The following is a 114522-nucleotide window of genomic DNA, read 5'->3' as shown; positions in this document are numbered from 1 at the left end:
GGCTCGATCCCGACAGGTTCGAGGCGTGGCGGGGCGGGCGGCCGCTGCGCCTGACCCGGACCGAGTTCTCCCTCCTGCAGGTCCTCCTGCGCAACGCGACCCGGGTCTTGACCCGCGACGCGCTGTTCGAGGCGGTCTGGGGCTTCGACATGAGCGCCACCGCCAACAACCTCCAGGTATACGTGAGCTACCTGCGCCGCAAGATGGAGGCCGAGGGTGAGCCGCGATTGATCTACACGCTGCGCGGCCTGGGATACACGTTGCGGGAGACTCCTCCGTGAGCAGGCGCGCCGGCCGGGAACCGCGCCGGCCGACCCGATGGTGGCGCCGGCGGTCCCTGCGGACCAGGCTGACGGTGATCGCGGCGACGGCCATCGCGGTCAGCGTGTTCGCGGCCTTCCAGGCGGGCATCGAGCTATTGAACTGGGAACTGCAGGACACCGCCGAGGAACAGCTACGCGCCGACTCCCGCGTCCTGGCGACGAACGCGGAGCGCGCCGGTCTGGCGCAGGTCCAGCTACCGCCGTATCTCGGATCCGGTCGGCTGGTGCGGGTCATCCTGCCCGACGGCTCGACCCGGACGCCGGCCGGCCAACCCGCGCTGCCCCCGGTCAGCGAGCCCGCCGGGCGCGTGGCGCAGGGAGCGTCGGCCGATCTGGTGGAGTCGAGCGACAGCGACGGCTACTTCATCTACACGCTGCGGGTGGGCGACGGCGCGGTCCAGGTGGCCCGCGTCGCCGACGACGACAGCCCGATCACCCGGTTCGGGTTGGTCATGCTGCTGATCGGGCTGCTCTGCGTGGTCGGCGGCGCCCTTGTCGGGCGGACCGTGGCGCGGACCGGGCTGGCGCCGATCGACCGGCTGACCGCCGCCGCGGTACGTGTCGCGCACACCCGGGATCTCGACGCCGACATCCCGGACGAGGGCGGTGGGGAGATCCGGCGGCTGATCCAGTCGATCAACGACATGCTCGCCGCGCTCCGGGACTCCCGGCGGGCCCAACGGCTGCTCGCCGAGGACGCCGCCCACGAGCTCAAGACCCCGCTCACCAGCCTGCGCGTCAACGTCGAGCTGCTGATCCGGCTCGATCGGCGCGGCACCCTGGACAGCGCACTGCCGGCGGAGAGCCGGACCCGGCTGCTCAACGATCTCGGCGCCCAGGTGGCCGAGTTGAGCACCCTTGCCGCCGAGCTGACCGACCTGGCGCGCGGTGACGTCAGCGACGAGAGCACCGAGCTGCTCGACCTCGCCGACGTGGTGGTGGCCGCCGCGACCCGGGCGCGTTCCCGCGTGCCCGACATCCAGGTCGCGCTCGACGTGACCTCCGTGTGGGTGAGCGGGCGTCCCGCCGCGCTCCAGCGGGCGGTGCTCAACCTCATCGACAACGCCGGCAAGTGGTCCCCCGCGGACCAGCCGGTCCAGGTCCGGCTCCGTGCCGAGGGCGCGTCGGCGGTGCTCGAGGTCGACGACGCCGGGCCGGGCATCGACGCCGCCGACGTGCCGCGGGTGTTCGACCGGTTCTACCGCGCCGACAGCGCACGGGCGTTGCCGGGATCCGGTCTGGGGCTCTCGATCGTGCAGCGGGTCGTCGACGCCCACGGCGGCCGGGCCACCGTCGCCCGCTCCGCACGCGGTGGCGCGCTGCTTCGGGTCGACCTTCCGGCCGCGGCCCCGCCCGCCCCGGTCGCGCGGCCCACCGCCGGATAGGACACCGCAGTGCGCTGACCCGCCCCGGGGGAGCGGCGCAGGACAAGGGACGGCGCCCCTCGGGCATGGTCCCGCGCGGCTCACCTTCTGGGCAGGACACCGCGATGCGCCGACCCCGGCCCCGGCCGCACGGCGCAGGAGCAAAGGGCGGTGGCCGTCGGGCATGGTCCAGCGTGGCTCACTGTCGGGGCAGGACACGGTGTGCCGACCCCGGCCCCGGCCGCACGGCGCAGGAGCAAAGGGCGGTGGCCGTCGGGCATGGTCCAGCGTGGCTCACTGTCGGGGCAGGACACGGTGTGCCGACCCCAGCCCCGGCCGCACGGCGCAGGAGCAAAGGGCGGCCGTTGGGCCCATGGAAAGATCCGGGACGGGCCTGGGTCCCCGTCCCGGATCTCGTCCGTGCCGCCGCGCTTACCGTTGCAGCGTGGGCTCCTCGTCGACGGCGAGCGACCGTTGACCGTCCGGCAGCTCCGCCACTGGACGGGACGGCCGGCTCGGCCACCAGATCCGCCGGCCGATCAGCAGGGTGAGGGCGGGCACCAGGACCGACCGCACCAGCAGGGCGTCGAGCAGGACGCCGAAGGCGACCAGGAACCCGACCTCGATCAGCATCACCAGCGGAAGTGTGGCGAGGACCGCGAACGTGGCCGCCAGGACCACGCCTGCCGAGGTGATGACGCCACCGGTGGCGGAGAGGGCTTTGAGCATGCCCTGTCTGGTGCCGAGACGCACGGTCTCCTCCCGGGCCCGGCTGGTCAGGAAGATGTTGTAGTCGACGCCGAGCGCCACCAGGAACAGGAATGCCAGCAGCGGCACCGAATAGTCGATGCCCTTGAACCCGAGGATCGTGTCGAAGACGAACACGCTGCCGCCGAAGGCTGCGGCGAATGAGACGATCACGGTGGCCATCAGGACCAGCGGGGCCACGATCGCGCGCAGCAGCAGCCCGAGGACGATCAGGACGACGGCGAGCACCAGCGGGATCACCAGCTTCTCGTCGCGGCTGGTGGTCATCTCGGTGTCGAGGTTCTCCGCACTCGGCCCGCCGACGATCGCCTCCGCCCCGCTCACCGCGTGCACGGCGGTGCGCACCCGTTTGATCGTGTCGTACTCCGCGGCGGTTTCCGGCGCGTCCGTCGGGAACGCGGAGATGTTGGCCCAGCCACCGCTGGTCTCCTCCGGGATGGCCATGGCCACACCGCGAGTGTCCTTGACGATGTCGAGCACCCGCTCCTGGTGCGCCGGCCGCGTCAAGATCGTCATCGGCTGGCCGCCGAGCTCTGGGAAGTGCTGGCGGAGAACGGTGAAGCCGGTGACCGACTCCGGCGCGGACAGGAACTGGTCCTGCTCCCGCAGGGGGCCGGTGTTGCCCGCCAGTCCGATGGCGAGCGTGCCGAGGATTCCGAGCGAGCCGAGCGTCGCAATCCACCGGCGGCGGTTGATGGCGGTGCCAAGCCGTCCCCACAGCCCCGGCTTCTCCTCCACGGCCGTGCTGAACCGCGGGATGGCCGGCCAGAAGATCCGCCTGCCGAGCACCACGAGCACCGCCGGGAACAGCGTCAGCATGGCCACCAGCGCGCACAGGATGCCGGCCGCGCCGATCGGGCCCAACCCGCTGGTGCTGTTCAGGTCCGCGGCGAGCAGGCAGAGCAGGCCGGCGACCACGGTGGCCGCGGACGCGACGATGGCCGGCGCCGCGCTGCGTAGCGCGTGGACCATCGCGACCCGGACGTTCTCGTGGTGATGCAGTGACTCCCGGTACCGGGCGATGAGCAACAGCGCGTAGTCCGTGCCGACGCCGAATACCAGGATCGTCAGCAGCGCCGAGTTCTGGCTGTTGACCACGATGCCGAAGCCCTTGACGAGCAGGTAGACGGTCGCCATCGCGGTCAGTGCGGCCGCGCCCACGACCACCAGCGGGATCAACCACAACACCGGGCTGCGGTAGGTGAGGATGAGCAGGAGCGTGACGACGACGACGGTGGTGAGGAAGACCTGCAGGTCGATGCCGTCGAAGACGGCGTCCATGTCGCCGTCGATTGCAGCCGGGCCGGTCACGTCGAGTTCCAGGCCGGCGGGGCGGTCCTTCGCGGCGTCACGCAACGGGCCGACGATGGCCTCCGGTTCGCCGTAGGTCGTGCTCACCGGGAGGGTGAACATCATCGCCTTGCCGTCGGTGGAGGATCTCGTCGGTGGGCCCTCGTCCTCGCTGTCGGCCGGGGCCGCCGCCTTCGGCGGGTACCGCTTGGCAAGGGTGCTGTAGTGGCGCTCGACCGTCGCACGGTCGGCGTCGGTGATGCCGCCGGCGCGGTGGTACACGAAGACGAACGTGTTGTCGTCACCGCCGGGGAGACTGTCCTCCAGCACCGCCACCTTGGTGGACTCGGCACTGGCCGGCAGGGTGTCCGCGGCGCTGTCGGTGGTGACCGAGCTCAACTTTCCGCTCAGCGGCACCATGAACGCCGCCAGCACCATCCAGAAGCCGATCACCAACCACGGCACCCACCGACCGGCCAACCGACCGGCCGGCGCTTCCCCGGACGGTGCTGCGTTGACTGCCATCACTGGCCTCCTACATACGGATTACATCGCTGATCTGATGCCTGCTTCCTACCGAGCGAACCTGAGACGACGGTTAATACGGTGCTCAGGCCGGTTGGCCGAACCAGGTGCCCAGCGCACGCACCAGCGTGGTGGCGTCGAGGTCCTGCCCAGGGCGAATGCGTTCTCAGATCTTGAGATGAGCCGGTCGGCCTGCGGGGGGCACGGCGGGGCGGGTGGCCTGGTCGAGAACGACGAACGCGATCCCCGGCACTGCGAGGCTGGGTATCACTGTCACCACGGTGCGGCCCGAACCCGGGACCAAAGGGGTGCGTGCCGGTGCCCAAGCGGTGGGTGGCCGAGCAGGCCTTCGGCACCACCATGCTGCACCGGCAGCAGCGAGTCCCACCTGTACTGGGCGGCCACCGACCGGGATGACGCGCCGGCTGACCGGCACCACCGCCCACTGGCGGGACACCCTGCCCCCGCCCGCGGCCCAGGCTCGGGCCGCCGGTGCGGCCGCGTGACCGTCCGGCCGCCGCCGGTCCCCGACCAGCTCCTGCGCCGCCTGGCCGACGACCGTGACGCGGCCCGCGCCCGTGTCGAGCGGCTCACCGCCGAACTCGCCGACGCTCGCCAACCAACTGGAACGGCCAGAGGTCACCCACCTGCTGGAACTCGCCGGTACCGCCGGGCCGCCGCTCCCGCCCGCCTACCGCGACATTCTGGCTGTGCTGGCCGACCACCCCGACGGACTACGCCCCGAAGACATCGCCTGCGCCCTCAACCTGCCCGCCACCAGCAAGAACACCGTCGAAGGCATCCGCACCTCTACATCACGTATGGCGCCGCGGACGCGCTGGGGATCGACCTACCGGCCGTCTTCGTCGAGGTCCATCGGTCCAACATGAGCAAGCGGGGGCGCAGACGGCCGAGATTCACGTCGTGGATGCGCCACCCGCCGCGCGGCGGAACCTCGTCGCGAGGCGATCGAACGCCGCCGCGAGCTCGTCTCCGTCGATCACCTCGATGTCGAGGTCGAGCTGTGTCATCCACAGCGCGAGCCGGTCCGGGTCGTCGGAACCCAGCTCGACGTGGCACGTGGACTCGTCGACCACCTCGATATCGACCGGGATGCGGATCTTCGCGGCGACCCTGGCGGCGGGAGCATGCACGAGTACCCGGGCGCGGTACTTCCAGGCCGCCTTGCTAATGCGCCTGACGACGTACTCGACGACCTCGTCCTCCGAGACCACGCGCGGCTGGAACCGCTCGCCCGTCGGTGTGTGCGGAACCATGCGGTCGACGCGGAAGATCCGCCAGTCATCACGGTCGAGGTCCCACGCGAGCAGGTACCAGAGCGACCCCCAGCTCACCAGCCGTTGCGGTTCGGTGTGGCGGGCCGCTTCGCTGCCTCCGGGCTTGGTGTATCCGAACCGGAGCCGTTCGTGGCCGCGGATCGCGGCGGCGACCGCACCGAGAATCGAGAGATCGAGCGGCGGTCGAGCCCCTGGAACGACGCTCGTCGCCTCGCGTACCGCCTCGACGCGCCGGCGCAGGCGCGAGGGCAGCACTTGCTCCAGCTTCGCGAGCGCGGTGAGCGATGTCTCTTCGACGCCGAGCCTTTGGGTGGCGACCGCGCCCAGTCCGACGGCGACGGCGACGGCCTCGTCGTCGTCGAGCAGCAGCGGGGGCATCGCCGTCCCGGCGGCCAGCCGGTACCCGCCCGCGACACCGGGGCGCGCGTTCACGGGATAGCCGAGCGATCGCAGCTTGCCGATGTCGGCGCGCACCGTCCTCGTGCTCACGTCGAGGCGGCCGGCGAGCTCGGAGCTCGTCCAGTCGCGCTTGAGCTGGAGCAGTGACAGCAGTTCGAGCAGGCGGGCGGAGGTCTCCAACATGTTCTCGATCTTTTCAGCAATCGCGGAAGCTAACCTTCCGCATTGCCTGGAAGTGTCGGTGTCATGCACGAGAACAACGCACTCACACCGTTCCGTATCGACATCCCGCAGGCCGACATCGACGACCTGCGTGACCGGCTGGCACGCACGCGCTGGCCGATCCCCGTGCCGGGCCGGGACGATCGCGCCGATTTCAGCCGCGGTATCCCGCTGGTGTACCTGAAGGAGCTCGCCGAGTACTGGCGCGACGGGTTCGACTGGCGTGCGCAGGAGGCGAAGCTCAACGAGTTCGAACAGTTCACGACGGTCGTCAACGGCCAGACGTTCCACCTCGTCCACGCGCGATCGACGAACCCGGAGGCCACCCCGCTGATCCTGAACCACGGCTGGCCAGGCTCGTTCGTCGAGTACCAGCAACTCATCCCGCTGCTGGCCGATGAGTACCACGTGGTCATCCCGTCGCTGCCCGGCTTCGGGTTCTCCACCCCGCTGTCAGGGACCGGCTGGGAGCTGGCACGGACGACGGATGCCTACGCCGAGATCATGACGCGTCTCGGCTACGAGAGGTTCGCGGCCCACGGCACCGACATCGGTGCGGGCACCACCGGCCGCCTCGCGGCGCTCTACCCGGAGCGCGTCATCGGCACGCACACCGGCAGCGACCCCCGGGTGCTCGGGTTGCTCGGCGAGAAGTTCCCGTACCCCGACGGTCTGTCCGATGACGAGACCGCCCAGCTCGAGGCAATGCGCACCGAGGATGTGGCCGAGCGCGGGTACCTCCTGATGCAGGACCACCGTCCCGACACGATCGGCGCGGCGCTCACCGACTCGCCGGTCGGTCAGCTCGCGTGGATCGCCGAGAAGTTCAAGACCAGGACCAGCGGCGACCACCGGACGCCGGACGAGACGGTCGACCGCGACCAGCTCCTCACGAACATCAGCCTGTACTGGTTCACCCGCAGCGGCGCGTCGAGCGCGCAGTTCTACTACGAGTCCGAGCACTCCGGAATCGACTTGTTCATGCCCTCCGACGTGCCGTCCGGATGGGCCGTGTTCGGCACCCACCCGCTCATGCGCCGCGCGATGGACCCGTGGAAGGCGATCGGCCACTGGAGCGAGTTCACCGAGGGCGGTCACTTCCCCGCAATGGAGGAGACGGAGCTGCTCGCGAACGACATCCACACCTTCTTCCGCGGCATTTCCTGACTCCGCGTCAGGGCCCGCGGGCCACGAAGACCCATTCAAGGCCCGGCCGGTGGTCCGGCACGTCCAAGACCTCGTCGACCTCGAACCCGGCGGCGTTCAGCGACGCCTCGATCTCGTCCCGCTCGTAAAACCGCAGGGTTGAGACCGAGGTGACCACCTCGCCGCCGGGCAGGATCGGGACGCTGGTCGAACGCAAGAGCCGGTACCTGAAGCTCGTCCACCTCGCCGGTGACCGGTCGTCCGAGGCCTTCGTGGAAGCCATCACACCCATGCTGACCTCGCCGCCCACTGCGGCCCGCAAGAGCCTGACCCGGGACCAAGGATCATAGCCGGCTCGCCACGACCTGCTCGCGCCCTCGGCCAAGGTCTTCGGCACCTACGCCGGCATGTACACCGGCAGCTTGGCCGGCGGCGGCTTCCTGGGCCCGGCGCTGGTGGGCGGGATGGTCGACGTCAACGGCTGGCCCTGATGCTCATCGACATCGCCCTGGTCGCCTCGCTGTCGATCATTGTCGTCGCCAGGATCAGCGCGCTGCGGTGGTGCACCGTCCTGGCCCTCGCCGAGTAACCAGCGTTCGAGGAGCAACTTCTCGGGGCTCAGGGGAGGTCGGGGAGTGGCCGGGTGGCCAGGTGGTGGGCTTCGGAGGCGTGCAGGCCGAACATGCGGAGCAGGTTGATGGTGACCTGTTGGATCGCGGTGTCGGGGTCGAGGTCGGGTCGGGCGTCGAGGAGATGGAGGGCGCCGAGAAGGGCGCCGCCGACGCAGGCCACGGCGAGTTCGGGGTCGCCGATGTCCAGGCGGCCCGCGGCGTGGGCGGCCTGCAGGTCGTGGAGCGCGTGTTCGGGCATGCCTTGACCGGCGGTGAGGTAGGGCAGGCCGCTGTGCAGGAGGATTTTCGAGACCTGGGGGTGGGTGTCGCGCAGGCGGGCGGTGAGGCGGACGGAGGCGGCGAAGACCTCTGCCGGGTCGTTCAAGTGGGCGGTGGCCCGGCGGAGTAGGTCGGCATGGTCGGTGAGGGCCTGGGAGATGGCGGCGTCGAACAGTTCGGTCTTGCTGGTGAAGTGGTTGTAGAACGAGCCGAACCCGACGTCTGCGGCATCGGTGATCTGCTGGATGCTCGCCTCGGTCCCGTGCCGCCCTGCCAGCAGCCGCTGCGCCGCCGCGATCAACGCGGCCCGCGTGCGGGCCTTGCGCCGGTCCATCCGGTTGGCCGGATGCGTGCTCCGTGCTGTGTCGTTCACGCTTGAAAGATACAACGTCTATCAGTACTGATGAAAGTATCAGTACTGATAGACGTTGACGTTTTGGTCGGGCAGGTCTGATGCTTCCCTCCCAGGCACCAGCACTTATGCAAGGAACAGCCCATGACCGTGCCCATCGTGAGAACATCAGCCGGCTGGCGGATCGATACGCCCGGCGGCCTGGTCCCTGTGAGGACCGCCGCGGCCACCACCGCCGAGTTGCTGGCCGACCGCGCCGCGATCGAGGCGGCCGTGAGCGATGGCGGGGCCGCCGAGCCGGTTGTGGAGGCCGAGACGCTGCTCTCGCCGGTGACGCCTCCCTGCCGGGTGGTGGCGCAGATGGTCAACTACCGGTCGCATGCCGTCGACTCGAACTTCGACCCGGACCGGGTGCCGCCCGCGTTCTTCCGCAAGTCGTCCGGATCGATCACCGGCCCGCACGCGACCGTTCTGCGCCCGGACGGCGTGCGGCTGCTCGACCACGAAGTGGAGCTCGGGCTCGTCATAGGCGCCCCGATGCCGGTCGGGACGGAGGTGACCGATGAGAATATGGCCGATCTCGTCGCGGGTCTGGTCATCGCCAACGACGTCAGCGCGCGCGATCTGCAGTTGCCCAAGACCCAGTTCTACGAGAGCAAGTCCTATCCGACCTTCACGCCCCTCGGGCCGCGGCTGCTGCTCACCGGGGCCGCGGACCTCGCCCGGCTGACGGACCTGCGCCTGACCTGCGCGGTCAACGGCCGGATCCGGCAGGACGGCACGGCGTCCGACATGATCGTCACCCCTGCGCGGGCGCTGAGCCTGCTGTCGCGCTTCCAGCCGCTGGAGCCCGGCGACGTGCTGCTCACCGGTACCCCGGGCGGCACCGCGCTGCGCTCGCCCGGCCTGCTGATCGAGAAGCTCGGCGCGCTGCTGCCCGCGCACGTCAAGTGGAAGACCTTCTTCCGGCGCCAAGAGGGCAACCCCGCCTATCTGAAGGACGGCGACGTCATGACCCTGCGCATCCGAACCGACGACGGTGCTCTGGACCTCGGTGAGCAGCGCACCCCCGTCGCGTCCGCGAGGAGGGGAAATGCACACTGATCCGCACAAGGGCCTGCACAGTGAACAGGGTGCGCTGCGCGGCGAGCACCAGGGGCGGGCCGCCGATCCCGTTATCAAGGTCGTCGACCTCGCCTGGCTTGAGTTCGGCAAGCCGGACCTGGATCGGGCCGAGACCTTCGCCCGTGACTTCGGATTCACCACCGTCGAGCGCACGCCCGCGGCGCTGCGGCTGCGCGGGGTGCTGCCGGGCACCGATTGCCTCGTCATCCGCAAGTCCCCGGCTTCCCGGTTCGCCGGCCCGGTCTTCCAGGCCGCCGACCTTCGCGACCTGCGGCGGCTGGCCGACGCGACCGGCGGCCAGGTCGCCGATCTGGAAGGCGGCGGCCGGTACGTCAGCACCCGGACGCCTTCGGGGATCGAAGTCCGGGTCGTCCACGGCGCACCGGAGCATGGCGGCCTCGATCTCCAGCCGCCGCTCACACTCAACTACGGCGCGCGCGTTGACCGGGTCAACGCAGTTCAGCGTCCACCGCGGGAGCCCGCGCGGGTCGAGCGGCTGGGCCACGTGGTGCTGTCCACCACGGTCTTCCTGCGGGACCTCGACTGGTTCCTCGAACACCTCGGCCTGATCGTCAGCGACTTCCTGTACCTGGACGGTCAGCGTGGCCGGGGCCCGACCATGGCGTTCATCCGCTGTGACCGGGGCGGCGAACCGGCCGACCATCACACCCTCGCGATGCACCTCGGCCCGTCCACCGGTTACGTCCACTCCGCCTACCAGGTCGCCGATCTTGATGCCTTGGCGACAGGCGGTGAGTACCTGAAGGAGCGCGGCTACCGCCGCTCGTGGGGGATCGGCCGGCATATCCAGGGCAGCCAGATCTTCGACTACTGGCGCGACCCCGACCGGCTGTTGCTGGAGCACTTCACCGACGGCGACCGCTTCGACGCCTCTGTCGAGCCGGGCTGGGCCGCCATGTCGGCCTCCGGGCTCGCCCAGTGGGGACCGCCCGCCACCGCCGACTTCCTCGGCAGCACTCCGTCCCCGGCCCTCCTGCGCGAAGCGATCGCGGCCCTGCGCGCGGACAACGAACTCGACCTGACGCGGCTGCTTGCCCTCGCTAAGGCGATGCGCCCCTCCTGACCTCCGTATCCGAGGAGAATCCCGATGACCGCTGCGCCGCACACGCACGGCAATCGTCCGCTCATCCTGCTGCCCGAGGACCTGCCCGCCGTCGAGGCGGTCCCCTTGGACGAACGCGACCTGCCCGCGAGCACGTACGAACTCCTGAGCCGCACCGCCACCGCGTATCCCGGCCGGCCCGCCCTGTACCTGCTCGGAGAGCGCGGCCGGGCCTGGCGTGAGGCCCCATGCTGGACGTACGGCACGTTGCTGGAGCGCGTGCATCAGGCCGCGAACGCGCTCCTTGACCTCGGCGTTCCCGAAGGCGGTGTCGTCGCGTCGATGCTGCCGAACTCCGGGGCCGCCTACGCGGCCCTGCTCGGCGCCCAGGCCGTGGGGATCGCCAATCCCGTCAACCCGATGCTCGCCGAGGACCACCTGGCGGAGATCCTCACCCTCACGGGCGCGCGGCTGCTGCTGGCGCCCGGGCCCGGCGTGTCGCCGCGATTGTGGGACAAGGCGCGGCGCATCGCCGCCCGGCTGCCGGGTCCGCTCATCCTGGCCGCCGTCGGTTCGCCGCCAGGCGACATGGGAGCGGACTTCGACGCGGTCGCCGCGCGCCAGCCGCCCGACAAGCTGTGCACTGGACGTCGCCCCCGTCCCGACGACCTGGCCGCCTACTTCCACACCGGCGGGACGACCGGGGTGCCCAAGGTGGCCCCGCACACCCACGCCATGGAGGTCTACATGGCCTGGGCGCTCGGCTGTTCAGGCGCCTACCTCGACGACGCCGTCGTCCTGTCCGGCCTGCCGTTGTTCCATGTCAACGCCGTCCACGTCACGGGGCTGGGTCCGTTCCTGCATGGGACGCCGGTCGTCAGCCTCGGACCGCTCGGCTACCGGGACGGGGTGCTCATGGACGACTTCTGGCGCATCATCGAGCACTACAGGGTGACGAGCTTCTCCGGAGTGCCGACGGTCTACGCCGGGCTTCCCGAGGTGCCCGAGGACGTCGACCTCTCCAGCCTGCGCGCCGGGGCCGTCGGTGCGGCCCCGCTGCCGCAGAAGGTGCGGCGCGGGTTCGAGGAGTCCGCCAAGGTCCCGATGCTGGAGGGGTACGGGCTGACGGAGGCCACCTGCGCGACGGCCGCCACCCCCGCGTTGGCGCCACGTCCGGGCTCGGTCGGGCTCCGGCTGCCCTACCAGCAGGTCAAGGCCGTGACGCTGGACCCGGCGGATCGCCCGGCGGCCGACTGCCCGACCGGAAAGACGGGAGTCCTGGCGATCAAGGGGCCCAGCGTCTTCCCCGGCTACCTGCGACCCGGACCGGACGGGCCCGCGCCCGACCCGTCCGAGAAGGTTCTCGACGGGTGGCTGCTCACCGGTGACCTCGGGAGGGTGGACGCCGACGGCTACGTCTACCTCACCGGCCGCGCCAAGGACCTGATCATCCGCGGCGGCCACAACATCGACCCGCGGCCGATCGAGGAGTCACTGCTCGGGCATCCCGACGTCACCGCCGCGGCCGTCGTCGGCGCGCCCGATTCGCATGCGGGTGAGGTGCCCGTCGCGTACCTCGTCCTTTCCCGGGGCGCCGGCGCGGACGAGGCGGACCTGCTCGCCTGGGCGCGCGCCCGCGCCCCCGAGCCCGCGGCGGCCCCCAAGGCGGTGCACGTGGTGGACACCCTGCCGACGACGCCCATCGGCAAGGTCTTCAAACCCGCGCTCGTCGAGGACGCCGTACGCCGTCTGGTGCAGGCCGCGCTGGGCCAGGCGGGTGTCACCGGGCACGTGTGGGTCGAGACACGCGACGGGCGACCACACGCCCGGGTCCGGCTGACCGGAGGGGAAGACACGAGCGCGCTGACCGCCGAACTCGACAGGTACGCCTTCACGCACGAGGTCACGGCGTGACCGCTGAGCCCGTGCTGATCATCGGGGCCGGGCCGACCGGGCTGACGGCCGCGATCCTGTTGGCCCGGCACGGAGTGCGCAGCCTCGTCGTCGAGCGGCATCTCGACGTTTACCCGCTGCCCCGGGCCGTCCACCTGGACGACGAGGTGCTGCGGATTCTGCAGAAGGCCGGCGTGGCCGAGAGGTTCACCGCCGTCAGCAGGCCGGCCCTCGGCATGCGCCTGCTGGATGGGCGGCACCGGGTCATCGCGGAGTACCGGCGTGACGAACTCGTCGGCGTCCACGGCTGGCCCCAGGCCAACCTGTTCGACCAGCCCGACCTGGAACGGCTGCTGCGCGCCGCTCTCGGCGAGTACCCCGAGATCCGGTTGCGCGCCGGCGTCGAGGCCGAGCACATCGACCCCGGCGACGCCGTCCGGCCCGCCGAGGTCAGACTGCGCGACGTGGCCACCGGGGTCGCCGATACCGTCAAGGCACGAGCCGTGCTCGGGTGCGACGGGGCCAACAGCCTGGTCCGGGAGGCCATCGGCACGCGGATGCGCGACCTGCGGTTCACCGAGCGGTGGCTCGTGGTCGACGGGCGCTGCGCGCGGCGACTCGACACATGGGACGGCGTCGACCAGATCTGCGACCCCCGCCGGGCCGCCACCTTCATGAGGATCGGCCCGGACCGCTACCGCTGGGAGTTCCGGATGCGCCCCGGCGAGACCGCCGAGGACCTCACGGTCCCCGGCTCGCTCGCCCGACTCCTCGCTCCCTGGACCCGCGGCGTCTCGTTCTCGGAGATCGAGGTGATCCGCAGTGCTTCCTACACATTCCGGGCCCGCGTGGCCGACCGGTGGAGGAGCGGGCGGCTCTTCCTGCTGGGCGACGCCGCCCACCTCACTCCGCCGTTCATCGGGCAGGGCCTGTGCGCCGGGCTGCGCGACGCGGCCAACCTCAGCTGGAAACTCGCCGCGGCCGGCGCCGACCCGATCCGCGGCGACGGGCTCCTGGAGACCTACGAGAGGGAACGGAAACCGCACGTCACCCGCATCATTCGGATGGCGGTGTCCACCGGGTGGGCGATGACCGGCGGTCAGGGCCCGGCCGCGTCCCTGCGGCGCGCCGCCCTGGCCAGGGTGCTCCGGATGTCCGCCGTGACCCCACTGATGCTGCGCGGCGTCTCGCCCCGGCTGCGACCGGGACCTCTCGTGGCGCGATCCCGATGGGCGGGGACCCTCATGCCCCAGCCTTCCGTCACCGTCGACGGAGCGCGCCGCAGGCTCGACGACCTCATCGGCCCCGGCTTCGCCATCGTCACCACCCGCCCGGAGACCCCGGTGACCGCGCGCCTGGCCGCCGTCCTGCACGCGACGGTCGTGCGCGTCGGTCCTGACGGCACCGAGGTCCACCCCCCGGACGGCGTGCCGTGGGCCGGAAAGGAGAGCGTCCTCGGCGGCTGGCTGCAGCGGATGGGCACGTCCGCGGTCGTCGTCAGGCCCGACCGGACCGTCCTCACCCTTCTCCCACCTGCCTCCCCTTCCACCGGATGCTCCACGCCCGGCTGGCTGACCCTCCTTGCTTCCGCCTCCTCGTAAGAGGAGCCGCACCCACCCCCTCAGAGGAGAACCCGTGAAACTGAAAAGATTGCGGATCGTCCTTGCAGTACTGATCGCCGTTTCGATCGTCGCGGCGGCCACGGTTTACCTCAGCCGCGACCGCATCGTCGACTCCGTAATCCGCGACCGTCTGAAAGACGACACCGACCACGCGTTCGTCCAGGACAAAGAGCACATTCGCGTCCTGCTGTGCGGCACCGGCTCGCCCGAAATGAGCGCCGCCCGCGCCCAGGCGTGCACGCTCGTCGCCGCAGGCGGCAAGCTGTTCCTGTTCGACGCCGGCGAGGGCACCACCAAGTCGCTCTCCGACTCCAAGGTCCCCTTCGGCGCGCTGGAGCGGGTCTTCATCACCCACTTCCACTCCGACCACTTCAACGGACTCGGCTCCCTCATCAACGCGACCTGGATCTGGGGCCGCGAGAAGCCGCTCGATGTTCGGGGCCCGGTCGGTCTCGACAAGGTCGTCGAGGGCCTGAACTCCGCCTACGCGCTCGACCACGGATACCGCAAGGCGAACATGCGCACCCTCGACGCCAGCGGCGCGGCGGCCGACGCCGTCCCCACCGAGATCGAGATGCCGCCCGGTACCCGGTCCGTCCGCGTCTACGACCAGGGCGGCGTCACCATCGACGCCCGGCTCGTCGTCCACGATCCCGTCTCACCCGCCTTCGGCTACGTCCTCGGCTACCGCGGTAAGAAGGTCTTCATCAGCGGCGATACCGAGGTGAGCCCCGTCAACCTCCCCGCCATGCAGGACGCCGACCTCGTCGTCCACGAGGCCTACGCCACCCACCTCGTCCGCCGCGCCATCCCCCACATGCGGGACATGGGCCGCACCCACGACGCCGAGGTCGCCGAACGCACCATCCGCTACCACGCCGACACCATCGCCCTGGCCAAGCAGGCGCAGCAGGCGGACGTGAAGCAACTCGTCCTCACCCATCTCACGCCCTACCCGTCCGGCTTCATGGCCCGCCGCCTGTTCACCCAGGGCATGACCGACCATTACAAGGGCGAACTCACCTTGGGGTCCGATGGGCTCCTTATCGTCGTGTGAAGCATGGTGCGGCACCCTTCCGCCCTGCCATGTCACGGCTCGATGCTTTGAGGGGAATGATGGAATCCAGCCCTGCTGAGGACTCCGTTCCGCTGATCGACGTCCATGCGCATTTCGTCACCGACTTCTATGTGGCCGAGGCTCGCGCCGCCGGGCACGTCAAGCCCGACGGCATGCCCGGCTGGCCGGAATGGGACGCCGACAGGCAGGTGGCCTTCATGGACCGGCACGGAATCGGCACCGCGCTGCTGTCGGTGTCGTCCCCGGGCACGCACTTCGGGGACGACGACGCCGCGCGGTCGCTGAGCCGCCGGGTCAACGAGTTCGCCGCCGCGATGCACGTCCGGTACCGCGGGCGGTTCGGCCACCTGGCCGCCCTGCCTCTCCCCGACATCGAGGGGGCGCTCATCGAGGCCGCCCACGCCCTGGACGTTCTCCAAGCCGACGGGGTGGCGATCCAGTCCAACCACCACGGCACCTATCCGGGAGACCCACGGTTTGAGCCGCTATGGGAGGAACTTGACCGGCGAAGCGCCGTGGTGTTCGTCCACCCGACCTCGCCGCCGCACGCCGACGCGGTGGCGCTCGGCAGGCCACGTCCCATGCTCGAATTCCTCTTCGACTCCGCACGAGCCGCCTCGGACCTCGCGCTGTCGGGGGTACTCGCCCGTCACCCGGGGATCTCCTGGGTCTTCACGCATTGCGGAGGCGTCCTGCCTACGCTCACCGACCGGCTGGAGTTGTTCCGCTTCGTGCTTCCCAAGCCCGCGGGCGGTTCGGACGACAGCGTTCGGGAGCAGTTGGGCGACCTCTGGTACGACTTGGCGGGAACCCCCTTCCCTCACCAGGCTCCCGCGCTGGCCGCCGCGTTCGGCACCGGGCGCCTGTTGTACGGCAGCGATTCTTGCTGGACGCCGGACTTCGTCGTCGAAGCGCACCTGCGCTCCCTGGACACGGCGCCCCCGCCACCCGGGGCGGCCACCTGGCGCGCCCTCACCACGTCCAACGCCCGCCGGCTGCTACACCGCACAGCCGGCCAGCCCGGAACGCTGTAGTGGCAACTGCGCATCATGATGTGCACATCCGCATGCCTCGCTCACCCTGAACATGCGGATCGGTGAGGAACTGGATGAGATGACCTAGGGACGATTCATTGCCCGGAGCATGGCAACATCGGCCAGAGCGACCATTCGGCCGCCAAGACCGGCATCGCCGCCATGTCGCTCAAAGGCGCCGCCTACCTGGCCTCCGCCGCCACTAGCGCAGTTCGGGAAGCAGTTCGCGTCCAAGATGCGTGATCTGTTCCCGGGTCAAGGAGCCGGGCAGAGACAGTGCGACCGACCCGGCGCCGGCCTGGTGAAGGGCGTGAACGGCGTTGGCGCAGTCGTGTGCTGTACCGCAGACCGTCAGCGTCTCGATCCATTCGCGGGGAATGCGGGCGGCGAATTCGTCCAGGGATGCGCACATGGCGCGAAGCTCGTTCACCTTCTCGGCCAGGCCGGTGGGTTCCAGGTGTGCTTGGCTGGATGGAGAATTCAGTTCGGTGGCGACGAGCGGGCGCAGTCGTTCCGCCGCTGCAGCTTTGTCCTGGTCAAGGCTTATCGGAGTGCCCACCAAGAGCTTTCCCGGGCCCGGACTGGCCGCTTCGCGTCGTCCCTGGGCGACCAGGTCGGCGGCATGCTCGATGTAGCCGGGTGTGACCGGCCAGGCCAGGATGACGCCGTCGGCGCTGCGGCCGGCCAGTTCCAGGGATTTAGGCCCGCGAACACCGGCCAGAACGGGTGGTGGCGTCTCCGGTGGGTGGTCGAGTTTGACGGCGTCGAGGTGTACGTAGTCGCCATTAACGCTCACGGTCTGTCCCGCCAGCAGGGCGCGCACCGCTTCCAGCCGCTCGCGCAGCGCGGTCAGGGGAGACCGTGGGGCGGCGCCGACTTGGCGCATCCAGCCGGGCATGCCGTGTCCGAGCCCGCCTACGACGCGATGTGGGTAGAGCTCCGCGAGGGCGGCCAACTCCATGGCGGTGAAGGCCGCGTTGCGGGCGGCGGCCGGCAGGATCCCGATGACGACGGTGATGTCGTCGGTGGCGGCCAGGGCGGCCGATACGGCGGCGATGCCTCCAGCGAAGAAGCAGTCCTCGGCAAGCCAGAGCTCGTCGAAACCGGCATCCTCGGCATGCCGCGCGATCCGTGGGATGCGCGCGGGCGGCAACTGCGGAGGGAGGGACAACCCGACCCGAACTGATCTCATTCGCGCCATTGAACCAGACGTACCGGCAGGAACGGGGAGGCCAACGGCCTTGCAGCTGGGTGGCGCTGACTGTGATCGGGACTACTTGCGGCGAGGTGCCGAATGCCGAAGCAAGCCATGTCCACGCACAGCGAGGTGCAGTCGCTGCTGGGCGTCGCTACTGCTCAGGTCGAGGCGGAGAATCCTGCTGATCCGGTCGAGCCTGTAGTACAGCGTACGCCGCTGAACGAACAGGAGCTCGGCCGTACGTGCCTTGTTGCCTCCGGTGTCGAGAAAGGCGCGGAGTGTCGGAAGCAAGGGGTTCGAGCTCTGCGCGTCGTGGGAGAGGATCGGCCCGAGTTCGTCCTCGACGTAGCGGGCCAGTTCAGGGCCTTCTGCGAGCGCGACCAGGAGTCGCAGGGCACCGAGGTCGTCGAAGCGCAGGAAGTGGTCGGCCTCGGTTGCGGTCGCCGCGGATGCCGCGCTCCTGCCCTGGCGAACCGCGGTGGTCAGGAGTGTCGCGGGCACCAGTCGGCTGATGCCGCCCCAGTGGCCGCCTTCGGTGAGGCTTCGAGTGAGCTGGTCTTCGGCGATGTCGCGGTCCAGAGCGACGACGGCGAGGGCGAAATCTCCGATGTCGCCGACGACGGCGTTGAGCCTGAGCCTGCGGATGGCGTGTTCGACGGACTGGACCGGGGAGCCATCGCGTTCATCGCCCCTTCTCCGGGCGGCGACGACGACGAGGAGGGGCTTGCCGCGCAGGTCCCTGCCGAGTCCGAGGGCGCTCTGGACGAACTCTTCGCCTGAGATGTCGTCGAGCATGAGTCGGCTGAGCAGGGCTCCTTGCCGCTGGACCGAACGGGCCCCGCTCTCCCGCTCGCTCAGGAGGCTGATGGCTATGGCGGCGGTGGCGCGTTCCAGGGCGTTCAGATCCGCGGACGTTGGCTGAGTGGCCCCGTGCAGCAGATGAATCCATCCCCACGACTCGCCTCGCAGCACCACCGCCCGTCGGGCGCAGGCGGAGTCGTCGCGGAAGGAGCCTGGCCGTGCCGCAGATGCATGCCATCCCCGGCTGATGGCGGGTGTTCGCCGCTCGTGGATGGCGCGTGAGTGCGCCTCCCAGTCCGCGACGACGGCGTCGGACTCTGCGGTAGCGCCCGAGTAGGCCAGCATCTGGTGGGCGACGTTCTCGAGCACGATCGGGTGCCCGGTGCGGCGGGCTACCTCGTCGACCATCGTGAGGTAGTCCGCGTCGGCGAGCAGCAGGTTCATGAACGCCTGTCCGGTGGCCTCGTCGGCCATCATCTGCGACATCCGGCCCTGCACCAGCACCTCGTGCACCTGGGCGGAGGCTTCCACGAACGGGATCTCGTCGCGCAGCCCGACCAGGGTGAGGCCTGCCGTTTCGGCTTCCTCGATGGCCGCGGCGGGCATCGTGTCGAATCTCCGGCCGGCGAGCTCGATGACCAGAACGGAGGCGCGCGCGTCCGCGACCCGGCGGATGAAGGCACGTTGGAGATCCGCGGTCTCGCCCATGCCGAGCCCAGCGGTCAGCAGCATTTCCTGGCCGGAGAGGAACCGGTGGATGTCGGGGATCTCGCCCGCGTGGACCCAGCGGACCGGCCGGTCCAGATACGCCTCACCTGCGTAGACCCGGACCTCCGTCCGTTGGAAGACTTCGAGCTGAAGCGCCTGGCGAACCGTCAGGACCTCGACCACTGGATACCTCACTTCGTGCAGAACTCCAGGAGATTGTTGCACCTTCTGTATCTGCCGCGGCGCTCTGCCGCAGCCGCACACTTGTCGTCACCGCCACCAGCGGTTCTCCGCAACGTCACCACCGTGTAACTGGCGGGAAGCATCCACAAGGAGTGTGCAGTGTCGACACCGAGCACGTTGGTCAAGGCCGCTCGGGCCTCGGGGCCCGGGCGAACAAGCCCTCCGGAGATCGTCGAGACCGTCGCCGAGGTCATCGCGGCCGTGCGCGCCAACGGTGACGACGCGGTCCGCCACTACTCCGAGAAGTTCGACTCGTGGAGCCCCGAGTCGTTTCGCCTCGGGGCGGACGAGATCAGCAAAGTGCTGGCGTCGGTGCCGGGGACCGTGCTCGATGACCTTCGGTACGTGCAGCGCCAGGTCCGCGGATTCGCTCAGGCGCAGCGGGACTCGCTTAACGACTTCGAAGTCGAGACGCTACCCGGCGTGTACCTCGGGCAGCGCAACATCCCCATTTCGGCTGCCGGCGCCTATGTTCCCGGGGGCCGGTACCCACTGACCGCCTCGGCGCACATGACGGTGGTGACCGCGAAGGTCGCCGGCGTCGAGAGGGTCGCGGCCACCACGCCTCCGGACAGGGGAACGCCGCCACCGATCAGCGTGGCGGCCATGTCCATGGCCGGTGCCGACGAGATCTACGTACTCGGCGGGGTGCAGGCCGTCGCGGCACTCGCGCTGGGCACCGAGACCGTCGGCGCGGTCGACATGATCGCCGGTCCCGGCAACGCCTATGTGGCCGAGGCCAAGCGGCAGTTGTTCGGCGAGGTCGGTATCGACCTGTTCGCGGGCCCGACCGAGACGCTGATCGTCGCCGACGAACACGCGGACCCCTTCGTCGTCGCCACCGACCTCCTCAGCCAGGCCGAGCACGGCCCGGACTCCCCATGCGTGCTGATCACCACTTCGCGAGAGGTGGCACGGCGCACGATGGACCACATCGAGGAACAACTGGCAACCCTGCCCACCGCGCCGGTAGCCCGCAGGGCTTGGCACGACTGCGGCGAAGTGCACCTCGTCGCTTCCTTGGACGACGCGTGGGCCTTGGCCGACCAATACGCCAGCGAGCACGTACAGATCTTGACCGTCGAGCCTCGGCTTGCTCTGGAGAAGATGCGCAACTACGGTGCGCTGTTTCTAGGCGAGAAGACCTGTGTGCCCTACGGCGACAAGGTGATCGGAACCAACCACGTGCTCCCGACGAGGGGTGCCGCCAGGTACACCGGCGGCCTGTGGGTCGGCAAGTACCTGAAGACCGTCACCCACCAGGAGGTGCAGGACGCACGCATCAGCGCTGAGCTCGGTGAGCGCTGCGGCCGGGCCTCCAGGCTGGAGAACTTCGAAGGTCACGCCCGCTCGGGAGATCTGCGCGCGGCGCGTTACGGCTCGGCCCGCCTCGAGTGGACCGATCAGGACTTCCCTCGATGCTGATCCGCCGCCCTCACGCGCCCCCTGGGGCGCCACCTAACCCCCCGCCGACGCCGGTTTCCGGGGTCGGCGGCCGGCACGGCGAAACGAGCGGTGTGGCACGTCTCGCCCTGGCCTTCTGAAGGAATGTCATGACCACACTGGGTGAAAATCAAGGCTCCGGTGCGGCGCCCACCGCACCGGTCGGCAAGTCCGAGGACGCCGAGCTGCTCGCCGCGCTCGGCTATGAGGAGCGGTTCGACCGCAAGGTCAGCCTCTGGGCCAACTTCGCGCTGGGCTTCGTCTACCTGTCGCCCCTGGTGGGCGTGGTGTCGCTGTTCGCGGTCGGGCTGGCCGGCGCGGGCCCCCCATCGATCTTCTGGATCGTCATCGTCGGTCTGGGGCAGCTGCTGGTCGCGCTGGTCTTCGGTGAGGTGGTCTCGCAGTTCCCCCTAGCCGGGGGCCTCTACCAGTGGTCGCGGCGGCTGTGGAGCGGGCGCTACGCCTGGTTCACGGCCTGGACCTACCTCGCCTGCATCACGATCGGTATCACCAGCACGGCCCTGTTCAGCTCTGACTTCGCCGCCAGCCTGTTCCTGGGCACCGCTCGGGAGCCGGGCGTGGCCTCCAGCTCGGGGCAGCGGCTGCTCATCGCCGTCACGGTGACCATCGTGTGCTTCCTGTGCAACAGCTTCGGCACCCGCACCCTCGCGCTGATCTCCAAGATCGGTCTGGCCGCCGAGCTCATCGGGATCGTCCTGGTCGGGCTGTACCTGCTGATCTTCTCCCGGGAGAACTCCCCGACGATCTTCTTCGACACGATGGGCACCGCGGGACCGAGCGGCTACCTCGGCACCTTCGTCGGCGCCTCGCTGGTAGGCCTGTTCCTCTTCTACGGCTTCGAGGCGTGCGGTGAGGTGGCCGAGGAGGTCCCGAACCCGGCGCGGAGCATCCCGCGGGCCATGCAGCTCACCGTCGTCGTGGGAGGTCTCGCCGCCGTCTTCGCCTTCGCCGGATACGCCCTGGCCGCACCGGACCTGCCGGCGATCGTATCCGGGGCCGACTCCAACCCGATCCCCGCGATCCTGCAGGGCTCCATCGGCACCCTCGGCACGAAGCTGGTCCTGATCGTCACCCTGACCTCGTTCATCGCCGGCGTGATGAGCCAGCAAGCGGCGGCCAGCCGGATCGTGTTCTCCTTCGCCCGCGACGACATGTTCCCCGGCAGCCGGATCTTCAACCGGCTCTCCCGGCGCTTCCACGTGCCGTTCACAGCCCTCATCGCGGTCAACGTGCTGCCGCTGCTGATCTTCGTGTTCGTCTACGTCTCACCCGACTCGCTGACCAAGATCGCGGCATTCCAGATGCTCGCCGGGTACCTGGCGTTCCAGATGGTGGTCTTCGCGGCCCTGCGGATGCGGCTCAAGGGGTGGCGCCCGGCAGGAGCATGGACCCTGGGCAGGGCTGGAACGATCGTCAACGTCCTGGCCCTGGCCTACGGGATCATCGCGATGATTCTGCTCGCCGCCCCCACCGGAGACGCCGACGCGCCCTTCGTCGACCGGTGGATCGCACTCATCGGCTTCCTGATCGTCTCGGCCGCCGGCCTGGCCTACCTTTTCATCGCCAAGCCCGAGCGCAAGTCGACCGCCCCCGAAGGCGACGCGATCGACATCGCGCAGAAGCTGCGGGCCCGTCAGGCCAGGCTCGAGACGACCGCAAAGGGGACCTCATGACCCGCGTGATGTATCTGTACGGTGGATGGCGCGGCCACAAGCCGTACGAGGTCGCCGCCCAGTGGGCGCGCCCGGTCTTCGGCGAACTGGGCTTCGATGTCAAGGAGACCAACGACGTCTTCTCCCTCGACGCCGATCTCACAGGCTACGACCTGATCGCCCTGAACTGGAACAACGCCCTGCTCTCCGAAGGCCTCACCACCGCCCAGGAGAACCGGTTGCTCGAGGCCGTCCAGGCCGGTACCGGCATCGCCGCCTGGCACGGCGCGGCCGCCGCGTTCCGCACCAGCCTGAAGTACCACTGGCTGCTCGGCGGCAGCTTCCTCGAGCACCCCGCCGGTGAGGGCGTGAAGTACCCCTACGAGGTCACGATCGTCGACCGTGACCACGAGATCACCGCCGGCGTCTCCGACTTCCGCGTGGCCTCGGAGCAGTACTACATGTCCGTCGACCCCAACAACCACGTCCTGGCCCAGACTCGGTTCACCGGGGACCAGCTGGCCTGGCTCGACGGACGCACCATGCCGCAGGCCTGGACGCGGACCTGGGGGCGCGGCCGGGTGTTCTACAGTGCGGTCGGCCATGACCTCGACGACCTGCAGAATCCCGACGTGACCCGGCTGTGCCAGCAGGGCTTCGCCTGGGCCGCGCGAGAGGTCAGGTAGACCGCCTGCCGGTATCCGATCCTGAGACAACGAGGACAACTCTCATGCCGAAGTTGACCGGTGGCCAGATCGTCGCCCAGACCCTGAAGAACTATGGCGTCCCCTACGTCGCCGGCATCCCCGGCCACGGAATCTGGTCGCTCACCGACGCCTTCCTAGAAGAAGACTCGCGCATTCCCTTCGTGCAGACCTTCCATGAGCAGAGCGCGGTGCACCTGGCCGACGGCTACTGGCGTGCCACCGGAAAGCCCATGGCGGCCATCACCTCCATCGGCGCCGGCGCCAGCAACACCGTGATCGGCATGGGCACCGCGTTCACCGACTCGACCAGCTGCCTGGTGATCACCGGCGGGCCGCCCACCCACATGCGCGGGCACGGCCTGCTGCAGGAACTGGAACGCTACACGGCCAACGACTTCCCGAAGGTCGCCGAGGCGGTCTCCAAACGGCACTGGGTCGTCACCCGGGTCGAGGAGCTGCCGTTCGTGATCCACCGCTGCTTCAACTCGATGCTGACCGGACGTCCCGGCCCGGTACACCTGGAGGTCCCGATGGACGTGCAGGCCGAGGCCGCGGACGTCGATCTGCACGACCTCACCCGGCGCCTGCCCGTCGGCCGCCAGCACCCCGACCCGGAGGCGATCGAGCGCGCGGCAGGCGTGCTGCGCGGCTCCCGGCGTCCCGTCATCGTCGTAGGTGGCGGCGCCATCACCGCCGACGCCGCCGGCGAGGTGCTCGCCCTGGCCGAACGCTGGCAGATTCCGGTCGTGACGACCTGGAACGGCAAGGGCGCCTTCCCTGAGGACCACCACCTGTTCGCCGGCAGCGTCGGCCAGACGGGCACCATCACCGGCAACCGCATCGCCAGCACCGCCGACGTTGTGGTCTCCGTGGGTTGCCGCTTCACCGACTGGTCGGCGTCGAGCTATGCCAAGGGCATCACCTTCTCCATTCCCGACGCCAAGCTCATCCACATCGACATCGACCCGCACGAGATCGGCAAGAACTACCCCGCCGAGGTCGGGATCGTCGCCGACGCCCAACGGGCCGTCGCGGCCATCGTGGCCGCCCTGCCCGAAAGGCTCCCGGCCCCACGCTCGGAGTATCTGGCCGAGCTGGAGACACTGCAGAATGAGTGGGAGCAACAACTGGCCACCCGCCGGGACAGCGATCGCTTCCCCTTCACCTCCCAGCGTCCGCTCGGCGCGCTGCGCAACGTGCTCCCGCGCGACGCGATCATCGTCGCCGGGTCGGGCAACACCCAGGGCGCGGTCAAGCAAACGTTCCCCGTCTACGAGCCGCGCACCCATCTCACCTCGGGCGGCTTCTCATCCATGGGTTGGGCGGTTCCGGCCGCGGTCGGAGCCAAGCTCGGGCGCCCCGACCGGACGGTGGTCTGCGTCCTGGGTGACGGCGACTTCCTGATGACCGCTCAGGAGATCGCCCTGAGCGTCACCACCGGCGCCCCGGTGATCTTCGTGGTGCAGAACAACGCCGGCTACATGTCCATTCGCGGCGGGCAGCGCAAACAGACCTCTCGCCATATCGGCACCGAGTTCTCCTACCCCGACGGGCGGCCCTACAGCCCCGACTTCGCCGCGCTCGGCCGCTCGTTCGGCATCCAGTCGTGGAAGATCGAGGACGACGCCTCGCTGGAGCCGACCCTGCGGAAGGCCGTCGACTCGGGCGCCCCGGCGCTGATCGAAGTGCCGACCGACCGCGACGCCGCCGGCCCGTGGGTGCCCGGCTGGTGGGACTTCCCCGTCCCGGCCTACATCACCGACGAGCGCCAGGACGAGTACGCGCAGAACCGAGCCACCGAACAGCACCTCTGACACCACCCGGACCGACGATCACCCCAGGTCCACCACCACTCCAGGCGCCGCCGTGGCCCCACGCCGATCCGGCTCGGGCCACGGCGGCCTCCAGTCTGCCCGCCAATAGGGCTGTCGCTTCCCACTGGAGAACAGCGCGAGCAATGAGGCCCGTCACCGGCCGGGAACGGCGTGATCTCTTCGGGCGACTTCCGCTCGACCACGCCGTCCCGACCCGTACCCGGTATGACCTGCTCGGGGAGCCCGAAAGTCTCCGATGACGCGCCCAGCGCTCACCACCGCTGACGTCGCGAGCAGGCCAGGACTTCGCGCTTGCCGGACCATTGACTTAAGGCGAGCGTTGACAGCGCGCACGCAGCTCATCCGCCGCTTGTCTCGTACGTGGTGGGCGGGACAAGCCGCGGGCACCCTCCGTCTCTGACGCGACGGTGCCGGCCCTGCTTCACTGGTGGGCAGTTCGTCAGAGTCCGGCCACGATGGACGGGGCAATCCGGAGGGCGTTGGCCGCGATCGTCAGAGCGGGGTTCAGCGCCGCCGAGGACGGAAAGAACGACGCGTCGGCGATCCAGAGGTTGTCGAGGTCATGGCTGCGGCAGGTCGCGTCGAGGACGCTCGTGGACGGATCATGGCCCGCGACCGCGGTACCGCACATGTGCGAGTTCGTCTCGATGCCCATCTGCTGGGTGAAGATGAAGGGGTAGCCGGCCTTCCGAACGATGCGGGTGACTCGGCGCACGAGTTCGTGGTGTGGCGCGACGTTGGTCGGAACCCAGTCGATGAGGATCCTGTCGCCGTCGACCCGGACACGGTTGTCAGGAGAGGGCAGGTCCTCGGTGGTGAGGTAGATGTCGATGCTGCGGGCGGACATGAATTTCAGCGCCCACATCGGAGCCCACTGCCGTGCGGGCTTGAGCATCGGAGCCTGCAGCTTACCCAGCATCTGCAGGTTGCCCAGTGGATATCGGTTGCTCGCGCCTGCCTCGTAGAAGTCGTTCATACCCAGGGTCTTCTGCCAGTGGGTGTCGTTCGTCCGCAACGGATTGACCCCGACGAGGAAGGTGCTGTTGTGGACCATGTAGTTGCGTCCCAGCAATCCCGAGGAGTTCCCGAGGCCGTCGGGCTGGGCGCGGGTGGCCGATCGCAGCAGCAGCGCCGCGGAATTCACGGCGCCTGCGGCGAGTACGACTCGCCGGGCGTTGATCCGGATGACGCGTCCCAGGTGGCGGGCCTCAGCGGCCACGAGCCGCCGCCCGTCATCGGAGGGCAGCAGACGGGTGACCTCAGTACGGACCATCAGTTTGACATGCCCGGACCGCAAGGCCGGCACGATGACCTTGTTCTCCGCCTCGGCCTTGATCCCGGTGTCGTCCGGACAGCCGTCGGCGGTGGCGACCGCGATGCGCTCGGCCCGGCTCGTGATGTTCATCGCGTTCGGAGTGTGGAACGGGTTGAGGCCTTGGACGCGCATCGACTCCGCGAGGCGTTCGACAGCGGGCTCGTGCGGGAGCGGCGGAAAAGGGTATCGCGTGGAGTGGTGTGGCTCGGTCGGGTCCTCGTCGGTCTGACCGTGAACGTCGAAGAGGCGCTCAGCCTCGCCGTAGTAGGGCTCGAGGTCTTCGTAGGAGAACGGCCAGGCCTTGGACCGCCCCTCCTGATGCTCGACCTCGGTGAAGTCGCTGCGCCGGAACCGGGGCAACGACGCGCCGTAGAATCTGGTGTTCCCGCCGACCCAGTAGTACGTGCCCGGCGCAAAGGGCTTCCCGGTGCGCCCGTCATACCAGTAGCCGGCGTTCTTGTAACGCCCCTTGAGGTACATGTGCACTGGATCGTGGTTCTCCGGCTCGCGCGGCAGGAATCCGCCGCGCTCGACCATCAGGACATGGGCCCCAGCCTCCCGCAGCGCGTACGCCAACGTCCCGCCGCCCATTCCCGAACCGATGATCAATACGTCGGTGTCGATCTCGTCGGCGTCGTCGAGCCGGATGACCGAGTCCGGTGCGAGGCCCTCGGGCGACTCGGCGTCGCGGATCTCCTGCCGAGGGTCGCCGAGCGGGATGTGCGGGTCTGTGTGCCTTGAGGACATGAAAGGTCTTTCTCCGGGATCTCGGCCCGGCAAGTAGCGGGCCCGCCGAGGACGGGCACGTAGTGCGTCGTTCTCTGAACCTCGGATGCCAGGAAACGGCCTCGAGGCGCTCCGAGCCTAAGCAGCCCGGTGAGCCGGCGGACAGAGGCGGACTGTGCAATCCGAACCGACCAGGTTGCATAGACCGTGCAGACTTCGTACTCGCGTCAGATGGCAGAAGCGCGGAGGGCGTCAACGGCCCAGTGCAAGGCCGAAGTGGCATAACACCGTCTCCACGCTTCGAGGGGACACCCTCTTCTCCCCTGCCCGGCGCAGTGCTCTGCCCGGGGCGAAGTTCCCCGGCGACCCGAACGGCTATCCCACCCGGGACGAGGTCGTGGCCTACCTCGCCGACTACGCCGCGCGCCTGGACGCCGGCATCCGTTCCGGGCAGCGTGTCGAGAAGGTCGTGGCCCTCGCCGGTGGTGGTCAGCGCCGGTTCGAGGTGGTCACGGCCGGCGGTGAGGTCTTCACCGCCCCGATGGTGGTCGCCGCGACGGGCGGGTTCAGTCGCCCCTACCGCCCGGATCTGCCGGGGCTGCAGGAGTTCACCGGCACGGTGCTTCACTCCTCGGACTACCGGCGCCCCGGACCGTTCGCCGGGAAGCGGGTGGTGATCGTGGGCGCGGGGAACTCGGCCGTGCAGATCGCGATCGAACTCGCCGATCATGCCCAGGTGACTCTGGCCACCCGGCATCCGCTGCGCTTCATGGCGCAGAAGGCTCTGGGCGTCGACATGCACATCTGGTTCCCTGGACGGTGGCCAGGTCGTGTGGAGCGACGGCACCCGCGAGCACATCGACGTGCTGCTGCTGGCCACCGGGTACCGGCCCGGAGTGGACTATCTGGCCGGGCTGGGCGCGCTGGATGAGGACGGGCTGCTGACGGCCGGCGTGCGCGGCGACAGCGGGTCACGCGCGCCGAAGGCTCCGGCTGCTGGGGTTATGCCGGTGTCAGGGCGGGCAGGGCGAACAAGCCCGACAAGCGTGTCAGCCGCTCTGGCACCGCGCGGTAGTACACCCACGTGCCGCGTCGCTCACCATCGATCAAACCGGCCTGGCGCAGCACTTTCAGGTGGTGGGAGATCGTCGGTCCGGTCAGCTCGAACGCGCCCGTCAAGTCGCACACGCAGGCTTCGCCGCCGTCCGCAGAGGCGATCATGTTCAGCAGGCGTAGCCGCACCGGATCCGACAACGCCTTGAACACCTTCGCCAGCTCGACTGCCTCTGCCTCGTCCAGCATCGGGCCACTCAGGGGTGCGCAGCAGACGTCGGTGGCGGACACATCCTCGATCTCCATCAACTTAGGCATACATCTAATTTGACGGCCATCTACCCAGTGATGCAAACTGGCGCCTGCTTAGACAGACATCTAAACAAGGAGCCGAGATGGAATCGCTGCTCGCCCGGATCGCCGCCCACCGCCGCCACGGCGCCCGCATCACCTTCCGCGAGACCCGCGGCGAGGTCTGCACTCCCGCGTGCCGCTCGGCCGCGCACGTCGACCGCACCACCACCGCCGCCTACCGCGCTCGCCCCTGATCACCTCACCTGAGGCAAGATCCATCACAGAACCACCGAGGAGCCATCGTGAACGACAACACCGGACACCAGGCGCCCGCCGCGTCCGCCGGCGAAGCAGGCTGTTGCGGTGTCGAGGCCTGCTGCACCGACGCCGAGCAGGTCCTGGACCCCGAGAAGACGGTCCAGGAGGCCAAGGCCGAGGCCGGGTGCGGCTGCCTCGCCGAGGGCGAGCAGGACGGTCTGCCGGTCGTGGTGATCGGAGCCGGGCCTGTCGGGTTGGCCGCGGCCGCGCATCTGGCCGAACGCGACCAGGACTTCCTGGTCCTGGAGGCCGGGGACGAGGTCGGCGCGGCGATCTCGGAATGGGGGCACGTCCGGTTGTTCTCGCCGTGGCGGTACGACACCGACGCCGCCGCCCGGCGGCTGCTGGAGCCGACCGGCTGGCGCCTGCCCGAGGCCGAGGCGCTGCCGACCGGTACCGAGCTGGTGCGCGACTACCTGGCTCCGCTGGCGAAGGTGCCCGCGCTGGCGGGGCGGATCCGCACCGGTACCCGGGTGGTGGCCGTCGCCCGTCAGGGGATGGACGTCACCAGGACGGTCGGCCGCCAGGAGCGTCCGCTGCTGGTCCGCGCGGTCGGCCCGGACGGAGCCGTGCACGACATCACCGCCCGCGCAGTCATCGACGCGTCCGGGTCCTGGGGCCGCGGCAACCCGCTGGGGCATTCCGGTCTCCTGGCGCCCGGCGAGCGGGACGCCGCCCCGTACCTGACCGGGCCGCTCCCGGACGTCCTGGACCGCGACCGGGACCGCTTCGCCGGCCGCCACACCCTGGTGGTCGGGATGGGCCACTCGGCGGCCAACACGCTGCTCGCGCTGGCCGAACTCGCCAAGAGCGAGCCTGGAACCCGCATCACCTGGGCGGTGCGGGGCGCATCGGTGGCCCGGCTGTACGGCGGCGGAGACGCCGACGGCCTCCCCGCGCGCGGAGCCCTGGGGACCCGTCTCAAGCAGGCGGTGAACGATGGCGAGATCGACCTGGTCCGCAGCTTCACCATCACCGGCTTCACCGTCCCCGAGGACGGCCCCGCCGCCGGACCCGTCCAGGTCACCGGCGACACCCCGGACGGCGCACGGACGCTCCAGGCCGACAACGTCGTCGCGGCTACCGGATTCCGTCCCGACCTGGACATGCTGCGCGAGGTCCGCGTCGACCTCGACCCCGCCACCGAGGCGCCGGCCAAGCTCGCTCCGATGATCGACCCCAACTTCCACAGCTGCGGGACGGTCCCACCTCACGGCGAACGCGACCTCGCCCACCCCGAGCCCGGGTTCTACCTGGCCGGGATGAAGAGCTACGGGCGCGCCCCCACGTTCCTGATGGCCACCGGGTACGAGCAGGTCCGCTCCATCGTCGCCGCGCTCGCCGGCGACCGCGAAGCCGCCGACACCGTCCAGCTCGACCTGCCCGAAACCGGTGTCTGCTCCACCGACCTGGTCACCGACGACCTGCTGCCGGGAGCCAGCCAGGGTGGCGGCCAGGATGGCGGCTGCGGGACATCGTGCTACACCGAGGCGATGCCTGCCCCTGCCGTCCAGTCCGAGCCTGGTGGCGGGTCATGCTGCGGCTCCGCGGCCCCCGAACCGGTCAGCATCGGCATCGGCGCACCCGCCGGAGTGGGGTTCGCGACCGGGCGCGTGCACGGCTACTCCGGAGAGGCCGAACACAGCGGTGCCTGACGGGGCAACGCCCTGATTCCCGTGCCGGGGCCGGCGGCGGACACCTCCGCCGCCGGCCCCGGCACGGTGTCCCGCGTCCCGCTGCTCGCCCTCTGCGTTACCGAGATCACCAGCTGGGGCGTGCTGTACTACGCCTTCCCGTCCTCGCCTCTGCCATCACCCGCGACACCGGCTGGTCCACCGCGACCATCACCGCCGCGTTCTCCGCCGCGCTCATAGTCGCCGCGCTGGCCGGTGTCCCGGTCGGCCGCGCGCTGGACCGGTACGGCCCCCGCGTCTTGACGACCGGCGGCTCGTGGCCAGCCGGACTCTGCACGATCTCGGCCAGAGGGATCACCGTGTGCCGATCGCTGGCCATGCGAGCCGACCCTCTCCGGCGTATCTCCACGCGATCACCGTGCAGTATCACCGTGGCCAAGTGTGCCTTGATCGCCTGGGGCTCACGCTTGCGGAGGTCAGCCATGGCCGCATCCTCGTACCACTCCGGCGCCCCTGCCCGTCCACTCTCCGGGAACCACCCGGAGTCGCTCTACACAATTACACAAAATAGTGTGATAGTGGGGTTGTGCAGGATGAAGCTCGAGAGTGCTGCCCGCCGGCACACGAACCAGGGCGTCCGCTGACACCACCGGCGCGGGCGGGCAAGCCGCCCCTGGCCGAGCGGCCGTTGCTGACACCGCTTCAAGCGTCGCAGCTGGTGGTGCTGTTCAAGGTGCTGGGCAACGACACCCGCCTGCGGTTGCTGCACGCGCTGCACCGTGGCGGCGAGGTGCCCGTGGGGGAACTGGCCGAGCAGGTGGGGATGCGGCCCCAGGCGATCTCCAACCAGCTGCAGCGGCTGACCGACCGAGGCATGGTGGGGGCTCGCCGGGACGGCAACCGGATCTTCTATTCGATCGCCGACCCGTGCATCCCCGCAGTCCTGGACCTGGCCCTGTGCCTGACCGAGGAGACGGCGGTGGCCGGTGATGACCGGACATGAGCAGAACGATCTGACCAAACGGCACGCCCGGATCGGCGAGAACCGCATCGCCTACCTCGATGAGGGGGACGGACCGCCGGTGGTGCTGCTGCACGGCTGCCCGTTCTCGTCCTTCGTGTGGCGGCGTGTCATCGCCCGGTTGCGTCGACGGTTCCGGTGCGTGGCGCCGGACCTGCTCGGGCTGGGCGACACCGAGACCCCGGCGGACGCGGACTGGCGGCTGCCGTCCCAGGCGGCAGCGATGCTCGGACTGCTGGACGAACTCGGCCTGGACAAGGCGGCCATGGTCGGCCACGACCAAGGCGGCGCGGTCGCGCAGCTGCTGGCCGCGGACCATCCGGACCGGATCACCGCGCTGGTGCTGGCCGACGCCGAAGCCTACGACAACTGGCCCTCATCGGAAGAACTGCCGTTCGTCCGGGCCACCCAGTTGCCCGTCATCGGCCGCACGGTGCTCTGGGCATGGTCGCGGCGACCGCTCTTCCGATGGGCGCTGGCCTCAGGCAAGGCCGTGCACGACCCGGACGCGCTCACCGACGAACTGGTCGACGGTTACATCGCCGCCAACCTCGCCACGGCCCACCGGCGCGCCAAGACCCGCCGGTTCCTGGGCCTCCAACTCGACCCCGCCAATCAGGCCCACACCGCCGCCGCGCTCGGCGCACTCCGCCGATTCGACACCCCGACACTCATCGTCTGGGGTGCCGAGGACGTGCATTTCCCGCCCGAATGGGCCGAGCGGCTGCACGGGGACATCCCCGGCACCCGAGGGCGCCCCGAACGCCTGGTGATCGTGCCGGGTGCCGGTCACCTGCTGATGGAAGAACGGCCCGCTCTGGTCGCCGACCTGCTGGCCGAGTTCCTCACCGCACACACCGACCGGGCCGAAGGGTGAGAACCATGCTGCTGGACGGTGTGATCATCGTGCATATCGGGGCCGGGCTGACCGCCGTCATCACCGGGATCGACGCGATGCGCGTCCCCAAACGACCGGGCCGGCACCCGCGTCGCGGAAGGATCTACCTCGGTGCCCTGGTCCTCGTCGCGGTCACCGCGTCCGGCATCGCCGCCGCCCGCCCCCACACCGCCTACCTGCTGATCCTCGGAGCCCTGGCGCTCGCCGCCGCAGGCGTCGGGTACGCGGCACGCCGGATGCGGTGGCGCGGATGGCAGCGCCACCACATCACCGCCATGGCGATCTCCTACATCACCTTGCTGACCGCCTTCTACGTCGACAACGGCCCCCGCCTACCGCTTTGGAAGCTGCTGCCTCCGATCACCTTCTGGTTCCTGCCCGCCGCGATCGGCCTCCCCTTGCTGCTTCGGGCGCTGCACAGATATCCGTCACGGCCGAGCCACCGTCCGGCTCCCTCCGAGGGGACCCTGCCGTGACCACTCCGACTTCACCTCACCGCCACCTCCATGGGTGGATATCTGAGCAGCCCGAAGGCGCCGCATCGGAAACATCCGTCGCTGCGGCCTGCCTCGGCCCATCCGAAGAGGATCACCTCGCCGCCTTCGACGGGGTCAGGAGCCGCGCCGATCCGTTTCGGAACCGCCGAGCTGACAACGAGCCAACATGGTTTGTGTTCCGCCCGCAGAGGTTCATCCGATCGCCGTGCAAGTACGGAGGGCCATTGATGGGGTGACCCGCCCGTCGAGCGGGCAGGACGAGCTCTGCGCCGGTCGGCTCTGCCGGGCGGTCTCAAGATCGTTGCGCGGGGCGGCGCACCGTTCGTTAGCTTTGCGTGCGCGTTCTAGAGCGCTGCGTGCTCGGTCGTTCAAGGCGGCGGCGATGGCGAGAGGTCGCATACTGGATGCCGCCGCGATTCGACCGAGGATGGTGATGGAGCAGCTGGACCGGGCCATGGGCGTCTTCGTGGAGAGCAAGCGCCGGTTCGTGGTGCATCTGAGGCCCGAGGACGTGGCCGAGGCGTTGCGCCGCGACGGCGGTGCCCCGGTCCCGCAGGAAACGGTCGACAAGGCGCTGGGCAGCCTGGCGGACTGGGGGGAACCTGCGTGCCGACCCCGACACAAGCCGGGTCACCACGGTGGAGGACTTCTACCGGGCCCGCTTCCTGTACCAGCTCAGCCGCGAGGGGGAGGCGGCCGAGCGGGCCTTGGAGGTGTACGAAGAGGAGATCGGCCGTCGCGGGGAACTCCAGGCGGTCGCTCTAAAGGACATCCGGGTGCGGTTGCGCGCATTGAGGGACCTGCCCGGGTATCCCGATCCGGCCGTGGTGCACAACCGCTGCTGGAGCTGATGAACCGGCTGGACAGCCTGGCGGCGAACGCGAGTGCGTTCATGAGCGGGCTGCAACGCACCATCGAGCTCCAGGACGTCGATGAGGAGGCGTTCCTGGTCTACAAGGACCGGCTCATCGCCTACCTGGAAAGGTTCGTGTCCGAGCTGGTCGTCAAGCATCATGACATCGCCGCCACGCTGCGGGCGCTGCCGCCGGAGCGGGTCGCGGACCTGCTGGCGCTGGCCGCCCGGCGGGAGGTCGCGGACGCTGTGCCGGACGGAGCCACTGTGCCGGACGAGCAGGCCGATCAGCCGGTCGCGGTGAGCGCGGCGACGGGGGAGAAGCTGGCGCTGTGGGAGGGGCGCTGGTCGGGTCTGTGGTCGTGGTTCGTCGGCGGACGGGGTCATCCGTGCCAGGCCGACCTGCTGCGCACCCGTGCACGCAAGGCGATCCCGGATCTGCTGGCGTCCGTCGACGAGCTGCGCGACCGGCTGCAGGACGCCAAGCAGCGCATCGCCGAACTCGAGACCGCGATCCGGCGCCTGGACGGCGACACCGCCGGGCGGGCGAGACCCGTGCCAAGGCGCAGGGGCGTGAGGAGCAGCTCACCGAGACCGGCGACCGCCGGGACGCCGCGATCGTCGAACTGCAGCGCTTCGCAGCCACGGGGCTGCTCCAGCTCGGCTGCGCCGTGGAGGTCCCCGACACCGGCGGACCGTGGCCGCCGACCCGGCCGTGCGGCTCGCCCGCCGCGCCGAGGAGCGTCTCCAGGACGTCGACGACGGGGACGAGGCGTGGCGCCGCGCACAGGATGAGATCACCCGCTACTACTCCGATCTGTCGGAGGCGCTGTCGCGGCACGGCCACCACGCGGTGGCCGGGCTCGACGGAGCAGAACATCGTCGAGGCCATCTTCGGGGCCACAGAGGGTGGTGCCTTGCTCCAGCAGCATCTCAGCGCTGCGGGACGTTGGCGCGCTGATCGGGCTGCTCGGTCCCTGACCTCGGCCCAGTGCCGCTGGAGAGGTCATCTGTTCCGGGCCCAGCTGCGCAGGGTCTTCTTGTCAATCTTGTTGACGTTGGAGCGGGGCAGTTCGGGGACCCAGACCAGCCGTTCCGGCCACTTGTACTTGGCGACGCCGAGGCCGTCGAGATGGTGCTGGACCTGTTCCATGGTCAGCTCGGGGCCGGCGGGGACGAGGAAGGCGCAGGCGCGCTCGCCCAGCCGCGGGTCGGGCATGGCGACCAGCGCGGCCTCGGCGATGCCGGGGTGGTGGAGCAGGAGCAGCTCGACCTCCTCCGCGTTGATCTTCTCTCCGCCCCGGTTGATCAGGTCCTTGATGCGGCCGTCGATCGAGAGGCAGCGCCTGCCCCCGAAGACCCGCACCGAGGCCAGGTCGCCGGTGCGGTAGAAGCCGTCCGAGGTGAACGCTCCGGCGTTGTGCGAAGGAGCGTCGTAGTAGCCGGGGATGGTGTACGGGCCGCGGCAGCACAGCTCGCCGGTGACCCCGTCGGGGACGGGGTTCTCGGTGCCGGGTTCGAGGATCACGAACTCGTCCAGGGGCGACAGCTTCTCGCCCACCGTCTGCGCCCGCGCCTCGCGCGGGGTGCCCGGCCCGGTGACGGCGAAGAAGCCCTCGGCCATGCCGAACAGCTGGCCGGGCCAGACGCCGAGCCGCTCGATGTGCTCGATCAGCCGCGGCGGGATCTTGGCGCCGGACAGGATCGCGCGCTTCAGGGTGGGGGCCAGCGCCCCCATGCCCTGGTCGGCGACGTCCTGGAAGTGACCGTGCCCGATGACCAGGTCGGTGACGCCTTCCCTGGCCAGCAGCGGCAGGGACCGTCCCGGGTTCGGCGAGCCGAGGATCAGGCGGGCGCCCACACCGTGCGCCGCGTGCAGGCCGCAGACGATTCCGGCGTTGTGGATGATCGGGATGATGTGCCCGACCCGGCTGGAGGCGTCCCACCCCAGGCACCGGGCGTAGGCGGCCGCGTTGTACCAGTACTCGGCGTGCCGGCGCGGGATCACCTTGGGGACGCCGGTCGTGCCGCCGGACAGCTGGAAGACCGCCACGCCGTCGGGGTCGAGCCGGTCCTGGATCCGCTCGACCAGGCGGCGGGCCTCGGCCGGGTCGGTGTCCGCGCCGAGGTCTTCGAGCCGCAGGCAGCCGGGCCGGTCCTCCGCCGCGCCCGCAGTGATCACGTGCCGCGGTGCCGGCGCGTCGCGCCGCAGCTCGTCCGCCAGGGCGACCAGGTCGAACCTGTCCTCCGGATCGACCTCTACGAGGTGGGCGCGCGCCCCGGTGCGGGCGGCGATCTGGCCGAGCTCGTGCCTGCGGTGCAGCGCGAGCGTCGCCACCGGGACGAGCCCGGCCTTCAGCACGCCGTACCAGGCGAGGATCGTGTGGAGCCGGTTGGTGACCTGGAACAGCACCGGATCTCCGGGCCGCAGCCCGGCGGCGTGCAGGCCCGCGGCCAACAGATCGGTGCGCCGGTCCAGGTCGTGGTAGCTCAGCCGCCCTTCGGAGGCGACCACGGCGGGCCGGTCGCCGTGCCGGACCGCGGCGGCGTGGAACTGCTCCGCGAGTGTCAGCTCCTCCCAGAGGCCGGCCGCGCGGTAGCGGCGGACCGCCTCCGGCGGGAACGGCGGCGCCTTGGCGGAATGGTCGATTTCATCGTGGTCGGCGAGTGCCATGGCTCAGCCGGCCTCCACCAGGTCGGCGCGGCCGGCGACCAGGCCGGCGGCGAGATCGGGCAGGAACTCGCGGGGGCCTCGAACGATCACCGGGAGGCCGCGGCCGCGGAGCCGGTCGCCGAGTTCGAGGCGGTTGAGTAGATCGTCCCGGTCCGGCGGGCCGGCGATCCGGACCGCCGCCGCGTCCGAGCCGGCCGCCTGGTCGAAGCGGCTCAGGACCGCGTCGGCCTTGGGTCCCCACGGATCGGCATCGGCGAACTCGACGTCCACGATCGTGCCCTCTGGCAGGGAGGTCCGGTCGGGGACCGCGATCCTGTCGCGGCGCAGCGGCTGGCGGAGCACGAAGTCGATCAGTGCGTCACCGGTGGGCGGCCGGTCGCCGGGGCACGGGCGGCCGGCATACTCGGCCAGGGCCGCGCCGACGACGTGCGGTGCCGACTCGGCGAACCGGGCCAGGGTCACCTTGCCCGCCCTGGTCATGTACGCGACGAGCAGCCGGTTGACCGGCAGGTCCAGGCGGCCGGGGAAGGAGTCCCACCACCGCCGGCTGCGGGCCGCGACGTCCTGCAGGTGCTCGACGGCGGGACGCCGCTCGGCCTCGTAGTGGTCGAGGGCGTCGGCGAGCGTGCCGTGTTCGCCGAGGGCGGCGACGAGGGCGATGGCGTCCTCCATCGCGAGCTTGGTCCCGGAGCCGATCGAGTAGTGCGCCGTGTGGGCCGCGTCGCCGAGCAGCACGACGTTGCCGCGGTGCCAGCGCTCGCAGTGGACGGTGCGGAACCGCAGCCAGCGCGTCCGGTTGCCGATGAGGGCGTGACCGCGCAGGGGGTCGGCGAAGGCGCGTTCCAGGTAGCGCAGCGCGGTCTCGTCGGACGCGTCGGCGGGACCGGACGCCAGCGCCTCGGTGGTGCCGGCGAAACCGGCGTTCCTCCAGGTCCGTTCATCGGTCTCGACGAGGAAGGTGCTGCGATCGGGAGCGTAGGGATAGGCGTGCGTGACGAAGGTTCCCGCGCTCGTGGTGACCGGCATGAACAGCGCGCTCGGCAGCCCGGCGTCGGTTCCGCACCACAGGTACAGGCCGTCGCCCGACTCGACCTGCGCGCCGAAGTCCGCCGCGTGGCGGTCACGGGTGGCGCTGTTGACGCCGTCGGCGGCGATGACGAGGTCGGCGTCGAGCGCGTCGGCGTCCGCCCGCCGTCCGTGGTGCAGCCGGACGCCGGCCGCCTCCGCGTGCCGCTGCAGCACCGTCAGCAGGGTGGTGCGGGCGATCGCCAGCAGGTTCCCGTTCGGCATGCTCGCGACCCGGTCGCCGACGCGCAGGCTCATCTCGTGCGGATGGCTGTGGTCGATGATGTCGGCCAGGGACGCCTCGTCGGCCTGGCGCAGGTTGTGCTGGGTCCCCGCGGCGAGGCCCACGCCGAACCCGAACGTGGTCTCCGGGGTGGCCTGCTCGTAGACGTCGACGACGCACCCGGGGCGGGCCAGCTTGATCAGCCGGGCCGCGTACAGCCCGCCCGGCCCGCCCCCGAGCACCGCGACCGATGCGAGCCTCATCGGGCCCCGGCCTCGGCGGGCAGCAGCCGCTCCAGCGCGGAGACGTGGTCCGCGTGGTCGGCCGGGACGACGCTGGAGTAGATGGCGGTCCAGCAGTTCGGGCAGCAGTACTGCCGGAAGACCACCGGAGCGTCGACGTAGTCGGCGGCGCGCGCGGTGACCTGGGGCCCGGCGTCCTCGGGCGGTCCGTCGTAGCGTGCGAGCGCCATTGCGGGGCCGTGGCGCCGGTCGCCGAGCCGGTGGCCGCAATGAGCGCAGCCGACGACCGGGTGGCCGCCGTCGTCGACGAGGACGAGATTCACGTCCAGGCGCCTCGCCGCCGCCGGATCGATCGGGTCGGAGTCCAGGGGCGCGTCGATGGCGGCCCGTTCGCGGCGCCGGGCCAGCAGCGCGTCCCGCGCGTCCCGGGTCGCGGCGGTGTCGACTGTTCCGTCCCCGCTCACGACGACGCCGTAGACATCGCGCGCACCGGTCATGGTGATCTTCCCTTCGCGCAGGTCGGCGACGACCGCCGCAGGGTCGCGGCGCAGCGGGTCTCCATAGCCCCCACCGCCCTGCCAATGCATGTAGAACACGTCGCCGGGCGCCAGATAGGTCTGCGAGTAATTCTGCCCGACCTCCTGCTGCCCGCCGACCTCGGCGAGATCGGCGGGGATGCGCCCGCCGCCGAGCGCTCCGGCGACCCCGGTGTCTCGGGCGATGATCTCCAGGCCGGTGTTGCCGGGATGGCCGCCGGCCAGGCCGTTGTTCTGCGCGACGGCTTTGCCCGCCGAGGCCAGCACGAGGCCCATCGGCGTGTTCGTGCTCCACGGCGTCATCGCGAGGGACGCGCTGACCCCACCGCGGTACTGGCCGCTCCCGCCGGAGTCCGGCTCCTCGCGGCGCCACAGCATCAGGATCGGGTAGAGGAACTCCGACATCTCGGTGTCGGGCACCCGTCCCATCGGGATGCAGAACAGCCCGCCGGTGTCCATGCCGTCGGCGTGCGGCCGGGCGCCGTAGCCGCCGGCCATGGGCTCCATCAGGATGTTGAGGAACGGCACCGGCACGTCCCCGCGCTCGTCGAGCCCGGCGATGACGGCGGTGTCCCAGGTGCCGCAGCACGACGCCTGGACGCTGCGGCCGAGCTCGACCGACCGGTCGAGCATCTGCGACAGGCACTCGGCCACCAGGGTCCCGGTCAGCCAGGCGGGGCCGATCGGCCCGCGGCTGACCGCGGCGGGGAAGGTCGCGTTATTGATCGTCCCCTCCTCGGCGATCAGGTCGAAGCAGCGCATCAGCCCGCCCGCCGACCAGGGGATGTCGCCGGCGAGGATCGGCAGCAGCGCGAGCATGACGCCGCCGCGCATCCCCGCGTACGTGCAGTTGATCACGCCCGCCTGCGGGTCGGTGCCGGTGAAGTCGAAGGTCAGATGGTCGGTGGCCTTGGTCATCGCGACCGTGATCTTGTGCAGCCCGCGGTCGCCCTCGTGCGACTGGTCCTGGTAGCCGGTGGCGCGCCAGGTGCCGTCCGGCAGGCTCGTCAGCTTGGCCCGCAGCCGGTGCTCGGCGTCGGCCATCATCCGCTTCATCACGGCCTTGACGGTGTCGGCGCCGTACTGCTCGATGACGGCGAGCAGGCGCTCCCGGCCGACGTTGTTGGCGCCGACCTGGGCACGCAGGTCGAGGCCGACGAGCATCGGCACGCGCGAGCGGCGCACGTACAGGTCCGCTATGTCGTTCTGGATCGTGAAGTCCCGGACGACCTTCACCGGCGGGGTCGGCACCGACTCGGAGAAGACGTCCTGCGCGGCGGGCGAGAACGAGCCCAGCCCGACGCCGCCGAGGTCGGGCTCGTGGCAGATTCCGCTGGTCCAGGCGAACAGCTCGCCCTCGTAGAAGATCGGCTGGTAGACGATCACGTCGTTCTGGTGGAGGCCGCCGCCCACCCAGGGGTCGTTGCACAGGAACATGTCGCCCTCGGCGATGCCGGGGTTGGCGGCGCGGTTGGCGAGCGTCCAGTAGACGGCCAGGTCCACGGCGCCGACCAGCATCGTGTTGTAGAGCCCGACCTGCACCTCCTGGCCGAGCTCGTCTCCGATCGCGAAGTCGAAGTCGTTGGCGTCGGTGACGATCGGCGAGCCGGACATCCGCTTCAGCGCCTCGCCCATCTCCTCGGTGACCGACCAGAGGCGGTGCCGGACGACCTCGTAGGTCAGGGGGTCGAGTGCGTCGATCTGCTCCTGGCTCACCGTGTGCAGCGGCAGCGACGCCGGCAGCGAGGCGGCCAGCGCCTCCGGGTCGACGGGCCGGCTGGCGAACTGCTCGGAGCCTGCGACTGGCATGGTCATCGGGCCGCCTCCTCGCGGGTCATGGTCAGGTTGCCGAGGCCGTCCACCGTGCCGGCGGTGCCGGCGGGGACGACGACGGTCGTGGTGGGCACCTCGACGATGGCCGGGCCGGTGATGCGGTGCCCGGCGCCCAGCGCGGCGTAGTCGTAGACGGCGGTGTCGACGTAGCCGCCGGCACCGAGCCGGATCGGGCGGCTGCCCACGCGGGCCGCGGCGGGGTCCGGGCCGTCGGCCGGCGCGACGGCCGGCAGCGCGGGTGAGAACGGCAGCACGCCGACCGCCCGCACGCGGTAGGTGATCGCCTGCATGCCGGCCTCGCGGAAGCCGGAGCCCTCTCCGTACAGTTCCGCGTAGCGGCGCTCGAACCGTGCGGCGACGGCGGCGATCCGCCCCTCGTCGACGGGCCCGTCGTCCACGGGCACGGCGAGCTCGGCGAGCTGCATGGAGTACCGCATGTCGATCTCGCGGTACAGCCGGACGTCGGCGAACCGCACCTTCTGGCGGGCCAGCCCCTCGCGGACCTGGCTCTCCAACTGCGCGAAGTTCTTCTCGACCGCCGCCGGGTCCATCGGGAACGGCGAGGGGTCCGACAGTTCGGCGGCCAGCGCCAGATCGGAGGCCACCAGACCGTAGGCGGAGAAGGCGGAGGCGACCTGTCCGAGCGGCACCACCACCTGGCCGACGCCGAGTTCGGCGGCGTAGCCGGCGCAGTGCGCGGGACCGGCGCCGCCGAAGGCGTAGAGCACGAACTCGCGCGGGTCGTGCCCGGCCTCGACGACGACCTTGCGCAGCAGGTCGCCGGTCTGGGCGTTCTGGATGGCGTGGATCGCGGCGGCGGCGTCCTCCACGGACAGGCCGAGCGGCTCGGCGACACGGGTGCGGATGGCTTCCCGCGCCGCCTCCAGGTCGAGGGCCCGCCTGCCGCCGAGCAGGCCGCGCTCGGTGAGGATGCCGAGCACGAGGTTGGCGTCGGTGTTCGTCGGCTCGGTGCCGCCCTGGCCGTAGCACGCCGGTCCCGGTACCGCCTGGGCGCTGCGCGGGCCGACCTGCAGGTTGCCGCCGGGGTCGATCCACGCGATGGCACCGCCCCCGGAGCCGATGGCGTGCACCTCCAGCGTGGGGACGTTGATCGGGTGGTGATTGATGATCGTCGTGGACGCCCGGGTCGGCTCGCCGTCGACGACCAGCCCGACCAGGAAGGTCGTGCCGCCGACGTCGGTGCTGATGATGTTGCGGTGCCCGAGCTGCCGCCCCAGCGACACCGAGCCGACGATGCCGCCGGTGAGCACCGAGCCGACCGTGCTGATGGCCGCGGCCGGGGCCTCGCGCGCGGCGACGGCGCCGCCGTTGCTCTGCATGACCAGCAGCGGACCGGTGAGGCCGCGCCGGCGCAGCTTGTCCTCCAGGTTGGACAGGTAGTCGCGCAGCCCCGGGCCGACCTGCGTGCTCATGATCGTGGTGGCGTTCCGGGCGAACTCGCGGATGCGCGGGCTGACCTCGGACGACAGCGATACGAACACGTCCGGGTCGAGCTCGTGCACGATCTCGCGGATCCGGCGCTCGTGCGAGGGGTTGCGGAAGGACCACAGCAGCGACACAGCGATCGCGCGGACGCCGTCGTCCAGCAGGGCGCGGACCGCGCGCCGCACGTCCTCCTCGTCGAGCGGGACGACGACCCGCCCGTCCCGGTCGATCCGCTCGTTGACCTCCCAGGCGTGCCGCTTGGGCACGAGGCCCGGAGGCTTGGTCTGGCCCAGGACGTTCTGCAGCTGGTCCGGCGAGCCGCCGAGGTACCGGCCCTCCACGTTCATAATGTAGATCGAGTCGCGGTGCCCCCGCGTGGTGACGAAGCCGACCGTCGGCACGTTGCCCATCACCAGCGCGTTGAGAGACGACGTCGTCCCGTGCGCGATGTGGTGGGTGTCGGCCAGCACGTCCTCGACGGTCGTGCCGAGCTGCTCGGACAGCGATGCGAGCACGTCCAGCACGCCCGCGGAGTAGTCCGGCGGGGTGGACGGCGCCTTGGCCGCGACGATGTCACCGCTCTCGTCGGCGAGGACCGCGTCGGTGAACGTGCCGCCGACGTCGATGCCGATGACGTATGCCATGTGGGGTCGCTCCTCTGCAGATCGGGGCGGAATCGGCGCCCGCGATTTACAATTGCGTTGATTATTCGACACTATCGTCATTCCGTCAAGAGTCCGCAGGTCAGACCTGCCACGGACGGGCGGCGCCGCGCTTCAGCCGGCCGTGCGGGCGGCGGGGAAGCGCTCGGCCAGCCAGCGGAGCATCACCCCGGCCGCCAGCGCGGCACCGCTCGGACCGCCCTCGGCGATGGGGCCGCCGAAATGCGTCCCGGCCACCTCCGCGCGGGTCAGGTCGTCCGCTCCCAGCGCCGCGGCCATCGCGTCGAGATCGGCGGGGAAGCACGCCTGGTCGCCGCTCAGGCCGATGAGCAGCGCGGGCGCCCGGACTCCCGGGGCGCACCGCAGGAACCCGGCGTTGCTCGACAGCCCCGACCAGGTCGACAGCCAGGCGTCCGGCGTGGCCAGCCGCCCGAACCCGACCAGGCCGTAGTCGCTGAGGTCGGGCCGCCGACCGAACAGCGAGCCGTAGGGCCGCGCGTTGGGGTCCAGCGACAGGTCGGTGCCGCGCAGGTCCGCGTCCGTGCGGTAGACGGTCAGGAGGCGCGGCGCCAGCGCGCGCCGCCGGTCGGCAGGGTCGCCGGAGGCGGCGTAGGCGGCTCGCGCGTCCGCGGCCTCGGCCGCCCGTTCGCGGGCGAGCGCGTCCAGCCGCGCGACCCGCTCCCGCTGCGCCCGCCGGTACCGCGCCACGAACTCGGGCGGATACGACGAGGACGCCGGTGCCGGCACGAACCCGTTGGCGGGGTCGTACGGGTCCAGCGCGGGGTCGGCCGACAGCGGATCGTCCTCGTCCGCGACCGACGGGTCGATCAGCCGCATCAGCAGCTGCCCCTGCCCGACGTGCGGGGCCAGGAACACCGCCGCGTCCGGGACGGGCAGTTCCGCCTCGGCCAGCCCGGTCGACCGCCCCGAGGGGCCGCGCGCGATCCGCTCGTCCGGGGCCGCGTTCGCCTGCTCGTGGTAGAAGGCGAACAGCGGCCCCCCGCCGGAGTGCCCGAGGCTGACCGCGGACACCCAGCCCCGCTCGCGGAGGAAGCACTGGCCGGCCGCGAGGTCCAGCAGCGCCTGCTCGTGCAGCAGCGACAGGTCGTTGTTGGGCGAGCGGGTGCCCTGCGTCCACACCGCGTAGCCGCCCGCGAGCAGGTAGGGGACCAGGACGTGGTGGGTCACGTCCTGCCGCGGGTGCGCGAGGCACACGACGGTCGTGGCCCCGGCGACCGTCCGCAGCACCCCGCCGACCTTCGCCCCGTCGGCCGTGGTCAGCTGATGGGTGCTCTCGGTGGTGCCGGGCGGAAACGCGCCCGCGTCGACCCAGCGCCCCGAGCCGAGCCGCGTGCCGCTCATGCCGGCTCGACGCGCAGAGCGTCCTTGTCGTGCTGGGTGATGCGCGCGGCACCGAGCCCGGCGACGCTGGAGTACCAGACCGCGTGCCGGCAGCCGGTCGCCCGGCGGTCGATCACGATCGCGCCCGGTGAGGTGATCCGGTAATAGGGGCCGACGCGGCCGACGGACACCGCCGGGTCCCGGCCGGCCACCTCGACCACCGGCACGTTCTCGGGGACGTCGAGGACGAACAGCGTGGTCATGCCTGCCCCCGCGCGCTCTGCGCCTCCCGCGCCCCTTCGCCGTGGCGCTCCTGCCACCGTGCCGCACGCTCGACGATCAGCTCGGCCTTGCGCTCCAGCAGCGCCGCCATGCTCGGCTCTCCGGGGCCGGACACGACGTCCACCAGCGCGTCGATCGTCAGGGCCGCGTCGAGGTCCTCCTGCGGCGTGACGGGGCGCAGCGCGCGGGTGACCTCGATCATGTAGCCGTTCGGGTCGTGGGTGTAGATGGACTCGATGGTCTCGTGCCGGATCTGCATCTCCACCGGCCACCGGCTCCCGTCCAGCCGCCGCCGGTACTCCAGCAGGTCCTCCTCGCCGTCGACGTGGATCGCGAGGTGGCGGGAGCGCACGAAGTAGTCCGGCACCTCCGCCGCGAACCTGGAGTACGCGTCGCCCTTCGGCCCGCCCCCGAACGGCGCGAGGCCGAAGTAGTAGAAGAACGCGAGCCGGTCGCCGTTGCCGATGTCGAAGAAGAAGTGGATGAAGTCGGGGTGCTTCTCGGGCCCCCAGCCCGCGGCGCAGATGGAGTGGACGACCGGGAAGCCGAGCACGTCGCGGTAGAACGCGACGGTCCCGGCCGGATCGAACGTCGGATAGGCGACGTGGTCGACCCCGCGGGCCTTGTGAGCGAGCCGCTCGGACATGGTGACAACCTCCTGTCTTTACCGGACGCGGTGGCCCGGCTGTGGAACGTCGAGTCGCAGCAGCCGCCCGGCGCCGGGGACGTCGGCCGGCAGGCCGAGCCCGGTGAGCAGGCTGAAGGCTCCCGCGGTCGCCGCCGACAGCACGGGGAGGCCGAACTCCTCCTCCGCGGCGGCGACGAGGTCCAGCGACGGCATCTGCACGCACGCGGAGATGACCAGCGCGTCGGCGCCGCCGAGGTCGAGCGACCGGGCGGCCGCCATGACGCGGTCCCCCGGAATGCAGCCGACCTCGGCGTTGCCGGCCACTTCGAGCGTCCGCCAGTCCGCGACGGTGAAGCCCTCTGCCTCCAGGTAGCCGACCACCTGCTCGGCGAGCGGCCGCAGGTACGGGGTGACCAGCGCGATCCGCTCCGCGCCCAGCGCGCGCAGGCCCTCGACGAGGGCGCCGGCGCTCGACCTGACGATGGCCGCCGACCCGCCGGCCGCCAGCTGCTCGGCCACCGCGGCCTCCGCCCGGCGGTGCTCGCCGGGGCCGGCGGCCGTCAGCGCGACGAGGCAGGCGTAGAGCAGGGCGTCGACGCCGGCGTCGCCCAGTTCCAGCACGCAGCGTTCCCGCTGGGCGTTCATGGCGCGCAGCTGCTCCGGCGACACGGTCTGCATCCGCATCCGGCTGCCGTGGAAGGAGAAGCGGGCCTGCGGGTGCCGGCGCAACAGCTCCGGCAGCTCCGACTCGACCGTCACATTCGAGCTGGGGACCACCAGCCCGATCCGATACGTACGCACGCCCGACCTCCATGTTTGACTAAAACGAAGATAATTCTACACACGCGTCAAATCACGGGCGACGGACGAACACCGCATCTGCCATGCGAGTCCGGCGTGGAGGGTCCTCGGCCGCCCTCAGTCCCGCTGCGCCGACAGCAGCGTCTCCAGGGCCGTGACGTCCTGCTTGAGCAGTTCGACCACGCGGGCCACCCCGGTGCCGGACGCCTCTCGCGGGTCGCCCGCCAGCACCGTCGCCACCGCCATACCCGCCAGCTCCGTCACGACGCGCCGATCGGCCTCGTCGTCACCGGGCTTGTGCCACCAGGCGACCCAGTTGCACAGGCCGATGATGCCGAGCGCCGCGACGCGGGGATCGACCGCGCGCAGCTCGCCGGTTCCGATGCCTTCGGAGATGAGCGCGGTGAACTCGCGCAGCACGTCCCGCCGCGCGGTGTCGTAGGCCTCGGAGATCTCGTCCGGGAGGTCGGCCTCGGACCGGATCAGCAGCCGGAACCGCTCGGGGTGCCGCGCCTGCAGTCGCGCCACCGACGCCGCCATCTCCCGCAGCCGGTCGGCGACGGACAGGTCCTCGCGCATCCGCGTCTGCCGCAGCTCGCTCGCCGGCCCGACGGCGACCTCCTTGACCAGCCGCAGCAGGAGCGCTTCCTTGCTGGGGAAGTAGTGGTAGAGGGCCGGGCGCGTCAGCCCGGTCTCCCGGGCGATGTCCTGAAGGCTCGTCCCCGCGTAACCGCGCGCGGCGAACAACTCGGTCGCCGCGTCGAGGATCTGCCCCTCGACGAGCGAGCGGCGCGTCCCCGCCGCCGGAGCCTCGGCTCGCTTCGCGCGGCGCCCTTTCGATGTGTTCTTCCCCTCTGCGTTCACACGGCGAACCCTAGCGACTCCTTGTCATGACGTTGACGTTCACCACAGACGTTGAATAATCTACGCAGGTGTCAAATGTCACATGCTTCGAAGGAGGCTCGCATGGACGATGGCAAGAGCGCGGCGTTCGACCCCCTGGCGGTCGCCCCGGTCGACGTCCTGCGGCGCGGCCTGGCCGAGCAGCGCGCGTCGGGCTGCCCGGTGTCGCACGTCGCTCCCGGGCTGGGCTTCGTGTCACGGCACGAGTTCGCCCGCAAGGCCCTGCTCGACTCGGACGCGCTGAGCAACGAGGGCAACTTCGTACTGGAGGGTGACGGGGACGGACCGCCGCCGCCGTCCCTGATCACCCAGAGCGATCCCCCTGAGCACACCGCCCTGCGCGACCTGCTGCGCCCCGGCTTCGCCCGCACCCCGATCGCCGAAGCCACGCCGTGGATCACCGAGCGGGTGCACGAGCTGGTCGGCGCGCTGCCCGACGGCGGTCCGGCCGACGTGGTCGGCGACATCGCGCTGCCGCTGACCGCGACGGTCATCGCCCGGCTGGTCGGCGTACCGAACGAGGACGCCGACGAACTGGCCCGGCTCTCCCTGGCCATCACCGCGATGCTGCCCGCGAGCTTCGTCGGCAGCGACGAATGGCGGCGGCTGGAGTCGTACTTCACCGCCGCGGCCGTTCAGCGCCGCGCGGCCGCCGAGCAGCCCGACGACCTGCTGACCCGCCTGGCCGCAGGCCGGATCGACGGGCGCCCGCTCTCGGACCGGGAGGTCGCGTTTCACGCCTGGCAGCTTTTCGTCGCCGGACTCGAAAGCACCGCGTACACGATCGGCTCGACCGTGTACCAGCTGCTCAGCGTCCCGGACCGCTGGAAGGCTCTTCTCGCGGACCGCTCCATGCTGCCCGACGTCCGCGAGGAGGGGCTGCGGCACGGATCGGCCATCCGCTGGGTCTTCCGCACAGTGCGCCGTACGGCCGACCTCGGCGGCGAACCGCTCCAGGCCGGCGACCGCATGATCATCGGCCTGGAGTCGGCGAACTTCGACACGGCGGTGTTCGGCCCGGACGCCGACGAGTTCGACCCGCGGCGCCGCACCGCGCGCCGTCACATGTCCTTTGGCCACGGCATCCACCTGTGCCTCGGCGCCGAACTCGCCCGCCTGGAGATCTCCGCGACGCTGGAGGTCCTCCTGGACCGCCTGCCCGGACTCCGCCTCCTCACCCCCGACGCCCCCTACCAGGAGGTCCAGAGCCCGATGTTCTGCGGCCCCCAGCGCCTGGACGTCACCTGGTGACCGAGCGGACGGCAAGCCACCCTCCGCCGGATGGGCATTAGCGTCTGAGGCCCGCCTGGGGCCACAAACAGCGACCTCCATCCGCGCCTGGTCGGCGCCGACAGGCCTCACCATCCGACCCCCGGGTGGGTGGCGCCTCGGCGGGTGGCGGAGACCTGGCCAAGGCGGTTCGCGCCGCGGTGGTCGACAAGCGGGCCGGTGGCATGGGCCTGACCGTCGGACGCGAGTCCTTTCAACGTCCCCGGCCCCGATTGAACGGCGCCACCACCGTCGCCAACCAGGGCCTGGCCGCCGGGGCCGCCAAGTTCACCGCCTGGAAGGCTGCTGGTACGGCGACGGCGGCATCTACTTCAATTCCACCAGCGGAGGCGACGCCAAGAACGGCGACGCCCCAGGCGCCGACGGGTTCCGCGGGGGCTACGGGCAGGTCTGGTGCTTCCACCCTGTTCGTCAACACCCTCGGCTCCACCACCGACCTGACACCGCCCGGCCGTACCTATGCCATCACCGGGCCCTGGCGCCGCGGCCGCTTTGACCATCCGGATCCGGCAGAGCGGACCGGCCACGGGCCAGACGGCCCCAGGCCGGCGCCCCTGTTCCAGTCGCGCTAGGGGTTGAAGGGATCGCCCTAGCGGGACTGGGCTCGGGGCTGCACTGGCCCGGCAGTTTGCGGCCGCACCGGCCTGCTGCGGTGACCAACGGTGTGCACTAGACGGAAGGCGGTGGACGGTCACGGCGTGCGGGCGTGATGCGCCGCACTTTGTCCAGCTCAGTGCCGGTGGGTGGGACCGCGGCGACTCGTCGTTGTATCATTCTGTGGTGATGTCAGTTCAAACTGATCTATTGAGGACGCTGGCCGACCCGCTGCGCGCCCAGATCGTGTCGCTGCTGGCCGCTGAGGCGCTGTGCAACTGTCACCTCGTGGAGGAGACCGGCGCCAGGCAGACCAACATCTCCAACCATCTGCGGGCGCTGCGTGAAGCCGGACTGGTGGAGACCGAGCCCTGCGGGCGGTTCACCTACTACCGGCTGCGGCCCGAAGCGCTGGAGCAGGTGGCGGGTGAACTCGGCGAGCTGGCGGCCGCCGCCCGCGACGTCCAGACCCACCGGCGAAAGAGGCCGTGCACGTGACCAGCACGCAGGACTCCGGCACCACGACTCGTCCGCGGGAAGCCGGGGTGGTCGCGGGGCTGTCGACCCTCGACCGGTTCCTGCCGGTGTGGATCGTCGCGGCGATGGTGATCGGTCTCGGGCTGGGACGCGCCGTCCCCGGGCTGGACGACGCGCTCGCCAAGGTCGAGGCCGGCGGGATCTCGCTGCCGATCGCCCTGGGCCTGCTGGTGATGATGTACCCGGTGCTGGCCAAGGTCCGTTACGACCGGCTCGACACCGTCACCGGCGACCGCCGCCTGATGCTCGCCTCGCTCGGGCTGAACTGGCTGATCGGCCCGGCGGTGATGTTCGCGCTGGCCTGGACCTTTCTGCCCGACCTGCCCGAGTACCGCACCGGCCTGATCATCGTCGGGCTGGCCCGGTGCATCGCGATGGTCATCATCTGGAACGACCTGGCGTGCGGCGACCGGGAGGCCGCCGCCGTGCTGGTCGCACTCAACTCTGTCTTCCAGGTCATCGCGTTCGGTGCGCTCGGCTGGTTCTATCTGCAGGTCCTGCCCGGTTGGCTGGGGCTGGCGACCGACGAGGCGGACTTCCCGGCCGGCAAGATCGTGGTGAACGTGCTGGTCTTCCTGGGCATCCCGCTGGCGGCCGGATACCTCACCCGCCGCCTCGGCGAACGCGCCCGCGGACGCACGTGGTACGAGGACCGGTTCCTGCCCCGGATCGGCCCGGTCGCGCTGTACGGGCTGCTGTTCACCATCGTCATCCTGTTCGCCCTGCAAGGCGACACCATCACCAACCAGCCGGTCGACGTCGCACGCATCGCCGTCCCGCTGCTGGTCTACTTCGCGCTGATGTGGGGTGGATCCTTCGCCCTCGGCCGCGCCGTCCGGCTGCCCTACCCGCGCACCGCGACGCTGGCGTTCACCGCCGCCGGCAACAACTTCGAGCTGGCCATCGCCGTCGCGATCGGCACCTTCGGCGTCACTTCCGGGCAGGCGCTGTCGGGTGTGGTCGGCCCGCTGATCGAGGTCCCCGTCCTGGTGGGGCTGGTGTACGTGTCGCTGTGGCTGCGTCGCCGGTCCCTGGCCGCCGGGCGGTGACGCGGCGATGACCCGCATCGGCCTGGAGACGTGCGGGGGAGGCCCACGGTGACCGTCACACCCGGCGACGCGCTGCTGGACCGCATCGCCGCGCGGCTGGCCGACCGGTTCCACGGTCTGGTCTCCGCCGAGACCGCCCGCCGTCTGGTCGCCGAGTCCTACCGGCAACTGCGCGGCACCTCCAAAGTCGGCGCCCATCTGGTGGTGCTGGCCGAGCGGTTCGCCGCCGAGCGGCTCACCGCGCTCGCCCAGGCCGAGGGGCGGCTCGGCAAGCCGGTCCCCGAGGTGCTGTTCGTCTGCGACGCCAACGCCGGCCGGTCCCAGATGGCCGCCGCGCTGGCCATGGCGCGCGGGCACGGGCGGCTGCACGCCCGCTCGGCCGGCACCGCACCGGCGGCCGAGCTGGAACTGGCCGTCATGGAGGTCATGGCCGAGATCGCAGTGGACCTGTCGGCGGAGTTCCCCAAACCGCTGACCGACGAACTGGTCGCCGCCGCCGACCTGGTGGTCACGCTGGGCTGCGGCGGCGCCTGCCCGCTCCTGCCCGGCACCCGGTATCTGGACTGGGCCGTCCCCGACCCCGCCCACCAGCCGCCGGCCGAGATCCGCCGCATCCGCGACGAGCTCGACCTGCTCGTCACCGACCTGCTCACCACCCTCGACCAACCCGACCCCGGCCGACCCGGCCTCGACCAATCCAGGCTCGACCAGCGAAGGAACACCGATGCCTGATCAGTCTCGCTCTGCCAAGCCCAGCGTCCTGTTCGTCTGCGTGCACAACGCCGGACGCTCCCAGATGGCCGCCGCCTACCTCACCCACCTGGCCGGCGACCGGGTCGAGGTCCGCTCCGCCGGATCGGAGCCCGCCGACCAGGTCAACCCCGCGGTGGTGGCCGCGATGGCCGAGGAGGGCATCGACGTCTCCGCCGAGACTCCCAAGATCCTCACCGTGGACGCCGTCCAGGCCTCCGACGTGGTCATCACCATGGGCTGCGGCGACACCTGCCCGGTCTTCCCCGGCAAGCGCTACCTGGACTGGACCCTCGACGACCCCGCCGGGCAGGGCGTCGACGCCGTCCGCCCCATCCGCGACGAGATCCGCAAGCGCGTCGAGAACCTCCTCGGCGAGCTCCGGCCGGAGAACTGAAGAGTCGGCGGACGGGCGGTACCGGTGACAGGTTCGAGGGCGTACATGATGATCAGTACGTGCCGACCAGGCGGACAGGGCGCCAGCGATGTCCCAGCGGTCGGGCCGGTAGCCGTCGAGGACCATTCCCAAGCCAGCGGGTCGGCGACGAACACGCCGCCGTAAGCAGCGAGGATGCGGCCAAATTCAGCGTCGGGTTGGAAGGTGGCGACGGAGCCGTAGACGCCGAGCGCGACGATCCACCAGGCGCCTTTGTGCTCGCGGATGCCCTACCAGATCAGTTGGGCGCCGTCGCTCTCGGCGAGCGCGGTCAAGGCGAACAGGACCAGGGACCGGATGCCCGTCGTGATCGGAACCTCAGGCTCGGCCATCTCCTGCCGGGTGCGTCCGGCATCGCCGCCGCAGGCGTCGGGTACGCGGCACGCCGGATGCGGTGGCGGCCACCACATCACCGCCATGGCGGTCTCCTACATCACCTTGCTGACGGCCTTCGACGTCGACAACGGCCCCGGCTGCCGCTCTGGAAACTGCTGCCCCCGATCACCTTCTGGTTCCTGCCCGCCGCGATCGGCCGCTGCTGCTTCGGGCGCTGTCCGAGGAGATGACGGTTCAGCGGCTCGGCCCGGACGGTGAATCGGTGGCCGTGCGGCTGCGGATCGACGTGGACGCGTTCGCCTCGGCCCGTGGCGCTGCAGGGCGCCCCGGTCCGAAATAGGCCAGGGGCCACTCCGCGATCAGCAGCAATGCTGGAGATACGCCTGCAGGTTGGACAGAGCGGAGGCGACGGTCTCCTTATCGGCACGATACAGAACGACCTTGCCTTCCCTGCGGGAGGTGAGGATGCCGCCCTTTTTCAGCTCTGCGAGTTGCTCGGAGGCCCGGGGCTGGCTGATTCCGGCGAGCTGGGACACCTGGTTCACCGACAGCTCCGCGCCCCGGGCGAACAACAGCATGATGCGCTGCCGGGTTGGGCTGGCCAGCGCCTTGAGGAAGTCGTGCACGGCAGGGCTGAGCTCGACCGGCTCTTGCTGTTCGTCGGGCGCTGTCGTGCCGGACGCTGCGCAGGCAGCCATGCAGGCGTCCGGAGCAGCGGGCACGGTCGAGGTTTGCGGCATGGATCCTCCCCTCCAGCGTCATTCAACCACATACCGCTGCTTTGACATATCTCTAATCACGTATATGTTCTCGGGCATGACCACATCAACCGATCCAGTCGTCATCGTCGGAGCCGGGCAGTCCGGCCTGGCCGCAGCGCGTGCCGTGCGTGATGCGGGCATGCGGCCCCTCGTCCTGGAGGCCGGCGATCGCCCCTCAGGTTCCTGGCCGGGCTACTACGACAGCCTCACGTTGTTCTCTCCCGCCCGCTACAGCGCGATGCCCGGCTTCCCCTTCCCCGGCGATCCCGACCGCTATCCGACGCGCGACGAGGTCGCCGACTACCTGGATAGTTACGCCGCCCACCTCGACGTGGAGATCCGTACCGGGACACGAGTCAGCGATGTCGAATCCCGTGGCAGGGGGTTCGTCGTCCAGACCGCCGACGGTCAGGCCATCCCCGCCGCCGGGATCGTCGCCGCCAGCGGCTCCTTCGGCAAGCCGTACCAGCCCGTCCTGCCAGGCCAGGAGGACTACACCGGCGAGATCCTGCACGTCGCGCAGTACCGTCACCCCAAGCGATACGCCGGCCAGAGAGTCGTCGTCGTAGGAGGGGGCAACTCGGGCGTCCAGGTGGCCTACGAACTGGCCGAGGTCGCTTCGGTGACCATCGCGACCCTGCAGCCGATCTCCTTCATGCACCAGCGGATCGGCGGCCACGACCTGCACCACTGGCTCGAGACCAGCGGCTTCGACCTGCTTTCCGGCCCATGGCTCGGGCACCTCGTGCCTGGCCCGCTCGTGCTCGACACCGGTGACTACCGCAACGCCCTGGAATCAGGCCGGTTCGACCGGCAGCCGATGTTCACCGCATTCGACGGCGACGGGGTCGTCTGGCCGGATGGGCGGCGGGAGAAGGTCGACGTGGCCCTGTACGCCACCGGATACCGGCCCGATCTCGGCTACCTGCGCTCACTGGGAGCTCTGGACGACGCAGGGTTGCCCGCACACGTCCACGGGATCTCCGTCACTCACGCCGGGCTGGTCTACCTGGGGCTGGAGTTCCAGCGCTCGTTCTCCTCCAACACCGTGCGCGGAGTGAGCCGCGATGCCGACTACGTCGCCGGTCAGCTCGCCGCCTACATCCACGATGCGGCCGGCGCCATCGGACTCTGACGAAAGGTACGCGGCGCGCTCGTTCGCCTCAGCGACCCGCGTCACCTTCCACGACGACCGTGGGGGAATCTGCATCAGCGTGCCGTGCGGACCCTCACCGCAACCGAGTGGCCACCGCCGCCCACCGCACCTGTCTCGGACCCGAACCGCCCGTTCCACGGGCCACCCATGCAAAGCCACCGCACAACGCAGCGAGGAGATCATGAGCGAGAACGACCAGTCCCAGGAGCCCGCCGAGCAGGCGCCCGAGCCGACGGCCGGGGGCAGCCGCTGCGGGGTCAGCAGCTGCTGCGCCGACACCGAGCAGCCCCCGGACCCGGCGGTCACCGTGATCGGGGCCAAGACCAGCGCCGGGGGCGGCTGTGCTGACAGCGCCGACTCCGGCGATCTGCCGGTGGTGGTCATCGGGGCGGGACCGGTCGGACTGGCCGCTGCCGCTCATCTGGCGGAACGCGGCCTGGACTTCGTGGTCCTGGAGGCCGGCGAGGCCGCCGGGGCGGCGATCTCCGAATGGGGACACGTCCGGCTGTTCTCGCCGTGGCGGTACGACACCGACGCCGCCGCTCGCCGACTTCTGGAGCCCACTGGATGGACGCTGCCCGATCCGGAGGCGCTGCCGACCGGCGCCGAGCTGGTCCGCGACTACCTGGCCCCGCTGGCCAGGGTGCCTGAGCTGGCCGAACGGATCCGCACCGGCACCCGCGTGATCGCCGTCGCCCGGCGCGGCGTGGACGTGACCCGCACCGTCGGCCGCGACGAGCAGCCGCTGCTGGTCCGCACCGTCGGCCCGGACGGCGCCGTCACCGACCTGACCGCCCGCGCCGTCATCGACGCCTCGGGTACCTGGGGCCGCAGCAACCCGCTCGGCCACTCCGGCCTGTCCGCCCCGGGCGAGGACCAGGCCGCCCCTTACCTGACCGGGCCGCTGCCGGATGTGCTGGGCCGCGACCGCGACCGCTTCGCCGGCAAGCACGCCCTGGTCGTCGGCATGGGCCATTCGGCCGCCAACACCCTGCTCGCCCTCGCCGAACTCGCCAAGACCGCGCCGGGCACCCGCATCACCTGGGCCGTCCGATCGGCGTCGGTCGCCCGTTCGTACGGCGGCGGCGACGCCGATGGTCTCCCGGCGCGCGGCGCGCTGGGCACCCGCCTCAAGGCCGCCGTGCAGGGCGGGGAGATCGAGTTGGTCCGGTCCTTCACGATCACCGGTTTCGCCGCACCCGCCGGCGGCCCCGCTACCGGGCCCGTCCAGGTCGCCGGCACCACCCCGGACGGAGAGCGCGTCATCGAGGCCGATGCCGTGGTGGCGGCCACCGGGTTCCGGCCCGACCTGGACATGCTCCGCGAAGTCCGGGTCGAGCTCGACCCGGCCACCGAGGCGCCGGTCCGCCTCGCGCCGGTGATCGACCCCAACTTCCACTCCTGCGGCACCGTCCCCCCGCACGGCGAACGCGACCTCGTCCACCCCGAGACCGGCTTCTACCTGGTCGGGGATGAAGAGCTACGGCCGGGCCCCGACCTTCCTGATGGCCACCGGATACGAGCAGGTCCGCTCCATCGTCGCCGCCCTGGCCGGAGACCGGGCCGCGGCCGACGCCGTCGAACTCGACCTCCCCGAAACCGGCGTCTGCTCCACCAACCTGATCACTGAGGACCAGCTGCCCGGCGCCGCCGCCGACGGCTGCGGCACCTCCTGCGGCACCGAACCCGCCGAGACACCGGCCGCGGTCACCGTGGACGAAGCCGGAGGCGGCTCGTGCTGCGGCGGATCGGCGCCCGAGCCGGTCGCCATCGGCATCGGCGCTCCCGCCGGACTGGGCTTTACGACCGGAAGCGTGCACGGCTATTCCGGCGACGCCGAACGAGGCGACAACTAGCCCCGTGAGCCGCGAATCCTCAGTCCCGGTGTCGGCGGCGGCCCACCCCGCCGTCGACACCGGTGTCGCCGGCGGTGTCGCCTCCCGCGTCCCGTTGCTCGCGCTGTGCGTCACCGAGATCACCAGCTGGGGCGTCCTCTACTACGCTTTCCCGGTCCTGGCCCCGGGGATCAGCCGCGACACCGGCTGGTCCACCAGCGCCATCACCACGGCGTTCTCAGCCGCGCTGATCCTGGCCGCGCTCGGCGGCATCCCGCTCGGCCGCGCGCTGGACCGGCACGGCCCCCGGCTGCCGATGACCGGTGGCTCAGTGCTCGGCGTCCTTGCCGTCATCGGCCTGGCCGCCGCGCCGAACCTGGGCTGGTTCGTGGCCGCGTGGCTGCTGGCCGGGACCGCGATGACCGCCGTGCTCTACCAACCCGCGTTCGCCGCCCTCACCCGCTACTACGCCCCCCACCACCTGGGTGCCCTGACCACCCTCACGCTCGTCGCGGGCCTGGCCAGCACCGTCTTCGCACCCCTCACCAGTGCCCTGGCCACCCAGATGTCCTGGCGGGCCGTCTACCTCGTCCTCGCCGTCGTCCTGGCCGCCGTGACCATCCCCCTGCACTACCTCGCGCTGCGCCGCCCGTGGCCGCCGCCCATCGAGCACGGCACCGCCTCCGCGGACGATGCCGCGGACGATGGCGATGTCGGCCGCGACGACGGCAGTGACCAGGTGGGCGCCGCGGTGCACACGGTGGTGCGCAGTACGCCGTTCCTGCTGCTGACCACGGCGTTGACATTGTCGGCGTTCTCGATGTTCGCCGTGCTGACCAACCTCATTCCGCTGCTCACCGCGCGCGGGGCCTCCAGTGGCATCGCCGCCTGGGCACTCGGCCTCGGCGGCGTCGGGCAGGTCGCCGGTCGGCTGGGCTACCGTGCCCTGGTCCGCCGCAGCAGCGTCCGGACCCGCACCGTGTGCATCCTGGCCGGCTCCGCCGTCACCACCTTCGTGCTGGCCGCGGTGCCCGGCCCCCTTCCGCTGCTCATCGCCATCGCCGTGCTGGCCGGCACCACGCGCGGCATCGCCACCCTGCTGCAGGCCACCGCCGTCTCCGACCGGTGGGGCACCGCCGCCTACGGCTCCCTGTCGGGCGTCATGGCCGCGCCCGTCACCATCGCCGGCGCCATCGCCCCCGCCGCCGGCGCCGCCCTGGCCGCCGGCCTCGGCGGCTACCCCGCCCTGTTCATCGCGCTCGCCGCCGCCGCGGCGCTGGCAGCCCTGGCGGCCATCGGCAGCATCCCCCGCCGCCCTGTCGCCACCCCCGCAACCGGCCCCAGCGCCAAGAGCTTCCAGACGCCCGACAAGAAAGCCACCGAGGACTGCATCACCGGAAATTCCGGATGAACTACGCGACCCGCCAATGATCCACCCGCCCCACACCACCGTCCGCCCGCAGACCACCGTCTGGCCGCAGACCATCGGGCGGCCGCGCATCCTGCAGGCCAACGGCGTCGAACTCGACCTGGACGGCTACCAGGTCCGTGTAGACGGCCAGCAAATCGAGACCGACCACGACCACCCCACCCTCGTCGGCGCCATCCGCGGTCGCGGTTAGATATTCGACCTCGGCGACTGGTAGGTCTGAGCCTTTCCTGATCGCTTACTGGACGTTGTGCTGCGGCCGCGGGGTTTCGCATCGGAAGTTCTCGGCCTTCTCGACGCTGCCGCCAAGATGACGAGCTACCTGCGAGGTAGGGGCAGAGTGGCCGCGTTCATCCCATTGCGGCATTGGTGGCGAGGATCTGGTCGGGAGCGATGCCGTGGCGAAGCCATTTCTCCATCGCGGTCAGAGTGTCGAAGGAGGTTGTGCCGGGGCCGCCGCCGCACTGGAACATTCCAGGCACCATGAAGAGCCGGGCGAAATCGCTCACCGTTCCCGGTCGTGTCTTCCTTGCGACGGCGTCGTAGTAACGGGTGAGGGTCTTGGGGTTCAGGGCCGGGTCGGCCCAGCCCTGGACTTGGGGGCCTTCACCGGCCCCAGCGCCTCCCGGCAGGTGGCGATGACGAGCGCCGGGTCGATTTCGTGGCCGTTCTTGGGCTCGACCACCGCCGTGACCGCTTCGCCCCACTTATCGTCGGGGAGACCGATCACGGCACAGTCGTTGACGCCGGGGAGCGTGTGGATGACCTGTTCGACCTCCCGCGGGAAGACGTTGAAGCCGCCACTGATGATCATGTCCTTCTTGCGGTCGACGATGTAGATGAACCCGTCGGCGTCGCGGTACCCGATATCGCCGGTGCCGTGCCAGCCGCCTGGCCGGCGTGTCTCGGCGGTGGCGGCGATCTGCTCCGGGCCGAGGAAGGTGCAGATGAAGGGCGATTCTGCTTGCCCGTAGACCTGGATCGACTTGGCAAGGCGTTCGCACCGGTTCGATTGCAGCGTCGTGGGCATCGTGAACGAGTTCACCTACCTGGCAGAGATCCCCCGCACTATCCGGCTCAGGACCCGCGGGAGCGGCGCTGCGCCTGGCGGCCACCCTTGTGGCCCGGTCTGCCGAAAGCTCGTCAGTTCCGACCGAGAACTGCACGCGTTAGTGAAACGGCGGCAAATTGGTATGTAGCCCCGGGTTTCGATGAATGGGTCGACGTACAGGAGGTGTAAATGCCGTGGTGCGGACGGAAAGGAACTTCTTCCCGCTGCCCACAGTTGCGTCACGAGGGCGACACGTGGAATCCGCGGCACGATACCTGGTACTTCTACCTGGAGCTCGACGCCGGTCCGGGTGGCAAGCGCCGTCGGATCCGCCGTGGCGGGTTCACTACTCAAAAAGGGCGCTGAGAACGCTCTGGAGGATGCGCGGTGCCGGGCATTGCGCGGCTTGGACCCGGGCGTGCGGTACACGGTCGGGCAATATCTTGACGAGTGGCTGGCCGGTCACGGCTGCCTGCGCCGCAGAACCCGCAAATCCTATGGCGAGCATATCGAGTACTACCTCAAACCCCATCTGGGCCACATTGAACCGGATCGGCTACGTGTTTCACATGTGAATGAGATGTTCGCTGCGATCGAGGCCGACAACGAGCGCATCTTGTGGGTGGCCGGGGAACGTCGGCGATTGCTTGGGGTGGCCCGGCAGGCATGGCGATCCGGGGACAGGATCGCGCACCGAGCCGCCCGTGCCGAGCTGGCCGGGCTTCCGCCGCACCGCCGGACGATCGGAGCGGCGACCTGCTGTCTTCGCCAGGACAGCCGGAAGGACCGCAGGACGTCAACCCGAGCACGGAGAAGAGGCTCGGCGGCGTTGAGGAGAGCCGTCCCGGTGCGAACCACCGTTCGGGGGGGACGAGCAGCTTTGAGCACCGGGCACGGGCTGTTGCCTCATTCCCGGTGCGGGAGGTCCCACAGATGGAGAGCGGTCTGATCCTTGGAGACCGTGCACCAGGCGTCTTTTCCTGCCGACAGGGGAGGCCCCGAGACAGGGAAGGGGTAGACGACTGATCCTCGCAGGGCCATTGTGTGTGGGTCGACGAGCCAGTGGCGGGGGACCTTCGCGTAGTACTCGGTGCCGACCACGGCGATGTCGTCGTACGGGAACGCCGCTTCGAAGTCCCAGCGAGCGCGGTCGTCTCCCGAAGGAGGGGGTACGGCATCCCCGGCGTTCAGTCGCCGCAGTTCCGTGCCGTCCTCCGCCTGGTGGAGATAGAGGGCCCACTGCCCCGTATCCGTCGTCAGGAAGTGCTCCCCGGACGGACTCACCGCGAGAAAGACCTCCTCGACGAATCGCTGGACGGTGAGCTGCGTACCGTCCCAGCGTCCCCACAGCACGGGTGAACTCTCCTCGCCCTCCGCGATGGACAGCCCCATGTACGCCGGATCGGGGTGAGGAAAGTGGAAGGAGCCCGATCCCACGGTCATCGTCGCGACCCGGGCCAGCAGCGAGCCGTCGGCGGCGTCGAGGATCAGCCATTCCTCCTCGGTGTCGTGCCCCATGTGGCTGCGGACGTGAGCCCACAGGACCTTGCCGTCGGAGGAGAAGGCCGCCGAGCCGCTGTCGGCGTGGCCGTGGTGGTAATCGTCGGCGTACTCGGAGAACGAGGCATGGGCCGTCGTGCACACGGCGGCGGACCAGCAACCGTGGCGGATCTCCCACAGCACGGCGCCGGTCGAATCCACGGCCCGCAAGGCGTGCACGCCGGCGAACACGGCGACATCACCGGCGGGAGAGACCGCCACTGAGCCGTACCGGCGAGGCCACGGCGCGGGAAAACGGGCCTCCGCCCCCGCCCCCTCCAGGTCGCGGACGGCCAGTTCGGTGTCCCCGCGCTGCACCAGCAGCCTGCGCCCCGGCCAGTGCAGTACCCGTGGGCCGTCCGCCGAACCGGGGTCGAGCGGAGCGGCGGCGGTGGCCAGGAGACGGGCGGCGAACCGGGCGGCTCCCTCACGGGTGGCATTGGGCGTCACAGCCGCATGCTTTCACACCCGCCGGACGGTGCATCCGGCCTGGAATCGCCCACACCGGCTGCGGATGGCCGTCCATCGCGGGGACTGCGTCCGCGACGAGCACAGGGTGATCAGCCCCGCCCTGAACCTGCGGTCCCGGCTCCTCAACGCCCCCGTCCTGAAAGGTGAGGTGCCCCGGCTTCCGTGATGGGAGGCAAGCCAGGAGGAGCTCCTGTCGCTCGTACGGCCGGACACAGTACTGCGCTGGCACCGGGACCTGATCGGGGGCGGGCACGCCGCCCGATCCGAACCCAAGCGGCCGGGCCGGCCACCGACCGTCCGCTCCATACGGTTGCTGGTACTGCGACTGGTGCGAGAGAACCCGAGCTGGGGTTATCGGCGGGTGCACGGCGAGTCGCTGGTGCTCGGCATCAACGTGGCGCCTTCCACGGTCTGGGAGATCCTCAAGGAGGCCGGCATCGATCCGGCACCTGAGCGTTCGGTCACCACCTGGGCCGGGTTCTGGGCGCCACCGCCCACCCGACCGCAGCGTGAGTGACCCGGGCGGCGCGGAACTTGGTCATGGACCTGGAGGACGCCGGCTGCCGGGCACGGTTCCTGATCCGCGACCGGGACGGCAAGTCCCCGACCTGTTCGACGCTGTCCTGGTCGATGCCGGAATCCAGACGGTGCTGAGCGGGGTGCGGATACCGAGGGTGAACGCGGTGATGGAGCGGTGGGTGCAGACCTGCCGCCGTGGACTCCTGGACCGCATGTTGATCTGGAACCAGCGGCACGCATCGGCCTCACCAGGGCATCGCCAACGCCCGCCCGTTGAGGACGCTGCCTCCACCGATCATCGAACCAGACCAGATCGCCCACCTGAACATCCGGGTCGGTCGCCGGCGGCATGGAGGCCGCCTGGCTCACGGTCTTCATCTCCTCCGTCACGGTCCTGTTCGCTCTCCAGCCGGAAGTAGCCCGACCGAGTCGCACGCGCTCAAGGTCGGCCCGCCGTGACTCCCGGTTATCTCCGGCCGTTGAGGGTGTTCAGGAAACGCTCCTCGAAGGTTGCTCTGTCGGCGGCGACGCCGTAGGTCATCGACCGCCCCTTCGGGGAGAGGAAAGTGCGTCCGGCCGCCGGGCCGTCGGTCACGACATCGACACGTCCGGTGGTGGACTTGACGATCTCAGGGTGGACGGTGGTCATCGCGGCCAACGGATCCCACCAGAACAACAGGCCGGCCGAGATCAGCGGCTCAATGTCCGGGTGCGTGTAGGCCTTGAAGACGATGTCGGCCGCCGGCGTATGGTGATCTGCGCGGAGCCGGTCGAGGAACTCCTGGGTAATGGGCACGTCGTCGGTGGCGTTGAGCGGCATCAGGTGCACCGGCTGGGGATTGTGCCTGATGACGGTTTGCGAAGCGGCGGGGTCGATCCAGTAGTTGAACTCCTGCGTGCCGTCGAACTCCGGCGGGGTGCCACAGCAGAGGTTTCCCGGCACGCCGATGGCGCCGCCCATCGACGTGATCCGCCCCGCTGCTTCAGGCAGCGCGGCCGCCACATTGCTCAGCGGCCCGGTGACGACAATCCGGGCCCCCGGCTCTTCTTTCAGCACGCGCCGGATCAGTTGCGGAGCGCGCACCCGCGAGGGCGTTTCCGTCGCGTCGCATCCCGGGGTCACTGACGTGACCACCCTGTCGACGGTTTGCAGGATCTCCTCAGGAAACGTGTTGGGGGCGGAGTTCGAGCCGTCGGCCACCCGGACGCCGTGCAGCCCGAGCCGTTCGACCACGCAGCGGGCGTTGCGGATCGCCCGCCCAGGCAGCCCTCCGCCGTTGTTGACAACTGTGACGGCGCGCAAGTCGATTCTGCCCAGCCGGTGTTCCTCGGCGAGGTAGGCCAGCGCGGCCACGTCGTCGTAGTCCATATCGGTATCGAAGATGATCACGGGCGGCCTCGGGCCCTGCGCATGCGCGCTCACCGGGAGCAGCAGCGGTAAGGCGAGGAGCACGGCGCCCAGCATTCGCCTCACAAGTCTCTCCCTGTCAATGATGTGATTTCCCATAGAGCCGCCACGGGGGCGCATCAAGCTGTGACCAGCAAGATAAGGGCGGAGCCGACTCACGTCATGTCCTACCGGGAGAGCCAGTGCTCAGCCATAATTGTGTCTCCTCGCTGCTTCTCGAAGTGATCAAGTGTGTACCATCGGCTTGTTTCACTTCGGCTTCATGCCTGGTAGAAGAACCTGAGTTCGCGATGGGTGCGGCACTCCCGGTGTGGGCCGGGCGGCTCACCGCACGCGGAGCCGATCGAGGGCGGCCTCGTCCCAGCGCATGCCGTGTCCCGGCCGGCCCGGCAGGCTGATGCGTTCTCACATGGCGAGATGACCAGCGGTGATCGGCGGCGGGTTCCAAGTCTGGTTCAGCAGGGCGTTCGACATGGCGACGGTCATCACGGTCGGGCTGTGGCAGTGGGCTCGGCGGGCGCTGCGCTCCTGGTCTACTTGGACCAGTACCGCTCGCCGGCGGGGGCGGTGGCCATCTGGGGCGTGCAGCTCCTGCTCATCGCCGTCGGTGCCGTGCTGCTGCTGCGCAAAGCGGGCGGTGACCGCGCCGTCGGGATGTTGGTCTCGGTCGACCTGCTCACGGGGCTGGCGATGTCGGTCAATTGCCCCGGCGAGCTGATGCTGCGGATCAATTGGACGTGGGCCACGGTCGGCCTGATCGGTGTGCTCCTGCTGCTCTACCGGCCGATGAGCACGTTCGTCTTGTTCCAGGCGGTGAACGGGGGGATCGTGATGCCCATGTGTCTCCCCGAACCGCACCCTTCAGGCCATAGAAAGCCTCGTTGTCCGGTTCAAAATCCCTGAGATCACCTCACTAGAGCTATTTCCGAGGAGCCTCGGCTGCTTCCGTGCGCAAGTCTCTCCCAGCCCCGATCGAGACAAGCGTGATCATCGAGCACCGCAAGGAGTCGAACGTCGCCCTGGAGCACGAGATCCGAGCGCTGCGAAATCGGCTGTTGCGATGATTGCGATCCGGCAGCCCCGACCGGCTGGACCTCGGCGTGCAACTGGTCGCCTTCCGCATCCTGCAGGAGGCCCTGACCAACACCCTCAAGCACGCCGCCCCGCGCACCACCGTCGACCTGAGCCTGGCGGCCGACTCCTGCCAGGTCCACATCGTCGTGCACGACAGCGGCCCGACCGACGACGAACCCGCGCCGGCGGCCAACCGGCCTGAGCGCCGTTCTAACAGTCGCCTCAGGTTCGCTCAGTATGAAGAAGGCATCGCCGGGCGACGCAGGTCTCGGCCTCGCCGGCATGGCCGAACGCGCCGCGCTCTACGGCGGCACGGTCAGCGCCGGCCCCGCAGTGGACGAACGGCTGGACCGTCTACTCGACCCTGAGCCTTTTCATCCTCGGGTGGCTTCGTAGTTCTGTAGGACGGCGATGGCCTTGACGAGGTGGCCGGCCTTGCCGGGGCTGCAGCGGAGCCTGCGGAGGAGCCGCCATTCTTGAGCTGGGCGTTTGTGCGTTCGCCGGGGCCGCGGAGCCTGGCGTGCGAGCGGTTGGCCTGCTTCTGGGACTCGGGCTTGTCGCGTCCCTTGTACGGGGTGAAGACGACGCAGGCCTCGGCGCCTTGATAACCCTTGTCGGCCGGCGTGATGATCCCGGTCTTGTCCAGCTCGCGCAGGATGCCCCACACGCGGGCGGCGGTCAGGTCGTGCGTCCGGCCGGGCAGCGCCCCGGACGTCCACAGGATCGCCCCGTCAGGGCCGGCGATGACCTGCACGTTCATTCCATGGCAGCGGTGCTTGGCCGAGTAGTACGGCCGGTCGGCCCGCACCCGGTCGCACGCGATGAGCGTGCCGTCCAGCACCAGCAGGGCCTGCTGCCCGGGGTTGAGCAACCGCCAGGTCGACCCGATCGCCTTGCGGTGCCGCCGGATCACTCCTGCCAGGTAGTTCAGCGTTGGACGCGACACATCGACGGCGGCGCGATAGAACACCATGCGGAGCCCCTGGTTCGGACGTGGTGGTTGTGGTGATCAACTCGTCTACCAGGGGTTTCTTCACGTCGCCCGCCGAACGCCCCCATCGCGATCATGCCGTGATCGGTGCCCGCCCAGACGGATGAAAAGGGGTCAGTGAATCCCCGCTCGCGCATGTCACATTCGCGTGGGCCGCGGCGGGGGCAGTGCGATGATCTGTGCGGCCGCGGGGTCCGGAAGGTCGGTCGCGTGGCGGTCCTCGGCCAGCTGGACCAGGCGGGCGGAGGTGTCGGCGAACAGCAGCAGCTGGCGGGCGGTGGATGAGCTGAACGCCTCCGCGCCCGGCCGTCCGAGGACGGCGAGCACACCGCGCGTGGCCTCCCCGGTGTCCAGCGGCAGGATCAGGATCGGGCCGGCCGGCAGGCCGCTGAGCGTCTGGTCGGCGACGATCCGCGCGGACAGCGCCCGGCGGGAACTGAACGCGCGGCCGAGCATCGACCGGCCGCGTCGCACTGTCAGCCCGCGTATCCGGTCGCTGCCTGCACCGACGGCGACATCGATCCGCAAGGTGTGGGCTTCTTTGGTGGGCAGGGCGATGAACGCCAGCGGAACGCCCGCCATGGCGCGGGCCCGCTCGGCCACGAGCGTCAGGAGCCTGGGCAGGGCGACCCCGTCCAGAACTGCCGCCATGAGGCCGAACGACGCGGCCAGCCGCCGTCCGTCGGCCGCGCCCCGGGACATGTTCGGCGGCCCCCAGACGGTCGCCGGCAGATCGTCGCCTGTCACGTCGTCATCTCGCTCTTCTCGGCCGCCCGGTCGGCGGCCTGCAGCGCGACATGCGGGCGCTCGCGCAAGGACGGGGTGGAGGAGACGTCGAGTTCGCCGCTGACGATGTGGTCGGCGCGCCGTTCAAGGGTCAGGCCGGCGGCCCCGGGAAGGCGGCCGACCGTCTGGACGGGATGGTGTTGCGGCGTCATAGCGCCGGACCTGTCTGGCCCTAAGAGGGGCCTGCGATTCGAGAAACCAGGGGACGCGGGCTTGGCCGCCCGCATCGAGAAATCCCTCGTCGCCACGAGTTTACGCCCTTGGCATGCCATCGCGGTGCTATCCACAAGCCGTCGCGGCGCCGGTGAGTTTTGCCGGTCACTGGTAAGCCTACAAATCCAGATGTGCACATTCCGTGACGTACACTCGTGATGTCGAGGGCATTTCGCGCGCGGGCCGCCATGCCGGCGCCGTCCCCGGCGGTATACGAACCGGTCTCGTTCTGACCGAGAATGGGGCCCTTCCATGGCCCGCGAAACCACGCAGCTCGACCTGGCGCCCGCCACACCCTCGTCGGCCGAGAGCGCGATGCCGCCGGCGCCACGCCTGCGGCTGGCCCCTGGCCGCGCGGGACGCGGAGTCATGGACGGCGGCTGGTGGCCTCGATCCCGGAACACCACCGCCGAACTCACCGAACTGGTGGCCGCCCTGACCGAGCCGGGGAACACGGTCACCCGCGTGAACATCGACTTCGACGACTGGGACGCCATCCCGCTCCGCATCATCGTCCGGGGGCGCGAGGTCAGGGTGGGCTGGCTGGTGCCGCGATGCCGCAGGAGATCCTGGCCTCCTGCGACATCTCCACCCGCCGCGGTTGAGCCGCCCGTGAAACCGACGATCTCGCCGGTGACCGGAGGTGGGTCGCGTCAAAGCCCTGCCTCACCGTATGCCCGATTGGACAATCGGGCATACGGCGAATAAACCGGGCAAACCGTACCTGGTCTCGTGGGGCCCGGCCGTGTGGCCTGTGCCAGGCCATGCCACTTCTTGATCGGAGAGCCCAGTGACCGCGCCCACATACCACAACGCCGAAAACGACGCGGGATCGGTGCTGCGCACAGCCCGATGGCAGTTGCCGGGCGGGCACGCCGCGACCGGCCAGGTCCGCCGGAAGGTCCACGACGCCTTGCGCCGGTGGGGACTGGGGCCGGCCGCCGGTGATCTCACCGATCATCTGACGGCACTCGTCCACGAATTCCTCACCCGTGCCGCCACCCGTGCGCGCGGTCCGATCGATCTGCGGTTGGAGTTCCGAGCGTCCGCCCGCCTCTTGCTGAGTGAGATCCACAGTCTGTCCTCTGGCCCGGCCGAGCGCGGGCACCAGGGGTGCGACGACACGGGCGGCTCCGGCGTGGTCGCCCTCACCTACGGACAGCGCGGCAGCCGCAATGGCATCCGGTACATCCACTCCTTCACTTGGTGGCGGCCGGACTCGGTCCCGGCCGCCCGGTGATCCGGGGCCTGGCGCCCGATCCGGGGGGATGAGCATGACCGGGGACGTCGACGATCGGCCGGGCGCGCCACTCGTGGTCGTCTGGTGGAGGCGATGAACTCCGGAGTTCTCGCCACGGACGAGTCCGGCCGGATCACCGCGTGCGACCCCTGGGCGCAGCAACTTCTCGGCTACACCCGCGACAAGGTTCTGGGAAAGCGGATGCACCTACTTCTGCGCCGGGACACCGCCGGGCATGTCCCACCGGAGCGGGACAGCCGCCTCCTGCGTGCGCTCCGCACCGGTGTCTCCGCCCACGGGGACGGCGAGAGATTCGCCCATCGCGACGGGCGGCTGGTGATGTGCTCCTGGTCGGCCGCGCCCATCTACACCGGCGACCAGGCCGGGACCGGATCCGCGACGGGGGCGGTGGCCGCGCTGACGCTGGGCTATTCCCGCCCTGGACGCGGCTACGGGCCGGACGACAAGCTCGCCGTCGAGGACGTCGCGCGCCGGACTGGGCTGGTCCTGGCCAACGCCCGCCTGTATGCCGAGCAGCGCAAACACGGCCGAGGCGATGCAACGCAACCTGCTCACCCCTCTGCCGCAGCCCGGTGCTCTGCGACTGGAGGCCAGGTACGTCCCCGCGACCCAGGCCAGCCGGGTCGGCGGCGACTGGTACGACGCCTTCGCGTTGCCCGATGGCGCCATGGGGCTGGTCATCGGGGACATCGTGGGCCACGACCTGCACGCGGCGGCCCGCATGGCCGAGGTCCGCAACATGCTGAGAGCCCTGGCCCGGGACATGGCCGGACCGCCGAGCGGCGTGCCGGCACGCCTCGACAGCGTCATGGCCGCCGTCAGCGACGCCGAATTCGCCACCGCCGTGTTCGGCCGCGTCGAAGGAAGCCCGGCCGGGCCATGGCATTTGCGCTGGTGCAACGCCGGTCATCCCCCGCCCCTGCTGATCACCGGCGACGGCGGCACGCATTTCCCGGACGAGCACCGACCGCTCCTCGGCGAGCCTGATCTCACCGGGACACGCCTCGATGGCTCCCACCTGGCCCAGCTCCCCCTGCCTGACCTGTGCGACAAGCTCCTGGAGCGCGTGGAGCCCGGCTGCGAGGACGACGTGGCGCTCCTCGCCCTCCGCACCCCCAGCTGACCAGTGCCGGCGCGCCCCGCCCTCGGAACCCCCGAGAGGCCTCCTATCCTCGACGGGAATTGATGCTGGCTGAGAGTGTCCATCCGGAAACCGAAATCATCGCCGGAAGCGGAGATCCCGCCCCTTCACTGGACGCGGAATGTGGGTGCTGGCCCCGGCCGAAGTGAAGTAAAGGTACAGGGAAGGCAATCAAAGTTTACTTCAGATACCGGTAATATCGGACGCTTCGAGGGTAAGGTAAAGGTATCCGGTAAACAATGACATACCCCTTCTTGGGGTGATCCGCTTTACCGGCTCACCACGAACAAGGGGCACTGCTCACGTCGATAACCCCGCGCATCTGCGGGGGGCACCACTGATCCATCGGGTCGGTCCGTCCTGATCAACAACCCGCCCTGGGGTCTCCATCCGAGGCTCCCGGGGAAAGGGGCACAGATTCATGCGAATCGCCGCTGAACGAAGAACGACCATGAGCCTCTCTGCGTACTCGACTCCCCGGCTGACCCTGCGGCCGTCCGCGCCTGCCGACCGCACCGGCCCGGGCCGCACGCCACTGGACGGCGGCTGGTGGCCCCGTTCGGCTGATCCGGTCGCCGAACTGCCCGGGCTCGTTCTGGCCTTGCAGGCCCACGGCCCGCCGGACGGGCATCGGCCCATCGCCCACATCATGCTGCGGGCGGCCGACTGGGACACCCACCCCCGCCGACTCCGCGTCGAGGGCCCGAACGACACAAGGGAGGTTCGGCTCAGCTGGTTCCACAACCCCGCCGCCGGGCTGCTCACCGCGATCTACGCCGACGGCCACCGCATCGACCTGCTCACCGTCCCGGCCCCCACCGGCCGCACGGCGGCTCGGGCGGCCCTGGAACTGGCGGCCCACCCCGCCAACCATCTGTCCGCCCCCGACCTGCTGGCCGCCCTGGCCGTACCCGCAGACCCGCATGATCCGGCCTGGACCGGATCGGCGGCCCGAAGCGTCTGGGAGTCCGAAGGCGGACGACCGTGTGAACATCCGGCAGCACGCTGAACCGCACGGCGCCCGGCGACGCCCCTGTGGCGGATCGTGGACGGGCGGACGGCTGGCGGTCCAGGGCCGTCCGGCTCGGGGAGGAGCGGGCGGCCCCGGATCAGCAGGCGCGATCACCAGCAGTGACCGGCCGCGACCCCAGCCAAGCCCGGCGACCCGTCTGCTGCCACAGGCGATTTGGCGCACACTCCATCACTTGCGCTGCTAACCGTTGCCGCGATGGAACTCGGCCGGAGGTGGAACGGTTTTTTTCACGCTCCGGCCCCGATATTCCTGACGTCGCAGTCCCTCGCCAAGCAAATATTCCCCACCTTTCTTTCATATTGAAGATTGTTCAGGTAAGATCCGAGTATCCGGCGAACATTCCCGATGAAAACCCACTCGCCGCACAGATCGAAACTTCAAGGAAGGCGCCGGCCATGCGGAACACCGGCGGACAAGGCACGACGATCAGCCTGCCATCACCCCACCCTCCACTCCACGGCTGCGGCTGCGGCTGCTGCGCCCCGCGTCCCCGCCGGCTGCGCATCCGCGGCCCGGCCGGCGCCCGGGTGGTGCGGCCGACCTGGTTCGACTCCCTTCCATCCGGGCTGCTCACGGCGATCCACGCCGACGGCCGGCGCGTCAGTCTCTTCACCGTCCCGGTCTCCGTGGCGACCGGCGGGGAGAGCCCTCGCGAGACGTCGAGCCCGGCCAATCGGCCCATCATCAGACCGTCCGGGTACAGCGCTCCCGCCTACCTGTGATCGGAGATCACCGTGACCACATTCACCGCCGCCGCGTCCACCGCCGCGGAACTCGTCCGAGTTCCCGACGAAGTGAGGATGCCCGCTCACCGGCGTCCCGGCCACACCATCGTCGCGTTGACGGGCACCTTGGACGGAGCCGCCGCTCCGGCGCTGCGCGAGCACCTGATCGCCGTGTTGCGGCACAGCGGCCGTCTGCTGATCTTCGACCTGAGGGAGGTGGCGTCCGCCGACGCGGCGGGGCTGGCCGTGCTGATCGGTATCCAACGGCGCGCCGCCGGACTCGGCATCATCCTCCGAGTCGCCGCCCCATGCCCGCAGGTTGCCGCGCTGCTCCGCGTCACCGGGCTGGACCGCGCCCTCATCGTCCATCCGACCGCGGACGTCCATGCTGAAGTCGCCGCATGATCCCAATGGCCGCGCCTATCCCGCGGCGTGGACGCTGTCGACGGTGTCCTCGTACAGGCAGAACTCCGGACAGTCCAGGCGGAACAGGTGTGAGGCGACCCCGCTCGGTGCCAGTGCGGCACGGCCGATGCCCACGTCGAGACGACCGTTGAGGAGTTCGACCAGGAACGCCGCCCCCGCCGGCGTCAGGGTGACATGGTGCGTGGCGCGCTCAAGCAGACGCACGCCCATCTCCCGCTCCAGCCGCTGTACCTGCCGGCCCACCTTGCGCGCGGTATCGACATCGCAGCGTGCCTCTAGAGAGGTTCACTGATCCAGCGCCAGGCACCCCCCTCGTGCCGTGCGCGGACGAGTTGCGCGCCGCTGGAGTCGGCGAGCTCTGCGACCGCGCGGATCAGCAGACGATGGAAGTCATCGGGCGGGTGGGCGCCGGACGAGCCTTTCAGGAGGGTCACACTGACCTTGGCGTCGTCGCGAAGCTGGGCGGTCAGCCGTCCGGTGTCATCCAGCCTCAGCATCACGATCGCATCAGCGCGGACCATGTCACGGCCCCCGCCGGCCTCGACCCAGACCTCGGCCACAGTCCCGCTCATGGGCCTCATCTCCTCGGCTCCGACTGCCCGCAGGGCCTTCACCACTCAACATAGAGGGTTCGGCATCACGTCGGCCCGACGAGAGTGACCACCTAACGCGGGTGGGTGTGCCCGGCCGTGCCGGGACGCGTCTGCAAGGGCCAGGCCGCCAAGCCCTCGGCGACACCTGGACGAGGCTGCGGGTCTGACTGCGGCTGGGGGGCGTACTCCGACAATTGGCCCAACCGGCACGGCCGAGCGCACTATCAGGAGTCCGATCATCCAGTCGTCGGCGGTATGGAGCCGGGATCGACGTGGAGATGGTGTTGTGTCCATCGGCGCGAGGTCTGACGCCGACGAGGGACGGTCACAGCTGTGACCTGGCGAGGTGGTCGGCGGTGCCGCTCCGCCATTCGATGAGGAAGAGGCTGGCGTCGTCGCTGGTGATCCCGCCTCTCTCCCGCTTGAGCGTGTGGGAGAGGCTCCGGACCATCTGCTGCACGGTCGCGGCGGTGGGCCCGACGCGTTCGATGGCGGCTATCAGGCGGTCCTCGCCGAACTGCTCCCCACCGGTGGTGTGTTCTCGATGAGGCCGTCGGCGTAGGCCAGGATCCGGTCGCCGGGGCGCAGCCGCCGGGTGTTGATCAGGGGGGCGAGCCGCCGACGCCGACGGGCAGCGTTCCGGAACCTTCCAAGGCGCGCAGGACGTGGTGGCCCCGGATGAGCAAGGGCGCCGGATGGCCGGCGTCGGCGCGCCTGGCGTGCCGGTAGGCGCCCACGGCGACGGTGGCCAGCACGGCGGCGTTCAGGCCGTGGCCCATAGCGTCGATCACGGCCAGGTGCAGGATGTCGTCGTTGAGGGCGTAGTCCAGGCTGTCCCCGGCGACGTCCTAGGCGGGTTCGAGGATCCCGGCGATGGCGACCTGCGGCGTCGTCATGGTGAGCGGTGGCAGCAGTGACCACTGGATCTCCGCGGACACGCTCATCGGTTCACGCCGCCGGGCCTGGAAGAACTGGTCGGTGTAGCCGTTCTTGGTGACCAGCATGTCGGCGACCAGGCCGGCCAGCCGCCGCAGCAGTCGGCGGTCGTCGTCGATGACGCCCAGAGTGAGCGCCATCACGCGATCTCGTCACTGCTGTCCCGGCCCGGGAGGGACACCAGCGTGAGCTGCGCGTAGTCCTGCAGCAGGATCGAGACGTCCCGGCCTCCGATCGCGTGCACCTCCCCGGCGACCAGTGGTGCGATGAGCTGCGGCGGCATCTCGTGCGCCCGGTCCAGCAACTGACCCAGCAGCCGGATCGGCAAGGATCGGGTAAGCCCAGCGTCGCGATCCGGCATGGGTGGCCGTCCGGCGGGCTCGGTACTCCAGGTCGGGCGCAAGGGCCCGACGACGGTATGGAGATGGCGCAGGCCCTCGGACGAACGGACCATGCCCGGCCTGCGTGCGGTGGCCGTGCTGCCGAACCGGGTGCGGATCTCGACGTCCGCCCTAGGCCCCCGCTCCACCCTGGAGGCTCTCCAGGCACCTGACTCCGGCCGAAGAGGAATCCACGGCCCCGCCAGACCAGCCGTCGTCGTCCCCATCGATTTCAGGTTGCGCAGTCCATGGCCGGGTAGAGGCGGCGGCTCCCGGAGCGGCTGCGCTGGGACATCGGTGCCATCGAGATGAGCACACGACTCCCCGGGACCTGTCTATACAGAGTCTCGAGGGATGATGATGCGGTACGCGGCCTTCAGCGGGGTGTCCTGGTCGGCCATGTCGCGGGCGCGCTGCGCCAGGCGCAGCTGGTAGCGGGAGTAGCGGCGGTGACCGCCGGCAGAGCGTGGCGGCCCGATCAGCCGGGCGGTGTCCAGGCTGCGCAGGAACGCGGGGGTGACGCCCAGCATCTCCGCGGCGCGGCCCATGCTGTAAGCCGGGTAGTCCTCGTCGTCGAACCTGTCTTCAAGCCCGCCGGAGTCGTCCGGGGTCGTTGCCTGCGCGCGGTGCTGGTCCGGCTGGTCGCCGGCTGGGATGTCTTCACTAAACCTTCCGTACTGCCTTCGGTCGGCAGGACGACGACAGGGGCTCCGGCGCCAGACTGCGGCGCCGGAGCCCAGAGGTACAACACCATCTACCGGCTCTGACGAGCTGGTCCTCCGCGTCCGCCACTCGAACGAGAGCGGGGCCGCGGGGATCGCGTATGCGTGACCGTAGACCACCGTCCAATCTGTGGAGCTGCGGTACCCGCGCGGCGTGACTGGAGCCTGCTGCGGGCGATCCCGATGGCGTCGGCCCCTCCTTTCCTCGACATCACTACCTGTACCGCGTGTTTCCTTGCGTACTGCGTCGTGCCGTGTTTCGTTGCGCCCAGCGATTCGCTGGCCGCCCGGCTGCCGGAGCCCCTTTCACCGCGTTGGCCCCGGCACGCCCGGCCTGTGTCATCCATACCTGACGGCAGTTCGTCCTCTGCCGCCTCTCTTGGACTCGTCTCTCTTCGATGAGAGGAACATTACCTGACGCTCCCTCGAAAATCTACTTCGGTCACTACAGAGTTTCGTAGATCACATTGCTTGGTTGTCTTCATCGATCAAGAGTGCTCCGGCTGCGTGCAGGTAGGCAGTCCCGGCATATGGAGGCGAGGCGGAGATGACGCAGATGGCCGCTCCTCGGGAAGACGATCCAGCGGGTCGGACTCGGGTCCCAGGTGCTGACGTCGCTCGACCCGTTCGTCCAGACGTTCGAGCGCCAGTTCGACCCCGGTTCGACCTGCCGGACGTCGACCCCGGTTCGATCGAGGTCACCGTGGACCGCGGCGTGCTCACGATCACCGCGCGGCGCGAGGAGGAGTTCGGCGAGGACGAGCGCGTCCTTGTCCGTGAACTGACGATGGGGGGCCTTCACTCGCCGGGTCTACCTGCCGGAGCAACTGGACGCCGACGTGATCGGGGCCGCCTACGACAACGGGGTCCTGGCCGTCCGCATCCCGGTCCTGGAGACGGCCAGGCCCCGCAAGGTCGCTGTCCAGGCCGGCGAGACCCAGAAGGCCATCCGGAACTGAACCGGCCGGCATCGCCGGGTCCGGGCGCCGCCGTGGGGGAGCCACGACCGGCGGGACGATGAGAAGGGGAAGCAGCAGATGAAGCTGCCGATGGACGACGCGTACGCGGCCTTGTTCACCGTCGGGCAGGTCGCCGACATGCTGCAGGTGCAACAGGCGCCCCTGCGCCGTATCGACGACCAGCACGTCACCTCGCCGCGGCGCTCGGCCGGCGGGCAGCGCCGCTACAGCCGGCACGAGATCGGCCGCGTCCAGCAAGTGGTCACGATGATGGGCGAAGGAACGACCCCGCCCGCCATCCGCCGGATATTCGAACTTCAGCACGAACTCGCCGAGGTCACCCGCGAACGCGACGAACTCGCCCGTCGGTCGGCCGGCCGCTCCCGCGCCAAAGCCCCTCCTGCCGGTCCCGGCCGGTGACCGGTAGGCCAGGCGATGCCGCGGCACATCCGCCGAAGATCAGGTCGTGGAACGGCCGGAGTGCCCACCAGTACGTGTGACCGGCGAGTCCTCTCGGGTGGAACAGTGCCCGCTGCTCCAGCAGACTCCTCCCGTTCTTCTCAGAAACCCTCAGTTCCAGCCAGGCCAGCCAGCCAGCCAGCCGCTTTCGGTGCGCAACCGCAGGAGCCGCCCGGTCGCGATCTCCTCTACGCGCCAGAAGTCCACCGTCTCCCTGGTGCGCAGCCGGCGCGGGTCCCGGCGCCCCACCGCCCACCAGCCGATCGAGAAGGCCCCATGCCCGCCAGGCGATGGGGAAGGAGTACCAGCCGTGTTCCCCGCCGATCCCCTCGACGACCTCCCACAGCCGCTCGGGCGGAGCGTCCGTGCGGCCCTCCGATCTTCGCGGCTTCCGTCTGGACCGGTTCGCCGCGGCATCGCCGGCGCCACCCAGGCCGGATTCGCGGGTGCGAGGCGCTGGTCATTGGCGATCGCCTACCCGGGCGAGGGCGCATTCAGGTCGCCGGTTGGGCGATCTGCTCAGGCGAAAGGCGGCGGACCGCTTCCGACCAGCATGATGACGTCAGACCAGGTTTCTGAATCGCCGAGCGTGATTTGTGCCTCGCGGCCGTCGGGAAGTCTCAACGTCTGGTCGTGAGGGTCGCTGGCATCGAAGTCGGAGATGGTCGCGGTCCCGGACCACTCCCGCTGCTTGGTGCGCAGATCGACGTAGACCTCGACCTCGACTCCCCCACTGCTGATCAGGGTGGCGGGTCCCCTGTAGCGGCTCACGTCCGGGCCTTCTCATCGACGCTGGTGTGGAGTGTGTTCATGAAGACGCACCATAGTGCGGAGGTCGGACGTTCTCTGCTCGTGCCGCTTCACCACTGTGGCAGTGGAGGCGCGGTTCGGACGTTGCCCGTGCCGACGACCATATCCGCAGTGAGAGGCCAGGGCGCGGAAAGCTCTGGCGGCGACGTAGCCGAGCAGGTCCACTGACAGACCCGGCATCGGTCACGCCCGGGTGGCCGCAGGGACCTTCTCAGGCAAGGTCGTCGTCCTGCCGCCATCGCCTGACCCACCCCTCTGCCTCGGGGGTTGGCCGGTGGAAGCGGCGGGTCGACGAGAAGCGCAGATCGCTTCGGTGAGTTCGAGTTTGCCGGCCTGGTTCCGCAGGGTCTGGATCGGTTGCCGTTCGTGGCCGGTGGTAGGCGTGTCGTCCGGTTGGCTTGTGTGGCCGCCACACCCGCGTAGGGTATCTGTGTAGGGTGCGGCTCCGCCCCTTTGCGGCGAGAGGTGCCGGCCCCATGAGGCTCGAACTCACCAATTGTGAAGCCCTGCATGGTTGGGGCGTCGTCAACAGCAGTGCCGGGTGGCATGCTCAGCGCAACCGCAAGCCCCCGGCGGCCGAACAGGCAGTCGGACACATTCTCTTCACGGCTTACGATTGCCGGACCAGCACCACGACCACGGTTGAGCTCAGCGATGACGAGCGTGCGAGCCTCGCCGAGTTGGTCAGCGAACACATCGCGGCGTGGGTGAAGCGCGGCCAGGAGAACGCCGCGACACCTCACCTGCGCTCGCTGGTCGTGAAGCTGGGCGGTTGACATGCCGGCCGGGCCCCAGATCATGCTGGCGATCATCTTTGTGACCACCCGGCAACCGGTGCGCGTCTCGCCGGCGTTCCTGCTCGGCGTGGCCATTGGCGAGCACGTTCGGTTGGCCTGCCGGGCATCACCTCGACCCGCGACCACCGCTGCAGCAGCATGTGCTGGGCTGGCTCGCCCTCACCCCGGTTGATACGGCCACGGGCGCCGAGTGAGCCGCACTCGGTTCCGTGCAGGATCTCAAGTCAGGTTTCCGCTTCGCTGGGGCGCCGCCGGGTCCAGCTCCAGCGGGTTCTTTATGGCGGCGGATAGCGGCGGCGTTTCGTCGCGCACACGATGAGTGCATGCGAAGAGCGAGGAGTGGCGGTGGGGTGTTCCGGCGGTGCGGTTGTGCGGATCCGCGGACCGGCCGGGCCGTTGGACGCAACTGTCCCCGGCTTCAGACGGAGCGGGGCCATGGGAGTGGTATCTGCGGCTGGAGCTCGGCGCCGGGCTGGACGGCAAGCGTCGGCGGGTCCGACGGGGCGGCTACCCCACCCGCAAGGCGGCCGAGGAGGCATTGGCGCGGTTGCGTGGCTCGACCGGCACGGCGGTCACGGTGGGGGAGTGGCTGGACCGGTGGCTGCGCGACCATGCGGGTGCGGCTTCGACGGTGGCCGGGTACGCCAACCATGTCCGCCTCTACTTGGACCCGCACTTGGGCGGACTGCTGCCTGGCGAGTTGACCGTGGAGCACGTGCGGGAGATGTTCGCCGCGATCGTGCACGACCATCAGGCCGAGGGGCGGCAGATCCGGCAGGAGACGCTGAACCGGCTCCGCTCGACATTGCGCAGCGCGCTGAACACGGCGCTGCGGGACGGGCTGATCGTCGAGAACCCTGCGGCGCTGCTGGTGATGCCGGTGGCGCGGCGGCCGCGTGCGGTGGTGTGGACCGCCGCCCGTGTCGAGGAGTGGGAGCGGACCGGGGAGCGTCCGGCGGTGGCGGTGTGGACGGCTGAGCAGACCGCCGCGTTCCTGCACGCCGTCCGTGGCCACCGGCTCTACGCCGCTTACCATCTGATCGCGCTGCGGGGACTGCGGCGTGGTGAGGCGGGCGGGCTGCGGTGGGTGGATGTGGACCTGGAGCACGGCACCGCGACCATCTGCCAGCAGTTGCAGCGGCGGAACGGCGTCCTGGAACCATGCCCGCCCAAGACCGCGCACAGCACCCGCGTGATCGCGCTGGACCGCACCACGATCTCCGCGCTGCGGGGGCATCGGAGCCGGCAGCGCGCCGAGGCCGCCGCCTGCGGGGAGCGGTACCGCGACAGCGGTTATGTGTTCACCAACCTCAACGGCGACCCGGTGAGTCCGGGCCGGCTCACGCATGTGTTCCAGGGGATGCCGGCCGAGCACCGGCTGCCGCCGGTGCGGTTGCACGACCTGCGGCACGGCGCGGCGACGCTGGCGCTGGCGGCGGGGGTGGAGTTGAAGGTGGTGCAGGAGATGCGGGGGCATTCCGGCATCGTGCTGACCGCCGACACCTACACCGGCGTGCTCCCCAAGGTCGCGCACACCGCGGCGGAGCAGACCGCGACGCACGTGCTGCGGGCCGGGTGGCGGGTGCCCGGCACCCGACGGCGGCGACGACCATCGGGCCCCGGAGGGCGAGTTGCCGCCGCCCGCGCTGGTGGCCGGTCCACCGCGGTGCCTGCTGCGTAATGGTGAGCGTCCGCTCCGTGACCTGTGTCGTCTGCCGCGGAAGGGCTAACTGAACATTCTCGAGTACGGCAGGAAGCTGCTGATCGTGGACTGCGGGGTGCTGTTCCCCGATCCCGACCAGCCCGGCGTCGACCTGATCCTGCCGGACTTCACCGCCATCCGGGACCGGCTGGACGATGTCGTCGCCGTGGTCCTCACCCACGGGCACGAAGACCACATCGGCGGCCTGCCCTACCTGCTGCGGGAGAGGGCCGACAACCCGGTCATCGGCTCTCGCCTCACCCTGGCGCTGGTCGAGGCCAAGCTGGCCGAACACCGTCTGCGCCCGTACACCCTGGAGGTCAGCGAGGGCGGCCGGGAGACCGTCGGGCCCTTCGGGTGCCGGTTCTACGCGGTGAACCACTCCATCCCGGACGGGCTCGCGGTCGCGATCACCACCGGCGCCGACACCGTCCTGCACACCGGCGACTTCAAAATGGACCAGCTCCCCCTGGACGGACGCCTGACCGATCTGCCCGGGGTGGCCGCGCTCGGCGCGCAGGGCATCGACCTGCTGCTGATCGACTCGACCAACGCCGAGGTGCCGGGCTTCGTCACCCATGAGCGGGAGATCAAGCCGGTCCTCAAGCAGGTCTTCGCCGCCGCCCAGAAACGGATCATCGTGGCGAGCTTCGCCTCCCACGTGCACCGGATCCAGCAGGTCCTGGACGTGGCCGCCGACACCGGGCGGCAAGCGGCCTTCATCGGACGCTCGATGGTCCGCAACATGACGGTGGCCCGCGAGTTGGGCTACCTCGACGTCCCCGACGGCCTGATCATCGACGCGAAGGCGATCGAGGACCTCCCGCACGACCGCACGGTCCTGGTCTGCACCGGGTCGCAGGGCGAGCCGATGGCGGCGCTGTCGCGGATGGCCGGCCGCGATCATCGGATCCGGATCGAGCCAGGCGACACCGTGGTGCTGGCGTCCTCGATGATCCCGGGCAACGAGACCGCCATCAACCGCGTCGTCAACGGACTGACCCGGTGGGGCCGCCACCGTCGTCCACAAACAGAACGCCCGGATGCACGTGTCCGGGCATGCGTCCGCCGGTGAGCGGCTGTACTTCTACAACCTCGCCAAACCGCGCAACGTGATGCCGGTCCACGGGGAATGGCGGCACCTGCGCGCGAACGCCGCACTGGCCCTCCAGACCGGGGTCGCACCTGAACGGGTGGTGATCGCCGAGGACGGCGTCGTGGTCGACCTGGTGGACGGCGTGGCCGAGATCACCGGCAAGGTGCCGTGCAGCTACGTGTACGTGGACGGCCTGTCGGTCGGCGAGGTCACCGACTTCTCGCTCAAGGACCGGCGAGTCCTCGGTGAGGAGGGTTTCCTGTCGGTGTTCCTGGTGGTGGACGCCCACACCGGCAAGCTCGCCACAGACCCGGAGATTCACGCCCGCGGCGCGGGCATCCCCGACCGGGTGCTCGCGACGCTGGAACCGGTCATCCACGAGGTCCTGGCCGCGGCCGCGGCGGACGGCATCAGCGAGGCCGCCCAGCTCCAGCAGTTGCTGCGCCGCAGGGTGAGCCGCTGGGCCGACAAGCGGCTCCGGCGCCGTCCCATGGTCGTGACCAGGGTGATCGACATCTGACCGGAGACATCCCGCGACATCCCGATGGAGGTGCGAGCGTTGATCGCTGACGGCATGGACGTCGGCGAGGCGATGGCCCGGACGGGGCTGTGCCTGCGCACGATCCGGCATTATGCGCGGCTGCGACTGGTGGTGCCCTCGGTGGCGGCCGAGGGCGACCGGCGGCTGTACTCCGAGGCCGACGTTGCGCGGCTCTCGCTGCTTCGAAGGATTCGCCCGATGGGCTTCACCCTTCACGAGACCCGGGATCTGCTGGCCACTCTGCAGATACTGGAGGAGCCCGAGATCTGTGACCAGCGGCCGTATCTGCTGGACCGCGCGGAAATGTATCTGGAGGCGGCCCGGATCCGGTCGGGGCGGCTGGCCGAGGAACTTCAGAAGGCTCGCGAGTTCACCGCTGCGCTGGACACTGAGATCGCCCAGCGGCGACAGGACTTCGGCGAACTGTGACATGGCGCCTCCGCCGGAGCCGACTGGTGTATGAAGGCCCGATTCTGGAAGGCTGAGGAACCGGGCCCTCCCCATGCGCGCGAATCAGTGACTGCCCGCCAGTTCGCCGCTGAGAGCGCTGTGCATCTGCGCGCTCGCCCGGTTGAGGCCGACGATCTCGACGGTCTTGCCGTGCCGTTGGTATTTGGTGGTGACGGCGTCGAGGGCGGCGACGGTGGAGGCGTCCCAAACGTGGGCGTCGGTGAGGTCGATGGTCACGTGGTCGGGGTCGCCGGCGTAGTCGAACTGGTACACCAGGTCGTTGCTGGAGGCGAAGAACAACTCTCCCGTCACCGCATATACCACGCGTCCGCCGTCGGGATCGGTGACGGCGGAAACCTCCACCAGGTGTGCGACGCGGCGGGCGAAGATGACCATGGCGGTGAGCGACCCGACTACCACGCCGATCGCCAGGTTGTCGGTGGCCACCACCACCGCGACGGTGACCAGCATGACGATCGTCTCGCCCAGCGGCATCCGCCGAAGCGTGCCGATCTGTACTGAGTGCCAGTCGAAGGTGCCGACCGAGACCAGGACCATGACCGCGACCAGGGCGGCCATCGGGATGTCGGAGACGACCGGGCCGAACGCGATGCACAGCGTCATCAGGAACGCCCCGGCCAGGAAGGTCGACAGTCGTGTCCGGGCGCCGCTCTTCACGTTGATCATGGTCTGGCCGATCATCGCGCAGCCGCCCATGCCGCCGAAGAACCCGGTGACGATGTTGGCGATGCCCTGGCCGACGGACTCGCGGGTCTTGTTGGAGCGGGTGTCGGTGATGTCGTCGACGAGCTTGGCGGTCATGAGCGACTCCATCAGCCCGACCAGCGCGAACGCCAGCGCGTACGGTGCGATGAGCGTGAAGGTGTCCAGGGTGAGGGGGACGTCCGGAATGCCGAGGGAGGGCAGCGAGGACGGCAGCGCGCCCTTGTCGCCGACGGTCGGCACGGCGATCCCGGCGGCGACGGTGACGACGGTGAGGACGACGATCGACACCAGCGGCGCCGGGACGACCTTGGTGATGCGCGGGAACAGCACCATCAGCGTCAGCCCGGCGGCGACGAGCGGGTAGACGGGCCAGGGCACGTCGCTCAGCTCGGGCACCTGCGCCAGGAAGATCAGGATGGCCAGCGCGTTGACGAATCCGACCATCACGCTGCGCGGGACGAACCGCATCAGCCGGGCCACTCCGAGTGCCCCCAGGACGATCTGGAAGATCCCGGCGAGGATGACGGTGGCGAGCAGGTGGCCGATGCCGTACTCGCGGGCGATGGGGGCGACCACCAGGGCGACCGCGCCGGTCGCCGCGGAGATCATCGCGGGCCGTCCGCCGACGATGGAGATGGTGACGGCCATCGTGCAGGCGGCGAACAGCCCGATGCGCGGGTCCACCCCGGCGATGATCGAGAAGGAGATCGCCTCGGGGATCAGCGCGAGCGCGACCACCAGGCCGGACAGGGACTCGGTCCGCAGCAGCTTGGCGGTGATCGGCTGCGCCGGGGTGAGCGCCGGCTTCAGATGGCGTGCCAGGACGGCGGGCAGGCTCAAAACACTCCAGACATGGCGGACCAACCGTGCCGGGTTCAGGGCACGGACATGCGATCAATGACGGACGGGGTATCCGGCGGCGATGCCGGTGTCCGGGCGCCGGGTACGCCCGGGTGGTCTGGCCGCGGTTGGGGAGCCGTCAGATCGACCGACTCACCGATGGAGAAGTCACATGGCCCAAGCCAAGGTGAGCGGCTGGGGCCGGTCACCATCAAGGCCGGCATGAGGCGGCAACGGAGTCCCCCGAGAATTCATGACCCACGACCGAAGCCGATGGCTTCGAGGACGGCGACCACCGATGCTCGCCGTCACGCACCTACTCTAACGTCACAGAAGAGTCGTCAGAGCCGGTAGAGGACCGTGGGCGCTGGTAGAGACGATGATCACACCGTCATCGCCAGGCTCGCGGGGATCGCGTCGAACGCCTCGTCCACGCGGCGGGCCAGGATGGTGCGGCCCCATCTGCCGCGTCCCCCGCCTTGGCCGCGGCCGGCGGCCCAGTTCTTGGCGCCGCACCGGTAGGCGCCGAAGGCGAACTCTCCCAGCAGGCGGAGCCGGACGTCGTGGCGTCCGTCGATGCCGAGCTTGGCCTCCAGTTCCGCGACGAGCCGTTCCTGGGCGTTGATGGACAGCAGGGTGCTGGCGTCCCGCAGTGGGACGGGGACGTGTGAGATGAGCATCCGGGTCTTGACGATGCGGTCGTCCCAGCCTTCGTCCATGCCCAGGATCGCGGCGATGAGCGAGGAGCGCAGCGCCGCAAGCACGGGGCCGCGGATCTCGGTGCGTGCGAACTCGGCGATGTAGGCGTCCCAAAGGTCGGCCTCGGCGGCGGTGGCCACGGCCTCTTTCGAGGGGAAGTAGCGGAAGAAGGTCCGGCGGGAGATCTCCACCTCGTCCACCAGGTCCTCGATCGTGGTCTCGTCGAAGCCCCGGTCGACGAACAGGTCGAGCGCCGCCTCGACCAGGGCCCGCCGCGTGCGCAGTTTCTTGCGCTCGCGCAGCGGGAGCCCGCGATCGTCCTGCTGTGCCCGTGCCGCCGGGGCGTTCGTGGCCATCGCCCGAGTCTACTGGCCGCGCAGGCAGTTGCTTCTCAGTGCATGTTGCCCAAATAGGCATTTGACACTCTGTGCCATGAGTTGATGTGCTGGGGACCCGAGGACGGGAGGTCTTGTGCTGGCTCGGGTATTGCGCGCCCATCTGCATCCGTATCGCCGGTCCATCGCGCTGGTGATGGTTCTGCAGGTGCTGCAGGCGTCCGCCACCTTGTATCTGCCGACGCTGAACGCCGATCTGATCAACAACGGCGTGGTCGCGGGGGACACCGGCTATGTGCTGAGGGCGGGCGGTGTCATGGTGGCCGTCACTCTGCTGCAGGTCGGCTGCGCCGTGGCCGCCGTGTATGCCGCCACGGGAACGGCCACGGCTCTGGGACGGGACCTGCGGGCGGCCGTGTTCGGCGCGGTACAGCGGTTCTCGGCCCGTGAGGTCGGCCGTTTCGGGGCCCCTTCTCTGATCACCCGCACGACCAATGACGTCGAGCAGGTGCAGATGCTGGTGCAGATGGGCTTCACGATGGTGGTCGTCGCCCCGATCACGGGCGTCGGGGCGCTGCTGATGGCGCTGAACCAGGACGTCCCGCTGTCGCTGTCACTGCTGATCGCTCTGCCGGTGCTGGCGGGCGCCGTCGCGTTGCTGCTGCGGGCGATGGGGCCGCTGTTCCGGTCCATGCAGGGCCGGGTCGATCAGGTGAACCGGGTCGTGCGCGAGCAGATCACCGGTATTCGGGTGATTCGCGCGTTCGTCCGCGACGAGGAGGAGCGGCGCCGGTTCGCCCGCACCAACGCCGGACTCCTGGATGTGGCACTGCGCCTGGGATGGCTGCAACCGCTGATGATGCCGACCGTGCTGATCGTCACCGAGTTCGCCGGTGTCGCGGTGGTGTGGTTCGGCGGGCACCGGGTCGCCGCCGGGGCAATGGAGATCGGGTCCCTGCTGGCCTACCTGCAGTACCTGGCGCAGCTGCTGGGCGCGGTGATGATGGCGACGGCCGCGTTCCTGATGGCACCGCGCGCCAAGGTGTGCGCCGAGCGGATCACCGAGGTGCTCGATACCGTGCCGAGCGTCGCTCCGCCGCGCGAGCCCGTCCGCGCATTGCCCGCCGTGTCACGTGAGGGCGGGCCGGTGGAGCTCCGTAACGTCTCGTTCGGCTACCCGGGCGCGGAGGAGCCGGTCCTGCGGGAGGTGAACCTGGTCGCCCGGCCCGGTCGGATCACCGCGGTCGTCGGCTCCATCGGCGCGGGCAAGACCACCTTGGTCAGCCTGGTTCCCCGGCTGTTCGACGTCAGCGGCGGCGCCGTGCTCATCGCCGGGACCGATGTCCGCGATCTGGACCGGACCGCGCTGGCGCGGCTGGTCGGGCTCGTTCCGCAGCAGCCGTTCCTGTTCTCTGGGACCGTGGCGTCCAACCTGCGCTTCGGTGACCCGGAGGCGTCCGACTCCGATCTCTGGCACGCCCTGGAGGTCGCGCAGGCCCGCGACTTCGTCGAGGCGATGCCCGGCCGCCTCGACGCACCCATCGGGCAGGGCGGGACGAACGTGTCCGGCGGCCAGCGCCAGCGCCTGGCGATCGCCCGCGCCCTGGTGGCCCGCCCGCGGATCTACCTGTTCGACGACGCGTTCTCGGCACTGGACCATGCCACCGACGCCGCCCTGCGCGCCGCACTGGCCGAGGAGACCCGCGGCGCCACCGTGCTCATCGTCGCCCAGCGGGTGTCGACCATCCGGCACGCCGACCGCATCGCCGTCCTGGAGGAGGGACGCGTCACCGGAACCGGCACCCACGACGAACTCATGAAGACCGACCGGACCTACCGGGAGATCGTCCTGTCCCAGCTCACTGAGCAGGAGGCCGCGTAGATGAGCGTCGCGCGAGGGGCCGCACACAACGGAACCGGCGAGCAGAAGCCGCACGACTTCGCCCGGACGGTCTCGCGGCTGCTGCGGATGATGGGCATCGACCGCCTGCTGCTCGCCGTCACCCTGCTGCTGGTCCTGGCCAGCATGAGCCTGTCGGTCATCAGCCCCCGGCTTCTGGGGCACGCCACCGACCTGGTCTATGCGGGCGTCAGCGGGAACCGCGACGTGGACTTCGCGGCGGTGGGGCGGACGCTGGCGACCGTGGCCGCGATCGTCGTCGCCCTCGCGCTGATTCACGTCGTCCGGGGACGGCTCGCCGCGGTCATCGCCCACCGGACGGCGTTCCGGCTGCGCGAGATGGCCACGGACAAGCTGACCCGGCTGCCGCTCGGCTACTACGACGCCCGCAACCGCGGCGAGATCCTGTCCCGTGTCACCAACGACATCGACAACATCGCCGGCACGCTGCAGAACGGCCTTGGCAAGATCGTCTACTCCATCATCACGCCCATCGGCGTGCTGGTCATGATGCTCGCGCTCTCCCCGCCGCTCACCCTGGTCGCACTGGTCACCATCCCGATCGCGGCCGTGGTCACCGCCCGCGTCGGCAAGCGCGCGCAACCCCAGTTCGCGCGGCAGTGGGATGCGACCGGACGGCTGAACGGCCACATCGAGGAGATGTACACCGGCCACGCGCTCGTCACCGCCTTCGGCCGGCACGACCAGGCCCGCCGCAGCTTCGACGCCCACAACGACGACCTGCGCGCCGCTGCACACCGCGCCCAGTTCATCTCCGGCGCCATCGAGCCCGCCCTGACCTTCGTCGGGCACCTGGGATATGTCGCCGTCGCCGTCGCCGGCGGCCTGCGGATCGCCGCTGGGGCCATGTCGATCGGGGACGTCCAAGCGTTCATCCAGTACACCACCCAGCTCAACCAGCCCCTCGCGCAGATGGCCGCGCTGAGCAACATGGTGCAGTCAGGCGTCGCCTCGGCCGAGCGGGTCTTCGAACTGCTCGACGCCGAGGAGCAGGCACCCGACCCAGTGGTACCGCTGCGTCCCGTCCACGTCCGCGGCCGTGTCGCGTTCGAGCACGTCGCCTTCCGCTACACGCCCGGCGAGCCGCTCATCGACGACCTTTCCCTGACCGTCGAGCCCGGCCACACCGTCGCGGTCGTCGGCCCGACCGGCGCGGGCAAGACCACCCTGGTCAACCTGCTCATGCGCTTCTACGACCCGACCGGCGGCCGCATCACCCTGGACGGGACCGACATCGCCGCCATGTCCCGCGCCGAACTGCGCGGCCACATCGGCATGGTCCTGCAGGACACCTGGCTCCGGCACGGCACCATCGCCGACAACATCGCCTACGGCGCCGACGACGCCACCCGCGACCAGATCGTCCAGGCCGCCCGGGCAGCCCACGCCGACCGGTTCATCCGCGCGCTCCCCGACGGCTACGACACCGTCCTCGACGATGAGGAGGGGGCACTGAGCGCGGGGGAGAAGCAGCTCATCACCATCGCCCGCGCCTTCCTGACCGAACCGCGGATCCTCATCCTGGACGAGGCCACCAGCTCGGTCGACACCCGCACCGAGATGCTCATCCAGCAGGCCATGACCTCGCTTCGCCAAGGCCGCACCGCCTTCGTCATCGCGCACCGGCTGTCGACCATCCGCGACGCCGACCACATCCTGGTAATGGACGCCGGCCGGATCGCCGAACAGGGCACCCACGACGAGCTCCTCGCCGCCGGCGGCGCATACGCCCGCCTGCACCACGCCCAGTTCGCCCAACTACCGGCCTGACGCCACAGGCTCGGCGGCGGGCTCAGAACTCTGCCCGGCCCGGTGCGCTGGGACGGCTTCGTCCAGGACCTGCGGCGTGACGTCGCCGTGGTCGCGGGGTTCCTTCAGCAGAAGAGCGCGAACACGATGGCGGAGGCACCGGCGGCCGACACCAGCGCTCCGACGGTGATGGACGTGGAGTCGATCAGGGGCCCGAACAGCAGCGGTGAGCCGAACTGGCCGCCGAACAACGCGGTGGCCTGCAGCGAGGTGGCGGTACCGCGCCGGTCTGCGGGCACCGACCGGTCGACCAGGACGGTGAGGGTCGGGCGTAGCCGAGGCCGACCAGGCTGGCCACGGCCGAGGCGATGACGACCCCGTAGAGGGCGACCAGGAAGGTGTCCTGGACACCGACCTGGTCGAGCCGCTGCGGAAGGAACACCGCGAACACCATGAGCAGGCCCATGGTCGCCACCCACAGCCCGCACAGGGCCAGCAGGACGGGGTGCTCGCGCAGCAGCCGCAGTGCTCCGCCTTCGGCGGTCTCCCGCGTGGACGCCGGGCCGGTCTCCGGCGTGGACGAGCGCGGGAGGGTGAGCAGGACGGCGATGCCCAGGGGGATGCCTACAAGGTAGAGGGCGAACGGGATGTGCCAGGAGAAACGGCCGAGGACTCCGGCCGGCAGCGGGTAGACGAAGCCGCCCGCGCTGGTCGCGGTCGTCCGCCACCCCATCACCCGGTCCCGTTCGGGCCCCTTGTACAGGGCGAGGAGAGCGACGGTGGAGCAGGTGAAGACAGCCGCCGCGCCCGCCCCCAGCACCAGCCGCGATGCCAGCAGGGCGGGGTAGGAGTCCAGGACGAGCCCGGCGCCGCCGCCGGTCCCGTACAGCAGCAGGCCCACCGCCAGCGGGAGGCGGGGGCCGAGCCGGTCGGTGAGGTGTCCGGCGAGCGGGCTGGCCAGCGCGATGGCCAGGCTGTGGCAGGTCAGGAAGATCCCGGCGGCGGTTCCGCCCACCTCCAGATCTTTGCGAATCACCTCGATGAGCGGGGCGATGGTCGCGCCGCCCATCACTCCGAGCGTCGAGGCCAGCAGCAGCACGACGAGGACGGAGCCGCCGCGACCCCTCGTGCCGAACGAACGAGTGCTTCTCATCGGCTTGATCGATGGGTGTTCTGAGCAATCGGTACCCTTCACGGCATCCGGACTCCGGCCAGCGATCGCTTCAGCCGCAGTGCTCAGTCCGGGACGCCTGCTGCCAGCATCGGTGTAAGGGTGAGGTCGGGGTACTCGCGTTCGACGGCGCGGACGCGCCATTTGTCGACGAAGATGGCGATGAGCGACCCGTCCAGGGCGCGGGTCAGTACTTCGACACCGCGCCGCCCGTTGAGCGTCTCGGCGGACTCCTTGTCGGTGATCCGGGCGGTGCCGTAGTCGAGGCGGGTCAGCTCGACGGGCGCGCCGAACTCGTCGGCCATCCGGGCGGTGACCACATCGAACTGCAGCGGCCCTACCGCGGCGAGCACCGGGGCCTGGTCGCCGCGCAGGTCGCTGCGCAGCACCTGCACGACGCCTTCGCCGTCGAGCTGGTCGATGCCGCGGCGGAACTGCTTGGCCCGGCTGTTGTCCTTGGCCCGCACCACCATGAAGTGTTCGGGGGCGAACGCCGGAATCGGCGGGAAGGCCACCGGTGTCTTGACGTACAGGGTGTCGCCGACCGTCAGGCCTGAGGCGTTCGGGAGCCCGATCACGTCGCCGGGGTACGCCGCGTCCAGGGTGGAGCGGTCGCGCCCGAACACCGTCTGGGCGTACTTGGTCGCCAGTGGACGTCCGGTCGAGGCGTGGGTGAGGGACATGCCGCGTTCGAACCGGCCGGAGCAGACCCGGATGAAGGCCAGCCGGTCGCGGTGGGCCTTGTCCATCCCCGCTTGGACCTTGAACACCTGGCCGGAGAACGGCGCCGACACCGGGTGCTTCCCGCCGTCGGTGTCGGTGCGCGCCGAGGGGGCGGGAGCCAGCCGGCGCACCGTTTCCAGCAGTGCGCCCACACCGAAGTTCGGCAGCGCGGCGCCGAACAGGACGGGGGTGCAGATTCCGGCGGCGAAGGCGTCCATGTCCAGGGTGGCGCCGATCTCGTCCAGCAACGCCAGTTCCTCGGTGGCGGTCTGCCAGGCGTCGCCTTCCTCGGCGGCCGCCTGCTCGGCCGGGACGTGTTCGGCGATCGCGCGGGTGGCGCCGCCGGGGGTGCGGCGGAAGCGGGTGTAGGAGCCGTCGGCGCCGTCGATCAGACCGCGGAAGTCCCCGGCGATCCCGACCGGCCAGTTCAGCGGGGCCGGGTGCAGGCCGATGCGCTGCTCGACCTCGTCCAGCAGTTCCAGCGGCTCGCGGCCGGGACGGTCCCACTTGTTGACGAACGTGATCACCGGGATGCCGCGGTGGCGGCACACGTCGAACAGTTTCAGCGTCTGGGCCTCCAGGCCCTTGGCCGAGTCCAGCAGCATGATCGCGCCGTCCACGGCCGCAAGCACCCGGTAGGTGTCCTCGGAGAAGTCGGCGTGGCCCGGGGTGTCCAGCAGGTTCAACAACGCGCCGCCGTACTCGAACCGCAGCACCGAGGAGGTGATGGAGATGCCGCGCGAGCGCTCCATGTCCATCCAGTCCGACCGCACGCCCTGCCGCCCGGTCTTGCCGTGCACCGCCCCGGCCACGTCGATCGCCGCCGCGTGCAGCGCCAGCGCCTCGGTCAGCGTGGACTTGTCGGCGTCCGGGTGACTGATCACCGCGAACGTCCGGCGCCGCGCCGCCTCCGCCGTCACGTCCTCCGGCGTTCCCGTGCCGCCGCTCACCGCCGCCCCCTCTCGTATTCCGCCTCACCCGCCCAGCCGGGCGGAAGGTGTTTGTGTGGCCGCGTCGGCGCCTTCGGCCAGCCCGTTTGGGTTGCGAATTCCCGGTCGAGGCTGGTGGCCAGGCCCTCGGCGATCTGCAGATGCTCGCGCAGCAGCGCGCAGCGCCAGTCGATCTCGGTGCACCAGGTGGCCAGTTGGTCGACCAGTTCCCGCCGCTCCTGCGCGGTCGGCTCGGCGGCCAGGCCGCCCAGCACCGCGAACAGCAAACGCGTCTCCTCCAGCGTGAACTCCAGCGACTTCATCCGCTTGACGAGTTCGAGCCGTGTCGCGTCGGCCTCGGTGTACACGCGGAAGCCGCCGGGCGTCCGCGCGGACGGCGTCACCAGCCCGACCTCCTCGTAGTAACGGATCGTGCGCAGCGACAGCCCCGTCCGCTCGGCCACCTCGCCGATCTGCATCCCGCTCACCACCTGAAGACGCCGCGGTACCGTCCAATCTAACCTTACGTTAGAGTACCTTGCATGCCGGTCGGCCGGAGGCAGCTCGCCGATCGCGCATGGTTCTCGCGCTGCCGCCTGCAAGGCGTGCTCGCGGCGGCGCGAGAACAACCACACGCGCCACACGGGATGGGTCCCATGCTTCGGGCCACGTCCGGAGACGCGGTACTGCGTGGTGTGGGTAACCGGCGCCCGCATGCACCGGCCGCCTGAGCCGCAGATGATCGCACTGCTGGCGGTGAGCAGTGACCCTTGGAGCAACTCTCCTCCATCGTTAAAGTGCAAATCCCCCGGTAGCGCGAGACCGAACACAGAACGGCCGGCCTGGTCCGCCTCGGACCCTGTCGCCTCTTCAGTAGGGCATGGACGCCCGTTCAGGCCGGAAGGCGTGGGATGTTGACATTCAGGCATGCCGCCAGATCCGATATCGGACTGTGGCGACAGGCGAACCAGGACTCGGCGATCGCGACCGACCGCTTGCTGGCGGTCGCCGACGGCATGGGCGGGCACGCGGGGGGAGACGTCGCCAGCTCCATCGCGATCAACTGCCTTGTGTGCATGGACCGCACCCTCGACGCCACACCCATCGCCGCCCTGGACCGGGCCGTGGAGGCCGCCCGATCGGAATTGCGGGCGAGGGCGGACAGTGTTCCTGGCTTGACCGGCATGGGGACGACACTCACCGCGATACTGCTGGACCGACGGCGGATCGCGCTCGCCCACATCGGCGACTCCCGCGCCTACCTGCTGCGCTCAGGACGGCTTCACCAACTCACCGTCGACCACACGATGGTGCGCGCGCTGGTGGAAGACGGCTACATCACCGTGGAGCAGGCTGCCGGGCACTCACATCGTTCGGTCCTGACCAAGGCGCTCGACGCGATGGGCGCCGCGGAACCTGACGTGTCCCTGCACGAGGTCCAGCCCGCGGACCGGTTCTTGCTCTGTTCGGACGGCTTGTCAGGGATCGTGCCCGCAGAAAAGCTCCAGCAGGTCCTCACCGGCTGCGCCGAACCGGTGAGGGCCGTCGAGGAACTGATCAATCTGGCCTACCTGAAGGGCGCGCCGGACAACGTCACCTGCATCGTCGCCGATGTGCTCGATGATCCCAACCCCGCTCCGGGCACAGCGCGCCATGAAGCGCGCGGCGGATCTGTCACCACGCCCGCGCCCCTCGGTGCTGCCGGCGGCTCATCGGATCCGAGCGGTTCGGCCGGCTCGCCGATGTGAGGGCCCCGTTCTGGCACCCCGGGGCACTGCCACGGGCGTAACCTTCCCTTACGAGAGGTTATATTTCGACGCGGAACAAATCAGGTGCCGCGCACTGATCACCGAGACGAGCCCGGCGCAGAACGTCGCGGTCCAAGACGCACACGCTCGATCACCGACACCGACTCCAAGGAATGAAAGCGCATGAGCGCACTGTTCGAAGAGCTTGACTGGCGTCCGACGCCGATGGGGGCCATCAGCCTGAGGCGGCGCCGGGACCCGTCCGCGGGCGTCGAGGTGTACGAGATCAAGCTCGACGATGAGTTCCTGATGTCGAGCCTGTGGACCACCGGAGAGACCGAACTCGCCCGGCTAGGCCTGGCCGCCGCACAAGGAGACGAACTCGATGTCGTCGTCGGAGGGCTGGGGCTCGGCCACACCGCCCAGGCGGCACTGGACGATCCCCGGGTGCGCTCGCTCACCGTGGTGGAGACCCTCGGCGAAGTGATCGAATGGCACCAGCGGAAGCTGGTTCCGCTGGGCGGCCGGCTGACCTCCGATCCCCGCTGCCAGTTGGTCCAAGGAGACTTCTTCGCGTTGGCCGGGGCCCCAGCCGGCCTGGAGCGGGACGGTGTAGGGCGCCGGGTGCACGCCGTTCTACTGGACATCGACCACTCACCCCGGCGCGTCCTCGCCTCCGGCCATGCGCCGTTCTACCGGCCAGGTCCGCTACGCCGGTTGGCCGGGCAACTCCACCCGGGCGGCGTCTTCGCCCTGTGGTCGAACGAGCCGCCGGACGAGGATTTCCGTGCGGTGCTCGGCGAGGTCTTCGCCACCGTGAGCGCTCACGTGGTGGAGTTCCCCAACCCCATCCAGGGCGGCACCGCGGCCAACACCGTCTACGTCACGCAGACACGCGCCGACTGACAGCCGAGATTCCTTTCTTCCATGACAGAGTCCGCTGCCACCGACCCCGAGGTACAGGCCGAACGCGACTACCCGGCCATGGCCCAGGCCGCGCTTCGCCGCATGCACCGCGACGTCGTCACCACCGAAACCCAGGTGACAGCCACCACCGAAGACAACGACAACTTCGCCGAGCGGCTGTTCCTGCGGCAAGCCCCTGAACGGCGCGCCCTGGCCCTGGTCGACCTCCCCGACGTGCCGCTGTTCTTCGGACGCCTCGACTTCGAGCCCGGCGCCGTACACGCGGCCGACCCGGCCCACCCGCGCGGCGCCGCGACCGGGGACCGACTGCACATCGGCCGGCGGCACGTGCACGACGGCGCGGGCCGCCCCCTGGTCATCGACTGGCGAGCGCCCATCTCCGCGGTGTTCTACCGCGCCACCCCTGACGATCGGCGCGGCGTGGTGTCCCGGCGCCGGTACAGGTTCTCCGACACCGGAGAACGCACCGCCTACGAGGACGAGTCCCTGACCGGACCCGGCGGGCATCAGCAAGCCGATGCCTTCCTCGCGGCCGAGATCGAACGTCCCCGGTCCGGGCCGATGCGCGACATCGTCGCCACCATCCGACCCGAGCAGGACGACCTCGTCCGCGCCCCGCTCGACGTCACCCTGTGCGTGCAGGGCGCGCCCGGCACCGGCAAGACCGCCGTCGGCCTGCACCGCATCGCCTACCTGCTGTATGCCGAACGCGACCGGCTGACAGGGAAAGGTGTCGCGGTCGTCGGCCCCAACCCCGCGTTCCTGTCCTACATCCGCCATGTCCTCCCGGCGCTCGGGGAGGTCAGCGTCGTCCAGACCACGCTCGACGGGCTGATCGACCGGATCCCCGCCCGTCCAGGCGAGGACCCCGAGGTCTCCCGCCTCAAGGGGGACGGACGCATGGCCGCCGTGCTCCATCGGGCGCTGTGGCTGCACGTCACCCGGCCCACCGAAGGGCTGATGTATCCCAGCGGCGCCTACCGCCACCGCGTCCCCGACCACGAGGTCAGCGAAATCATCGCCACCCTGCGCTACAACGCGGGCCGCGCCACCGCCGCCAAACGGCTCGCCAACGCGGTGCTGGCCCAGATGGAACGCCGCGGCGAGAGCGGGGCCCACGCGACGGTGGCCGGTTCCAAACCGGTCAAGCAACTGCTGGCCCAGATCTGGCCCGAACTCGTCCCCGAACAGGTGCTGTTCCGGCTGCTCTCGGACGCCGCCTTCCTGGCCAAGGCCGCCCGACGCGACCTCACCCCCGAAGGCGATCCACGACCAGCTCGACTCCGAAGGACTGGAACCGGCCCTGCTCGGGCACGGCGAAGACTCCCTGGAATCGTCCCGGCTGGTCTGCGTCCCGGCCACCCTCGCCAAGGGACTGGAATTCGACGCCGTCATCCTCATCGAGCCCGCGGACATCGTCGCTGCCGAGCCGCGCGGATCACAGCGGCTCTACGTCGCGCTCACTCGGGCCGTCACGTCCCTGCACCTTCTGCACGCCCGGCCCATTCCCGCCGCGCTGCGCCCGTCTCCCAGCCGTGCGACTCCAGGGCCCGCAGGAACGCGTCCACCATGACCGGATCGAACTGGCTGCCAGAGCAGCGCCGCAGTTCCGCTATGGCGTCCTCAACAGGACGGGCCGGCCGGTAGGGGCGCGTGGAGGTCATCACATCGAAGGCGTCGGCGACCCCGATCACCCGGGCGAACTCAGGGATCTCGTCCCCGGCAAGGCCCAGCGGGTAGCCGCGGCCGTTCATCTTCTCGTGGTGGTGCATGATGCCGGCGAGCGCCTCGTCCAGAAACCCGATCTCCCGGACGATCTCCAGCCCCCGCATCGGGTGCAACTGGATCTCGGTGAACTCCTCCTCGGTCAGCGGCCCGTCCTTACGGAGAATCTTGGTGGGGACGCCGAGCTTGCCGATGTCGTGCAGCATCCCCGCGTACCGGATGGCCTCCACCCGCTCAGAACGCATCCCGATCTGGCGGGCGATCATCACCGCGGCGCGGGAGACCCGCCCGCAGTGCCCGTGCGTGAACGGGTCCTTGGTCTCCACCGCCTGGCACAGCGCCGCCAGCGTGGCTTCATGGGCGCGCTGCTGGGCGAACGCCTGCTCCAGCGCCCACCGCGCGACGAACAAGGGCAGCAGCACGAGCACCGCGGCCACGAGCCCCAAGGCTGCCCACAGCCCAGCGATCAGAAGCCCCAACAGGCCATAGCCGAGGCAGGCTCCAGCGAGTGTGCCGCTCTCGCGTGCCAGTTCACCTGGCGTCGCCTGCCCGCTCAGCAGCAGCACACCCGCCGTGAGCGCCAGGTTGACCACCACGAACGTGGCCAGCGCAGCCACGAACGGCCCGATGACGTCCTGGACCCACTGAGCCTGCTCCGGCTGGAACCGGTCCCCGCCCAACAGACCGAACACCGTCCCGGCCGCGTAACCGCCGACTGCGAACTGAGCCCCGTTGAAGAGCCGCTTGACGGGTGAGACTCGTTGCCAGGTCGCCACGGCGCTCGCCCCCACCAGCGCCGCACCCGCAGATCCGAGCAGCACCACCGACGCCAGACCCACCGCGAAGCCCAGCGACACCCGCGCCCGCTCGATCTTCAACCGGGCCGGCAAGGAATCGCAAACCAAGAACAACACGACCAGCGCGATGAGCGTGCCCCAGGCGTCGACCTCGACGGCGGAGGACGAGACGAAACCTCCAGCCAGGCCGACAAGGGCGCAGACGTAGAGCGCAGCACCAGGAGGAAGTCCAGCCATGCCACATCCCGGGTATCGACCTTGAGAGCAGAGTGCACTCTTTGCATTCAACCCACTACCGACAGCTTAGACCGCAATCTCTCCCGTCGCGGCAAAGTCCGCAGTAGTGCTGCCTGGGCAGAACGGCGCGCAACCTGCGGCAGAAGCCGCTTGGACCTTGGGCGACGCCGCTGGGAGTACGCAAGGGCCAGAGCCTGTGCCAAATGGAGATCACAGGTCATCGCGCAGCGCAGGACGACGGCGAGATGTGGGCGCGCCGCCCGGAGAAGCAACCTACCCTCTCGTAAAGTTAGGATGGCCCGAATAGCTCGGCGGCGTAGGGGAGACCGCGCTGTGCGCGAGTTGATGGCAAGCTTGACCGGCGGGCAAAGATCATCGGTCGCCCCGAGGAGCGGGCGCCGATGACAGAAGGAGGAACTCGATGAGCGGCAGGCACATGCAAATCGGTGAGGTCGCCGACCGGACCGGCCTGAGCCTGCGCACCATCCGCCACTACGAAGAAGTCGGCCTCGCCCTGCCCACGGCGCGCTCCCAGGGCGGCTTCCGCCTCTACACCGACGACGACGTGGCCCGCCTCCTGGTCATCAAGCGGATGAAGCCACTCGACTTCACCCTCGAAGAAATGCGCGACCTGCTGACCATCCTCGACCAGCTACGCTGCGACGACACCGACGACCCCACCCGCACCGAACTCACCAAACGCCTCACCGTCTACCGCTCCCTGGTCGAAGAACGCTGCGAAAAGATCCGCACCCGCCTCTCCGATGCCGAACAGTTCTCCGCCGAACTAACAGCAGAACTCGGCAAAAACCGCCCCTGACCGGCCTCCGCCACGGCAAGATTCCCCGAGCACGCAACTGCGCAACCAAACTGGCGCGTGCACTGCCCAGATTCGAAACACTCCTTCGGCGCCCATACTGCAGTTGGCCCTGGCAGCACGTCGAGTGACATCGGCATTGTCGTGCCCACGATGACCACCCTCCGCGAAGCAGCACCGCGGGTGGCAGGTGATTTGTTTGACCGGCGAGGTGACCGCAGATGAGCACATCACGCCAGCCGGGACTGGTTCTTATATGCGGCGATGGCTGCGAGCGGGCCGACTGTGCCCTCAAAGCCGCCATTTGCGCGGGGCGACGTAGAGTCTGGCTGAGGTGGTGGCTAAAGCGGCGATCACTGGCAAATCAATGCGGTCCAGTTGCGTTGGGCCGAGGTCAAGAGTCGGTCTCCGGCACGGGCAAGGCGGATCCTGGTCGAGCGCTGGGCACGTCGCCGTGCGGCGCGGGCGCGTTCGGCGGATTCATGAACGCCGGTCAACTCGACTCGTGCGTCTCCCAGCCCGGTAGTCCGCTCGAAAAAGCATTCAGGATTGAGGGAAGTTGCCAGCGCTATGAGCTGGTGGGTTGAGAGCACGTACTGGAGCGGTCCTGGTTCTCCGAGCCCACCCGGAGCGACAACGAGGCTGACAAACTGTGCCAGCTGGCTCGCGGCGGGGCTGACGGCCAGGGCGGTCGGGAATCAGGAGAGCGGCGGCGAACCGGTTCGCCTCGATCTCCTCACGGTCGGTCGCCATGCTGGAAACCTTGTCGCGCAGGTTCACCCGCACGTCCGTGTCCATGATCAACGGACGGCCCTTGTGGAGCTGCAGATGCCCGATCTCGTGCGCCACCGTAAACCGCTGCCGGGTAGCGGCATGACCTTGGTTGATCCCGATCACGGTACGCGTAGGTTCGCGGACGAGCATCCCGGACACGTCGTCCTTCATCTCTGGCTGGACTAGGAGGACTCCGAGTAGCTCCTGGGCGATCCGGAACGGGTCCACGGGGGGCTTCACGATGCCCTCCTTGTCGAGCAGTTCGCGTGCGGCGACATCAGCTCTGGCCATGACTGCCTCCCGCCAGCTCGCTGGCTGCGGATGTCACGCTGGCCAGGGCTTCCGCAAGGTGCTCTGGCATCCCCGGCTCGACTCCGCCAAGCTCAGCCAGCACGGGCAGCAGGTCAGCGGCGCTGACTCTCAACACATCGGCGATCAAGGCCAGCTTGTAGGGGGGTGGCGCCTGCGCGCCGGCTTCGATGTTGGTGATCGACGCCCGAGAAAGCCCGACCATCTGGGCAAGCTGGGCTTGGACGAGATCGGCGTCCTTGCGGGCAGCGCGGATCCTGGCTCCCATCGCCTGATTGAACCGAACTTCCTGATCGTGCTCTTCCACCGGGCCCCTTCGATGTCAGCGTGGCTGTCATCACTGTATATACGCATCGTCGACGCCAGAGGAGACCCACCCAGGTGCTTGTTCGCATACGGGGCGAAAGTTGCCTCCGCTGGGAAGCGGTATTGAAGCGCCGCGAAGAGGGTGTTGCCGCAGATGGGACGGTCGCTGCACCTGTCTAGTCGCGACGCCCTTGGGGCGAGTGGGGATCTGGAGAAGCGTCGAGCGCACCCGGATCGGCGTGACGTGCGACTAGCGCTGATACCGCTCGCGGAATGATCCTCGAAGCACACGGCGCCGCCTCCCATACACGACGGCGGGCGTGTGCCGGGGAACATCGTTGGAAATCGGGGGTGACCAGGCCCGATCCGTGCCCGCGAGCAAACATCGAGCAGACGGGGGGACGGAACGGGGCGAATCGGGCGGCGGGCAAACCGGAACGATCTCGCGTTTGCCCTGGTGAGGGTGGTGGGTCGCGTGGGACTCGAACCCACAACCTACGGATTAAAAGTCGGCTGCTCTCGTATCAGAACAGTCCTCTCAGTGTCAGACTGTACCGCTCTGTCCGCATCCAGCACCATCACCGTGCCGCCACATTCCGCTCCGTGCCAGTCCGGTTCGGAACCGCCGAGCAGACAACGAGCAAACATGCCCGTCCACCGACCGTGTGTGGCAGCCCTGCGACTTGGTGTCGGTAGTCGGAGTGAGGCCGAAAGCCCAAACCGAATTCCCCTATACGCCGTTCTGCCATTCGCTGCCGCCGCATAGCGGTGCTGTCGATGGGCGGCCCACCCGGGTAGCCTAGTTTTTCAGAATCCCTTCCAAAGCCTCGTGACGCAGTTCCTGCATCAGCTCGAGTTGAGCTTGCAGTACCCGCTTGTGATCGTCCAGCCTTGTCATCATGGTGGCGATGGCCCTTTGGGTCTCGAGATCGGGTACCACGATGGGTAGGTTTCCCAGGACGTCGAGCGAGATGGTCTTCATGTTGATACTTCCCGTGGAGTGCGCGTCGAGCCACTCGCGCGCCTCCGGACTCCGGAGATACGCCGACAGATACTCGGCGTCGATGGCTGACGGGAGGCGGAGGATGAAACACCCGGTTCCGCACACCCACCCTTGTTGCTCGTCGCGCACCACGGCACACCGACCCAACTCCCCACGGCGTGCCAGGACGATGTCCCCACGTTGGAGTCGGAAGCGGTCAAGGCCTTGGGCTTTGTCGGCAGGGACGTATCTGATGTTCGTCGTACTGAAGCCATCGTCGGTCAGGTCCCTGGGCATCACCACTGGCACGCCGTCGTCCCTGTAGTCGCCGGCACGGAGGAGGCTTCCGGAGGGGCCGGCGAGGATTCGACCTGATTTCTTGCCCTCGGGCAGAACTCGTGTACTGCTGTTGATGACGCTCTGGAGCGGTACGCGCGGAGCTGCGCTCCTCGTTCGGACCAACTGCTCGTACGCGCCAAAGGTCTCCCGAATTTCGGCGCTCGAATCGGTGGTCGCCCGATCCAACTGACTGAGGAGTCGACTAAAGTCAGGGGACCGCTCCGGCTCCTTGCGCTCGACGGCGACGTAGCGCCGAGGGTTTAGGTCGCCCGCATTCCGCAAGACCTCTTCGTGAGTGACCGCTCTCGAGAACCCTGGTTCGTCGAACGTCGTCCAAGGAGAACGCAACCACTCTACGAACCGACCGCAGATTTTGTCCACATCCTCCGCAGCAAGCGTGCGTGGTTGTCGTGGTGCCTGCGTGCCGAGGCTGCTGGCGTCGATAAAGAGGACGGTGTTCTCTGCCCCGGCCGACAGATGGCGGGACTTATCACGGGCGAGCAGCCAGACGTGCACGGGAATGGAGGTTTCCTGGAAAAGGTTCGCTGGCAAGGCGATGACGCCGAGTAGGGCTCCACCGGTAAGCATCTCCTTGCGGATCGTCGCCGCTCGGCCGCTGTGGAACGCGGCTCCCGCAGGCATGACCATCGCTGCAATTCCATCGTCGCTCAGACGACTCCAAGCGAGTTGCAGCCAGAGGAAATTGGCATTGGCCCTGGGCGGTGTGCCGAAGGGCCAGTGCGCCATGTCGACTCGATCAATGCGCTGGTTGAACGGCGGATTGCCCAACACCCGGTCGACACGGCTGTCTCTCTTATCCTGATAGAGCGACAATGGGTCGCCTGCCTGGACGACAGGCCGTTCCACGCCATGGAGGACCATGTTCATCTTCGCGAGCTGCACGTTGCTGTGATCCGTGGCGTAGGCCTCGAAGGAGGCCTCATCGACCCGTCCAGACTGTGCGATGCGTTGTGCCGCGGCGGCGAGTATGCCTCCGGTTCCACAGGCCGGATCGAGGATTCGGTCTCCGGCCTGCGGAGACGTCAATCGAACCATCAGATCGCCGACCCCGCGCGGTGTGTAGAACTCGCCTGCAGAGAAGGGGTTGTCCTTAACATGCCGCTCCAGAAGGAGGTCGCAGACCTGTGCCGCCTCGGCCTCGGTCAAGGGTGAAGTCTTGTCCAGCTCGGCTAGGAAGGCGGCCGCCCACGGCATGTCCTCGGGCGCTCCGTCGTCAACGATGGTTCTGCCCCGAGCGGGAAGGAGGTCAGGGACCGGAAAGCGCTCGTTCATGCCGGCGTCCTGCATCGCCGCGCGCAGGTCGACCAGCGGCGAGGCGCCAGAGCGCGCCTCTGTGACGGCTCGCTTCCACCGCCTGACCAGCTCGCTCCCCGGTTCCCCCGTCGTCTCGACGAATCGCGCGAGAACCAAGATCGCGAGCATCCTGGGCAGATCACCGAAGATGCTGCGGCCTCGCCGGAACGGCAGGTAAGCCCGCCAGAGTCGGTCCACGGCATCAGCCGCGTACACCTGGGCGTCCCTGTTCTCCACGCGTGATCCTCCTCGTCCCAAGCTTGCTCTATCGCACCTGGATGAAGTAGTACGCGCTCGCCACGACGGCGATCAGCAGGCAGAGCCGCAGCGTCATGCCCGTGCTCTCCATCGCCTTCCCGAGCAACTCGAAGAACGACTTCATCTGCAGTACTCCTGCCTTCAGTGTCCCATAAGGCCAGTGCGCAGTGTTGCTGCGCACCATCCGCTTCGCCTGTCCTGTCAGCACGCGCCTGACGCCTGGCGACGACAGGAAGGCAATGACGACGTCCTTTGAGGCGATTTAACAACAGATAGGAAGCCGGGAGGGGCCTTGTGAGCCTCTCGCTCTGCCGAAACAGGGCACTGCGCAGTAACACTGCGCAGTACCTGCATGCTGATGCGGGTGCTGGTCGCGAGTGCAAATGATGGCCAAGGGTCGACGCCAACGCAGAATAGAAGTGTGATGAAGGTCACAAGCGTTCGATCGTCGACCACTACGCCCCCGGCGCGGCTGCCCGGGTTTCCAGGGCGTGGGCGGCGACCCATTCTTCGACCGGGGTCGCTGGAGCGGTGCAGGGTCGCGATCCTCGGCCCGCGTCGCACCGCGTGGTGATCGCGGTGCGCGCACCATCGAAGGAGCCGCGCACCTCCACAGCCGCCAGCCGAGCCAGCCCATGCCACGGCTGCCTTGCCGGAACCACATTCGGGGTCGAATCAGGTGTCCTCGTGAATGAAGCGGATATTCTCGGCGAGCGCTTCCCACCTGCGCTGGTGGACCTTCTCGGGCTACCGCGCCAACGCCGTCCTGACCGTGACCCTCTCCGACGTTACCGACGAAGCGCAACGCTTCGACGGTCCCGCGATCCGGCTCCGCGCCGACCTCACTCCGGAGAGTTGGCGGGCCGCAATCGATGGCGCCCGGCTGACACTGCCGGACATCGACGTCCTCCGCCCTCCGCCGGCCTCAAGTTCAACGAAGCGCTCCCCGAACGCCTCGCCCTTGCCACTCTCGCGATCCGCATGGCCGACCTTCCCGCCGCGTCACCGACGTCGAGCGGGTCTTCGATGCCATCGACGAACTCAACGACCTCATCACCGCCGCCCGCGAGTCCGGCGACCTCAGACTGCGCGCCGAGGTCAAGGGCCGCCGGGTGGTCGGCCCGGCCACCAAGCAACGCATCCGCGCCACCCTGCGGTCGGCGCTGAACAGGGCGATCAAGCAGCGCCTCATCGAGGTCAACGTCGCCTCGTTGGTTGAGCTACCTTCGGGGAAGGCGCCCAAGACGCTCGGTGTGGGCTGACGAACGCATCGCCCAATGGGAGCGTGACTTCGCCGCCCACATCCAGACGATGAACGCCCGCCGTAGGCGGCAGGCCAATTCGAACCGGACAAGCGGATCGGGGAGAACATCAACCGACTGGACGCCTACATCGGTGCCCCGAGCCTATCTCGGGTCATGGTGTGGCCCCCGCCCTGACCAACAAGTTCTGCGCCGGGCCCGCGGTCATCGCCTCTACGCGCAGTACCACCTGATCGCCTTCCGCTGCCTGTGGCGTGGTGAATCCTGCGGCCTGCGCTGGACCGACGTCGACCTTGCCAATGGCACGGCGGCGATTCGCTGGCAGATCACCCAGATCGGCGTCGACACCTTCGAAGGCAAACCAAAATCCGAAGCGGGAGAGGCCACCGTCAGCCTGGACTCCATCACCGTCAAGGAACTGCGCGCCCACAAGGCACGGCAGAACGCCGAACGCCTCGCCGCCGGTGACCGCTGGACCGAAACGGGCTATGCCTTCACCACACCCACCAGCCAGCCGGTGGATCCCAACGATGTCACCGAGCAGTTCGAGCAGTTGTCCATGGAGACCGGACTGCCACCGATCCGGCTGCACGACTCGGTGCCCTGGGGCGGCTCGGGGTGGGCCCGTTCGCGCTTCCACGGTTCGGTCGAGGGAGCTGCCGAGGTACGAACATGATGCTTGACCTGCGTGGACGTAGCCTTTCGGCATGCGCAAGGCTTACCGTTGGCGGTCGATGCACTGGGTGATCTCGTCGATGACCGGGCCCCAGTGGTCCCAGACGTCCTTGATCAGACGCTGGCCGTCGATCGCCTTGCCGCTGAAGCGGTACGGCTCGTGCTCCTTGCGCAGATAGATCATCTGGCCGTCCAGGCGCGCGATGCCGCGGGTCTGTAGAACTTGGACAGCGGCCTGGAAGTCGGTGCCCTTGAGGGCCTGACGTCCTCGCAACTTGTGGATGAAGGTCCCGCGCTCGCCTCGGTGACCGTGCGCACGGGTGAGGTTCATGAACATATTCAGGAACCGGACCGCACGGTCATTGGCGTTGATCTTGTGAGGAAGTTCCAACATCGCTCTGTACCCGACCCAGGGGTAGTGCAGCGTCGTGCCCTCGGGGACCCGCAGTTCGAAGGTCCCATTCCGCGGCTCCCTGGTGATCATGTGGGGAAGGTCGAGGCCGGGGTTCACCACCTCGATCGTCACCATGCCGTCGCTCTCGCCGTTATCGGCTGCCGGCCCCACGCGATGGGCGAACTCAACCGCCGTCCCCTTGATGGTCAGGGTGTTGCAGTGGAGGAAGACGTCGGGGCCGAGCACGACCGGGGTTCGGCGCGCGGGGATCTCCAGCGTCGCCGAGGTCGAGACAGTCAGGCCTTCCACCGGGCCATGCAGGTGCAGGACCTGCTCGGTTTCGGGGATCATTGTGAAGGTCTTCTCGTAGGGCGCGTCGGCCTTCTGGAGGCTCATGGTGACCTCGTAGTAGCCGCCGTCGGTTTCGATCGCGGTCACCGTCGCCAGGGCTCCGCTGAACTCACCGGCGGTGATCGAGGCGTGCAGGGCCGCAAACTCCCAGTCGTCGACCATCGGGTCATCCTGGAGGGCAACCAGGTCAAACAGCAGACTGGAGTCGTTGCCGATCTCGATCAGGCGCTGGCCGTTGATGAGCGACCCGAAGAGCTGCGAGGCGGTGTAGGCGGCAAAAACCGTGCTGGCCCAGCGACCCTCGTTGCGGAAGGGGTGGTCGGCCACGAACGAGCGGATCTTCTCCCGATAGTCGTGGCGGACCTTGAGGTCGGTGATGTGCGACAGGTCGGGTTCCGGCCCCTTCTCCAGGTCATGGCACAGCCACCGCAGCTGCTCGTCGGGAGGGTAGACCACGGCGGGGTCCAGGCCGATTTCGTCGGCCAGCTTGGCCATCTTGTCCTGGTCCCGCTTCAGCAGATCCTCCAGCACGCGCTGCAGCTCGGTCAGACGGTCGGTGCCCTGGCCCGTCGAGCCGAAATTCTGCGCGAGCGCATAATGGTTGTCCTCGCGCAACAGCACCGCCGCCACCGCGTCAAGGACCGGGGGATAGCCTGCGAACGTCTCGGCGTCCTGACCGGACACCGCCCCGGCCACCGAGTCCAGGACCGCATCGCGGGCCGCCCGGTAGAAGGTGCCCTCCAGCGTGGTAGATCCCGACCGCCGTCTCACCACGCCATCGACGTAGGCGCAGCGCTCCTGCGGTCCGAAGTGGGAGATCTCCAGCCAGGCGGTATCTACATCCGCAGCAGCCAAATCAAACCAGACCTCATCGAGGGTCCGCTCCCGGCCGAACAACACAAACCGGCAGCCGTGTTGATGAGCGGTGGCGATCGACTCCACGAAATCGGCCCAGGAGGTTCCCGACACCAGGGCCCGAGCCTCATCCAATGAGTCGATCAGGATCATCGGGTTGGACTGCTGCGCCAGCCTCCCCGGCACGTCTGCGGAACCCAGATACTGTCCAAGGACATAGAACAGCGACGTGCCACTGACGGCCTTGTCCTGCTCCAGCTTCCACAGTGGCGCCCCCAGCCGGTACGACAGTTCCTCGGCCGTGCGGCTCTTGCCGGCCGCACCGCGCGCAGAGACCAGGACCACCGGTGCCTCAAGCCCCCCGGGCCCCAGATACTCCTCCCGCAGCACCATGGTCGGAGGGACGAAGAGAGGCCCGCTCTCGGCAACCTTGAACGCAGCCTGCGGGACGCCAGGGAAACCCACCTCTCCCAGCGCCGTGACGAACTCGGGAAACGAAAGCTGCGTGTCCATCGAGCAATTCCATCGGCTCACCCACCGGGAATCAAGCACGAATCAATCCCAAACCGCACTACCGGCAGCACTACCACGCCTGTCCTGGCCAGTCGCGGTGGGGCGCGTGGGACTCGAACCCGCAACCTACGGACCAAGAGCGCTCCCGACGTAGCAGCTCGGCAGGTCCAATGCCGTGCTGTGCCGCTTTGTCCGCATCCACGCCGTTGCAGTGCAGCCCGATGCCGAGCACCGTGCCGTCCCGTTTGTGAAACCGTCGAGCCGGCAACGAGCTGACATGCTGACGCCGCGGCCAATCCATGAACATGTATTGATCATCACGGGACCGGTACAGACGGCCGAGCCGAACTGGCCGAGCGATTGGGGCGGTAACTCGGTGGTCTCTCAACTAGCTGGCCGCGGGGGAGGCCCGAGTGGTGGTTCTGGCTTATCGAGCACCCTGACTTCACGCCACACGTGCGCGAAGGTCTGATGCACGCCATGGATCCAGGAGGGCACCGAGCGCCAGTCGACGGTGACTTCGCGCTCGCCCCAGGCGACCTGCATGATCTGGCGGTCTTCGGCGAAGTCGTCAACCAGGTCACGGCGGAGGAACAGCAGGTGTCCGCGCCATGGTTCTTCCGTGCGGAAGGTTGCTGAGGCGCGTCTACCGTCGAAGCCGACGAGATCCAGGGTGCCGGGGAGTTGACGAAGTCGGAATCGGTCTGCGACCTCGAAGGACGCCACGTCGTAGGACCGGTCTAGGGCGGTCGGTGACTCTCCTTCGCCGGTCGCTAGTGTCACGGCCAACTGACCCAGCGCGATGCCCTCGCGTTGCTGGCGGTGACGCAACGTCGGACGGGAGTAGGCGTCATCGTCATCGACGTTCACCGCGAACCTTGGGCTCCAGGGCATCTCTCCTGCGAACACGCCCCGGATTGCCGGGAGTTCGGGGAAAAAATGATTACCGAGGTACTCGAGCCTGCGGGCGAGGTCACGGGCGGGATCCACATCGGCTGGGTCCAGCAAGAGGGTGCGGAAGAATGCGAATACCTCCCGTCCTTCACGTCGATGCTGCAGAAAGCCTTCGACCAGCAGCCAACCCTCATTGACACCGTGGATTTCCTCCGGTGACCACAGCTCCGCTGGCACGTTCACGGCACCGGTCCGGAGCCAAACCTCGTCGTCTATTGGGCCGGTGGGGGCCCATGCTGGAAGCTGGATGGTTGCCGCTGGTGGCTCAATAGGGAAGGTCGGGTCGATGTCGGGCTGCACGTGACGCCCGCCTCCGACCCACCACCGATCCCGGTTACGCCCGGCGTCGGCGAGACGGCCGACGAGTTCATAGTAGGCAATCCAGCCGTATTTCTTGCCGTAGCGCTCTACCTTCGCACGGGCACGCCCGAACCGGCTCGAGTCCTCGGCGATTGCCCGGTCGACGTCTCCGAGAAACGCAGTGCGCCATCCCAGTTCCCAGACGCGGGCCATGACCTCGCCGCGGGCGTAACGGAAGTCAGCGTGGTCGAAGTCGTAGTTTCCTCTGTCCGTGAATGCGGACCCGATCACGTAGTTTTCGAAGTCCATGCCGAAGGTGCTGGCGCTCTCCTTGGCGTTCGGGTCGTCGTCGGCCATCACCGATGCAGGCGGAATGGCCGCAAACGTCAGCGCGAATGGATCGACCCCGTCGGGTACCGCGCCCGGGTGCAGGGTTCCGGCGAACTCGTAGGTCGCCCGTACGTAGCTGCGCAGCAACTCATGGGACGTTGGGGTTGATCCGTCGATGATAAAGTGGCCGTGAAGTTCAGAAAGCCACCCGGCGAGCGCGCGCTCGAACGGCCCACCCGGATCGGGCATCTGATGGGCACTGGCGGCACCGAATGCGGCACCGACGACTCGTTCGATAACGTAGGGATCGTCAACATCGAGCATCCGGGTTGCGAGATCGAACAGTCGTTTCGGTTCGGGGCGGCCGTAGCGCTGCAGTGCCTTCGTCGCTAGATCCCGCACGTCGTGATTGGTGGATGTCAGCAGCCATGCCATCGCGAGCGCGTCCAAGTCGTCGCTCTCGTGGCGGTCCAGGGTTTCGCTCCAGCGCCTGATCGCTTGTTGGATGTCGTCCACGATGTCGTCCTGGAGCGGGTTACCGGTGCGATGGCGGACCCATTCGGTCCATCTGCGGTCACGTTCCGGTAGCGGCAGCAGGCGAAGGATCCGGTCGAGAAAGTTGGCGTTCAGGCGGTGCGCCGGGGATCTGCGGATCTCCCAGAGCCGGTCGAACGGATGTCGATGCCCGTACCCGCGAGGCTCAGGGGGCCGCCAGTCCGGGCTGGTGAGCAACGTTGCTAGTTCATCGGCCGTACCGTCATCGAGAAATCCAGACTCTGAGTTGAGTTCCTGCGCGAGCGCCCACGACCGATGCTGTTCCGGGGCGAGGCGCCAGAGATGGTGTGTGGTGAACCGGCGGGGCACCAGCCCGACCAGGCTGATGGCGACGTCCTCGCCAAGGGGGTGGTCACCTTCGCCTAGGAGGGACTTCCACAAGGTCGGTTCCGCGAGCCGCTCCTCCGTCTCGGCACGGGTCATCTGCTCAAGGAGCGCGTCGGCGATGAGATACCCGGCGAAGCGATCGAACAAGATTCCGGTCTGAGTGTCGTCACCTCCGTCGACCTCCTCGCGGAAGAGGACCCCTTCCTCTTCTAGACGCCGGAACAGGCTCTCGTCCCAGTCGCTCTCGTGGGCGTCGAGGACCGCCTTGGCCTCATCGGACGGGAGTCGGCGGACGCGGCGCGTCCACATCCGCATGGCTAGCGTGGCGAGGCGCCGCTTGATCTGGTCAGCGGGCACCGTCCTACGGGCGGGGTCTTGGGCAAGTCGCTGGGTCACTCCGTGGCGGTAGCGCTCGAACACACCGACCAGAGAGGTTGGGAGCTTCTCGGCCCCCACCAGCTCCTGCCGATCGTGGTTTGCGGCTTCGCAGTACATGCGGAGGAACAGCGGGTTGCGGAACATCCTGGTCGGTAGCCAGGTGTCAGTAGTGTTGATCAGGTAGTCATCAAAGTAAGCTTGAACAAGGTCTTTGGCTTCGGACTGGTACCACTCGAGCTCCATGATCGTGGCCGTGTCCGGGACGGCATGAGCTGCGAGTATCTCGCGGAGAGTGACGATCACCATTACGTTCGGGTAGTCGCCAAGTGCCGGTGCCAGCTCGGCGAGGAGCACACGCCACTGCGAAGGCCGCTCGGCTTCGTTCAGCCCATCGATAATTAGGGGAATCCGGAAGCCAGCACGGGCGCCGGCTGAGTTCAGCGCCTCCAAGAGGTCGTCGAAGCGCTCGACCCTCAGCCCGGCGATCCGTCGTGCCAGGTCGTCGAGGTTTCCGCCGGCTTGCAGGTGTCCGCCTTGTATGAATACCCCAGCTGTTGGTCGGTCCGTCGGAGCGGTCAGCTGGGCGGCTAGGTGCGTTTTGCCTTGCCCGGCAGCGGCGACGACTGCGATCAATGGGGCCTGGGCGTCCGTTTGCGTGTCCTGCAGCCATTGGACGATGTCACGGATCTCTGCACCGAGCCCGGTAACGGCCAGAGCCACCGGCAGGCGCCGTTTTCGTAGTTCGAGCACGAAGCGGCGAAGAGCGCGCGGTGATGTGGCCGGCGGCTGGAGGTCGGCGATGCGCTCACGAACCTCGTTCGGCCGGAGATTTCGTCCGGCATCGATGATCGCCCGCAGGTCGTGGACAAACCGGTCCAGGTCATCGGCGATTTCTTCGGCGTTGGCACGCACGTCGTCGCCGATGCCGGCGAGAGCGTCCCGGAGCGCGCCCGTTCGGAAGTTGATCTCCTCGGCGCGCTCATCCAGCCAGCCGAACGATGCAGGACGCAGTAGGAGCCGGTCGATCCGACCTTCCACATGATTGGAGGTATGCAACCGTGGCACCCACCGGGCCTCGACCGGTGCTACAGAACGCTTATGGGCCCTCGCAAGCGTGTCCGGGGTTAGGGCGAGTTCTCCGAAGAAGGTGGAGCGGAGTTCGTCATACCCGGAGAGTTCTGCGTCGAAGTTCTCCGCAGCCCAAAGTTTCGTGGCAATGCCCCGGGCAGGTCCCAGGCCATCGATCCACTCCTCGTCCTTTTTTGCCGGACGCTGGGGAAGGCATAGCACGAAGTCGGTCAGCCCGTCGACGTACTTGATCGCCTTATCGACAGAGTCCTCGATCTGTTTGCGCTGGCCCGCCGTGAGCGCGTGATCTTTGGCGAGGATGAACCATTTGCACGACCAGCCCCATATCCGGCCCGGATCCCCGAGTGTGCCGGAGTGTTCGATCCGCAGGTAGAACTCGACACCGGGCTGGTTACGTCGTTCTCGGAGAGTGCCCAGTCCTCCGTAGCGGCGGGACACGATCGCCCGGGTGAGCACCTCGAAGTTCTTGTCGGCGGCGCCGGGAAGGCGCTCCAAATCAGTCAGATCCACCTTCGGCCTCTGCTGCCTGCCTCAGTCGTGGCGTTCCGTCCTCGTTCCAATCGTGGCGAGAGAACACCTCGACCCGCGCCCCAAGGTGGATGAGGACCTTCAAAAACCCCTGGACTTCAGACTCTTCGGTCCGAATACGAACAGTCGATCCGTTGCGTTCGATCGAGTAGTCGTGACCGTAAATGTCGACATCGGACCGCCCCATGTCGTAGAGCTCTAGCTTCATCAGCTCATTGGCGAGAGCGGTGGGCATGCGCTCGTCCTGGCGCCGCCAATCGTTGTCGGGCCACTCGGCCTCGCCTAGGGGCTTCAAAGCCTCCATACGCTCCATCGCCGCCTCCGCACCGGCCACCGTCTCAAACGTCCCGATCAGAACCAGATCCATCGAGTGCTCCGAGCCGTAGCTGTGCCAGATCCTCATTCCGCCTCCCTCAGAGCTTGCACGGCGTCAAGGATGGAACCCTCGATCGGCGTTCCCTGCGACGCATAGGCGTGGGGACGCAGGACGCCGGTCGCGTCAACGTGCATGTGGGCGTCCAAAGCACGTTCACCTGGGATGACCTCGACGGTCGGTACCGAGGTCTCAAGCCCGGAACGCGAGATCGCGAGGCGTACCCCGGGCCTGGCAGCGCGTATCCACCGAACAAGGCGCTCTGCATCGGCATCGGAGATACCCGGTGTGGCCGCGGTCGGCTGCTCGGGCAGCAGCAGGAGTTCGGATGCGCCAACGTCGACGGCGAACTCGGCGAGATCGTCAAGCACACTAATCGTGTCGGAGTTCACGACCGTGTTGATGCCGATCGGAGCGACTGAACGAAGCAGTGCGGCAGCGGAAACCACCGCCGTGAACGGTCGACCTCGGAGCCGCTCGTAGGTGGCCCCGACCCCGTCGACAGACAAGCGCGCGAAATGCACGGACCCCCGCAGAGCATCGGCGAGGTCCGGGGTCAGCCGATGCCCGTGCGTGGTGAAGGTCACTGCCATCGACGTCGACTCTGCGACCCGAGCGCAAAGCTGGGCGAACCGGCGGTGAGTGGTCGGTTCCCCACCCCCGAAACCGACGCCCAGGCATCCAGCACCGTCGAGCTCCACCGCCCAGGCGACCACACGGTCTACGTCCAGCGCGGCAGCCTGCTTGGGCGCATAGCAGTAGGCGCAGCGAAGCTCGCAGGCGTTCGTCAACGCTACCGAAACGTACCGGGGGGCACGGGAAACCTGCTCGGCGGGTACCTGCACCTCATCGAGCAAGACGTTCAACCCGGAAACCCGGTCGAACAGATGCACCCCAGCTTTGGATAGACGGACCTTGCACATCATCGGCACCAGAATGCCACCGCTCAGGGACAGCACGCAGGCAGCGGTGCGAACTGAGCCATCCGGTTGGATGTGACGAGGTTCAAGGCTGTCGTGAGGAGCGGACGTGGCGGGTGGCGTTTGGTGACGTCTGGCTTGGTCGAAATGGCGTTGTCTCCCCTGGGGTGTTCCGATGGAGCGCACGATGGTCGGATGAGACGTGTTCGGGGTTCCGGTGGCGTGTACCGCCGGTGTGGGTGTGAAGATCCGGTTTCGGGCCGGGCGGTGGGTGGCAGATGCCCCCGGCTGGCGATGGAGCGGAGCCACGGGAGCTGGTATCTGCGGCTGGAACTGGGCAGTGGTCCGGGCGGGATCCGTCGGCGGGTCCGGCGGGGCGGGTTCCCCACCCGAAAGGCGGCCGAGGAGGAGCTGCGGCGGTTGCGTGGGCCGACGGGCAGTGCGTTGACGGTGGCGGAGTGGCTGGGGCGGTGGTTGGCGAACCATCCAGGTGCCGTGTCGACAGTGGCCGGTTACGCCGATCACGTGGAGCGTTATCTGGAGCCGTTGCTGGGTGATCTGCTGGTGGCGGAGGTGTCGGTCGGGCATGTGGAGCGGATGCTGGCCACGATCGCGCACGACCATGAACAGAGAGGACGGCCGGTGACGGCGGCGACGCTGCACCGGATCCGGGCGACGTTGCGTGCGGCGTTGAATGCCGCGCTGCGGGCGGGGTTGATCGAGGAGAACCCGGCGTCGCTGGTGGTGCTTCCATCGGCGCGGCGGCCGCGTGCGGTGGTGTGGACTGCGGGTCGGGTCGAGCAGTGGCGGCGGACGGGGGAGCGCCCGAGCGTGGCGGTGTGGACGGTCGCGCAGACCGCGCAGTTCCTCAACGGCATCCGGAGCCATCGGCTGTACGCCGCCTACCACCTGATCGCGCTGCGCGGGCTGCGGCGTGGCGAGGCGGCCGGATTGCGGTGGTGCGAGGTCGACCTGGACGCAGGAACCGCGGTGATCTGCCGGCAGGTGCAGCGCAGGAACGGGCGGCTGACCGCGTGCGCGCCCAAGACGCCGCGCAGCAACCGGGTGATCGCGCTGGACCGCACCACCGTGACAGCGTTGCGGGTGCACCGAGATCGGCAGCGGGCCGAGCAGGAGGCGTTCGGTGAGGGTTACCGCGACAGCGGTTATGTGTTCACCAATCTCAACGGTGAGCCGGTGTCGCCGGGGTGGTTGACGCATCAGTTCCAGCGGTTGATCGCTGAGCAGGACATGCCGCCGATCCGGTTGCACGATCTGCGGCACGGCGCCGCGCCCCTGGCCCTGGCCGCGGGTGTGGAGTTGAAGGTGGTGCAGGAGATGCTGGGGCATTCCAGCATCGTGCTGACCGCCGACACCTACACCAGCGTCCTACCCCAGGTCGCCCACACCGCAGCCGAGAAGACCGCCGCCCTGCTCATGCACGCCGCCGGCATCGTGCCCGGCACCGACCGCCGCCGCGGCAAAGGCCCGACCCGCCGCAAGCGGTGCGTCCCACGCAACGGACAGGCGCGGCTGCCCCAAAAGCGCACCACAGGACGAACCGACGTACGCGTGCGCGCCCCCGGGCTCGACCGGCCGCGCAGTCTCCCGCGTTGTAGCGGCTCGCATGCGACCCAGAGCTTCGGCTCCCGACATGAGATCTTCGACCGGGAAAGGACAACCGCATACCGGTTCCGCACCTGACGACCGGTCGGTGCGCGATCCAGCCCTGCCCGAGCGGCGGCCTGGAGGAGAGGAGCCCTTGCAGGGCTTCTGTTCCTGCATCCCCGTCCCCAGGAGGGCCTCATCTCGGCCCCAGGCGTGATCAACCATGCGGGGCGTAAAGCGTGTTTGCCCTGGTGAGGGTGGTGGGTCGCGTGGGACTCGAACCCACAACCTACGGATTAAAAGTCCGGAGCTCTCGTATCAGAGCAGTGCTCTCAATATCAGACCGTACCACTCTGTCCACATCCAGCACCATCCCCGTGCCGCCAGGTTCCGTTCCGTGCCAGTCCGGTTCGGAACCACCGAGCAGACAACGAGCAAACACACCCGGCCAACGGTTGTTCGGAGCAGAGGCCTGTGCGAGTTTGAGTCGGTACAGAGCACGTGTCTGATGCTGCGCACGGAACCTTCCGCGCAACCGCGGGGCCGAGCAAGACCAGGTCACCGTGCCGCTGCTGCCGCCCAACCATCCACGCCGGCGCGGAGCCGAGGACAGCGTTTCCTGCACGTACTCCATGTATGCGGAACCATCCCCGCATGCGCGGGGCCGACCCCTCGAATTCAATGCCCTGCGGGCTAATCACCGAACCATCCCCGCATGCGCGGGGATGGTTCGACCCGATGTGCGACGAGGCCGACCAGGTCCGGCTCGGCCCCGCGCCCGCGGGGGACTGTACGGTTTTCGGCTCTGTCGCATATTCGGTGGTGACGCCCTGGTTTCGTGGTATCACGATCGGTCATGCAGGAGATCAACGATCTTGTGAAGCTGGTGTTCTCCGGGCTTTCTCCACTGGTCATCGAGGACGTGGTGGACCAGGGCGAGCTGATCTGGGTGCGGGCGCGGACTCCCGGCGGCCCGGCGACGTGCCCAGGTTGTGGCACCGGGTCGGTGCGGGTGCACGGTTATCAGCAGCGGACGGTCGCCGATGTTCCGATCGATGCTCACAGGGTCGTGGTCGCAGTGCGGGTACGCCGACTGGTGTGCCCGGCCCGGGGCTGCGTCCAGACCTTCCGTGAACAACTGCCCGGCATCCTGGAGCGCTACCAGCGCCGCACGCCCCGGCTGGCCTCGCAGATCGGCGCGGTGGTCCGAGAGCTGGCCGGCCGCGCCGGCACACGTCTGTTATCCGGGTTGGGTGTGCTGCTGTCCCGGCACACCGCGCTGCGCGTATTGCTGCGACTGCCACTGCCGGAGCGGCCGGTGCCGCGGGTGCTCGGCGTGGACGACTTCGCGCTGCGCAAGCGCCGCAGCTACGCCACCGTGCTGATCGACGCCGAAACCCGGCAGCGCGTCGAGGTGCTGCCCGACCGCAAGGCCGACACCCTGGAGGCGTGGCTGCGCGAGCACCCGGGCGTCCAGATCGTCTGCCGGGACGGCTCCGGCGCCTATGCCGAGGCGATCCGCCGTGCCCTTCCCGACGCGCAGCAGGTCGGCGACCGATGGCACATCTGGCACAATCTCGCCGAAGCGGTGTTGAAGGAGGTCGCCGCGCACAGCGCGTGCTGGGCCAAAGCCGGGCCGCCGCCGCGCCAGGGCAAACGCGCCGCCACCACCCGCTAACGCTGGCGGCAGGTCCACGACCTGCTGAACAAGGGCGTAGGACTGCTGGAATGCTCCCGCCGCCTGGGACTGGCGCTCAACACCGTCAAACGCTACGCGCGCCTCCCCGAGCCCGAACGACTGGTGCGCGCCCCCCAGTACCGGCCCACTCTGATCGATCCCTACCGCGACCACCTGCGCCGACGCCGCGAGCAAGACCCGGCGGTCCCAGTTCTGCAACTGCTGGAGGAGATCAGGCAGCTCGGCTACGCCGGCAGCCAGAACCTGCTCTACCGCTACATCACCCAGGGACGCGTCGAGGCCGACCGTCCCGCGATCTCACCACGCCGCCTCACCCGCGACCTGCTCACCGCCCCCGACCGGCTCAAGGACCACCAGAACGAACGGCTCGACGCATGCGTCGCCGCCTGCCCGGAGATGACCGCCCTCGCCGGCCTCGTGCGCTCCTTCGCCGCCCTGCTCGCCCCCGCCGACGGCAACGCCGATCGCCTGACCGACTGGATCACTCAAGCCAGAGCCGAAGACCTGCCTCACCTGCACGCTTTCACCCGCGGGCTCGATCTGGACCGCGACGCCGTGAACGCTGCCCTGACCCTGTCCTTTCACAACGGCGGCACCGAAGGCGTCAACACCAAGACCAAAATGATCAAGCGCCAGATGTACGGACGCGCAGGCTTCCCGCTTCTTCGACACCGCATCCTGCTCGGCTGACACCACCGTCCGTCACCACCGAATATGCGACAGAGCCGTTAACTGGACAGACCCCCGAACCGCCTTGGGGCATGGCTTGCTTGTTATGTATTCGGCACGGGGATACTAAGTTAGCGGTTGGCATCAGTTTGGTCGTCAGCTCGGGCAGGGATGAAGTTGCTCTTCATATGCGCCCGTAGCCAAGGCGGTGGAAGCGGCCCCAGCGGAGTGCGGACCCAGTTGGTGGGCCCGGGGCCCAGTGAACGCGTGCGAAGTTTCAGTTGCCTCTTCCGGGTAGGGCCCTGAACGGTTTGTGTCGGGGGGGAGCGGCGGGTTGGCCGACGACAATGTGGTGCGCGTGGTGTTGCGTGCTGACCCTGGGCTGCCATTGGAGATCGTCCGTCAGATCGCCGAATCACTACCCGACGACATGCGGGAACGCTCGGCGGTACCGGCGGACTGGGAAGTCGACGCCGGGCCGGGGGCCTTGACGGCCGACGAGCAGGTTGAGGCAGAGCACCTGGCGGATGTCCTGGTCGGCCAGTTCCCCGGTGGAGCGTACGACGTCGCCGTGTTCGTGACCGATCTGCCACGCCGTCGGGGAACCCAGCCGATTCTGGCGGAAGTGAGCAGGGCCGAAAAGATCGCCTTGTTGTCGCTTCCCGCCCTTGGCTGGTTCCATCGGCCGAGCCGGGCTCGCCGCGGTGTGGTGGATCTGGTCACGATGATCTATGACGGGACGCCGCCGAGGTTCGCCCAGGAGTACACCGTCCGCCGGGCCGATCCCGGACGGTATGCCGAGCAGCGGTTCGTGACCCCGGGGCTGCTGGGCCAACTCAGGCTGCTGGCCGGCATGATCCGGGCGAACCGGCCCTGGCGGCTGTTCGCCGGCTTGTCCAAGGCGCTGGCCGGGGTGTTGGCGACCGCGGCGTTCGCGGTAGTCAACGCCACCGTCTGGAATATCACCGATGCGCTCGGTCCGATCCGGCAGGCGGTCCTGGCGGTGCTGGCGGTCGCGGCCTTGCTGGCGTGGCTCATCATCGACCATCGGTTGTGGGAACGCCCGGACGACGTCATTAATCGCCAGCGTGCCAAGCTGTACAACGCTGTCACTCTGGTGACGTTGGTGATCGGTGTGCTGTGCCTTTACGGGGCTGTTTTCATGCTGACGATCGTGCTGGTGCCCGTGGTGCTGACCGGCAGTGCGCTACGGTCCAACCTCGGCCATGGGGCCGAGTGGAACTTCTATTTGTCGATGGCCTGGCTCACCACGTCCATGGCCACGGCGGGCGGTGCACTCGGCTCGGGGCTGGAGGACGAGTCGGCCGTGCGTGACTCCGCGTACGGAATCCGTCAACGAAGCCGCCTGGAGCAGCAGAGGAAGCGCGACACCTCGTGACCGGGGCCTGCCCGCCCTTGGACGGACGGAAGCTGAATTTCCCTGTTCATTGCAGTAGGCCAGCATGCCGTCGCCCCTTGGGCGGTAGGTCGTGGTGATGGGGAGCCTGCCGATGTATCCGCCGATGTTGGCCCTGCTGGGGGAACTGCCGACCACGGAAGGCTGGGCGGCCGAGTTGAAGTGGGACGGAGTCCGCGCAGTCGCCTACGTCCGCGACGAACGGCTACAGCTGATGTCGCGCAACGACAAGGACATCACCGTGGCCTGGCCCGAACTCGCCCCGCTCGCCGCCGCGGTCGACGTGCCGGTGGTGCTGGACGGGGAGATCGTGGCGTTCGAACCGGACGGCAGGCCGTCGTTCACGGCGCTCGCCCCGCGGACGCACCTGCGTCAGCCACACCGCATCCAAGCTCTGGCGGAGTCCAACCCCGTCTCTTACATGATTTTTGATGTGCTGCACCGCGACGATGATCCGCAGATCGCCCTGCCCTACGCCGAGAGGCGCAGGGTTCTCCAGGGGCTCGGGCTGGACGGGCCGCGCTGGAAGACGACCAATTCCCACGACGACGTCGCGACGGCCTTCGCCGAGTCGTCCCGTCTCGGCATGGAGGGCGTGGTGTCCAAGCGCGTCGACTCCCCGTACCGGCCGGGGAAACGGCATCGGGACTGGACCAAGACCAAGAACTTCCGGACGCAGGAAGTGATCGTCGTCGGGTGGAAGCCGGGGGAGGGCCGCCGCGCCGACCGGATCGGCGCGCTCCTGCTGGCCGTCAACGACGAGCGTGGACGGCTGAGATACGCCGGCCATGTCGGTACCGGCTTCACCGATGCGATCCTGGACGACCTCGCCGAGCGTCTGACGCCGCTGCGGCAGGACGACCCGCCGGTTCCCGACGCTCCCCCTCAGCACGTGCGGGACGCCCGCTGGGTGCGGCCGGAGCTGGTCGGTGAGGTCGTCTTCGCCGAGTGGACCGGCGATGGCCGGCTGCGGCACCCGAGCTGGCGTGGGGTCCGTACGGACAAGGCACCCGGCCAAGTCCGCCGCGAATAGGCCGGCCGGTCACTCCGGGTTTTCGTAGCGGACGTTCAGCTCCTCGTTCGCGACGGTGATGTGGATGGTCGCACCGTTCCGGACGTCACCTGCGATGAGCGCGCGGCCGATGCGGGTCTCGACCTCGCGGGCGATGAAGCGGCGGAGCGGGCGGGCGCCGTACAC

Annotated in this window: 104 protein-coding genes and 6 pseudogenes (2 of these 110 only partly in view); 60 read left to right on the top strand and 50 right to left on the bottom strand. The window is 69.4% G+C overall.

All coding sequences use genetic code 11. The features are described 5' to 3' along the window. Together K8Z49_RS23840 and K8Z49_RS23835 are read left to right on the top strand one after the other, a co-directional pair. Positions 1-281, top strand: partial view of a response regulator transcription factor gene (locus K8Z49_RS23840; protein ID WP_021591347.1) — the end only. Its footprint begins 412 nt before the window's first position; the window shows 281 of its 693 coding nt (coding positions 413-693); its start codon lies beyond the left edge, outside the window; its stop codon occupies positions 279-281. After that, positions 278-1708, top strand: coding sequence for an ATP-binding protein (locus K8Z49_RS23835; protein ID WP_412515231.1), 1431 nt, complete (start codon positions 278-280; stop codon positions 1706-1708). The genes K8Z49_RS23840 and K8Z49_RS23835 overlap by 4 nt, the downstream gene beginning before the upstream one ends. A 411-nt stretch (positions 1709-2119) precedes the next feature. On the opposite strand, the gene K8Z49_RS23830 is transcribed toward K8Z49_RS23835, so the two are convergent. After that, entirely contained in the window at positions 2120-4210 is a 2091-nt protein-coding gene (locus K8Z49_RS23830; protein WP_412515230.1) for an MMPL family transporter, read from the bottom strand. Between the two features lie 620 nt (positions 4211-4830). On the opposite strand from K8Z49_RS23830, the gene K8Z49_RS23825 reads away from it, so the two are divergent. Then, the gene (locus K8Z49_RS23825) at positions 4831-5160 is read left to right on the top strand and encodes a hypothetical protein (RefSeq protein ID WP_412515229.1); all 330 of its coding nucleotides are present in this window, start codon (positions 4831-4833) and stop codon (positions 5158-5160) included. A 27-nt stretch (positions 5161-5187) separates the two neighbouring features. On the opposite strand, the gene K8Z49_RS23820 is transcribed toward K8Z49_RS23825, so the two are convergent. Continuing rightward, positions 5188-6150 carry a helix-turn-helix transcriptional regulator gene (locus K8Z49_RS23820; RefSeq protein ID WP_412521153.1) on the bottom strand — a complete coding sequence of 321 codons (963 nt, stop codon included), beginning with the start codon at positions 6148-6150 and terminating at the stop codon, positions 5188-5190. Between the two features lie 63 nt (positions 6151-6213). Between K8Z49_RS23820 and K8Z49_RS23815 the strand changes: the two genes are divergently transcribed. Then, positions 6214-7356: an epoxide hydrolase family protein gene (locus K8Z49_RS23815; RefSeq protein WP_412515228.1), complete on the top strand. Its 1143-nt coding sequence runs from the start codon at positions 6214-6216 to the stop codon at positions 7354-7356. A 7-nt stretch (positions 7357-7363) separates the two neighbouring features. Here K8Z49_RS23815 and K8Z49_RS23810 read toward each other — a convergent pair whose 3' ends face one another. Both K8Z49_RS23810 and K8Z49_RS23805 read right to left on the bottom strand, forming a co-directional pair. Then, positions 7364-7618 (bottom strand): hypothetical protein, encoded by a 255-nt coding sequence (locus K8Z49_RS23810; protein WP_218163671.1) that lies wholly within the window; start codon positions 7616-7618, stop codon positions 7364-7366. Between the two features lie 335 nt (positions 7619-7953). Beyond that, a complete protein-coding gene (locus tag K8Z49_RS23805; protein ID WP_412515227.1) occupies positions 7954-8598 on the bottom strand; it encodes a TetR/AcrR family transcriptional regulator in 645 nt (214 codons plus the stop codon). Positions 8599-8721: 123 nt separating this feature from the next. On the opposite strand from K8Z49_RS23805, the gene K8Z49_RS23800 reads away from it, so the two are divergent. The 6 genes from K8Z49_RS23800 to K8Z49_RS23775 are packed head-to-tail and all read left to right on the top strand — an operon-like array spanning position 8722 to position 16392. Then, positions 8722-9681, top strand: a complete 960-nt coding sequence (locus K8Z49_RS23800; protein WP_412515226.1) for a fumarylacetoacetate hydrolase family protein — start codon at positions 8722-8724, stop codon at positions 9679-9681. Next, positions 9671-10786, top strand: a complete 1116-nt coding sequence (locus tag K8Z49_RS23795) for a 2,3-dihydroxybiphenyl 1,2-dioxygenase (protein ID WP_412515225.1) — start codon at positions 9671-9673, stop codon at positions 10784-10786. Before K8Z49_RS23800 ends, K8Z49_RS23795 begins: the two co-directional genes overlap by 11 nt. 24 nt (positions 10787-10810) lie before the next feature. Continuing rightward, the gene (locus K8Z49_RS23790; RefSeq protein WP_412515224.1) at positions 10811-12679 is read left to right on the top strand and encodes an acyl-CoA synthetase; all 1869 of its coding nucleotides are present in this window, start codon (positions 10811-10813) and stop codon (positions 12677-12679) included. Next, positions 12676-14259: a bifunctional 3-(3-hydroxy-phenyl)propionate/3-hydroxycinnamic acid hydroxylase gene (locus tag K8Z49_RS23785; protein ID WP_412515223.1), complete on the top strand. Its 1584-nt coding sequence runs from the start codon at positions 12676-12678 to the stop codon at positions 14257-14259. Before K8Z49_RS23790 ends, K8Z49_RS23785 begins: the two co-directional genes overlap by 4 nt. Before the next feature lie 34 nt (positions 14260-14293). Continuing rightward, the gene (locus tag K8Z49_RS23780; protein ID WP_143118478.1) at positions 14294-15337 is read left to right on the top strand and encodes an MBL fold metallo-hydrolase; all 1044 of its coding nucleotides are present in this window, start codon (positions 14294-14296) and stop codon (positions 15335-15337) included. Positions 15338-15393: 56 nt separating this feature from the next. Beyond that, positions 15394-16392 (top strand): amidohydrolase family protein, encoded by a 999-nt coding sequence (locus tag K8Z49_RS23775; protein ID WP_412515222.1) that lies wholly within the window; start codon positions 15394-15396, stop codon positions 16390-16392. 202 nt (positions 16393-16594) lie between these two features. On the opposite strand, the gene K8Z49_RS23770 is transcribed toward K8Z49_RS23775, so the two are convergent. Continuing rightward, entirely contained in the window at positions 16595-17584 is a 990-nt protein-coding gene (locus K8Z49_RS23770) for an LLM class flavin-dependent oxidoreductase (protein WP_024934562.1), read from the bottom strand. 81 nt (positions 17585-17665) lie between these two features. Then, positions 17666-19282 (bottom strand): PucR family transcriptional regulator, encoded by a 1617-nt coding sequence (locus K8Z49_RS23765; protein WP_412515221.1) that lies wholly within the window; start codon positions 19280-19282, stop codon positions 17666-17668. 159 nt (positions 19283-19441) lie between these two features. Here K8Z49_RS23765 and hisD point away from each other — a divergent pair, with 159 nt between their 5' ends. From hisD to K8Z49_RS23745, 4 genes are all read left to right on the top strand, one after another. Beyond that, positions 19442-20767, top strand: a complete 1326-nt coding sequence (gene hisD, locus K8Z49_RS23760) for a histidinol dehydrogenase (protein ID WP_111830492.1) — start codon at positions 19442-19444, stop codon at positions 20765-20767. Between the two features lie 128 nt (positions 20768-20895). After that, complete coding sequence (locus tag K8Z49_RS23755) at positions 20896-22479, top strand: APC family permease (RefSeq protein ID WP_143118476.1); 1584 nt, start codon at positions 20896-20898, stop codon at positions 22477-22479. Then, on the top strand, positions 22476-23144 hold the full coding sequence (locus K8Z49_RS23750; protein WP_412515220.1) for a ThuA domain-containing protein: 669 nt from the start codon (positions 22476-22478) through the stop codon (positions 23142-23144). Before K8Z49_RS23755 ends, K8Z49_RS23750 begins: the two co-directional genes overlap by 4 nt. Before the next feature lie 44 nt (positions 23145-23188). Continuing rightward, complete coding sequence (locus tag K8Z49_RS23745; protein WP_412515219.1) at positions 23189-24979, top strand: thiamine pyrophosphate-binding protein; 1791 nt, start codon at positions 23189-23191, stop codon at positions 24977-24979. Between the two features lie 460 nt (positions 24980-25439). Here K8Z49_RS23745 and K8Z49_RS23740 read toward each other — a convergent pair whose 3' ends face one another. Continuing rightward, complete coding sequence (locus K8Z49_RS23740) at positions 25440-27062, bottom strand: GMC oxidoreductase (protein WP_412515218.1); 1623 nt, start codon at positions 27060-27062, stop codon at positions 25440-25442. Between the two features lie 376 nt (positions 27063-27438). Between K8Z49_RS23740 and K8Z49_RS23735 the strand changes: the two genes are divergently transcribed. Next, complete coding sequence (locus K8Z49_RS23735; protein WP_412515217.1) at positions 27439-27972, top strand: NAD(P)-binding domain-containing protein; 534 nt, start codon at positions 27439-27441, stop codon at positions 27970-27972. A gap of 71 nt (positions 27973-28043) precedes the next feature. Here K8Z49_RS23735 and K8Z49_RS23730 read toward each other — a convergent pair whose 3' ends face one another. Next, the gene (locus K8Z49_RS23730) at positions 28044-28400 is read right to left on the bottom strand and encodes an ArsR/SmtB family transcription factor (RefSeq protein WP_218163667.1); all 357 of its coding nucleotides are present in this window, start codon (positions 28398-28400) and stop codon (positions 28044-28046) included. An 89-nt stretch (positions 28401-28489) separates the two neighbouring features. On the opposite strand from K8Z49_RS23730, the gene K8Z49_RS23725 reads away from it, so the two are divergent. The 7 genes from K8Z49_RS23725 to K8Z49_RS23695 all read left to right on the top strand — a co-directional run bounded on the left by K8Z49_RS23725 (position 28490) and on the right by K8Z49_RS23695 (position 34404). After that, a complete protein-coding gene (locus K8Z49_RS23725) occupies positions 28490-28642 on the top strand; it encodes a hypothetical protein (RefSeq protein ID WP_021591324.1) in 153 nt (50 codons plus the stop codon). 48 nt (positions 28643-28690) lie between these two features. Then, positions 28691-30361 (top strand): FAD-dependent oxidoreductase, encoded by a 1671-nt coding sequence (locus K8Z49_RS23720; protein ID WP_412515216.1) that lies wholly within the window; start codon positions 28691-28693, stop codon positions 30359-30361. Positions 30362-31058: 697 nt separating this feature from the next. After that, complete coding sequence (locus K8Z49_RS23715; protein WP_412515215.1) at positions 31059-31343, top strand: ArsR/SmtB family transcription factor; 285 nt, start codon at positions 31059-31061, stop codon at positions 31341-31343. Continuing rightward, complete coding sequence (locus K8Z49_RS23710; protein ID WP_412515214.1) at positions 31330-32238, top strand: alpha/beta fold hydrolase; 909 nt, start codon at positions 31330-31332, stop codon at positions 32236-32238. Before K8Z49_RS23715 ends, K8Z49_RS23710 begins: the two co-directional genes overlap by 14 nt. Before the next feature lie 5 nt (positions 32239-32243). Beyond that, entirely contained in the window at positions 32244-32735 is a 492-nt protein-coding gene (locus K8Z49_RS23705) for a hypothetical protein (RefSeq protein ID WP_412515213.1), read from the top strand. A gap of 659 nt (positions 32736-33394) precedes the next feature. After that, positions 33395-33607, top strand: a complete 213-nt coding sequence (locus K8Z49_RS23700; RefSeq protein ID WP_412515212.1) for a DUF2397 family protein — start codon at positions 33395-33397, stop codon at positions 33605-33607. Then, positions 33607-34404 carry a DUF2397 family protein gene (locus K8Z49_RS23695; protein WP_412515211.1) on the top strand — a complete coding sequence of 266 codons (798 nt, stop codon included), beginning with the start codon at positions 33607-33609 and terminating at the stop codon, positions 34402-34404. The genes K8Z49_RS23700 and K8Z49_RS23695 overlap by 1 nt, the downstream gene beginning before the upstream one ends. Positions 34405-34615: 211 nt before the next feature. Here the strand turns inward: K8Z49_RS23695 and K8Z49_RS23690 are convergent, their stop codons facing one another. The 9 genes from K8Z49_RS23690 to K8Z49_RS23650 form a co-directional block, all read right to left on the bottom strand. Beyond that, positions 34616-36283, bottom strand: a complete 1668-nt coding sequence (locus K8Z49_RS23690; RefSeq protein WP_412515210.1) for a (2,3-dihydroxybenzoyl)adenylate synthase — start codon at positions 36281-36283, stop codon at positions 34616-34618. Between the two features lie 3 nt (positions 36284-36286). Further along, positions 36287-37834, bottom strand: coding sequence for an FAD-dependent monooxygenase (locus K8Z49_RS23685; RefSeq protein ID WP_412515209.1), 1548 nt, complete (start codon positions 37832-37834; stop codon positions 36287-36289). After that, positions 37831-40164 (bottom strand): hydantoinase B/oxoprolinase family protein, encoded by a 2334-nt coding sequence (locus K8Z49_RS23680; protein WP_412520968.1) that lies wholly within the window; start codon positions 40162-40164, stop codon positions 37831-37833. The genes K8Z49_RS23685 and K8Z49_RS23680 overlap by 4 nt, the downstream gene beginning before the upstream one ends. After that, the gene (locus K8Z49_RS23675; RefSeq protein WP_412520966.1) at positions 40161-42272 is read right to left on the bottom strand and encodes a hydantoinase/oxoprolinase family protein; all 2112 of its coding nucleotides are present in this window, start codon (positions 42270-42272) and stop codon (positions 40161-40163) included. The genes K8Z49_RS23680 and K8Z49_RS23675 overlap by 4 nt, the downstream gene beginning before the upstream one ends. Before the next feature lie 132 nt (positions 42273-42404). Next, the gene (locus K8Z49_RS23670; RefSeq protein WP_412520964.1) at positions 42405-43652 is read right to left on the bottom strand and encodes a hypothetical protein; all 1248 of its coding nucleotides are present in this window, start codon (positions 43650-43652) and stop codon (positions 42405-42407) included. Continuing rightward, positions 43649-43894: a hypothetical protein gene (locus K8Z49_RS23665; protein WP_021600373.1), complete on the bottom strand. Its 246-nt coding sequence runs from the start codon at positions 43892-43894 to the stop codon at positions 43649-43651. The genes K8Z49_RS23670 and K8Z49_RS23665 overlap by 4 nt, the downstream gene beginning before the upstream one ends. After that, a complete protein-coding gene (locus K8Z49_RS23660; RefSeq protein WP_412520960.1) occupies positions 43891-44559 on the bottom strand; it encodes a VOC family protein in 669 nt (222 codons plus the stop codon). The genes K8Z49_RS23665 and K8Z49_RS23660 overlap by 4 nt, the downstream gene beginning before the upstream one ends. An 18-nt stretch (positions 44560-44577) precedes the next feature. Further along, the gene (locus tag K8Z49_RS23655; protein ID WP_412520958.1) at positions 44578-45342 is read right to left on the bottom strand and encodes an Asp/Glu racemase; all 765 of its coding nucleotides are present in this window, start codon (positions 45340-45342) and stop codon (positions 44578-44580) included. A gap of 117 nt (positions 45343-45459) precedes the next feature. Next, a complete protein-coding gene (locus K8Z49_RS23650; protein ID WP_021598032.1) occupies positions 45460-46206 on the bottom strand; it encodes a TetR/AcrR family transcriptional regulator in 747 nt (248 codons plus the stop codon). Positions 46207-46308: 102 nt separating this feature from the next. Between K8Z49_RS23650 and K8Z49_RS23645 the strand changes: the two genes are divergently transcribed. The 5 genes from K8Z49_RS23645 to K8Z49_RS23625 all read left to right on the top strand — a co-directional run bounded on the left by K8Z49_RS23645 (position 46309) and on the right by K8Z49_RS23625 (position 50862). Beyond that, positions 46309-47496, top strand: coding sequence for a cytochrome P450 (locus K8Z49_RS23645; protein WP_412520956.1), 1188 nt, complete (start codon positions 46309-46311; stop codon positions 47494-47496). Between the two features lie 822 nt (positions 47497-48318). Continuing rightward, positions 48319-48627 (top strand): ArsR/SmtB family transcription factor, encoded by a 309-nt coding sequence (locus K8Z49_RS23640; RefSeq protein WP_412520954.1) that lies wholly within the window; start codon positions 48319-48321, stop codon positions 48625-48627. Positions 48628-48731: 104 nt separating this feature from the next. Then, positions 48732-49715: an ACR3 family arsenite efflux transporter gene (arsB, locus tag K8Z49_RS23635; protein ID WP_412521152.1), complete on the top strand. Its 984-nt coding sequence runs from the start codon at positions 48732-48734 to the stop codon at positions 49713-49715. Between the two features lie 48 nt (positions 49716-49763). Continuing rightward, complete coding sequence (locus K8Z49_RS23630) at positions 49764-50447, top strand: three-helix bundle dimerization domain-containing protein (RefSeq protein WP_412520952.1); 684 nt, start codon at positions 49764-49766, stop codon at positions 50445-50447. Continuing rightward, entirely contained in the window at positions 50440-50862 is a 423-nt protein-coding gene (locus K8Z49_RS23625; protein WP_021598038.1) for an arsenate reductase ArsC, read from the top strand. The genes K8Z49_RS23630 and K8Z49_RS23625 overlap by 8 nt, the downstream gene beginning before the upstream one ends. A 164-nt stretch (positions 50863-51026) precedes the next feature. Here the strand turns inward: K8Z49_RS23625 and K8Z49_RS23620 are convergent. The 3 genes and pseudogenes from K8Z49_RS23620 to K8Z49_RS23610 form a co-directional block, all read right to left on the bottom strand. Then, positions 51027-51101 (bottom strand): annotated as a pseudogene (locus K8Z49_RS23620) (hypothetical protein); the annotation flags it as partial. A 30-nt stretch (positions 51102-51131) separates the two neighbouring features. Next, positions 51132-51320 (bottom strand): hypothetical protein, encoded by a 189-nt coding sequence (locus K8Z49_RS23615; protein WP_412520950.1) that lies wholly within the window; start codon positions 51318-51320, stop codon positions 51132-51134. 276 nt (positions 51321-51596) lie between these two features. Beyond that, entirely contained in the window at positions 51597-51977 is a 381-nt protein-coding gene (locus K8Z49_RS23610; protein WP_021598041.1) for an ArsR/SmtB family transcription factor, read from the bottom strand. Between the two features lie 76 nt (positions 51978-52053). On the opposite strand from K8Z49_RS23610, the gene K8Z49_RS23605 reads away from it, so the two are divergent. From K8Z49_RS23605 to K8Z49_RS23590, 4 genes are all read left to right on the top strand, one after another. Then, positions 52054-53133 carry a flavin-containing monooxygenase gene (locus tag K8Z49_RS23605; protein WP_075021634.1) on the top strand — a complete coding sequence of 360 codons (1080 nt, stop codon included), beginning with the start codon at positions 52054-52056 and terminating at the stop codon, positions 53131-53133. 202 nt (positions 53134-53335) lie between these two features. After that, positions 53336-54784 carry an FAD-dependent oxidoreductase gene (locus K8Z49_RS23600; RefSeq protein ID WP_412520947.1) on the top strand — a complete coding sequence of 483 codons (1449 nt, stop codon included), beginning with the start codon at positions 53336-53338 and terminating at the stop codon, positions 54782-54784. A gap of 230 nt (positions 54785-55014) precedes the next feature. Further along, positions 55015-56400 carry an MFS transporter gene (locus K8Z49_RS23595; protein WP_412520945.1) on the top strand — a complete coding sequence of 462 codons (1386 nt, stop codon included), beginning with the start codon at positions 55015-55017 and terminating at the stop codon, positions 56398-56400. Between the two features lie 16 nt (positions 56401-56416). After that, a complete protein-coding gene (locus tag K8Z49_RS23590) occupies positions 56417-56611 on the top strand; it encodes a hypothetical protein (RefSeq protein ID WP_412520943.1) in 195 nt (64 codons plus the stop codon). A gap of 157 nt (positions 56612-56768) precedes the next feature. Here the strand turns inward: K8Z49_RS23590 and K8Z49_RS23585 are convergent, their stop codons facing one another. The 3 genes from K8Z49_RS23585 to K8Z49_RS23575 all read right to left on the bottom strand — a co-directional run bounded on the left by K8Z49_RS23585 (position 56769) and on the right by K8Z49_RS23575 (position 59458). After that, a complete protein-coding gene (locus K8Z49_RS23585) occupies positions 56769-56990 on the bottom strand; it encodes a tannase/feruloyl esterase family alpha/beta hydrolase (protein WP_412521150.1) in 222 nt (73 codons plus the stop codon). Continuing rightward, positions 56987-57448 carry an AMP-binding enzyme gene (locus tag K8Z49_RS23580; protein WP_412520941.1) on the bottom strand — a complete coding sequence of 154 codons (462 nt, stop codon included), beginning with the start codon at positions 57446-57448 and terminating at the stop codon, positions 56987-56989. The genes K8Z49_RS23585 and K8Z49_RS23580 overlap by 4 nt, the downstream gene beginning before the upstream one ends. Positions 57449-58375: 927 nt before the next feature. After that, positions 58376-59458, bottom strand: a complete 1083-nt coding sequence (locus K8Z49_RS23575) for a hypothetical protein (protein WP_412520939.1) — start codon at positions 59456-59458, stop codon at positions 58376-58378. A 64-nt stretch (positions 59459-59522) separates the two neighbouring features. Here K8Z49_RS23575 and K8Z49_RS23570 point away from each other — a divergent pair, with 64 nt between their 5' ends. Both K8Z49_RS23570 and K8Z49_RS23565 read left to right on the top strand, forming a co-directional pair. After that, positions 59523-59645, top strand: a complete 123-nt coding sequence (locus K8Z49_RS23570; RefSeq protein ID WP_412520937.1) for a hypothetical protein — start codon at positions 59523-59525, stop codon at positions 59643-59645. Between the two features lie 144 nt (positions 59646-59789). Continuing rightward, complete coding sequence (locus K8Z49_RS23565) at positions 59790-59996, top strand: hypothetical protein (protein ID WP_412520935.1); 207 nt, start codon at positions 59790-59792, stop codon at positions 59994-59996. Between the two features lie 468 nt (positions 59997-60464). Here the strand turns inward: K8Z49_RS23565 and K8Z49_RS23560 are convergent, their stop codons facing one another. After that, positions 60465-61463, bottom strand: coding sequence for a nucleoside hydrolase (locus tag K8Z49_RS23560; RefSeq protein ID WP_021593297.1), 999 nt, complete (start codon positions 61461-61463; stop codon positions 60465-60467). A 360-nt stretch (positions 61464-61823) separates the two neighbouring features. Here K8Z49_RS23560 and K8Z49_RS23555 point away from each other — a divergent pair, with 360 nt between their 5' ends. Together K8Z49_RS23555 and K8Z49_RS23550 are read left to right on the top strand one after the other, a co-directional pair. Continuing rightward, the gene (locus K8Z49_RS23555; RefSeq protein WP_412520933.1) at positions 61824-62309 is read left to right on the top strand and encodes a hypothetical protein; all 486 of its coding nucleotides are present in this window, start codon (positions 61824-61826) and stop codon (positions 62307-62309) included. Positions 62310-62506: 197 nt separating this feature from the next. After that, the gene (locus K8Z49_RS23550; protein ID WP_412520931.1) at positions 62507-62848 is read left to right on the top strand and encodes an ATP-binding protein; all 342 of its coding nucleotides are present in this window, start codon (positions 62507-62509) and stop codon (positions 62846-62848) included. A 6-nt stretch (positions 62849-62854) separates the two neighbouring features. Here K8Z49_RS23550 and K8Z49_RS23545 read toward each other — a convergent pair. The 3 genes and pseudogenes from K8Z49_RS23545 to K8Z49_RS23535 all read right to left on the bottom strand — a co-directional run bounded on the left by K8Z49_RS23545 (position 62855) and on the right by K8Z49_RS23535 (position 64409). Beyond that, positions 62855-63453: pseudogene (locus K8Z49_RS23545) on the bottom strand (transposase family protein). A gap of 156 nt (positions 63454-63609) precedes the next feature. Further along, the gene (locus K8Z49_RS23540; RefSeq protein ID WP_412520929.1) at positions 63610-64218 is read right to left on the bottom strand and encodes a GAF domain-containing protein; all 609 of its coding nucleotides are present in this window, start codon (positions 64216-64218) and stop codon (positions 63610-63612) included. Next, positions 64215-64409 carry a hypothetical protein gene (locus K8Z49_RS23535; protein ID WP_412520927.1) on the bottom strand — a complete coding sequence of 65 codons (195 nt, stop codon included), beginning with the start codon at positions 64407-64409 and terminating at the stop codon, positions 64215-64217. The genes K8Z49_RS23540 and K8Z49_RS23535 overlap by 4 nt, the downstream gene beginning before the upstream one ends. Before the next feature lie 313 nt (positions 64410-64722). On the opposite strand from K8Z49_RS23535, the gene K8Z49_RS23530 reads away from it, so the two are divergent. From K8Z49_RS23530 to K8Z49_RS23500, 7 genes and pseudogenes are all read left to right on the top strand, one after another. Beyond that, entirely contained in the window at positions 64723-65178 is a 456-nt protein-coding gene (locus tag K8Z49_RS23530) for a DUF5994 family protein (RefSeq protein ID WP_412520925.1), read from the top strand. An 82-nt stretch (positions 65179-65260) separates the two neighbouring features. Further along, the gene (locus tag K8Z49_RS23525) at positions 65261-65710 is read left to right on the top strand and encodes a hypothetical protein (protein ID WP_412520923.1); all 450 of its coding nucleotides are present in this window, start codon (positions 65261-65263) and stop codon (positions 65708-65710) included. Positions 65711-65794: 84 nt separating this feature from the next. Continuing rightward, positions 65795-66085: pseudogene (locus K8Z49_RS23520) on the top strand (PAS domain S-box protein); the annotation flags it as partial. Positions 66086-66236: 151 nt separating this feature from the next. Continuing rightward, positions 66237-66854, top strand: coding sequence for a PP2C family protein-serine/threonine phosphatase (locus K8Z49_RS23515; protein WP_412520921.1), 618 nt, complete (start codon positions 66237-66239; stop codon positions 66852-66854). A gap of 469 nt (positions 66855-67323) precedes the next feature. Further along, complete coding sequence (locus K8Z49_RS23510) at positions 67324-67881, top strand: DUF5994 family protein (RefSeq protein ID WP_412520919.1); 558 nt, start codon at positions 67324-67326, stop codon at positions 67879-67881. Positions 67882-68300: 419 nt separating this feature from the next. Further along, a complete protein-coding gene (locus tag K8Z49_RS23505; protein ID WP_412520917.1) occupies positions 68301-68627 on the top strand; it encodes a hypothetical protein in 327 nt (108 codons plus the stop codon). Positions 68628-68639: 12 nt separating this feature from the next. Then, positions 68640-69035: an STAS domain-containing protein gene (locus tag K8Z49_RS23500; RefSeq protein ID WP_083597685.1), complete on the top strand. Its 396-nt coding sequence runs from the start codon at positions 68640-68642 to the stop codon at positions 69033-69035. A 15-nt stretch (positions 69036-69050) separates the two neighbouring features. Here the strand turns inward: K8Z49_RS23500 and K8Z49_RS23495 are convergent, their stop codons facing one another. The 7 genes from K8Z49_RS23495 to K8Z49_RS23465 form a co-directional block, all read right to left on the bottom strand. Continuing rightward, the gene (locus K8Z49_RS23495) at positions 69051-69299 is read right to left on the bottom strand and encodes a LysR family transcriptional regulator (protein ID WP_412520915.1); all 249 of its coding nucleotides are present in this window, start codon (positions 69297-69299) and stop codon (positions 69051-69053) included. A 32-nt stretch (positions 69300-69331) separates the two neighbouring features. Continuing rightward, on the bottom strand, positions 69332-69628 hold the full coding sequence (locus K8Z49_RS23490) for a hypothetical protein (RefSeq protein WP_412520913.1): 297 nt from the start codon (positions 69626-69628) through the stop codon (positions 69332-69334). Between the two features lie 346 nt (positions 69629-69974). Further along, positions 69975-70100: a hypothetical protein gene (locus K8Z49_RS23485; RefSeq protein ID WP_256255381.1), complete on the bottom strand. Its 126-nt coding sequence runs from the start codon at positions 70098-70100 to the stop codon at positions 69975-69977. A gap of 151 nt (positions 70101-70251) precedes the next feature. Beyond that, positions 70252-70440, bottom strand: a complete 189-nt coding sequence (locus K8Z49_RS23480; protein ID WP_412520911.1) for a hypothetical protein — start codon at positions 70438-70440, stop codon at positions 70252-70254. Between the two features lie 57 nt (positions 70441-70497). Continuing rightward, positions 70498-70725, bottom strand: a complete 228-nt coding sequence (locus K8Z49_RS23475; RefSeq protein WP_412520910.1) for a hypothetical protein — start codon at positions 70723-70725, stop codon at positions 70498-70500. After that, positions 70725-70913 (bottom strand): hypothetical protein, encoded by a 189-nt coding sequence (locus tag K8Z49_RS23470; RefSeq protein ID WP_412520909.1) that lies wholly within the window; start codon positions 70911-70913, stop codon positions 70725-70727. The genes K8Z49_RS23475 and K8Z49_RS23470 overlap by 1 nt, the downstream gene beginning before the upstream one ends. A gap of 387 nt (positions 70914-71300) precedes the next feature. Continuing rightward, positions 71301-71513, bottom strand: a complete 213-nt coding sequence (locus K8Z49_RS23465) for a MerR family transcriptional regulator (protein WP_412520908.1) — start codon at positions 71511-71513, stop codon at positions 71301-71303. Positions 71514-72490: 977 nt separating this feature from the next. On the opposite strand from K8Z49_RS23465, the pseudogene K8Z49_RS23460 reads away from it, so the two are divergent. Next, positions 72491-72646, top strand: a pseudogene (locus K8Z49_RS23460) (Hsp20/alpha crystallin family protein); the annotation flags it as partial. Between the two features lie 78 nt (positions 72647-72724). Beyond that, complete coding sequence (locus K8Z49_RS23455; protein WP_412520906.1) at positions 72725-73066, top strand: MerR family transcriptional regulator; 342 nt, start codon at positions 72725-72727, stop codon at positions 73064-73066. On the opposite strand, the gene K8Z49_RS23450 is transcribed toward K8Z49_RS23455, so the two are convergent. Then, a complete protein-coding gene (locus tag K8Z49_RS23450) occupies positions 72984-73538 on the bottom strand; it encodes a DUF2867 domain-containing protein (RefSeq protein ID WP_412521148.1) in 555 nt (184 codons plus the stop codon). The two genes, K8Z49_RS23455 and K8Z49_RS23450, sit on opposite strands and share 83 nt — an antisense overlap. 86 nt (positions 73539-73624) lie before the next feature. Further along, positions 73625-73876 (bottom strand): DUF4873 domain-containing protein, encoded by a 252-nt coding sequence (locus K8Z49_RS23445; RefSeq protein WP_021593277.1) that lies wholly within the window; start codon positions 73874-73876, stop codon positions 73625-73627. Positions 73877-74391: 515 nt separating this feature from the next. On the opposite strand from K8Z49_RS23445, the gene K8Z49_RS23440 reads away from it, so the two are divergent. The 4 genes and pseudogenes from K8Z49_RS23440 to K8Z49_RS23425 all read left to right on the top strand — a co-directional run bounded on the left by K8Z49_RS23440 (position 74392) and on the right by K8Z49_RS23425 (position 78480). Continuing rightward, positions 74392-74691, top strand: coding sequence for a hypothetical protein (locus K8Z49_RS23440; RefSeq protein WP_021593276.1), 300 nt, complete (start codon positions 74392-74394; stop codon positions 74689-74691). A 559-nt stretch (positions 74692-75250) separates the two neighbouring features. Next, positions 75251-76393 carry a tyrosine-type recombinase/integrase gene (locus tag K8Z49_RS23435; protein WP_412520904.1) on the top strand — a complete coding sequence of 381 codons (1143 nt, stop codon included), beginning with the start codon at positions 75251-75253 and terminating at the stop codon, positions 76391-76393. Positions 76394-76442: 49 nt separating this feature from the next. Beyond that, positions 76443-78030 (top strand): annotated as a pseudogene (locus K8Z49_RS23430) (ribonuclease J); the annotation flags it as partial. Between the two features lie 39 nt (positions 78031-78069). Next, positions 78070-78480 carry a MerR family transcriptional regulator gene (locus tag K8Z49_RS23425; protein WP_412520902.1) on the top strand — a complete coding sequence of 137 codons (411 nt, stop codon included), beginning with the start codon at positions 78070-78072 and terminating at the stop codon, positions 78478-78480. Between the two features lie 84 nt (positions 78481-78564). Here K8Z49_RS23425 and K8Z49_RS23420 read toward each other — a convergent pair whose 3' ends face one another. After that, positions 78565-80067 carry a SulP family inorganic anion transporter gene (locus K8Z49_RS23420; RefSeq protein WP_412520900.1) on the bottom strand — a complete coding sequence of 501 codons (1503 nt, stop codon included), beginning with the start codon at positions 80065-80067 and terminating at the stop codon, positions 78565-78567. A gap of 383 nt (positions 80068-80450) precedes the next feature. Further along, positions 80451-81122, bottom strand: a complete 672-nt coding sequence (locus tag K8Z49_RS23415; protein WP_021593271.1) for a TetR family transcriptional regulator — start codon at positions 81120-81122, stop codon at positions 80451-80453. 175 nt (positions 81123-81297) lie between these two features. On the opposite strand from K8Z49_RS23415, the gene K8Z49_RS23410 reads away from it, so the two are divergent. Both K8Z49_RS23410 and K8Z49_RS23405 read left to right on the top strand, forming a co-directional pair. Next, positions 81298-82983: an ABC transporter ATP-binding protein gene (locus K8Z49_RS23410; protein WP_412521146.1), complete on the top strand. Its 1686-nt coding sequence runs from the start codon at positions 81298-81300 to the stop codon at positions 82981-82983. Beyond that, a complete protein-coding gene (locus K8Z49_RS23405) occupies positions 82984-84792 on the top strand; it encodes an ABC transporter ATP-binding protein (RefSeq protein ID WP_412520898.1) in 1809 nt (602 codons plus the stop codon). 184 nt (positions 84793-84976) lie between these two features. On the opposite strand, the gene K8Z49_RS23400 is transcribed toward K8Z49_RS23405, so the two are convergent. The 3 genes from K8Z49_RS23400 to K8Z49_RS23390 all read right to left on the bottom strand — a co-directional run bounded on the left by K8Z49_RS23400 (position 84977) and on the right by K8Z49_RS23390 (position 88073). Further along, entirely contained in the window at positions 84977-85924 is a 948-nt protein-coding gene (locus K8Z49_RS23400; protein ID WP_412520896.1) for an MFS transporter, read from the bottom strand. An 83-nt stretch (positions 85925-86007) separates the two neighbouring features. Further along, on the bottom strand, positions 86008-87615 hold the full coding sequence (locus tag K8Z49_RS23395) for a peptide chain release factor 3 (RefSeq protein ID WP_412520894.1): 1608 nt from the start codon (positions 87613-87615) through the stop codon (positions 86008-86010). Further along, positions 87612-88073 (bottom strand): MerR family transcriptional regulator, encoded by a 462-nt coding sequence (locus K8Z49_RS23390; RefSeq protein ID WP_021593266.1) that lies wholly within the window; start codon positions 88071-88073, stop codon positions 87612-87614. The genes K8Z49_RS23395 and K8Z49_RS23390 overlap by 4 nt, the downstream gene beginning before the upstream one ends. A gap of 432 nt (positions 88074-88505) precedes the next feature. Here K8Z49_RS23390 and K8Z49_RS23385 point away from each other — a divergent pair, with 432 nt between their 5' ends. The 3 genes from K8Z49_RS23385 (at position 88506) to K8Z49_RS23375 (ending at position 91842) form a co-directional block, all read left to right on the top strand. Continuing rightward, positions 88506-89342, top strand: a complete 837-nt coding sequence (locus K8Z49_RS23385; RefSeq protein ID WP_412520892.1) for a PP2C family protein-serine/threonine phosphatase — start codon at positions 88506-88508, stop codon at positions 89340-89342. Between the two features lie 183 nt (positions 89343-89525). After that, complete coding sequence (locus tag K8Z49_RS23380; protein WP_412520890.1) at positions 89526-90248, top strand: spermidine synthase; 723 nt, start codon at positions 89526-89528, stop codon at positions 90246-90248. Positions 90249-91233: 985 nt separating this feature from the next. After that, positions 91234-91842, top strand: coding sequence for an ATP-binding domain-containing protein (locus K8Z49_RS23375; RefSeq protein ID WP_412521144.1), 609 nt, complete (start codon positions 91234-91236; stop codon positions 91840-91842). Here the strand turns inward: K8Z49_RS23375 and K8Z49_RS23370 are convergent. Further along, a complete protein-coding gene (locus K8Z49_RS23370) occupies positions 91742-93028 on the bottom strand; it encodes an HD-GYP domain-containing protein (RefSeq protein ID WP_412520888.1) in 1287 nt (428 codons plus the stop codon). The genes K8Z49_RS23375 and K8Z49_RS23370 overlap by 101 nt on opposite strands. Positions 93029-93449: 421 nt before the next feature. Here K8Z49_RS23370 and K8Z49_RS23365 point away from each other — a divergent pair, with 421 nt between their 5' ends. After that, positions 93450-93848 (top strand): MerR family transcriptional regulator, encoded by a 399-nt coding sequence (locus tag K8Z49_RS23365; protein ID WP_021593260.1) that lies wholly within the window; start codon positions 93450-93452, stop codon positions 93846-93848. 540 nt (positions 93849-94388) lie between these two features. Here K8Z49_RS23365 and K8Z49_RS23360 read toward each other — a convergent pair. From K8Z49_RS23360 to K8Z49_RS23350, 3 genes are all read right to left on the bottom strand, one after another. Beyond that, positions 94389-94910, bottom strand: a complete 522-nt coding sequence (locus tag K8Z49_RS23360; protein ID WP_412520887.1) for an ImmA/IrrE family metallo-endopeptidase — start codon at positions 94908-94910, stop codon at positions 94389-94391. Beyond that, positions 94897-95235 carry a helix-turn-helix domain-containing protein gene (locus K8Z49_RS23355; protein WP_412520886.1) on the bottom strand — a complete coding sequence of 113 codons (339 nt, stop codon included), beginning with the start codon at positions 95233-95235 and terminating at the stop codon, positions 94897-94899. The genes K8Z49_RS23360 and K8Z49_RS23355 overlap by 14 nt, the downstream gene beginning before the upstream one ends. Before the next feature lie 798 nt (positions 95236-96033). Further along, positions 96034-98106, bottom strand: a complete 2073-nt coding sequence (locus K8Z49_RS23350; protein ID WP_412520885.1) for an N-6 DNA methylase — start codon at positions 98104-98106, stop codon at positions 96034-96036. A 1133-nt stretch (positions 98107-99239) separates the two neighbouring features. Between K8Z49_RS23350 and K8Z49_RS23345 the strand changes: the two genes are divergently transcribed. Both K8Z49_RS23345 and K8Z49_RS23340 read left to right on the top strand, forming a co-directional pair. Beyond that, the gene (locus K8Z49_RS23345; protein WP_412520884.1) at positions 99240-99389 is read left to right on the top strand and encodes a hypothetical protein; all 150 of its coding nucleotides are present in this window, start codon (positions 99240-99242) and stop codon (positions 99387-99389) included. Further along, entirely contained in the window at positions 99379-100065 is a 687-nt protein-coding gene (locus K8Z49_RS23340; RefSeq protein WP_412520882.1) for a hypothetical protein, read from the top strand. The genes K8Z49_RS23345 and K8Z49_RS23340 overlap by 11 nt, the downstream gene beginning before the upstream one ends. A gap of 42 nt (positions 100066-100107) precedes the next feature. On the opposite strand, the gene K8Z49_RS23335 is transcribed toward K8Z49_RS23340, so the two are convergent. The 4 genes from K8Z49_RS23335 to K8Z49_RS23320 form a co-directional block, all read right to left on the bottom strand. Beyond that, the gene (locus tag K8Z49_RS23335) at positions 100108-102177 is read right to left on the bottom strand and encodes a hypothetical protein (protein ID WP_412520880.1); all 2070 of its coding nucleotides are present in this window, start codon (positions 102175-102177) and stop codon (positions 100108-100110) included. A gap of 384 nt (positions 102178-102561) precedes the next feature. Further along, positions 102562-106620, bottom strand: a complete 4059-nt coding sequence (locus K8Z49_RS23330; RefSeq protein WP_412520878.1) for an NACHT domain-containing protein — start codon at positions 106618-106620, stop codon at positions 102562-102564. Beyond that, on the bottom strand, positions 106607-107041 hold the full coding sequence (locus K8Z49_RS23325; RefSeq protein ID WP_412520876.1) for a DUF6375 family protein: 435 nt from the start codon (positions 107039-107041) through the stop codon (positions 106607-106609). The genes K8Z49_RS23330 and K8Z49_RS23325 overlap by 14 nt, the downstream gene beginning before the upstream one ends. Beyond that, positions 107038-107970, bottom strand: a complete 933-nt coding sequence (locus K8Z49_RS23320; RefSeq protein WP_412520874.1) for a radical SAM protein — start codon at positions 107968-107970, stop codon at positions 107038-107040. The genes K8Z49_RS23325 and K8Z49_RS23320 overlap by 4 nt, the downstream gene beginning before the upstream one ends. A gap of 486 nt (positions 107971-108456) precedes the next feature. Between K8Z49_RS23320 and K8Z49_RS23315 the strand changes: the two genes are divergently transcribed. From K8Z49_RS23315 to ligD, 4 genes and pseudogenes are all read left to right on the top strand, one after another. Then, positions 108457-109635, top strand: coding sequence for a tyrosine-type recombinase/integrase (locus K8Z49_RS23315; protein WP_412520872.1), 1179 nt, complete (start codon positions 108457-108459; stop codon positions 109633-109635). A 760-nt stretch (positions 109636-110395) separates the two neighbouring features. Beyond that, a pseudogene (locus K8Z49_RS23310) lies at positions 110396-111928 on the top strand (ISL3 family transposase). 313 nt (positions 111929-112241) lie between these two features. Further along, a complete protein-coding gene (locus K8Z49_RS23305) occupies positions 112242-113306 on the top strand; it encodes a hypothetical protein (protein ID WP_412520870.1) in 1065 nt (354 codons plus the stop codon). 112 nt (positions 113307-113418) lie between these two features. Then, a complete protein-coding gene (gene ligD / locus K8Z49_RS23300) occupies positions 113419-114357 on the top strand; it encodes a non-homologous end-joining DNA ligase (protein WP_412520868.1) in 939 nt (312 codons plus the stop codon). A 9-nt stretch (positions 114358-114366) separates the two neighbouring features. Here the strand turns inward: ligD and clpB are convergent, their stop codons facing one another. Further along, positions 114367-114522 carry the final stretch of an ATP-dependent chaperone ClpB gene (gene clpB / locus K8Z49_RS23295; RefSeq protein ID WP_412520866.1) on the bottom strand. Its footprint extends 2460 nt past the window's final position, so the window shows 156 of its 2616 coding nt (coding positions 2461-2616); its start codon lies beyond the right edge, outside the window; it ends in the stop codon at positions 114367-114369.

The sequence above is a fragment of the Actinomadura madurae genome (genome assembly GCF_047130825.1).
Taxonomy (GTDB): domain Bacteria; phylum Actinomycetota; class Actinomycetes; order Streptosporangiales; family Streptosporangiaceae; genus Spirillospora; species Spirillospora madurae.
The sequence above is the reverse complement of the archived record's forward strand: the minus strand, read 5'-3'. Positions and strand labels throughout refer to the sequence as shown.

Coding starts and splice junctions, on each gene's coding strand:
- K8Z49_RS23660 (WP_412520960.1), bottom strand. CDS start 44,559: ATGTCCGAGCGGCTCGCTCACAAGGCCCGCGGGGTCGACCACGTCGCC.
- K8Z49_RS23515 (WP_412520921.1), top strand. CDS start 66,237: ATGCCGAGCAGCGCAAACACGGCCGAGGCGATGCAACGCAACCTGCTC.
- K8Z49_RS23680 (WP_412520968.1), bottom strand. CDS start 40,164: ATGACCATGCCAGTCGCAGGCTCCGAGCAGTTCGCCAGCCGGCCCGTC.
- K8Z49_RS23325 (WP_412520876.1), bottom strand. CDS start 107,041: ATGAGGATCTGGCACAGCTACGGCTCGGAGCACTCGATGGATCTGGTT.
- K8Z49_RS23675 (WP_412520966.1), bottom strand. CDS start 42,272: ATGGCATACGTCATCGGCATCGACGTCGGCGGCACGTTCACCGACGCG.
- K8Z49_RS23790 (WP_412515224.1), top strand. CDS start 10,811: ATGACCGCTGCGCCGCACACGCACGGCAATCGTCCGCTCATCCTGCTG.
- K8Z49_RS23795 (WP_412515225.1), top strand. CDS start 9,671: ATGCACACTGATCCGCACAAGGGCCTGCACAGTGAACAGGGTGCGCTG.
- K8Z49_RS23725 (WP_021591324.1), top strand. CDS start 28,490: ATGGAATCGCTGCTCGCCCGGATCGCCGCCCACCGCCGCCACGGCGCC.
- K8Z49_RS23410 (WP_412521146.1), top strand. CDS start 81,298: ATGGTTCTGCAGGTGCTGCAGGCGTCCGCCACCTTGTATCTGCCGACG.
- K8Z49_RS23475 (WP_412520910.1), bottom strand. CDS start 70,725: ATGGCGCTCACTCTGGGCGTCATCGACGACGACCGCCGACTGCTGCGG.
- K8Z49_RS23590 (WP_412520943.1), top strand. CDS start 56,417: ATGATCCACCCGCCCCACACCACCGTCCGCCCGCAGACCACCGTCTGG.
- K8Z49_RS23385 (WP_412520892.1), top strand. CDS start 88,506: ATGTTGACATTCAGGCATGCCGCCAGATCCGATATCGGACTGTGGCGA.
- K8Z49_RS23730 (WP_218163667.1), bottom strand. CDS start 28,400: ATGGAGATCGAGGATGTGTCCGCCACCGACGTCTGCTGCGCACCCCTG.
- K8Z49_RS23580 (WP_412520941.1), bottom strand. CDS start 57,448: ATGCCCACGACGCTGCAATCGAACCGGTGCGAACGCCTTGCCAAGTCG.
- K8Z49_RS23400 (WP_412520896.1), bottom strand. CDS start 85,924: ATGAGAAGCACTCGTTCGTTCGGCACGAGGGGTCGCGGCGGCTCCGTC.
- K8Z49_RS23535 (WP_412520927.1), bottom strand. CDS start 64,409: ATGACGCCGCAACACCATCCCGTCCAGACGGTCGGCCGCCTTCCCGGG.
- K8Z49_RS23820 (WP_412521153.1), bottom strand. CDS start 6,150: ATGTTGGAGACCTCCGCCCGCCTGCTCGAACTGCTGTCACTGCTCCAG.
- K8Z49_RS23775 (WP_412515222.1), top strand. CDS start 15,394: ATGATGGAATCCAGCCCTGCTGAGGACTCCGTTCCGCTGATCGACGTC.
- K8Z49_RS23335 (WP_412520880.1), bottom strand. CDS start 102,177: ATGGACACGCAGCTTTCGTTTCCCGAGTTCGTCACGGCGCTGGGAGAG.
- K8Z49_RS23615 (WP_412520950.1), bottom strand. CDS start 51,320: ATGGCGGTGATGTGGTGGCCGCCACCGCATCCGGCGTGCCGCGTACCC.
- K8Z49_RS23640 (WP_412520954.1), top strand. CDS start 48,319: ATGTCAGTTCAAACTGATCTATTGAGGACGCTGGCCGACCCGCTGCGC.
- K8Z49_RS23810 (WP_218163671.1), bottom strand. CDS start 7,618: ATGGCTTCCACGAAGGCCTCGGACGACCGGTCACCGGCGAGGTGGACG.
- K8Z49_RS23530 (WP_412520925.1), top strand. CDS start 64,723: ATGGCCCGCGAAACCACGCAGCTCGACCTGGCGCCCGCCACACCCTCG.
- K8Z49_RS23415 (WP_021593271.1), bottom strand. CDS start 81,122: ATGGCCACGAACGCCCCGGCGGCACGGGCACAGCAGGACGATCGCGGG.
- K8Z49_RS23390 (WP_021593266.1), bottom strand. CDS start 88,073: ATGCAGATCGGCGAGGTGGCCGAGCGGACGGGGCTGTCGCTGCGCACG.
- K8Z49_RS23605 (WP_075021634.1), top strand. CDS start 52,054: ATGACCACATCAACCGATCCAGTCGTCATCGTCGGAGCCGGGCAGTCC.
- K8Z49_RS23665 (WP_021600373.1), bottom strand. CDS start 43,894: ATGACCACGCTGTTCGTCCTCGACGTCCCCGAGAACGTGCCGGTGGTC.
- arsB (WP_412521152.1), top strand. CDS start 48,732: ATGGTGATCGGTCTCGGGCTGGGACGCGCCGTCCCCGGGCTGGACGAC.
- K8Z49_RS23465 (WP_412520908.1), bottom strand. CDS start 71,513: ATGGGCCGCGCCGCGGAGATGCTGGGCGTCACCCCCGCGTTCCTGCGC.
- K8Z49_RS23815 (WP_412515228.1), top strand. CDS start 6,214: ATGCACGAGAACAACGCACTCACACCGTTCCGTATCGACATCCCGCAG.
- K8Z49_RS23745 (WP_412515219.1), top strand. CDS start 23,189: ATGCCGAAGTTGACCGGTGGCCAGATCGTCGCCCAGACCCTGAAGAAC.
- K8Z49_RS23710 (WP_412515214.1), top strand. CDS start 31,330: ATGACCGGACATGAGCAGAACGATCTGACCAAACGGCACGCCCGGATC.
- K8Z49_RS23455 (WP_412520906.1), top strand. CDS start 72,725: ATGAAGCTGCCGATGGACGACGCGTACGCGGCCTTGTTCACCGTCGGG.
- K8Z49_RS23705 (WP_412515213.1), top strand. CDS start 32,244: ATGCTGCTGGACGGTGTGATCATCGTGCATATCGGGGCCGGGCTGACC.
- K8Z49_RS23365 (WP_021593260.1), top strand. CDS start 93,450: ATGAGCGGCAGGCACATGCAAATCGGTGAGGTCGCCGACCGGACCGGC.
- K8Z49_RS23600 (WP_412520947.1), top strand. CDS start 53,336: ATGAGCGAGAACGACCAGTCCCAGGAGCCCGCCGAGCAGGCGCCCGAG.
- K8Z49_RS23755 (WP_143118476.1), top strand. CDS start 20,896: ATGACCACACTGGGTGAAAATCAAGGCTCCGGTGCGGCGCCCACCGCA.
- K8Z49_RS23800 (WP_412515226.1), top strand. CDS start 8,722: ATGACCGTGCCCATCGTGAGAACATCAGCCGGCTGGCGGATCGATACG.
- K8Z49_RS23750 (WP_412515220.1), top strand. CDS start 22,476: ATGACCCGCGTGATGTATCTGTACGGTGGATGGCGCGGCCACAAGCCG.
- K8Z49_RS23670 (WP_412520964.1), bottom strand. CDS start 43,652: ATGAGCGGCACGCGGCTCGGCTCGGGGCGCTGGGTCGACGCGGGCGCG.
- K8Z49_RS23695 (WP_412515211.1), top strand. CDS start 33,607: ATGAACCGGCTGGACAGCCTGGCGGCGAACGCGAGTGCGTTCATGAGC.
- K8Z49_RS23405 (WP_412520898.1), top strand. CDS start 82,984: ATGAGCGTCGCGCGAGGGGCCGCACACAACGGAACCGGCGAGCAGAAG.
- K8Z49_RS23360 (WP_412520887.1), bottom strand. CDS start 94,910: ATGGCCAGAGCTGATGTCGCCGCACGCGAACTGCTCGACAAGGAGGGC.
- K8Z49_RS23370 (WP_412520888.1), bottom strand. CDS start 93,028: ATGGCTGGACTTCCTCCTGGTGCTGCGCTCTACGTCTGCGCCCTTGTC.
- K8Z49_RS23625 (WP_021598038.1), top strand. CDS start 50,440: ATGCCTGATCAGTCTCGCTCTGCCAAGCCCAGCGTCCTGTTCGTCTGC.
- K8Z49_RS23380 (WP_412520890.1), top strand. CDS start 89,526: ATGAGCGCACTGTTCGAAGAGCTTGACTGGCGTCCGACGCCGATGGGG.
- K8Z49_RS23740 (WP_412515218.1), bottom strand. CDS start 27,062: ATGTCCTCAAGGCACACAGACCCGCACATCCCGCTCGGCGACCCTCGG.
- K8Z49_RS23440 (WP_021593276.1), top strand. CDS start 74,392: ATGAGGCTCGAACTCACCAATTGTGAAGCCCTGCATGGTTGGGGCGTC.
- K8Z49_RS23645 (WP_412520956.1), top strand. CDS start 46,309: ATGGACGATGGCAAGAGCGCGGCGTTCGACCCCCTGGCGGTCGCCCCG.
- K8Z49_RS23490 (WP_412520913.1), bottom strand. CDS start 69,628: ATGAGCGGGACTGTGGCCGAGGTCTGGGTCGAGGCCGGCGGGGGCCGT.
- K8Z49_RS23610 (WP_021598041.1), bottom strand. CDS start 51,977: ATGCCGCAAACCTCGACCGTGCCCGCTGCTCCGGACGCCTGCATGGCT.
- K8Z49_RS23560 (WP_021593297.1), bottom strand. CDS start 61,463: ATGCTGGGCGCCGTGCTCCTCGCCTTACCGCTGCTGCTCCCGGTGAGC.
- K8Z49_RS23570 (WP_412520937.1), top strand. CDS start 59,523: ATGGCCGTCCATCGCGGGGACTGCGTCCGCGACGAGCACAGGGTGATC.
- K8Z49_RS23685 (WP_412515209.1), bottom strand. CDS start 37,834: ATGAGGCTCGCATCGGTCGCGGTGCTCGGGGGCGGGCCGGGCGGGCTG.
- K8Z49_RS23510 (WP_412520919.1), top strand. CDS start 67,324: ATGAGCCTCTCTGCGTACTCGACTCCCCGGCTGACCCTGCGGCCGTCC.
- ligD (WP_412520868.1), top strand. CDS start 113,419: ATGTATCCGCCGATGTTGGCCCTGCTGGGGGAACTGCCGACCACGGAA.
- K8Z49_RS23770 (WP_024934562.1), bottom strand. CDS start 17,584: ATGAGATCAGTTCGGGTCGGGTTGTCCCTCCCTCCGCAGTTGCCGCCC.
- K8Z49_RS23505 (WP_412520917.1), top strand. CDS start 68,301: ATGCGGAACACCGGCGGACAAGGCACGACGATCAGCCTGCCATCACCC.
- K8Z49_RS23555 (WP_412520933.1), top strand. CDS start 61,824: ATGACCAGCGGTGATCGGCGGCGGGTTCCAAGTCTGGTTCAGCAGGGC.
- K8Z49_RS23485 (WP_256255381.1), bottom strand. CDS start 70,100: ATGGTCCGGAGCCTCTCCCACACGCTCAAGCGGGAGAGAGGCGGGATC.
- K8Z49_RS23690 (WP_412515210.1), bottom strand. CDS start 36,283: ATGGCACTCGCCGACCACGATGAAATCGACCATTCCGCCAAGGCGCCG.